Genomic DNA, 115,343 nt, shown 5'->3' with positions numbered 1-115,343 from the left:
CTCGGCGCTTTCGCAAGGCCCGGCTTTGCGCTAAGCCCTGCGCCATGACAGAGAACACGCATAAAGGCGACCGGATCGCCAAGGTGATCGCGCGGGCCGGGCTGGCCAGTCGCCGCGAGGCGGAGCGCATGATCGAGGCGGGGCGGGTTACGGTCAATGGAAAGAAGATCGACCGGGCGGCGCTGAATGTGACGGACAAGGACCGGATCGCGGTGGATGGCCGCGATCTGCGCGCGCCGGAACCGCAGAGGCTGTGGCTCTATCACAAGCCGACAGGGTTGGTGACGACCAACAAGGACGAACAGGGCCGACCGACGATCTTTGACGAGCTGCCCGAGGACCTGCCGCGGGTGATGAGCGTGGGCCGGCTGGACATCAATTCCGAAGGGCTGTTGCTGCTGACCAATGATGGCGGACTCAAGCGCAAGCTGGAGCTGCCCTCGACCGGATGGCTGCGCCGCTACCGGGTGCGCGTCAATGGCAGGCCGACCGACGATACCTTTGCACCGCTACGCCAAGGCCTTGTTATCGATGGAGAAAAATTCCAGCCAATGATCGTGACGCTGGACCGCCAACAAGGCGCCAACGCCTGGGTCACGGTGGGGATCCGCGAAGGGCGCAACCGCGAGGTGCGCCGCGCGATGGAGGCTGTGGGGCTGAGTGTCAACCGGCTGATCCGGGTGTCCTATGGGCCGTTCCAGCTGGGCACGCTGAAGCCCGGGGCGGTCGAGGAGATCCGGCCACGGATCCTGCGCGATCAGCTGGGCGAAAAGTCCGAGGACGCGCCGAAGAAACCCGGCAAGCCGGCACCGAAACGGACGCGGCGGCGGAGCTGAGCCGCGAATCAGCCTCAACCCCCTGTATTAACGGCAAAAACCGCAATCGGCATAACGTCGGTATAACGTCGGTATCGCGTCGGTGCGGCCTCGGTAAATCGGCCGGATTAACACGGCGCGCGGTGCAGTCGGTACAAAAGAAGACGCGTTTCGTACCAAACCTGACCGGAAATCCGCGGCGTCAGACAGCCGTCGGCGCGCTCCAGCTTTTGCGGTAGGCGCGGGGCGACATGCCGAACCGTTTGCGGAACCGCGTGGCCATTTGCGAGGCGCTGTTGAAACCGGTGGCGGCGGCGATCTCGGCGACGCTGAGGTCGGTTTCATTCAGAAGCGCATGGGCGCGCGAAATCCGCAGGTCGATATAGAACTGCGCAGGCGTCGTGCCGACATGCGCCGCAAAGAGCCGTTCAAGCTGTCGCCGCGAAATGCCGAGTTGCCCGGCGAGCACCGTCATTTCCAGCGGCGTCTCGAGAGTTTCGTTCATCAGGCGCATGGCTGCGATGAGATGCGGATTGCGGCTTCCCAAGGCGAAGGAATACGCGGATTTCTGCTTGGTCTGCTGCAGGTTCGAGCGGAAATGCAGGCACATGTCGGCCACGATCGTCGCCAGATCGGGGCCGTGATGGGTTTCGATCAGATCGAGCATCAGGTCGGTCGCCGCACTCCCGCCGCCGCAGGTGATCAGGCCACGGTCGTTTTCATAAAGCGCGCCGGTGGGCTCGAGCCCGAAAAACCGTTCGACAAAGGCGGGCTGATTTTCCCAATGCAGGGTGAAGCGGCGATTGTCGAGAAGCCCTGCCTCGGCCAGAGCGAAGGCGCCTGTACAGATGCCGCCCAGCCTTGCGCCGAAGGTGTGCTGACGGCGAATCCAGCGGATGATGCGCGGGCTTGTGGTTTCGGTCGGCTCGATGCCCGCGCAGACGAAGGCCATCGCATCGCGCGGCACATCTGTCAGGCCGCTATCGGGGGTGATGTTGACCCCACAGGAACAGGTGACCGGTCCGCCATCGCCGGTCATGACATACCAGCGGTAAAGTTCGCGCCCCGCCACCTGATTGGCCACGCGCAGCGGTTCGAGCGCCGAGGTGAAGGCGAGCAGCGTCAGTTTCGGTAGCAACAGGAAATACACGTCCCGAGGCGGTCCGTCATAGGCCACGCGAAAACTGGCGGCGCCCTTGGGAACAAAGGAACGTGACGTCATGGTGTCTTTTAAAGCGTTTCGCGAAAAACATGAATCCCATATTTTCGCGAAATGCGGTGCTCCGTTCCATCGTTGTACGCGTTCCGCCTTCAGCTGAAGCCTCAGGTCAAAGGCGGAACGCTTTAACATCGCAGGTGAGCGGCTGTAAGATGCAAGCAGAACGGGCCGGATCGGTTTTGCGACAGGGTGGCAAGGACCGGCACAGGTGTCAGATACTGCAATCTTACCCCTAGCAAGCTGCGAATGCATCGCCTAAGTTCTTTCTGTCTTTAGGGGGTGAGCGTGCTGATGTCCGATACCGGTTTGCAGAAACTGGCTTTTTTCGTGCTTGTGCTGCTGATCCTCTACGCGGCTGTGGCAGGGGGCGGCTGATGTCACGTCGCTATGGCGGAAAATTCAGCCCCGACGGGCCGACAGGCACGGCACAGGATCGAGCTGGGGCCACGGATCGCGGCAGCTATCAGGGCGCGAAACGCACCAAGGCGGGCGGGCGCGTCAACCTGCTGTTTCTGGCGCCCTTGCCGCTGATCTGGCAGGCCTTTACCGCATCACCGGTGGTCATGGCGCAGTATCTGGCGTCGCTGGGGCTTTTGCTGTTGGCGGCGTGGCTCACCCGCGAGGGCATTCTGGCGCAGGAAGCCTATGAGGCGCGCAAGGTCGCGCGCCGCCCTGCGGTGCCGCGCAAGATGCTGGCCTCCGCGATCACGGGCGCAGGTCTGGTGATGGCAGGGATCGCCGGGCACGGCTTTGTCGAGGCGATCATTCTGGGCGGGCTTGGCGTGGTGCTGCATGCGTTTTCCTTCGGGCTGGACCCGCTGAAGGACAAGGGCATGGACGGGGTGGACCTGTTCCAGACCGACCGTGTGGCGCGCGCCGTGGACGAGGCGGAAAAGCATCTGGCCGCCATGTCCGATGCGATCAAGCGCGCCGGAGACCGGGCGCTGGAGGCGCGCGTCGAGCGGTTTCAGGCCACCGCGCGGCGCCTGTTTCGCACGGTCGAGGAAGACCCAAGGGACCTGACGGCGGCGCGGCGGTTCCTGTCGGTCTATTTGCTGGGCGCACGCGATGCGACGGCCAAGTTCGCCGATCTTTACGCCCGCAACCGCGATCAGGGGGCCAAGGCGGATTTCACCGCGCTGCTGGATGATCTTGAGGGAAATTTCGCCGCGCGCACCGAAAAGCTGCTGCTGGATGACCGGAGCGATCTGGATATCGAGATCGAAGTGCTGCGCGACCGTTTGAACCGTGAGGGCATCCGCCCGCAACCTGACACCGAGTAAGGGGAACGCCATGTCAGATACCACCCGTCAGAAAGCCGAGGCCGCATTGGCCGAGGTCGAGGAAGTGAGCCGCACCATTTTGCCGGAACCGTCGGATGCCAACGCGATCGTCCCGCTGGAGACCGCAGAACCCGCCATTGCGGGCGAGATTCGCAAGCGCATGGGCGAGATCGACATGGGCGACACCAATTCGATCGTGTCGTTCGGGTCGGCCGCGCAGGCGGAGTTGCAGGAAATCAGTCAATCCATGCTGACCGGTGTGCGCAACAAGGATGTCGGCCCGGCAGGCGACAGTCTGCGCGGGATCGTCACCACGATCCGGGGCTTTTCGGTCAGTGAGCTGGATGTGCGCCGCGAGCGCAGCTGGTGGGAGAAACTGCTGGGCCGGGCCGCGCCCTTTGCCAAGTTCACCGCCAAGTTCGAGATGGTCCAGTCGCAGATCGACAAGATCACCGACGATCTGCTGCGTCATGAGCATACGCTTTTGAAGGACATCAAGTCGCTCGATCTGCTTTATGAAAAGACGCTGCAATTCTATGACGAGCTGGCGCTGTATATCGCGGCGGGCGAGGAGAAGCTCAAGGAGCTGGACGATCAAGTGATCCCGGCCAAGGAGGCCGAGGTTGCGGCTGCGCCCGAGAACGATCAGGTGATCCGCGCCCAGGAGCTGCGCGATCTGCGCGCCGCCAGGGACGATCTGGAACGGCGGGTGCATGATCTCAAGCTGACGCGGCAGGTGACGATGCAGTCGCTGCCCTCGATCCGGCTGGTGCAGGAGAACGACAAGAGCCTGGTGACCAAGATCAACTCGACCCTGGTGAACACCGTGCCGCTGTGGGAGACGCAGCTGGCGCAGGCGGTGACGATCCAGCGGTCGGCCGAGGCGGCGGCGGCGGTGCGCGATGCCAATGACCTGACGAACGAGCTGTTGACCGCGAATGCCGCCAACCTGCGCGAGAGCAACCGGATGATCCGGCAGGAAATGGAGCGCGGCGTGTTCGATATCGAGGCGGTGAAGAAGGCGAATGCCGATCTGATCGGCACGATCGAGGAAAGCCTGCAGATCGCCGACGAAGGCAAGGCCAAGCGGGCGGCGGCGGAAGAGGAGCTCAAGAAGATGGAGGCCGAGCTGCGCGACACGCTGGCCGCCGCCCGGTCGCGGCGCGACGGGGTGGGCGATACGTCCGGCACCGCGGTTCCCAAAGGCTGAGGGCACAGGTGGGCGGCAAGGGCTTCAGGCGGGCGATGACGGCGGGGCTGGCGGTGCTGGCCCTGTCGGGCTGCGTAACGCAACCCAAGGCGCCGGACACGCCACCGCAGGCACGCCCTGCGGAGCTGGTGCCGGCCGCCCCCGAGCCACCACAAGGCCCGAGCGAGGCAAGCCGCAACCTCAGCCGCTATTACGCGGCGGTGCAGGCCGATCTGTTGGCGCAGGGGCTTTTGCGCACGGATGGTGGGGGCATCGACACGCCCTATACCGACACCGACGTGATGCGTAATTTCGAGCGCATCGCGTTTTACGACGAATACGAGCGCAACGCCGGGTTCCGCCGCGCGAGCGATACCGCCGTGGGGCTGCGCAAATGGGACCGACCCGTGCGCATGTCCGTCGAGTTCGGCGCAGGTGTTCCCCAGGCGCAGCGCAGCTTCGACGAACGCATGGTGCGCGACTATGCCGACCGGCTGGCGGATATCACCGGGCATCCGATTTCAATGGCGCCGCGCAACCCCAATTTCCACGTTCTGTTCATGTCCGAGGGCGACCGCGATGAGGCCATCGCGCGCATCCGGCAGATCGTGCCGGATATCAATGCCGCCACGCTGACGCTGTTCCGGACGCTGCCACGCTCGATCCATTGTCTGGTGATCGCGTTTTCGGGCAGCGAGAGCGATCACACCTACCGGCGGGCAATCGCCTTCATCCGCTCCGAGCATCCCGACCTGATGCGCCGGTCCTGCGTGCATGAAGAGCTGGCGCAGGGGCTGGGGCTGGCCAATGACAGCCCGCGGGCGCGGCCCTCGATCTTCAATGACGATGACGAATTCGCGCTGCTGACCCGCCATGACGAAGAATTGCTGAAGCTGCTCTACCACCCTGCCCTGACGCCGGGAATGACCCCGGATCAGGCCCGCCCGATCGTCGCCCGCCTTCTGGGCCAGCAAGCCGGGCCGATGTGAGCCAAAAGGAGAGTATGAAGATGGGTATTCTGGATTTCCTGTCCGGCCAGTTCATCGACGTGATCCACTGGACCGACAACACCCGCGATACGATGGTCTGGCGGTTCGAGCGCGAGGGCCACGAGATCAAATACGGCGCCAAGCTGACGGTGCGCGAGGGTCAGGCGGCGGTGTTCGTCCATGAGGGCCAGCTGGCGGATGTGTTCACACCGGGGCTGTATATGCTCGAAACCAACAACATGCCGATCCTGACCTCGCTCAATCACTGGGATCACGGGTTCCGCTCGCCGTTCAAGTCCGAGATCTATTTCGTCAATACCACCCGGTTCGGTGATCTGAAATGGGGCACCAAGAACCCGATCATGATGCGCGATCCCGAGTTCGGCCCCACCCGTCTGCGGGCCTTCGGCACCTATGCGGTGAAGGTCAGCGATCCGGCGCGGTTTTTGTCCGAGATCGTCGGCACCGACGGCGAATTCACCATGGACGAGATCAGCTTCCAGATCCGCAATATCATCGTGCAGTCGTTTTCGCGGATCATCGCCGGATCGGGCATACCGGTTCTCGACATGGCCGCCAATACCCGCGATCTGGGCAAGCTGGTGGCGACCGAAATCTCGAAGATCGTCGCCGAATACGGGCTGAGCATTCCGGAATTCTATATCGAGAACATCTCGTTGCCACCCGCCGTAGAGGAGGCGCTGGACAAGCGCACCTCGGCGGGTTTGGCCGGGGATCTGGGCCGGTTCACGCAGTATTCGGCCGCCGAAGCGATGACAGCGGCGGCCAAGAACCCGTCGGGCGGCGGCGGGATCGGCGCAGGTCTTGGCATGGGCATGGGCATGGCCATGGCGCAGAACCTTGCCAGCCAGGGCCCGTGGGGCGCGGCACCGGCTTCAGCGCAGCACGCCGCAGCGCCGCCCCCGCCTCCGCCTCCGCCGGTCGAGCATATCTGGCATATCGCCGAGCAGGGTCAGACGCATGGTCCCTATTCCAAGGCCGATATGGGGCGCATGGCGGGCGAGCAGAAACTGACCCGCGAAACCCATGTCTGGACCGCAGGGCAGGACGGCTGGAAACGTGCCGAGGATGTGCCGGAACTGGCGCAGCTCTTCACCATCCTGCCGCCGCCCCCGCCGGAGGCCTGACGCGCGAAAGGAGACCCAGCCATGAGACGCCGCGCGACCATCGTGCTGCATTGGAGCACCGCCGCGCTGCTCTTGTTCGTGCTGGCCGCCGGTCCGGGTGAGGTGGCGCTGCTGGACTGGGGGTATGCCCTGTCGGCGGCGGCGATGGCGGGGCTGGCGGCTGTCTTTGGCGTGATGAACGGGCCGGGGCCGAAGCTTGAAGGCGCGTTTCGCGCGGCCCATCCGTGGATGAGCCGGGGGCTTTACCTGTTGCTGGCGTGGTCGGCGGTGAGCCTTGCTGCACTGCGGTTGGGGCGCCCCCTGCCCGGTCCCGAAGCGCGGGAGGTGTTGCTGGTGCTGCTGGCGGCGGCGATGATCCATGCCGTCTTCAACCTTTGGCGTCACACGGCGCTTGGCGATGGCGCGCTGCGGCGGATCAGCCCATCGCTGTTTCACAAGATCCTCTGAGGCCGCAGGGAATGACCGTGCAAGACCAGACCGCCCCCCTGCAGGAACACCGCTTTCCCTGCGAGCAATGCGGGGCCGATTACCGGTTCGATCCCGGCGCCGGGCGGCTGATCTGCGATCATTGCGGCCATGCCGACGACATCGCGCAGCCCGGCCCATGGGCCAGCCCCATCGAGGAGCTGGATTTCGACCGCGCGCTGAGGGCCGATCTGCCCGAACAGGAGATCGAGGTAACCCGCGTCGTCAGCTGCCCCAATTGCGCAGCACAGGTCGAGTTCGACGAAAGGCTGCACGCCGCCGAATGCCCGTTCTGCGCAACGCCCGTGGTCACCGATACCGGCACCCATCGCCATATCAAGCCCAAGGCGCTGTTGCCCTTCGCACTGGACGAGGCGGCGGCGCACAAGGCGATGACCGATTGGCTGGGCAGCTTGTGGTTCGCGCCGAACGGCCTGCAGGCCTATGCGCGCAAGGGGCGAAAAATGCAGGGCATCTACGTGCCCTACTGGACCTTCGACGCCGATACCAAATCCACCTATACCGGCGAGCGCGGCACGGTCTATTACGAGACAAACATGGTCGTGCGCAACGGCAAGAACCAGTCGGTGCAGGTGGCCAAGGTACGCTGGAGACCGGCCTCGGGGCGGGTGGCGCGGTTGTTCGACGATGTGCTGGTGCTGGCCTCGCGCAGCCTGCCCAAGAAGTTCACCGATGATCTGGAGCCATGGGACCTTGCGGCGCTGGAGCCGTATAACCCCGAGTACCTGGCCGGGTTCCGGGCCGAAGGCTATGCGGTGGATCTGGAGGAGGGCTATGCCAAGGCGCGCGCCAAGATGGATGCCGCGATCGCGCGCGATGTGCGGTTCGATATCGGCGGAGACCGGCAGCGCATCCACGAGATCCGCACGCATGTGTCGGATGTGACCTTCAAGCATGTGCTGCTGCCGGTCTGGCTTGCGGCCTACAAGTATCGGGGCGAGACCTATCGCTTTGTCGTCAACGGGCGCACGGGCCGGGTGCAGGGGGAACGGCCCTGGTCGGCATGGAAGATCGCGCTCCTGCTGGCGGCGATGCTGCTGGTGGCGGGGGCGCTGGAATACTTTGAAATTCTGGATACGGGGGCTTTCTGATGGATGATGCGTTCGACACCTTCCAAGGGCTTCTGAGCGCGCGCTATTCGTGCCGCGCCTTTCGGCCCGATCCGGTGCCTGGCGAAGTGATCGCCCGGATCGTGCAGGCGGCGGGGCGGGCGCCGTCGTGGTGCAATGCGCAGCCATGGCAGGTCACGGTGACGCAAGGCGCGCAGACCGACGCATTCCGGCAGGCCCTGTTGGAGGTGGCTGCGTCACAGGCCCCTGCCCCGGACCTGCCCTGGCCCGAGAGCTATCCCGGCGCCCATGGCGAGCGGCGGCGGACCTGTGGCTATCAGCTCTACGAGGCGGTGGGGATCGCCCGCGACGACCGCGACGCCCGTACCGCGCAATCGATGCGCAATTTCGCGCTGTTCGATGCGCCGCATGTGGCGATCGTGCATTCGGAGGCCGCCCTTGGGGCTTACGGCGCGATGGATACCGGGGGGTTCGTCACGGCCTTCATGCTGGCGGCGCGGGCGCTTGGGGTGGACACGATCGCGCAGGCTTCGGTCGCGGCGCATGCGCCGATGATCCGGGCGCATTTCGGCCTGCCCGAGACGCGGCTGATCCTGTGTGCGATCTCGTTCGGGTATGGCGATGCGGATCATCCCGCCAACGGCTTTCGCACCGAGCGCGCGGGGCTGGAAGATATCCTCGATCTGCGCGGCTGAGCGCGGGGGCGTCAGCCCCGGTTGATCGCGATCTTGCGCGCCGCGCCGCCGGAGGCGGTGCGCTTGGGCACTGAAAGCGTCAGCACGCCATCCTTGAGATCCGCCGCGATCTTGTCGCCATCGGCATCCGCGGGCAGGCGAAAGGTGCGGCTGAAGGCGCCGTATTGACGTTCGGAGAAAAACCACGTGTCGCCCTTTTCCTCGCGCGCATGGGTCTTTTCGCCTTTGATGGTCACCACGCCGTCATGCACGGAGATGTCGATATCCTCGTCCGACACACCGGGCAGCTCCATCGTGATCCGGTAGGCCGCGTCATCGGCGGAGGCATCGGAGGCGGGCGAGAGCCAATCGGCCACGCGCTGTCCAAGATGGCGCAGCGGCTCGTAAAGCGAGGGCCAAGCGCCGGATGTCTGTGATTTCTCAACCATGTGAAAGGCTCCTTCTGGCAATCTGCAGCGATGTGCAGCGATGTGACGACACAGTCAGACCTAGCGCCCATATCGCAGCCGCGCGTTGATCGGCATCAAGACCCGGGGGCTTGCGGGCGCGGCGTGTTTGGCCCAAGGATGGCATCCCAGCCCCATGAAGGAGACCGCCCATGCGCGCCCTGTTGCAACGTGTCAGCCATGCCTCGGTCACCGTGGAGGGCGAAGTGGTGGGCCAGACGGGTCCGGGACTGTTGATCCTGATCTGCGCCATGCAGGGCGACGCAGAGGCGCAGGCCGACCACTTGGCCGCCAAGATCGCCAAGCTGAGGATCTTCACCGACCAGGCGGGCAAGATGAACCTCTCGGTGCGCGATATGGGAGGCAGCGCGCTGGTGGTGAGCCAGTTCACGCTGGCCGCCGACACGAGCCGGGGCAACAGGCCGGGGTTTTCCACCGCCGCTCCACCCGAAGAGGGCCGCAGGCTTTACGAGTATTTCGCCAAGGCACTGGAGGCCCAGGGCGTGCCGGTGGAAACCGGGCGGTTCGGCGCGGACATGAAAGTCGCGTTGCTGAATGACGGGCCGGTGACGATCTGGATGGAAAGCTGAGAGAGGCCGGTCACGGCTCGCGAAGGGCTTCGCGGGACTTGTAGAGCGGTTTGAGCAGGTATTGGAGCACCGTTTTCTGACCGGTGTGCAACTCGACCTGCGCCTGCATGCCGGGGCGAATTTCGATGCCGGACTGGCGCGGCGTCAGGTTCTGGGTGTCGACGCGCAAGGTCACCTTGTAATGCGGGTCACCATCCGGCGCGCGGGCGTTTTCATCCTTGAACGTATCCGCCGAGATGAAATCCACCGTGCCTTTCAACGTGCCGAAGATGGTGAAATCATAGGCCGTGAGCTTGATCGTCGCCTCTTGGCCGCGGCGCAGATTGGCGATGTTTTCAGGCGCGACACGAGCTTCCACAAAGAGTTCCTCGTCCAGCGGAATGATCTCGAGGATCTGCTCGCCGGGGCGCACGACGCCGCCGATGGTGGTCACGCCGACTGTATTGACTACACCGCGCATCGGGCTTGTCAGCACGGTGCGGTTCAACTGATCGAGGCTGGATTTGAGGTTCTGCCGCAGGGTCGCCAATTCCTTGAGCGTGTCGGAATAGGCCTCGGCGCGCTCAAGTTCGGTTTGGGTGACGATCTCATCATAGCGCTTTTCGGCGTCGGCATGCTCTTTGCGGGTGCGGGTCACCTCGATCAGGGCGACGACGTTCTTTTTCAGAAGGTTTTCCATCAGCGCGCGTTCCTCGGCGGCCTGCGCGAGGATCTTGCGCGCGCCATCGCTGCGCTTGGTGAAATCGGTCTGACGGGCATTGAGCAGCACCCGTTCGGAGGCCACGATTTGCGGGCTGCGGGTGGCCAGCTCTTCGGGCACGGTGAAATCGAACTGACCGGCCAGTTCGGCCTCGAGCCGGAGGCGACGGATTTCAAGCGCGGTGATCTGATCGCGCAGCTCTTCGACCGAGGATTTGAACTGCGTGCCATGCAGACGCGCCAGAACATCGCCGCGTTCCACGATATCGCCCGCGTTGACCAGCAGCTCTGACAGGATGCCGCCTTCGAGATTCTGGATGATCTGGGGGCGCGACGACGAGATGAATTCGCCATCGGCGCGCACGATCTCATCGACCGAGGCCAGAGCGGACCAGATCAGAACCAGAAGGAAGCTCGCCGCGCAGAGCCATATCGTCAGGCTCGAGCCGCGCAGCCGGGCGCCGAATTGCGAGGAGAGATCGGTGGTTTGCGTTGCCATGCCCTAGCCCCCTGCCCCGGCGCGCTGCGCGAGATGCGCCAACACCTGATCGCGCGGGCCATCGACGGCCATGCGCCCGTTTTGCAGCAGCATGGTGCGGTTGGTCAGTTGCAGGATCGGCACGCGATGTGTGGCGATCACGGCGGTCCGATGCTCGAGCCAGCCCTCCAGCCGGCTGACCAGCGTGCGTTCCAGCGTCTGATCGAGGGCGGCTGTGGGTTCGTCCAGAAGGCAGATCGCCGGGTCCTGCAACCACAGACGCGCCCAGCCGATCGACTGGCGTTGTCCCTGGCTCAGCCCCTGACCGCCATCGCGGATTTCCAGATCGAGCCCCTTGGGATGGGATTTCACATAAGGACCTAGCCCGGCGAAATCGAGTGCGGCCAGAAGCCTGTCATCATCGCTTTCCAGAAGCGTCAGGTTCAGGTTTTCGCGCAAGGAGCCGGTGAAGAGCCGCACATCCTGCCCAAGATAGCCGACAAGCCGGCGCAGATCCCGAGGCTCGAGCTGGGACATTTCGGCGCCGTCGATCAGCAGGCGCCCGCTTGTGGGCGCGTAAAGGCCCGAGAGAAGTTTGAGCAATGTGGATTTGCCCGACCCGTTGGCCCCCAGAAGGGCCAGTTTTTGCCCCGGCTGGATGACAAGCGCCGGAATATCGACCACCGGCGCCATGTCGGCATCGTAGGTGAATTTCACCTCGCGCAGCTCGAACCCGCCGGTCAGCCGTTCGCGGCGCAGATAGGTCCGGTCGGGCGCGCTGTCCTGCGGGGCGCTGACGATCGCATCGAGCCCTTCGAGTGCGGATTTTACATTGCCCCACCGCGCCATGGTACCGGCAAGCTGTGTGAGGGGCGCCAGTGTGCGGCTGGTCAGGATGCTGATCGCGATGATCGATCCCACGGTGAATTCCCCCGCAAACACCAGATAGGTGCCGAAGATCACCGCGGCGATATAGGTGACCTGCTGGATGCCCTGGCTCCAGAATGTGAGCACCGAGGCAAGTTGGCGCTGTTCGCTGGATTTGAGCGCCTGAAGCGCGGTCAGCTCGGTCCAGACGCGGCGGAAGCGGTCCTCGGCGCGCTGTGTCTTGAGGGTGTCGAGCTCGAAGATCGCCTCGTGCAGGAGGCGCGAGGATTTTGCCGAAGCGCCCTGGGTTTCCTGCGTCAGGCGGATCATCTTGCGCTGCAGGAAGATGCCCGGCAGCACCATAAGGATCCCGCCGAGGATCAGCACCCAGACGACATTGCCGCCGATCGAGGCGACGAGCAGGAGAAAGACGAAGATGAAAGGCACATCGGCCAAAGTGCCGATGGTGGAGGCGGTGAAAAACTCACGCACCGAGCCGAATTCGCGCATGGCGCTGAACAACTGGCTGGGCGCCTGCCCCGCCTGTTCCGAGCGCATCCCGAGAATGCGGTTCATCAGAAGGGTCTGGACGTTCATCTCGATCTGGCGGCCTGCGCCGTCCATCAGCCGGGCGCGCGCGATCTTGAGCAGCGACTCCATGGTCAGCGCCAGCAGCGCACCGCCCGCGAGCACCCAGAGCGTCGCCTCGGATTGATGCGGGATCACCCGGTCATAGACCTGCAGCGCGAAGAGCGCCACGGCGACCGCCAGGAGATTGGCCACGAAAGAGCCGAGGATCACCTCGCCCATGGCGCGGCGGCAGTCTGCGAATTGCCCCCAGAACCAATGCGCACGGGGGCCGTCCTTGAGATGGGTGCCGGCCAGCCGGTCGAGCGGCACCTCGGCGCGGATGGTCAGCCCGGTGAAGACCGGCGCGAATTCGTCAAGCGAGACGGTGGCGCGGTTGTCGGGGCATGTCTTGTCGTAGATCACCAGATCGCTGCCCGCGCGCTCGAGCACGAGGATGAACTGCCCGTCGGTCATCCGCGCCAGCGCAGGCCATGCCCCTGCATCCGAGAGATCGCTCGGGGCCACGCGGACCTCGAAGCCCGCCGCCTTGAGACCGGCCGCCAGCATCGTCTGCGGCGCGGCACGCTCGGCGGGGGGAAGGGTGGTGAGCGTATCGGCGATGTCGCGGCGGGTGCAGGGCTGGCCGATGCAGGCGGAATAGACAGCGATCAGTTCGGCGAGGCGGCGAACGGCCTGAGCCGGTTGCGGCGCTTGGGCCACGGCGCGCGGGGGCGCGTCGCAATTCGACACTTGCGCGGCGTCAGCCGGGGGCACGGCGCGGATGGTCCAGTTTACCGGGCGCACGGTCACAGGCGGTTTCCTTCGGCAAGAACACCCAGATGCTCGGCGATCTGAAGCTGGGTTTCGAGGCGTTCGTATTTCAGATCGAGCGTCGCGGCCTGCCGGGCGGCGAAGGTCTCGTAGACGCCGACCACATCCATGACCTGTCGCTGACCGGCCTTGTACTGGCTCTGGAAGAGATCGAGATTGGCCTTGGCGCGGCTGGCCAGGGCGGTCGCTTCATCCACTTGTCGCGTCAGGGCGGAAAGGCGGTTCTGCAACCGGGCGGTGCGGCGCTGCGCGTCCTCCTCGGCCTGACCCACGCGGGCGGCGGCGGCCTCTTGCGTGGCCTTGATCGCGTTCAGGCTGTCGCCAGTGCCAAGCCCGAGAAGCTGATCGGACGACACGTTGAGCCCGATGCCCGAGCCATTGTCGCCAAGCGTTCCACCGGCGGTGAGCCCCGGCAGAAGACCGCCGCGTTCGACCTGTGCGCTGGCGATATCGCGGCTTTTCTCGGCCTCGGCCCGCAGCACTTCGATGGGGCGTACATCGCCGCTTGCCCGCGACAGATCCGCAAGCCCCGTGACATCATCGAGCGGGCGGGTGGACATGGCGTTGAGTTCGGCCAGTGCCGTGGCCTCGGCTTCGGATTGCGCGGCAAGGGTGGCGCGGATCTCGGCCAGTTTCTGACGCAGGACATGAAGATCTGAACCGTCCGAGATGCCGCCCGAGACGCGCTCGGACATCACCCATTCGAAATGCTCCATGTCCTTGAGGGTCCGCTCTTCCAGCACCCGGCGCTCGCGCGCCTTCATGGCGGTGAGATAAAGGCTCAGGGCGGTTCGGATCCGGGCGTTGGTATCCTCGGCCAGCGTGACGGCGGCGACCTCGACATCGGCTTTGGCGAAGGCGCGTTCGGCCTTCTTGCGGCCATTGTCGAAGAGCACCTGTTCCACGACCAGTTGCGCGATCACGTCGCTGAGGCTGGTGAGGCTGATATTGGGTCCGATCTTGGGCAGCCAGTTCTTGGAGGCGGCCCGCGCCCTGAGCCGTGCGCTGCGCAATTCGGCCTCGGCGGGGCGGCTGTTGGCGGCCAGAACCGGATCGACGATCTTGGCATAGGGACTGCCCGGGGGGATGACGCTGCGCCGCGCCTGCAATGCGCTGATGACGGGCGAGGCTGCGGCTTCGGCGCGGGCGGCTTCATCGGCATCACCCGGAGCGCCGAGACCCGACAGACCGCCCATGAAGCGAGATGTCTCGCCGGTCGTTCCGTCGCCGCCTGCGTCGGGTGACATGCACCCGCTCAGCGTCAGCGCGGCAATCATGCACGCGCCCCACCGCTGGATTCCGTCCCTTTGCCCCATCACTGCCCCTTGATCGGTAGCTTTTTATGGTTGGTGGCGCGCACGGGGACAAAGCCCGCGCGCGCCAAGGTCTTGTCCGTCAGGTCACGATGTCGATCTTTTCGTCGACGATGATCGTGGCATCCTGACCAAGCGTGTAGATATCGTATCCCTGCGGCTCGAGCGCGCCGCCATTGACCTTTTGCGCCCCGGTGATGATCACCGTGTCGTCCGTCCCACCTTCGATTTGCAGCGTGTCGGAATTGTCCGACAGCGCCCGAAGCTGTTCTTCGGTGATGGTCAACTGGCTGCGATCGGCAAAGCGCAGATCGACCGTCTCGATCTGGAAATCGGCCAGGTTGGGATTGGCGAGATTCACGGTCGAGGTATTGACCTCGTCCAGCACCAGATAGGTGCTGGAGGTGTTCTGCGCGGCATCGGTCGTGGTGACCACCAGTTGCGAGCCGTCGGGGATGGATTGCGCCTGCCCCGACTGGTTGAGGAAGAAGTGATCCGTCTCACCGAGGAAGGCGTTTTCATCCGCATAGAGCGCCATTTCATTGACGCTGCCATCGGCGCCGACCTGATGCACCGAGACCGGATCATCCCCTGTTTCGGTGGTGATATAGCGATATCCACCGCCCTGCCGGAAATATCCCACGATTTCGGCTTCGCCGGGGGCGACCATGTCGATCGTCACCGATCCGGGGATCGTGTCCACGTTGCCCGCGGGATCGGTCACGGTGATCGTCGCCTGCGCCGTGGTTTCCGTGCGCGGCACATCGCCTTGCGGGATCGTCAGCGTCCAGTCGCCATTGGCGTCGCTGGAGGTGCGGTAGGTCCGGCCGAAGATCTCGATGCGCAGTTGGGAATTGGCCTCGGCGGTGCCGGTCATCTCCAACCCGCCTTGCGCTGCGGCGATATTGGCCACGCCGTTGATGGCGCCGGTCGTCGGGCCCTGGGCCACGTCCAGAACAACGGTGTCGATGAAGATCGTTTCGGTCAGTTCCGAGACGTTGCCCACGGGATCCTCGACCGACACGGTCAGGGTGCCCGGGCGCTGCCCCGGCGGGATCGCGTTGGGGCCGAAGCGCACGGTCCAGTTGCCGTCACCGTCCACGACCGCCTGTCGGCTGACGCCGTCGATATCCACCCAGACGATCGAGCCCGGCTCGATCGTGCCGGAGATGTCGAACCCGCTGCGCACGATTTCGGCGTTCAGAACATTGCGCCCATCCGTGGTGGTGGCGAATTGCGGCGGCGTCAGTTGCAGATCATCAACACGGGTATCGACCAGCAGCGTGCGGCTGACCGTGTCGCTGTTGCCGTAAGGATCGGTGATCGTCGCCGACACGACGGGATTGTGCCGACCCGGTGTGAGATCCTGCATGTCGTACCGCTGCTGCCAGATACCGGCGCTATTGGCCCGAACGGTGAATTCCACCCCGTCAAGATCCACCACCACATTGGCGAAGGGATCCGCCGTGCCTGACACAATCACACCGTTCTGATAGGCGGTGGCGTTGATCACGCCTTGCGTGCCGATCGCGTCGCCATTCAGCGTCAGGGTGCCCGCCTCGGTATCGACCGAGATACTGCGCGTGATCGAGCGCACGTTGTTCGCGCCATCCGTCGCGGTGATGGTCACGTCTTCCTGATAGGTGCCGGGCGGAATCTGCGCCCCCGAAAACTCGGCGCTCCAATTGCCAGACGCATCGAGATCGGCGGTCACGACGGCGCCCATGAAACGCAGAACGACCGAGTTCGAGTTGGGCTCTACCGTGCCGTTGAGAGAAAAGCCGCCCGAGATCTCGGACCCGCTGATCATGCCGTCCTGACCGCCGGGCGTACCCTCCTGCGTGAGGTCGCGCACTTCGAGATCGACGCGGATCGTCTCGGAGGCGCGGCTGACATTGCCTGCGGCATCCTGCGTGACGGCGGTGATGGTGGCATCGAACTGCGTGTCGGGCAGCGCGAAGGGATCGAACTCGGCCCGCCAGGTGCCGCTCGCACCGGCGGGAACATGCTGTGTCTGACCATGCATCGATACGGTGACCGTGGTTCCCGGCTCGGAGGTGCCGGTGACGATCAGCCCTTCGTTGCGGGCGATATCGCCGTTGAGCACGCCGCGATTGCCCACGGCACTGGCGTTGATGGTCAGGCCGGGATGGATCGTGTCGATCGAGATCGTCTCGGTCAGGGTGGTCGTGTTGCCCGCGCTGTCCGAAGCGACGATGGTCACAACCTCGTCGTAGTCGCCATCGGGAAGCTGGCCGGGCTGGAAGGACACGGTCCAGTCGCCGTTCTGGTCCACAACGGTCGAGCCGGTGACGGTGCCGATGGTCACGGTGATGGTGGCCCCCACCTCGCCCGTACCGGAAATATCGACATTGTCATCGTAATCCGCAGCATTGACCACGTGACCCGAGGACATGAGCCCGTCGGTCACGGCGGCATCGGGGGGCGTCGTGTCGATGATGATCACCGGCCCGTCCAACACGGTTGCGGTGCCGCCCGGCTCGTTCACGGTCACGGTCACGCCGTGATCGCCATCGGGCGGGAAATTCGGACCCGCGAACTCGGTCTGCCATGTGCCGTCCGGGTTGGCGATTGTTTCAACGGTCTTGCCGCCGATCTCGACCACCACGGTCGAGCCGGGTTCGGCGCGACCCGTAATGGTGATCGTGCCGTTTTCCGCGCCATCCCCACCGATCGAGATCGGCCCTTGTTCGTTGACCATCGGCTCGATCCGCGGCGGCGTGTCGGCAGGCGCGCCGCCACCACCGGGAACGCCGCCGGGAATGCCGCCGCCGCCCGAACCGCCACCGCCAACGCCCGTCGCAAGACCAGCCGCCACGGCCGTGGCCGCAAGGCCCGCAGCCCCCGCCCCGGCACCGCCCAGAAGACCGGCGCCGCCCAGAAGGCCCGCGCCCAGCATCGACACGGTTTCTTCGCCGGCTTCACCTGCGGGTGCGGCGACTTCTGCGCTGTCGAGGAAGATCAGATCGTCCGACGGACTCCATTTGCCCCAGATCTCGGTCGGACCGTATTGGGCGTAAAGCGCGCCCTGCTGGCCCTCGATCAAGGTGACTTCGTTGAGGTAGCCATCGGCGCTGATGAAGAGCCGCGACTGGGGCGTCCCTGCCGCGTTGAAATACCCGTCGAGAACGATGACCCGGCCATCCGCCAGGGTGATCTCGAGCGCGGGGCCGTCGCGGCGATAGGTTTCAATTTCAAATTGTCTAAGGTTCAGGGAGATTTCCTGTCCGTTGCCGACAGGAATGATCGTGACATCCGCGTCATTTCCGACATCGCCACGAACCAGGGGTCCCGTATTCGAACGGGTCACGTAACCAATACTCATAACCGCACCACTCTACCTCAAGTGAAGCCCCGTCTTGATGCGGGGTCATATTCATATCTTAAGTGTCTACTATTTTCCTTGCTCAACTTCTAGTCATTTTTTTGAAACAACCCCAAAATAGCACGTCCGAGGGCAGATATCGTGGGTCTCGGAAGAGCTTTTCGCGATGCCCTGATCCTTGGCACAGGCCAGATCGCACGCCCGCCAAAGGGGCAGCACGGCCTTTGCAGGCTGAGAAATCACCAGATTTGGGTTGACGCATAGCAAGCATACCAACACAGTCTCGCAGGTTTTCAGACATTTCCACGAGGCCGAAGTGAGCACACAATTCTCCGACACCGTTGCGCTTTTGGGCGATCTTATCGCCTTTCCCACAGTCTCGGAATTCAGCAACCTGGACATGATCGCCTATCTGGCGCACCGGCTGGAAAGCGAAGGCGCCAAGGTAGACATCTTCCACGACGAAATCGGCCATAAAGCCAATCTTTTCGCCACGATAGGACCCGAAGTTGATGGGGGCATCGTGTTGTCGGGCCATTCGGATGTGGTGCCCGTGGATGAGCAGGACTGGGCCAGCTACCCGTTCGAGATGACCGAACATGAAGGGCTTCTTTATGGGCGTGGGACCTGCGACATGAAGGGGTTCATCGCGGCCGCGGTGGCGATGGCGCCCTATTTCGCCGAGCGGGTGCGGGACCGGCCGATCCATTTCGCCTTCACCTATGACGAAGAGGTGGGATGCCTTGGTGGACAGGCACTGGTGGAAAGTCTCAAGCAGCGCGGCATTCGCCCGGGCGTGGCGATCATCGGCGAACCGACCTCGATGCGGATCATCGAAGGGCATAAGGGCTGCTATGAATATACCACGCATTTTCATGGGCTTGCGGGCCATGGCTCATCCCCGGATCGGGGCGTGAACGCGGTGGAATACGCGGTGCGCTATGTCAGCCGCCTGCTGGAACTGAAGGACGAATTGCGCAGCCGGGCGCCCGCGACAAGCCGGTTTGACCCGCCCTGGACGACGATCAACACCGGCAGCTTGTCGGGCGGTGTGGCGCATAACGTGATTGCGTCGATCGCCAAGCTGGAATGGGAGATGCGCCCGGTGCAGGCCGAGGACGCGCAATATGTGAAGGACAGCCTGCGGGAGTATTGCAATGACGTGCTGCTTCCGGCGATGCGCGCGGTCTGTCCCGATGCCTCGATCATCACCGAGGTGATCGGCGAGGTGGAGGGGCTGGAACCCGCAGATGTCAATGAAGCCAAGGACATACTGATGGAACTGACCGGGGCGAACACCGCCGATCTCGTGCCCTTCGGGACCGAGGCGGGGTTGTTTCAGAGCTATGGGATGTCGGCGGTGGTCTGTGGGCCGGGGTCGATCGAGCAGGCGCACAAGCCGGACGAGTTCGTATCGCTGGATCAGTTGCAGCAATGCGTCGACATGCTGGGCCGTCTGGGCGACAAGCTGGCGGCGTAATATGCCGCCAGATCAAGGGCTTGGCGTCAATTCTTCACGAAGGTGAGGTAATGGGGCCGGCGCCCTTCGCGCAGGGCTTTTTGCTCGTAACGTGTTGAAATCCAATCATTCCACGGCTCCCGCCAATCGGCGGGACGCTCGGCCTGCCATGTGAAGCCATGGCGCGGCACCTCTTCGAGGGTCTGGCGCACATAGTCGGGAATATCCGTGGCGACACGGAAAATAGCGCCTGATTTCAATACCCTGGACAAAGGCTCAAGATATCCTGGCGTCACGAAACGGCGCCTGTGGTGGCGCTTCTTGGGCCAGGGGTCGGGATAGAGCAGAAAGGCGCGGGAGACGGAATTCTCGGGCAGAACATCGAACATATCGCGGACATCGCCGGGGTGAACCGCTATATTTTGTGCGCCACTGTCGCGGATCTTGCCCAGAAGCATGGCCACGCCGTTGATATAAGGCTCGCAGCCGATCAGACCGATCCCGGGATTGTGGACGGCCTGATGCACCATGTGTTCGCCACCGCCGAAACCGATCTCGAGCCAGATGTCCCGATCCCCGAAAAGAGATTTCAGATCAAGGGGTTCTCGGTCGGGGTTCACGTCCCAATCGACCGGTCCGGGAGAGAGTTTCGCCAGATCCTCGTCAAGATAGGTCTGTTGCGACGGGCGCAGACCCTTGCCCTTGAAGCGGCCATAGAAATTGCGCCACGGGGCGCCTGAGGGGTGATTTTCGGTGCTCATGGGGACCAGATGCACCAGATCGGGGGCGGGCTGCAAGCCCCCTCACGGAGCGAGGGCGATGTGTAGGGTTTGTACGAAACCTACACGCGTTCAGGACGAAACCGGGGGCAAAAGAAAGGAGTTGTGTCCATGTTGGACACAACTCCGGTTTTGGGCCGCGTAAACGGGTCGGATCAGACGGCTTTTTTCAGCGCGTCGACCAGATCGGTTTTTTCCCAGCTGAAGCCGCCATCGCCATCGGGCTCGCGCCCGAAATGGCCGTAAGCGGCGGTGCGCTGGTAGATCGGCTTGTTCAGCTGCAGCTTGTCGCGGATGCCGCGCGGGGTCAGGTCCATGACCTTGGCGACGGCCTCTTCGATCTTGGCGGGCGGCACTTCGCCGGTGCCGTGGGTGTCCACGTAGATTGACAGCGGACGGGCCACGCCGATCGCATAGGAGAGCTGCAGGGTGCAGCGTTCGGCCATGCCGGCAGCGACCACGTTCTTGGCGAGATAGCGCGCGGCATAAGCGGCCGAGCGGTCCACCTTGGTCGGGTCCTTGCCGGAAAACGCGCCGCCACCATGCGGAGCGGCCCCGCCATAGGTGTCGACGATGATCTTGCGGCCGGTGAGGCCAGCGTCGCCGTCAGGGCCGCCGATCACGAAGGTGCCGGTCGGGTTGACCCACCATTCGGTGCGGGCGGTGATCCATTCGGCGGGCAGAACCTCGCGGATATAGGGCTCGACGATGGCGCGGATGTCGTCGCTCGTCTGGGCTTCGCTTTCGTGCTGGGTCGAGAGCACGATCTGCGTGACTTCGACCGGCTTGCCGTTTTCGTAGCGCAGCGAGAGCTGGCTTTTGGCATCGGGGCGCAGCGAGGGTTCGACGCCGGATTTGCGCACCTCGGCCAGCCGGCGCAGGATCGCGTGGCTGAACTGGATCGGGGCGGGCATGAGCGCGTCGGTCTCGTTGGTGGCGTAGCCGAACATGATACCCTGGTCGCCTGCGCCTTCGTCACCGCGTTCGCCGGTCACGCCCTGGGCGATATGGGCGGATTGCTCGTGCAGAAGGTTGGTGATCTCGCAGGTTTCCCAGTGGAACTTGTCCTGCTCGTATCCGATGTCCCGGATGCAAGCCCGAGCGATGTCTTCGATCCGGTCCATGTAGACGCGCAGGCGGTCCTGATCCTGAAGTCCGACCTCGCCGCCGATGACGACGCGGTTGGTGGTGGCGAAGGTTTCCGCAGCCACGCGGGCGTTGGGCTCCTCGGCCAGGAAAGCATCGAGGATGGCGTCCGAAATCCGGTCACAGACCTTATCGGGATGCCCCTCCGAAACGGATTCGGAGGTAAAGATGTAATTGTCACGGGACATGATGAGAGTGCTCCATTGTATGTCAGCCGTCACGCCAGGAAGCCGTTGTGACGGGTGCGTCAGTGGTTAAGCGGCCTGTGGAGGCGCGTCAATCGCTATCTGAGCGCGCCGGGGACCTGTTGCGCAAGAATGACAGGGCGAGCAGCACCAGTGCGAGCCCGATGGCCGGACTATCGCCGGTTCGGGCATAGATGGTGGGGGGCAAGGGCGGCGGCAAGGGGGCATCGCGCCACCCCGCCTGCCCCAGGGGGATCGAGGCGGTGACACGGCCCGCCGCATCGATCATCGCAGAGACACCGGTATTGGCGACACGGATCATCGGCAGGCCCTGTTCGACGCTGCGCAGGCGGGCTTGGGCCAGATGTTGATAGGGACCCGAGCGGGTGCCGAACCACGCGTCATTGGTGATCAGCAAAAGCATGTCGGGGCGCGCAGGGGCGGCGCGCACGTCCTGCGGAAAGACGCCTTCGTAGCAGATGAGCGGCAGCGCAAGGCCAAGATCGCCGAGGCCGATCACCTGCGCGCCCGGCCCCGAGGAATAGCCGTTGCCCGCCTGGGCGGAAAAGGCGGTGATCCCGAAGCGGGCGAAAAAATCGCCGAAGGGGATGTATTCGCCGAAGGGGACAAGGTGGTGCTTGTCGTAAAGGGCTGCCACCTGTCCCGAGGCATCGAGCATCACCAGAGAGTTGAAATAGCGCAGCCCGTCGGTGCGTTGCAGGCCAAGAACCACGGGCGCGCCGTCTGCGGCCGCCGAGATCGCGTCAAAGGCCGGACCGGCACGCTCGAGCAGCACGGGGATCGCGGTTTCGGGCCAGACGATCAGATCGGGGCGCGCGGCGGGCGTGGGGGCGCCCTGCCCGTCCGGTGGCGCGGAGGTGAAGGCGATCTGTCGCTCGAAGAAGGTGCGGGTGTGGTCGGGATGCCATTTGAGATGCTGGGCGGCATTGGGCTGGATCAGGCGCACCAGAGGGGCGTCGGGCGTGGGCTGTGCGGCAGGCGTCAGCGCGGCCCCTGCCCCATGGAGTGCGGCAATGAGCGCGAGGGCCACGAGGGCCGCCGGGCGCGGGCCGCAGACCACGCGCCAGAGCGCCGCCGCCGCCGCAAGCGTGATCGCCGTCAGCATCAAAGAGCCGCCCCAGGACGCCCAGTGAAGCCAAGGCGTGTCGATCAGGGCATGGCCCGTCTGCGCCCAGGGAAAGCCGGTGAACAGATAGGTGCGCGCGGCTTCGGACAGGAGCAGCGCGGCGACCCACGCAAGCGCCCCGCCGCCCGCCGCGCGCGCCAGCGCAAAGCCCGCCGCCCAAAAGAGCGCCAGCCCCGCCGAGAGGCCGAAGAGCGCGAAAGGCGCCATCCAGCCATGGCGCGCGACATCCACGAGGAACGGCTCGACGATCCAATTGAGCGAGAGCATGAAATAGCCGGTGCCCGCCGCCCAGCCGAGAAACCCCGCGCGGCGCCATGTGGGCGCGGCGGTGAAGATCGCGAAGAGCATGGCGAGACCCGCCACGGTCAGCGGCCAGAGCCCCCAGGGCGCCTGCCCCAGCCCGGCCAGCGCGCCGATCAGCGCGCAGAGGATCAGACGGTTGCGCGGGCGCAGACCGGCGGCCCATGCCGCGAGGCCGACAAGGCGGGTGTCAGGCATCCTTGTGGTCGGGAAGACGCACACGCAGGCGCTTGATTCGGCGCGGATCGGCATCGATCACCTCGATCGAGGCGCCGGAGGGATGTTCCACCACCTCGCCGCGCACCGGGACACGGCCCAGAAGCATGAAGACGAGACCGCCCAGGGTGTCGATCTCTTCCTCGTCCACCTCTTCGGCGTCGGTCAGCGACAGGCCGGTTTCGGCCTGAAACTCGTCGAGCGGGGTCTTGGCGATGGCGAGATAGCTGCCGGGGCTTTCGCGGACGAAATACTGATCCTCGTCCACGTCATGTTCATCCTCGATCTCGCCGACGACCTGTTCGATCAGGTCCTCGATCGTCACGAGACCGTCGACACCGCCATATTCGTCGATCACAAGGGCCATGTGGCGCCGGTCGTTCTGCATCTTCTGCAAGAGCACGCCGATCGGCATGGAGGGCGGCACGAAGAGCAGCGGGCGCAGCATCTTTTTCAGCGAATAGGCGCTGGACTGCCCGTTGAAGCCGTGGCGCAGGGCGAAATCCTTGAGATGGACCATGCCGATGGGGGTGTCGAGCGTGCCTTCATAGACCGGCAGGCGGGTCATGCCGCTTTCGCGGAACACATCGACCAGTTCATCGCGGGAGATGGAGACCGGGACCGAGACGATATCGGCCTTGGGAATGGCCACATCCTCGACCGCCATGTCGCGCAGGTTGCGCAGGCCCGGCATGGCACCGGGCGCCGAGGCGTCGGATCGGGTCTCATCGGTCTGGGTGTCGTCACCGGGGGAGAAGACCCCGATGATCCGGCGGAAAAACCCGGCTGGTTCGTCGTCATCATCATGCCTCTGAGGCTGCGCGCTTTGCGCCGCGTTAGAGGACTCGTCTATACTGTCGCCCATCGTCTCTTGTGTCCGTTGGCGGGGTGCAGGCACCCCAATGCAGTCAATATGGGTCAGGGACCCCCAGTTTGCCAAGTATCGCCACTTCGGTTGTTTCCATCAAAGTGGCATCTTGGTCACGGATATGATCATAGCCGAGCAAATGTAACACCGCATGAACGATCAGATGCGTCACATGGTCCGGCAGCGGCTTGCCGGCGGCTTCGGCCTCGCGCTGGCAGGTCTCCCAGGCGATGGCGATGTCGCCGAGCGGGGTGGGCGCGTCGTCGCCCGCTTGCGCGGGCGCCTCGGGACGGGCGCCGGGTGTGTCGGGGGCCAGATCGGTTTCAGGCCAGCTGAGCACGTTGGTGGGCACCGGCTTGTCGCGGAAATCGGCATTGAGCGCCATGATGCGCGCATCGTCACAGGCGAGGATGGCGATTTCCCACGCGTCGGGCGCAAGGCCCAGATGGGTGAGAGCCGCGCGGGCGGCGGTTTCGGCGAGGCCGGGCAGATCGAGGGCCTGCCAGCGGTCGTCTTCGAGAATGGTTTCGGTCAGCATGGGGGGAGGATCGCGGGGTTGGGTTCGGGGGCTCTGCCCGCAGGGTAAGGTTCGGGGGCTCTGCCCCCGGGCCCCCGGGATATTTGGGGCCAGAAGAAACGCAAGGGCCTGACCTTGCCGGAGCAAGGGTCGTGGTGGCGCGAGCATGGGCCGGGGTCAGGCATTCAGGCGCCGGGTGTGTCGGCTTCGTAGGCTTCGATGATCGCGGCGACAAGCGGGTGGCGGACCACGTCCTTAGAGGTGAAGTAGTTGAAGGACACGCCGGGGATGCGGGTGAGCAGGCGTTCGGCGTCATGCAGCCCGCTGGTCACGCCGCGCGGCAGGTCGATCTGGCTGCGGTCGCCGGTGATGACCATGCGCGAGCCTTCGCCCAAGCGCGTGAGGAACATCTTCATCTGCATGGAGGTGGCGTTCTGCGCCTCGTCGAGCACGACGAAGGCATTGGCGAGGGTGCGCCCCCGCATGAAGGCGAGCGGCGCGATCTCGATGCGCTTTTCCTCGATCAGCTTGGCCAGTTGCTTGCCGGGCAGGAAATCGTTGAGCGCGTCATAGAGCGGCTGCATGTAGGGATCGACCTTTTCCTTCATGTCGCCGGGCAGGTAGCCCAGTTTCTCGCCGGCTTCGACGGCGGGGCGGCTGAGGATGATGCGATCGACATGGCCGTCGATGAACATCGACACGCCCACGGCCACGGCGAGATAGGTCTTGCCGGTGCCGGCGGGGCCGATGCCGAAGGCCATTTCATGGGCGAAGAGCGATTTGACATAGGCTTTTTGCGCGTCGGTGCGCGGTTCGACCAGTTTCTTGCGGGTCTTGATCTCGACCGGGCCGCCCTTGAACATCTCGAGCTGGTCGCCGTCGCGGGTGCCGGAGGCATCGAGATCGGCGCCCATGCGCAATTCGCGGTCCACATCGCCGGGTCCGACGGGCTTGCCGGATTCGAGCCGCTGATAGAGCGCCTGCAGCACGTCGATCGTGTCCCGCGCGGCAATGGCGGCGCCGACCACCACGAGCTGATTGCCGCGGCGCAGGATCTGCACACCCATTTTCTGTTCTATATCAGCCAGATGACGGTCATATTCACCGCACAGATCGATCAGCAGCCGATTGTCGGGAAATTCCACAACCGCTTCATGCAGCGCGTCGGGATCCGGGGGTGTGGGCAGCTGGGTCGTAACCAATCAAATCTCCTGCGGATGAGAGCCTGGGGTGATCGTGCCAAGAGCGGGGGGCAGGTGCAAGCACCTTGCGCGAAATGTCATCGAACCGTGACGAAAAAAGCCGCAGGCGGGGGCCTGCGGCTGAATTGTCGGGCAGCGGGGTGCTGCACGGATACTCAGAAGGCGTCCGAGCCTCTCTTGAAATTGCCGGTGGCGACCGTGGGCGGGGCCGAGCCGGAACAGACCGGCTTGCCGTATCGGTCGAGCCGCTGCGAGAGATACCCTTCGAGGCCGTCATCGATGATCCAGTGGTCGCAGCCGTTGGGATCGACCCAGATGCCGGCCTGAAGCTGGCTGAGGGACTTGCGGTCGATGAGGCCGGTGTCACGCGATTTGTCGGGGCCGACCACGCAGGCCGACAGAAGGCACGCCACCGGGATCGCTGCGATGAGTTTGAGTTTTGTCATTGGTCCGCCTCCTTCAGCGCCAGCACAGGATTTCGACGCGGCGATTGGCGGCCATGCCCGCCGCCGTATTGTTCGACGCCTTGGGCGCACGTTCGCCCATGCCGCGCACATCGGCGATCCGGGCGCCGGCGCTGCGCGCGACAGAGGCCACGGCGTTGGCACGGCGCAGCGACAGGTCCATGTTGTATTCATCCGAGGCGCGGCTGTCGGTATGGCCGACGATCGTGTAGGAGACGGCACCGGTGCTGGCGAAGAAATTCGCGAGGTTCTGGCGGGCCGAATGGCCCAAGCGGGCGCTGTCGGTGGCGAAATACTGGTCGGTGTTGACCGTCCCGCACAGATTGGCCGTGCGGCAGACCGGAATGCCCTGACGGGTGACATGCGGGGTCATGTAGCCTTCGGCGCCATCATCCATCACCCAATGCTCGCAGCCATCGGGATCGACCCAGATGCCGGGCTGGTAGACCTCGCCCTTGACGATGCGCTGGCCCTGTTGCGCCAGGCCTGCATCGGTGGAGACCAGCAGCGCGAACGCCGCCGCGGCCAGACCGCCGACCATAGATTGAATATTTTGCGGAAACTGTCGTGTCACAGCCCTGTCCCTCTTTAACCTGGTTCCCGAGACCGGGAACGCACTCACACCCAAAACGGCTATCACAGTATGTAATTTAGGAAGATTACCAGCTTTCCACGCAAAGTGAAGCGAAAAACCCCATATATTGTGTGCGAATAGGAAACAATGCCTGAAATCCGCCACATTTGCCCGCGAGGCGCGGCACCACTACGCCCTGCGGTTGTCCGGTGGAAAACGGGCGAGGCCGGCGCCGATGCGCCAGACGGCGGCGCGGATCAGGCCCCGGAGGGCGAGACCAGCCTGCCGGCAAGCGAGTTGGAGCCGCTTTCGGTGATTTCGACCCGGGCCAGATCGCCGGGCTGCAGGGGGCAGTCGGCGACATGCACGGCATGCAGGTAGTCGGATTTGCCGACCATCTGCCCGGGCAGGCGGCCGGGCTTTTCGAAGAGCACGCCCAGGGTGCGCCCGACCATCGCATCCTGGATGGCGCGCTGGTGGTGGGTGATGCGCGCCTGCAGGCGGTGCAGGCGGTCGGTCTTCACGTCTTCGTCCAGTTGCGCGCGTTCGGCGGCGGGGGTGCCGGGGCGCGTGGAATACTTGAACGAATAGGCGTAGCCGTATTTCACCTCTTCGATCAGGTCCATGGTGGCCTGAAAATCGTCCTCGGTCTCTTCGGGGAAGCCGACGATGAAATCGCCCGACATCAGGATATCGGGGCGCGCGGCGCGGATGCGCTCGATCAGGCGCAGATAGCTTTCGGCGGTATGTTTGCGGTTCATCCGCTTGAGGATGCGGTCGGAGCCGGATTGCACGGGCAGATGCAGGTAGGGCATCAGCTTGGCGCAGGTGCCATGCGCCTCGATCAGGTCATCGGCCATGTCGTTGGGATGCGAGGTGGTGAAGCGGATACGCTCGAGCCCGTCGATGGCGTCGAGTGCCCAGATCAGCCGGGCGAGCGACCAGTCCGAGCCTTCGGGACCGGCGCCGTGATAGGCGTTGACGTTCTGACCCAGCAGGGTGATTTCGCGCACGCCGCGATCCACAAGCTCGCGCGCCTCGTCGAGGATGCGCGCGGCGGGGCGGCTGGCTTCGGCGCCACGGGTATAGGGCACGACGCAGAAGGCGCAGAACTTGTCGCAGCCTTCCTGCACGGTGAGAAAGGCGGTGGGGCCGCGGCTGGCCTTGGGGCCACGGGTTTTCAGCGCCTCGAATTTGTCGTCGAGCGGAAAATCGGTGTCGAGAGCGCGCGCGCCGGTGCGGGTCTGCGCTTCGAGCTGCGGCAGGCGGTGATAGGATTGCGGCCCGACCACCAGATCGACCAGCGGCTGGCGGCGCATGATCTCGTCGCCCTCGGCCTGCGCCACGCAGCCGGCCACGCCGATCTTGAGATCGGGGCGGGCGTCCTTGAGGGGGCGGAATCGGCCCAGTTCGGAATAGACCTTTTCCGCGGCTTTCTCGCGGATATGGCAGGTGTTGAGCAGGATCATGTCGGCGTCGTCGGGCGTGTCGGTTTCCACATAGCCCGCGCTGCCCATGGCCTCGGCCATGCGCTCGCTGTCATAGACGTTCATCTGACAGCCATAGGTCTTGATGTAGAGTTTCTTCGCCCCGGACATGGACCGCGCTCCCGCCTTGTTACAGGGCGCTGACCTACATCAGATCGGGGGTGTCTTGCAATGGAAGACGAATTGACGGAGTCTGCGCGCAAAACGGATGAGTGCGATGCGGTATACTGGGCTGAACGATTTCCTGAAACGTGGGGCGGAGGCGCTGGCGAAAGGTCCGGTGGCGGTGGTGCTGGTCGAGGACCGGGTCGAGCTGGGATCGACGCTCAGGCATCATCTGGCTCTGGGGTTTCGCGAGGTGCTGGTGGTGATGCCGGCGGAATTCGATCTGCCGCCTGATGTGGAGGCGCTGGTGCACCGGATCGACCATAGCGTGATGGCGATGGGCGATCATGTGGAGGTCATCAACCGGTTGATCGCGGCGGCGCCGGGCATCTGGATGTATTACTGCTTCAATGCCGAATACCTGTTCTTTCCGTTCTGCGAGACCCGCAGCGTGGGCGAGATGCTGGCCTTTCATACCGAAGAACGGCGCAACGCGATGCTGACCTATGTGGTCGATCTTTATGCGGGCGATCTTGCGGCGCATCCCGATGCGGTGTCGCTGGAGGATGCGCATCTGGACAGGTCGGGATATTACGCGCTGGCGCGCAACGATCCGGACAATCACAATCATCCCAAGGAACGGCAGCTGGATTTCTTCGGCGGGCTGCGCTGGCGATATGAGGAGCATATCCCCACCGCGCGCCGCAAGATCGACCGCGTGGCATTGTTCCGCGCCAAGAAAGGCGTGAACCTGCGCGCCGATCACACCTTCACGGATGAGGAATACAACACCTTTGCCTGCCCGTGGCACAACAACCTGACGGCGGCGATCGTGTCGTTCCGCACCGCCAAGGCGCTCAAGCGCAACCCGGGATCGACCTTTGATATCCACACCTTCAAATGGCACAATTCCACGCCGTTCGAATGGCATTCGCGCCAATTGCTGGACCTTGGCCTGATGGAGCCGGGCCAGTGGTTCTGAGGGGCTGAGGCAAGGACCGCGAAAGGCCGAGCGGGCCACGACTGGCTACGGGTGGCCGCTCGCGACGCAATCGGTCGCAATTGCGCATCCAAGCGGCGCTGTGGCACGGACAGGCGGCGCGCATCGGGGTTAGGCCGGGATCAGGGAGGAGACCAAAGCGGCCACGTGATCTGAAAGGATGCGCGATGATCCAGGTCTTGTCAGGTGTCTGGTCCTTGTTGCTGGGCATTGTCTTCATCATGCTGGGCAACGGCATGCATTTCACGCTGATCGGCCTGCGCGGCGGGATCGAGGCGTTTTCCTCGGCGGAACTGGCGATCGTCACCTCGGGGTATTTCGTGGGCTTTCTTTCAGGCGCGCGGCTGGCGCCGGTGCTGATCCGTCAGGTGGGGCATGTGCGGGTCTTCGCAGCCCTTGGCAGCCTGATGTCGGCGGGGTTGATCGCGTTTCCGCTGCTGACCGAGCCATGGGCCTGGACCATCCTGAGGCTGCTGGTGGGGTTCTGCATCTCGGGCGTTTACGTCACCGCTGAAAGCTGGCTGAACAATGCCGCGACCAACGAGACGCGGGGCGGCGTGCTGTCGGCTTACATGATGGCGCAGACGCTTGGGATCATCGGCGCGCAAGGGCTGCTGAACCTTGGGGATGCGGCGGGTGCGGGGCTGTTCATCGGGGCGTCGATCCTCGTGTCGCTGTCGCTGACGCCGATCCTGCTGGCGGCGACACCGGTGCCGGCGGCGGCGGTCACCCGCCCCATGGGGCTGAGGGCGCTTTACACGGGATCGCCGCTTGGGACGGTGGGGATTTTCCTGCTGGGCGGGGTCTATGCCACGCAATCGGGCATGGGTGCGGTCTTTGCCACACAGATCGGGATGAGTGCGGCGCAGGTGTCGCTGTTCGTGGCCATGCTTTTTGCCGGCGCCCTGGTGCTGCAATATCCCATCGGCTGGCTGTCGGACCGGATGGACCGGCGGCGGCTGATCCTTGGGTCGGCGGTGCTGGGGGCTGCGGCCTGCGGGCTGGGCTGGGCCACGGAGGGCGATTTGTGGGCGCTGATGGCGTCGGCGTTTCTGGCGGGTGGCGTGACGACGCCGCTTTATGCGCTGCTGCTGGCCTATACCAACGATGCGCTGGATGCCGAGGACATGCCGGCGGCGTCGGGCGGTCTGGTCTTTACCTTCGGGCTGGGGGCGATCGCGGGGCCGCTGCTCGCGGGCTGGGCGATGCAAGGGGGCGGGCCGTTCGCCTTCTGGCTGGTGCTGGCGGCGGTGTTCGGGGTGATCGCGGGCTATGCGCTTTACCGGATGACGCAGCGCGCGCCGGGGCCGGTGGACGAGACCGAAAGCTATCTGGGCGTGTTGCCCACGGCCACGCCCGTGGCGGTGGAGGCGGCGGGCGCATGGGCTGCCGAGCAGGCCGAGGCCGAGCGGGAGGCCGAGGGCGTGGCGTAAGGGCGCCCTGCCCTTCGGCGGCCCGATCCGGTGCGGCGCGTTACTGGCGCAGCTTTAAAACCAGTTTGCTGACCGGGTCCGTTTCGCCATCATTCATGGTGGTCAGCGTCGTGGTGGCCATGGACAGATAGGACTGGACGGTCTGCGAGCTGCCGAGCGCCGAGGCGGCGAGAGCGGCCACATCCTGCATCTTGTCATGGACCGGAGGGGCGAGCGCCTTTTCCTGCCAGATCGCGGTCAGGACGCAGGCGCAAAGCGCCAGCTTCACCCAGCCTGCCAGACGTCTGGCGCGGTGGGATCGAGCCGCGTAAAGGTCCTCTCGGGGAATGGGCGTCTGAAAAATGACTTGTGGTTCCATGCGCCGAGGATCACCCCGAAGCGTGGCGATTCCATGGCTCAATCCCGGCAAAAAGGAAGCGGTGGGCGGGCGCGATGCCCGCAAACCGCCTGGCCTCAGAGATTTTCGGCCTGAGGCATGCCCAGCACGTGATAGCCGCCATCGACATGGATCACCTCGCCCGAGGTGCAGGCGCCGGCATCCGAGGCCAGATAGACCGCCGTGCCGCCGATCGCCTCGAGCGTGGCATTGGCACGCAGGGGGGCGTTGAGATCGGTGTGCTTGTAGGTCTTGCGCGCGCCGCCGATGGCCGCGCCGGCCAGCGTCTTCATCGGGCCGGGAGAGATCGCGTTGACGCGGATGCCGTCGGGGCCGAGATCATTGGCGAGATACCGCGTCGCGGATTCGAGCGCCGCCTTGGCCACGCCCATCACGTTGTAATTCGGCACGACCTTGTTGGAGCCCTGATAGGTCAGCGTCAGCAGCGTACCGCCGTTCTCCCGCATCATCGGATAGGCGCGGCGCGCCACGTCGATGAAGGAATAGGCCGAGATTTCAAGGCTGTGCTTGAAGTTGGCGCGGCTGGTGTTCATAAAGCGGCCGGTCAGTTCGGACTTGTCGGAATAGGCGATGGCATGGACCACGAAATCGATGGTTGGCCATGTCGCGGCCAGGGTCGAGAAGGCCGCATCGAGAGAGGCGTCATCGGTCACGTCCACGTCGAGCAGCAGATCGGAGCCGACGCTTGCGGCCAGCGGCTCGACGCGTTTGCCGAAAGCCTCGCCCTGGTAGGAAAAGGCCAGTTCCGCGCCGGCCTTGTGCATCGCGTTCGCGATGCCCCAGGCGATGGAGCGGTCATTGGCCACTCCCATGACGAGGCCGCGCTTGCCCTGCATCGAATTGCTCATGTGACGATACCCTACCCGTGAAATTTGCTGAGAAGCATGGAGCCGTTGGTGCCACCGAAGCCGAAGCTGTTGGTCATCACCGTGTCGAGCCCCGCATTGTCGATGCGCGCGGTCGCGATTTCGGAGGCGTGCAGCGCGGGATCGAGGGTTTCGACGTTGATCGAAGGAATGATGAAGTCATTGTCCAGAGCCAGAAGGCAATAGATCGCCTCTTGTGCGCCGGTGGCGCCCTGGCTGTGGCCGGTCATCGACTTGGTCGAGCTGATCGGCGGGGTGCTGCCTTCGCCGAAGATGCGGCGCACGGACTGAACCTCGCCCACATCGCCCACGGGGGTCGAGGTGCCATGCGCGTTGATATAGCTCACCTTGCGGCCTTCGGGCAGGGTGCTGAGCGCAAGGCGCATCGCGCGCTCGCCGCCCTCGCCGGAGGGGGCGACCATGTCGGCGCCGTCAGAGGTGGCGCCGTAGCCGGTCACCTCGGCATAGATTTTCGCGCCACGGGCCAGGGCGTGGTCGAGATCCTCGAGCACGACGATCCCGCCACCGCCCGAAATCACGAAGCCGTCGCGGTCGGCATCAAAAGCGCGGCTCGCCCGCTGGGGCGTGTCGTTATACTTGGAGCTCATCGCGCCCATCGCGTCGAAGAGGCAGGACAGCGTCCAGTCCAGTTCCTCGCCGCCGCCGGCGAACATCACGTCCTGTTTGCCCATCATGATCTGTTCGGCGGCATTGCCGATGCAATGCAGAGAGGTAGAGCAGGCCGAGGTGATCGAATAGTTGATCCCCTTGATGCGGTAGGCGGTGCTGAGATTGGCCGAGATCGTGGAGGACATGCATTTGGGCACGGCGAACGGCCCGATGCGCTTGGGGCTGCCTTTTTCGAGCACGGTCTGATGCGCCGCGAGCATCGCCGAGGTGGACGGGCCGCCCGATCCGGCAACAAGCCCGGTGCGCGGATTGACGATTTCGGCCTCGGTCAGGCCGGCATCGGCGATGGCCTGCCCCATGGCGATATGGGCATAGGCGGCCCCCGGCCCCATGAAGCGCAGGGTGCGCTTGTCCACATGTTCGGTCACGTCGATCTTGAGCGTGCCCGCCACTTGTGAGCGAAAGCCATGTTCCTGCATTTCGGGGCTGGACTCGATGCCCGATGTGCCGGCCTTGAGGGCGGCCAGCACCTCGGAGGCGGTGTTGCCGATGGATGAGACGATCCCCAGACCCGTGACGACGACGCGACGCATGTTGCGCACTCCTTGTATTCAAGCGTGGGTTCAGTTTTCCGACAAGGCCACTTTCATGTCCTTGACCTGATATATCACTTCTCCGTCGGCTTCGACCCGGCCATCGGCGACGCCCATGGTCAGGCGTCTGGTTTGCACGGCTTTCGTGAAATCCACGTAATAGGTCAGCATCTTGCGGTCGGGACGAACCATGCCGGTCAGCTTGACCTCGCCCACGCCAAGCGCATAGCCGCGCCCCGGCCAGCCGCGCCAGCCCAGATTGAAGCCGGTGAGCTGCCAAAGCCCGTCAAGGCCCAGACAGCCGGGCATGATCGGGTTTCCGGGGAAGTGGCATTCGAAGAACCACAGGTCGGGATGGATGTCGAACTCGGCCACGACGTGACCCTTGCCATGCGCGCCACCATCCGCCGAGATATCGGTGATCCGGTCCATCATCAGCATGGGCGGTTCGGGAAGTTGGGCGTTGCCGGGGCCGAAAAGCTCGCCCCTTGCGCATTTGAGCAGGTCGTCGCGGTCGAAGCGGCTCGGATAATCGGCCATGCAGGCGGCCCCTTTCGTAGCTTTAGGGTTCGGTTGCAAACCCTGTATCACCGGGCCAAAGCCCGTTGCAAGCCTGTCAGAGCCGTGCGACAGCGTCGCGGGGTGATGGAATTTATTTGAAATATAGGGGGATGCCGCCCTATATTCCGGAATGACGGGACGAATTGAGGCTTACATGACACATCAAGCAACAGGCCGGGAGATCAGGTGGCTGACGGATGCCGGCCTGCGACCGACGCGGCAGCGCATGGCGCTGGCCACGATGCTGGTGGGCGATGGGCATCATCGGCATGTCACGGCGGAGAGCCTTTTCGCGGAAGCGCAAAAGCGCGGTGAGCGGGTGTCGCTGGCCACGGTCTACAACACGCTGCGGGCGTTTTGCGATGCGGGGCTCATTCAGGAAGTCACCGTGGACGGCTCGAAAAGTTATTTCGACACGAACACGCATGACCATCCGCATTTCTTCTGGGAGGACGAGAATCGTCTGACCGATGCGCCGTCGGACCAGTTGCAGATCGCGCAATTGCCGCAAGCGCCCGAAGGGGCCGAGATCGCCAGTGTCGATGTGGTGATCCGTCTGCGGCGCAAGAGCTGAGATTTCAGGACTGACGAACCGGGCCGAAGGGTCAAGGGATCTGGGAAAGGATGCCGATGCGCGCCGTGAGCTATTCGCAATTCGGGCCGGCCGATGAGGTTCTGGCGCTGGATGAGGTCGACACGCCCAAGCCCGGACCGGGAGAGGTGCTGGTCAGGCTGACCTTTTCCGGGGTGAACCCGTCGGATGCCAAGGCCCGCGCGGGCGGCAGGCCCGGTGTCACGAAACCGCCCTTTGATCGAATCATCCCACATTCCGATGGCGCGGGCGTCATCGAGGCGGTGGGCGATGGTGTGGACCGCACCCGGATCGGCGAGCGGGTCTGGATCTGGAACGGCCAGTGGCAGCGCGCTTTTGGTACCGCTGCCGAGTATATTGCCCTGCCGCAGGCGCAGGCGGTGCCCCTGCCCGAGGCGGTGAGCCTTGAGGTCGGGGCGAGCTTGGGTATTCCGGGGCTGACGGCCTGTCAGACGGTATTCGGCGGTGGCGATGTGGCGGGCAAGACGCTGCTGATTTCCGGCGGCGCGGGTGCTGTGGGGCATAACGCGGTGCAACTGGCGGCATGGGCGGGAGCACATGTGATCGCCACCTGCTCGGCGGGTGCCATGGACCGGGTGCGCGAGGCGGGCGCTGCACATGTGTTCGACTATGCCGATCCGGACCTCGCCGCGAAGATCGTGGACACGACCGGGGGCCAAGGCGTGGCGCGCGCCATCGAGGTGGAGTTTGGCGTGAACGCCCCCCTTCTGGCGCAAGTGATGGCGCCGCTTGGCACGATTGCGGCCTATGGGTCGGGCAAGGACATGGCCCCTGCCCTGCCATTCGGGCCGTACCTCTTCAAGGCGCTGAAGATCGACATCACGCTGATCTATATCCTGCCCCTGCCCGAGCGGCAGGCGATCATCGCCAAGCTGCATGAGGCGCTGGAGCAAGGCGCGTTGAGGCCCGAGATCGGCGCGACCTTCCCGCTGGAGGCCTGCGCGCAGGCTCAGGATGCGGTGATGACGCCGGGGCGCGCGGGTGCCGTGCTGCTGGAGCTTGGCTGAGGACCGGGCGCGTCGCCGCGGTCAGAATGTGGCGGTCACGGTTTGGGGCCAAGGCCCGAAAGACCCGGTCGGGTGATGTGCTGGCGCGAAGCGGACAGCCCGGCCTCGAACCCTTCGGCATCGCCGTAATCGACGAATTGCGCGTAATAGGCGTGATAGGCGCCGATGCGGGCAGCGTGCTTGATCGGACACCAATAGGCCTCGGTGCGGCCTGCGACCTCCTGCACATAGCCGATCAGCCCGTTGCAATAGCCGCAATAGATGCAGTTCAGCTTTTGCAGCGCGTTGAGATAGGCGAGATGGTGGCGGTCGATGCGGATGAAATCGCGGCGCCGGACCTTTTCGATACCATAGACCGGAAAGCAGAGCGCCTGATAGAGCGACACCAGCAGATCGAGCAGCACGAAGGGCACGATCAGGCTGTAGATCACCGGAGCGGTGAGCAGCACCATGGGCCGCGTGCCGCGCAGGAAGGTCGAGAGCCTCACCCGTAAGGCGCGGTGCCGCGCGCGGATGTCTTTCTCGAACACGACACGGCCATTTTCGAGCCGGTAGCGGAACGCCTCGCTGCGGCGGTGGAGGTCCTGCTCGAGCTCGTCCTGAAGCTCGCGGATGCGGGCGAGCAGGGTTTCGGCGGGCGATGTCATGGGCGGCTCTCCGGCTGGGTGCGGGGAGCACAGGGTAGCGAGGCGCGCGGGCCGTGGCTAGCCGCCTTTTGGGCGGCGGCGGTCGCGGCGTTTGGCCGAAAGGCGGCGCCGAGCGCCAAAACGACACCGGCGCGCACAGCTGACTGCACGCGCCGGGACGAAGCGGTTGGTGCCGCGCCGTGATCGCCGGGATCAGGCGATCGCGACCAGTTCGATGGCGAAGGTGAGATCCTTGCCTGCAAGCGGGTGGTTGGCGTCGAGCGTCACCTGATCTTCGGTCACTTCGATCACGGTCACCGGCATGACCTGCCCCTGCGGGGTCTGCACCTGAAGCTGGGTGCCCAGATCGAGCGGGATGTCGGCGGGGATGTCGGCGCGCGGCACGGCTTGCCGCGCGTTGGGGTCGGGCTGACCGTAGGCCTGATCGGCGGGCACTTCGACGGTTTTCTTGTCGCCCACGGCCATGCCGGGGAGGGCCTGATCGAGACCGGGGATGATCTGACCGGAGCCCACGGTGAATTCCAGCGGATCGCGGCCTTCGGAGCTGTCGAAGGTGGCGCCATCGGTCAGGGTGCCGGTATAGTGAATGCGGACGGTATCGCCCTCTTTGACTTGCGTCATGCGTTTTTCCAATCTTGTTCGTGAAGGGGGGTGGGTTTGCAAGGCCGCGTATCTGGCGCGGGTGCTTGTGCGTGTCATGTCCAAGGGTAGTGACTCGCGCCACGGATTGCAAACCATCTGCTGACGGGAACAGATGGGCTTTCGGCGCGCGTCGATCCGTGCCAGTCTCGGCCCGCAACACCGGAGGGCTCATGGCTATCACAACATGCATCTTCGACGCCTATGGCACGCTTTTCGACGTGGCCGCCGCCGCGCGGATCGCGGCCAACGAACCGGGCCGAGAGACATTCGCCAAGCACTGGCCGAAAATCGCCGCGGATTGGCGGCTCAAGCAATTGCAATACACCTGGCTGCGCGCGGTCATGGATCAGCACACCGATTTCTGGGATGTGACGCAGGACGGGCTGGACTGGGCGCTGGAGGCCAGCGGGCTGGAGGGCGATGCCGAGCTGCGCGCGCGCCTGCTGCAGCTTTATCACGAGCTGGCGGCCTATCCGGAGGTGCCGGAGATGCTGAGCGCGCTGAAAATGCAGGGCAAGGCCACGGGGATCCTGTCGAATGGCTCGCCGGGGATGCTGAAGGGCGCTGTCGCGTCGGCGGGCATCGGCGATCGCTTGGACGATGTGCTGTCGGTCGAGGATGTGGGCGTCTTCAAGCCGGCGCGCGCGGTCTATGACATGGTGGGGGCGCGGTTCGGCTGTGCGCCGGGAGAGGTGCTTTTCGTGTCGTCGAACGGCTGGGATGCGGCGGCGGCGGCGGGATACGGCTTTGTGACCGCATGGGTCAACCGCGCGGGCGAGCCGGTGGACCGCCTGCCCGCCCGCCCGCATCACATCCTGAAGGATCTCACCGATATCCCGAAGCTGACGGTGGGCTGAGCATGGCACGTTTCACCACGAGCGACGGGCTGAGCCTTCATTACGAGGACGAGGGCGACACAGGCGCCCAGGCGGTGCTCTGCCTTGCGGGGCTCACGCGCAATACCCGCGATTTCAATTTCGTGGCCCCGCATCTGCGCGACTGTCGCCTGATCCGGATGGATTACCGGGGGCGCGGCTTGTCGGACCGGGATGCCGATTGCATGAATTACAACATCGTGCGCGAGGCGCAGGATGCGGTGGAGCTTCTGGATCATCTGGGGCTGAAAAGGGTCGTGCTGATCGGGACGTCGCGCGGCGGGCTGATCGCGATGGCGCTGTCGCTGAGCCATGCCGAGAGGCTGGCGGGCGTGGTGCTCAACGATATCGGTCCCGAGGTGAGCGCCGAAGGGATCGCACGGATCATGGACTATGTCGGCAAGACGCCGGACCTGCCCGATCTGGACACTGCCGCCGAGCGGCTGAAAGCCGTTCATGCAAGCGATTTTCCCGGCGTGCCGCTGGAGCGCTGGCGCGCGCAGGCCGAGGCGATGTTCGAGGAGCGCGCAGGCGGGGGGCTGGCACTGCGCTATGATCCCGAGTTGCGGCGCGCGCTGGTAGGACAGGCGGGCGCAGGGCAAGGCCCGGATCTGTGGACGCTCTTCGATCATCTGAGCCAGACGCCGCTTGCGGTGATCCGGGGCGCCAATTCGGACCTGCTGAGCGAGGCGACGCTGGAGAAGATGGCGGCGCGCCATCCCGGCCTGATCGCGCGGACCGTGCCGGATCGGGGCCATGTGCCGTTTCTGGATGAAGAGGAAAGCTTGGCCGCGATCCGCGCCGTTCTGGAGCAGGCAAAATGAGCGATATCGCGATGATCCGCGCCGCTGCCGCAAGGCTCGAGGGGCATGTGCGGCGCACGCCTCTGTTGTCCTCGCCATTTCTGGACGAGATCGCGGGACGGCAGGTTCTGGTCAAGCCGGAATGCCTGCAGCATACGGGCAGCTTCAAGTATCGCGGCGGGCGCGCGGCGGTGTCGGCGCTGGATCCTGAGCTGCGGGCGCGCGGGGTGATCGCCTTTTCCAGCGGCAATCACGCGCAGGGCGTGGCGCTGGCGGCGCGCCAATTCGGCGTGCCGGCGGTGATCATCATGCCCGCCGATGCACCGCGCATGAAGATCGACAATACCCGCGCGCTTGGCGCGGAGGTGGTGCTGTATGATCGCGCGGGCGGCGAGAGCCGCGAGGAGATCGGTGCGGCGCTGACCGAGGCGCGGGGCCTCACGCTCATCAAGCCCTATGACGAGCCACAGGTGATCGCGGGGCAAGGCACCTGCGGGCTGGAGATCGCCGAGCAGGCGCGCGCGGCCGGTGTGGAGCGGGCCGATGTGCTGGTGTGCTGCGGCGGTGGCGGGCTCACCTCGGGGATTGCGCTGGCGCTCGAGGCCGAGGCGCCGGGCCTGCGGGTGCGGCCCTGCGAGCCGGAGGGGTTCGACGATGTGGCGCGGTCCCTGCAAGAGGGCCGGATCGTGGAGAACGCGCAGGCGTCGGGCGGGATCTGCGATGCGATCGTGACGCCGCGCCCCGGCGATCTGACATTCCCGATATTGCAACGGCTGTGTGGTCCGGGTCTGGTGGTCAGCGAGGACGAGGCCCTGCAGGCGATGGCGCTGGCCTTTGCAAGGCTGAAGCTGGTGGCCGAGCCGGGCGGCGCGGTGGCGCTGGCGGCGGCGCTGCTGAGGCCCGAGGCCGTCGAGGGCGACACGGTGATCTGCGTCATCACCGGCGGCAATGTGGATGCGGCGATGTTCCGTCACGCGCTGGAGCGGCACGGGGACGCCTGACGGGCGGCGCAGACCGGGGATCGGAGGCCGGGGGGCCAGCCCCCCGGACCCCCCGGGATATTTGCGGCCAGAAGAAACAAACGGCCTGTGCAGGCCGGGGCGCGGATTTGAGCCAGATCATGGACATCACCGCGACAAGCCGGCTTTCGTTGAGCCAGTGCGGTGATGAAGGGGAGGGTATCTGCGCAAGATATGGCAAGGCGCGGGCATATGGCATGGCGCGTGGCGGCAAGAGCCATGCTGAGCATGACCCAGCATATCGAGCGGGTGCTCGGCACCCTGTCCTCGGGATCGGCGGCGGCGAGATCCCGGCTGGCCGCGTCCTGGCACCGGTCGTTCCGGGCGCATGGGCTTGACCCGGCGCATCGGCGCGAGGTGCGGCAGGTGACCGGGAAGGAGCTGCGCGACCGGCGCGATGCGCAAGGCGCGTTCCTGGAGGTTGCGGCACCGCAGATGGACAGTCTTTTCGGGCTGATAGGCCGGTCGGGCTGTGGCGTGCTGCTGACCGATGCGGAGGGCGTGGTGCTGGAGCTGCGCTGTGCGGATGGCGATGCGCAGGTGTTCCGGGACTGGGGGCTGCGGCCCGGCGCGGATTGGAGCGAGGCCGCCGAGGGGACCAATGGCATCGGCACCTGTCTGGCGGAGAACCGGCAGGTCACCATTCACCGGGACCAGCATTTCCTGGCGCGCAATATCGGCATGAGCTGCATGGATGCGCCGATCCACGGCCCGGACGGGGCGCTGATCGCGGCGCTGGATGTGTCCTCGGCCCGCGCCGACCAGACCGAGGCGTTCAACGGCCTGATCGCGGCGATGGTCGCCCAGACCGCACGGCAGATCGAGGCCGATGCCTTTCGCGCGGCCTATGCCGGGCGGCGGATCGTGGTGGCGGGAGAGGCCGGGCAGACGGAGCCGGCCGCCCTTCTGGCGGTGGATGACGACGACCTGATCGTGGGCGCCACGCGCGGGGCAAGACGCGCCTATGGCTTGCCGCTCGGGGGGGCGCTGAGCCCGGTTCCGGCGGGCGATATCCTGGGCCGGGAGGGCGCGGCAAGGGGGTTCGAGCGCGCCGAGCGCGCCGCCGTGATGCGGGCGCTGGCGCGTGCGGGCGGCAATGTGTCGGAGGCGGCCCGCGCCCTTGGCGTGGGCCGCGCCACGCTTTATCGCCGCATGGCACGGCTGGAGATCGCGCAGGGCGACGAAGGCTCGGAGGATCTGTCCCGGAACTGAGACAGTCGGGGGCCGTCCCCACCCCTGCCCCCGGTTACAGGGCGGCGATCTTCGGTCATCACGGGATCACGGGAGGGGCGTCCTGCCTCGCCTGCCATGTGAACGGAGGAGATCCCATGACAGAGATGACCCAGATGGCGAGCGCCCATGCGTCGCCCTTCGCGAACCGCTATGACAATTACATCGGCGGCAGCTTCACCCCGCCGGTGAAGGGCCGCTATTTCGACAATATCACGCCGATCACCGGCGCGAAAATCTGCGAGGTCGCGAGATCCTGCGCGGCGGATGTGGAGCTGGCGCTGGATGCCGCGCATGCCGCGAAAGAGGCCTGGGGGCGGACCAGCCCCGCCGAGCGCGCCGGGATCCTGCTGAAGATCGCCGACCGGATGGAAGAGAACCTGGCGATCCTCGCCGAGGCCGAGACCTGGGACAACGGCAAGCCGATCCGCGAGACCACGGCGGCGGATATCCCGCTCTCGGTGGATCATTTCCGGTATTTCGCCGGTGTGCTGCGCGGCCAGGAAGGCACCATGTCGGAGATCGATGCGGACACGGTCGCCTATCATTTCCACGAACCGCTCGGCGTGGTCGGGCAGATCATTCCGTGGAACTTTTCGATCCTGATGGCGGCCTGGAAGCTGGCACCAGCGCTCGCGGCGGGCAATTGCATCGTGCTCAAGCCCGCCGAGCAGACCCCGGCGGCGATCATGGTACTGATCGCATTGGTTGGCGATTTGTTGCCGCCGGGTGTTCTGAACGTGGTCAACGGTCTGGGGGCCGAGGTCGGCGCGCCGCTGGCCCGCAGCCCGAGGATCGCGAAGATCGCCTTTACCGGCTCGACCGAGACCGGGCGCAAGATCATGCAGGCGGCGACGGAGAACCTCATTCCGGTGACGCTGGAGCTGGGCGGGAAAAGCCCCAACATCTTCTTTTCCGACGTGATGGCGGAGGATGATGCGTTTCTGGACAAGGCGGTGGAGGGCTTCGTTCTGTTCGCCTTCAACCAGGGAGAGGTCTGCACCTGCCCCAGCCGCGCGCTGATCCAGGAGGATATCTACGAGGCGTTCATCGAGCGCTGCATCGCCCGGGTGAAGGCGATCCGGCAAGGCGATCCGCGCGACCCCGAGACCATGCTGGGCGCGCAGGCCAGCGCCGAGCAGCAAAACAAGATCCTGTCCTATCTGACCATCGGGGTCGAGGAAGGCGCCGAGGTTCTGACGGGCGGTGCGGCCGCGCGGATGCCGGGCGATCTGGCCGGGGGGTTCTATGTCCAGCCGACGATCCTCAAGGGGCACAACAAGATGCGGGTCTTCCAGGAGGAAATCTTCGGGCCGGTCGTGTCGGTGACCACCTTCAAGGACGAGGCCGAGGCGCTGGCGATCGCCAATGACACGATGTACGGGCTTGGCGCCGGCGTCTGGTCACGCGATGCCAATCGCTGCTACCGCTTCGGGCGGGCGATCGAGGCCGGGAGGGTCTGGGTCAACAATTACCACGCCTATCCCGCGCATGCAGCCTTTGGCGGCTACAAGCAATCGGGCATCGGGCGGGAAACCCACAAGATGATGCTGGACCACTATCAGCAGACCAAGAACATTCTGGTGAGTTACGATCCCAATAAGCTGGGCTTTTTCTGAGGCACGGCTGAGGCCAGACAAGGATCGGGTGCGGCGCGAGACGGGCCGCGCCCGATTGCCGTTCGGGGGTTGGGCCTCCGGCGGGAGTATTTGGGGAACGATGAAAATGCGCGCCGGTCGGGTCCGGACCCGTGGCCGCTGCGCGAAGGGGCAGACGGAGGCACGCGGCGCCGGGGCCAGTGGTGTGACCCTGTGGCTTGACCCTGTGGCGCAGTCTCGGCCATGTAGGCGGCGCAGCCACAAGGAGACCTGCCCCATGAAACTGGCCGATCTGGGAGATCTGCGGCTGCATTACCGGGAGGATGGAGATCCGGCCGGAGCGCCGGTGGTCTTTGCCAATGCGCTTGGCACCGACCTGCGGCTTTGGGATGCGGTGGTGCCGCGCTTGCCAAAGGGGCTCAGGATCATCCGCTATGACATGCGCGGGCATGGGCTGAGCGAGTGTCCGCCGGCGCCTTATGCGATGGGCGCCCTGGTGCGCGACGCGGAGCGGCTTCTGGATCATCTGGGCGTGCGGGACTGCGTCTTCGTGGGCTTGTCCATCGGCGGGCTGATCGCGCAGGGGCTGGCGGTCAAGCGGCTGGACCTGGTGCGCGCAATGGTGCTGTCGAACACGGCGGCGAAGATCGGTCACCCGCGGATGTGGCAGGAGCGGATCGAGCTGGTCCGGCAGGGCGGGCTGGAGGCGCTGGCGGATGAGGTGATGGAGCGCTGGTTCTCGCGCGGCTTTCGGGCGCAAAATCCGGATTTTGCGCTGTGGAGGACCATGCTGACACGCTGCCCGGCGGAGGGATATATCGGCTGTGCGGCGGCGATTGCGGGCACGGATTTCTATACGCCCACCAGCGGGCTGCGCCTGCCGACGCTTGGCATTGCGGGATCGGAGGATCGGGCGACGCCGCCGGATCTGGTGCGCGAGACCGTGGAGTTGATCCACGGGGCGAAGTTCGAGCTGATCCGAAAGGCGGGACATCTGCCTTGTGTCGACAGCCCAGAGGTTTATGCAGCGGTGTTGACGGAATTTCTTGGGGAGATCGGCCATGTCTGAGATCGTTTTGGTGCATGGCTCGTGCCATGGAGCGTGGTGCTGGCGCGACCTCAAGCCGGAGCTTGCCGCCTTCGGCCACCGGGTGCGGGCGATCGATTTGCCGGGGCATGGGCAGAGCCCCTGCCCCATCGAGGAGGTCACGCTGGAGGCCTATGCAGACGCGGTCCTTGCCGCAGTGGGTCGGCAGGCCATCGTTGTCGGCCATTCCATGGCCGGTTTCGCCATCGCGGCGGCGGCCCAGAAGGCGCCCGAGAAGATCGAACGGCTGGTGTTTTTGTGCGCCTATGCGCCTCGCAACGGGCTGTCGCTGGTGGATATGCGGATGGAGGCGCCACGCCAGCCGCTGCTGGCCGCGATCGAGAAGACCGAGGATGGGATGGGCTTTGTCTTTCGCGAGGACCGGATCCGCGACACGCTCTACCACGATTGTCCGGAGGGCACGGTCGCCTATGCCGCCGAGCATCTGTGCGTTCAGGCGATCAGCCCGCAGGCGACCCCGATCCGGCTGGGGGCCAATTACGAGGGCGTCAGGAAATCCTATATCCGCTGCGCGCAAGATCGCGCGATCCCGCCCGAATATCAGGAGACCATGACCGCCGGCTGGCCCGACGAGGATGTGCACGCCCTGCCGCTGGGTCATTCGCCGTTCTTTGCCGATCCCGAAGGGCTGGCGGCCCTGCTGGACCGGATCGCGAGGGGCACCTGACGGCGCAGGGCCTTTGCGAAGCGGCTTGCACCTTGGGTCGCAAGGGGTAACCCTGAGCGGGGCAGATGCGGGAGGATATCATGCAGACCATCAGGGCGGCCGTGTGCCACCGGTTCGGAGAGCCGCTCCGCATCGAAGAGGTGAGGCTGCGCGCGCCGGGCACGGGCGAGATCGAGGTGAGCCTGGATGCGGTGGCGATCTGCCATTCGGACATCTCGTTCGCCGACGGCGCATGGGGTGGCAGCCTGCCTGCGGTTTACGGCCACGAGGCGGCGGGGCATGTCAGCGCGCTTGGAGGGGATGTCACGGGGATCGCCTTGGGCGATCCGGTGGTGGTCACGCTGATCCGGGCCTGTGGGCAATGTCCAAGCTGCGGCGCGGGGCGGCCCACGGGCTGCGAGATGCCCTATGACGGCGATCACGGCCCGCTGAGCACCATGGGTGGCGGGATGCTGCATCAGGCGATGGCCTGCGGGGCGTTTTCCGAAAAGGTGGTGGTCCACCGCTCGCAGGTGGCGCGGATTCCCGGGGACATGCCGATGGATGCGGCCTGCCTTCTGGCCTGCGGGGTGATCACCGGGGTCGGTGCCGTGGTCAATGCGGCAGGCTTGCGCGCGGGACAGGATGTGGTGGTCATCGGCGCAGGCGGCGTCGGGCTGAACGCCATTCAGGGCGCGCGGATCGCAGGCGCACGCCGCATCGTGGCGGTGGACATGGTGCCGGCCAAGCTGGAGGATGCGCGGGCCTTCGGCGCCACGGATACGGTGCTGGCAAGCGATCCCAAACCCTGGCGCGCGGCCAAGGCAGCGATGGGGCGCGGCGCGGATGCCGTGCTGGTCACCGTGGGGTCGGCGGCGGTCTATGACGCGGCGCCCCGCTATCTGGCAGGGGGCGGCAAGGTGATCATGGTGGGCATGCCGCCAAGCGGCGCCACGGCAGACTACGAGCCGGTGAGTTTCGCCTATACCGGGCAATCGCTGATCGGATCGAAGATGGGCGAGGTGGTGATCAGCCGGGATATTCCGTGGATGATCGACCTCTATGGCCAGGGGCGTCTGAAGCTGGATGAGTTGATCTCGAAGCGTTGGAGCCTCGAGCAGATCAACGAGGCCATTGCCGACACGCGCGCCGGCACCGCGCGCCGCAATGTGATCGTTTTCGGGTAAGTTCGGGCCTTTGGGCAGGTCATGGCCACGACGAGCCACGGTGCGTCACGATGCCTGCCGGTGCGGGCCTATTCGCGAAACGCCCTGTCGCGCACGCGCACGACGGGCTGAAGCAGATATTCGAGCACCGTCTTGCGTCCGGTCAGGATATTGGCTTGCGCCACCATGCCGGGCATGATCTCGACCGCGACGCCATCGGCATCGAGGATCGTGCCCGTGGTGCGGATCTCGACCACGAAAAACTCTTCTTCCTCGCGTTCCGAGCGGGTGACGGCATCCGCCCCGATCCGCAGGATTTCACCGTCCAGACTGCCGTAGCGGGAGGCATCATAGGCGGTGATCTGCACCTTGACCGGCTGGCCGGGATAGAGGAATGCGATATCGTCGGGGCGGACATGGGCCTCGACCAGCAGGGTGTCATCGAGGGGCACGATCTCGATCAGTTCCTCGCCCTGGCGCGCCATGCTGCCCAGAGTGGATCGGTGTATCCGGTTCACGATACCGCGCACCGGCGCCACGATGCGCGAGCGGTCCGCCCGGCTCTGGAGGGCGGGAAGCGCGGGACGCAGCGCCGCAAGTTCGGCGGTGGCGAGCGCCAGATCGGACAAGGCCGTGGCGCGGAACCGTTCCTGCTGGGCGCGAATGCGGTCGTCGATTTCCTCGAGCGCGCCCTGAAGCCGCGCCAGCGACGCCTGCGACCGGGTGGCGCGGCCTTGCCATTCGGCCTCGGAACGGCGCAGGGTCAGAAGCGTCGTTGCAGGCTCCATCCCGCGTTCGACGAGCGGCGCCATCATCTCGCGTTCCTCGGCCAGAACCGCGAGGGTGGCTTGCGCGATCTGGCGGTCGGCGAGACCTTCCTCGTATTCCTGCTGGCGCTGCTGACGCTGGCGTTCGAGGATGTCGATCTCGGCCTGCAATTCGGCCTGACGGCCGCGATGGAGCGCGGTTTCGGAGCGCACCACATCCGCGGCACGGGCCACAAGCTGATCGGAAAAGCGCAACGGCTCTGCGTTTATCTCGGCCTGTAGTCGTTCGATCCGGGCCATCAGACCGTAGGCGCGCTGCTGTTCCTGGTCCAGTTGGCTGTCCAAAAGTGTGCCGTCCAGCTCCATCAACAGATCGCCGGCGGCCACGATGGCGCCTTCGCGGACATGCAGCGCGTTCAGAACGCCGGGTTCGGTGGCTTCGATCACCTGAACCGAGGCCGAGGGCACGATCCGCCCCGACGCCCGGGTGACGTTATCGATTTCCGTCCGCGACGCCCAAATGAAAATGACCACCAGAAAAACCAGGATCGTCAGGAGCAGGATCGAGCCGCGCAGCGGAGACCGGCCCCGCATTTCGGCGGCCAGTCGCTCTAAATCCATGTCACGCGCCATGACCGCCCCCCGCCCCATGCGCCGCAGCGCGTTGGGACAACAGGCTCTTGTCGCCATCGACAGCGACCTTGCCGTCCTCGATCACGATGACCCGATCGACCAGCTCCAGAAGGCTGGTTCGGTGGGTCACGATCACCACGGTCTGATCGCGCATATGCGTCTTGAGGCGAGCGATCATGTCACGTTCGTTCTGCACGTCCATCGCGCTGGTCGGCTCATCCAGCAGCAGGATGGGGGGTTTGCCGACAAGGGCGCGCGCCAGAGTGATCGCCTGACGCTGGCCCCCCGACAGCCCTTCGCCGCGTTCGGCAAGCATCAGATCATAACCGGAAGGATGCCGCGCGATGAAATCCTCGACCCCGGCGATGCGGGACGCGTCCAGAATGTCGGCATCGCGCGCGTGGCGCGCGCCGATCGCGATATTCTCGCGCACCGTGCCGGAGAACAGCCACACGTCTTGCAGAACCGAGCCGATATTGCGCCGCAGATCGCCCGGATCGATCTGCCGTATATCGGTATCGTCCACCAGGATAGCGCCCTGATCGGGGGCGTAGAGCCCGAGCATCATGCGCGCAACGGTGCTTTTTCCCGATCCGATCCGACCGAGGATCGCCACCTTTTCACCCGGCTGGATGGTAAAGCTGACCCCTTTGAGGGTCGCCACCAGTTGATCGGGATAGGTGAAATGCACATTCTCCAGCCGGATCGCCCCATCGAGGCGGGGGCGGCTGAGCCATGTTCGGCCCTCGGGACGTTCACTGTCGGACCGCATCAGGGCGTCGAGGCTGCGATAGGAGCTGCGCGCATGATTGAGCCGGGTCATGGTCTGGGCCAGTTGCGCCAGAGGGGCAAGTGCGCGCCCGGTCAGGATGACGCTGGCGATCAGCGCCCCCATGCTGACGGTGCCGTCTGAGATCAGGAACACGCCGTAGAACACGATCAGGATCTGGGCGGCCTGCTGCGCGAAGCCGGTGGCGTTCATCGCGAATTGCATGACGGCACGGCTTTGCAGGCTGTGTTCGGACTGGCGGGAGATGGCCTCTTCCCAGCGAGCACGCATGCGGTACGCAGCACCGGTGGCCTTGATCGTTTCCAGTCCGGACACCGTTTCGACCAGCACGCTTTGTTTGGACTGGCCGTCGGCAAAGCTTTTGTCGGCGATGCGCGACAAGACCGGCTGCACCGCGATGCCGATCAGAAGAACAAGCGGCACCGCCAGCCCGGGCACCAGCGCCAGCGGCCCGCCGATCAGGTAGATCACCCAGACGAACAGCAAGATGAACGGAAGGTCCACCACCGCAACGAGAGTGGCCGATGTGAAGAAATCCCGCAGTGTTTCGAATTCCCGCAAGGTGCTGGCCAGAGCGCCGGTCGACCCCTTGCGCGCCCGCATCTGAAGATCGAGCAACTGGTCGAAAATGCGACGGCCCATCAGCAGGTCGGCTCTCTGCCCGGCCCTGTCTATGAAACCGGCGCGCAGGGTTTTTATGAAGAAATCGAACAGCAAGGCAATGGCGACCCCAAAGGTCAGGGCAATCAGGGATTCGGTCGCTTCGTTCGGCAGGATGCGGTCATAGACCACCATGATGAAGATCGAGGTGGTCAGTCCGAGGAAATTCGCCACCACCGCCGCCAGAAGCACCTGTGTATAGGACCATTTGTTCGCCGCCAGAGCCGACCAGAACCAATGCCCTTGCCGGCCCATGGCGGTGGCGGCCATGTCATCGCGGTGTTCGGCCCGCAAAAGGATCGCGTAGCCTGTATAGACCTGCTCCAGCTCGGCCCGCGCAATCTGTCCCGTGCCCTCGCCCAAAAGCGGGTCATGGACGAGCACGGTATCATCCTTGCCGAAGCCATAAAGCACCACAGCTCGTTCGTCGCGCAGCAGCAGGATCGCCGGCACCAGCATGGCGTCGAAGCCCCGCAACTTGCGGGCGCCGAAGGCCGCCTGGATCCCGGCACGCTGCGCGGCTGTCATCACATCGCGCACGCCAAGCCGGTCAGAGCCATCGGTGGATTGCGCGGCATGCAGGGCCGCAAGTGTGATCGGCCTGTCAAGATGTGCCGCCACATGCAGCATGCAGGCCTCGAGCGACGTCATGGCGTCCGGGCGACTGTGCTGGCCGGGATCCAGAGCGACGATGTTGCGATCGACGGCCCCGGCCTGACTCGAAGAGGTATCCTGTCGGCTCATGGCGACACACCGGCAATGTCGATGGAAAACACATCCAATATGTCACCCGTCAGGGCCAGCACCGCATAGTCGGTCAGGAACCTGGCTTTCTCGGCGGAGATCAGTACTTCCTGCGCGCGCACGTAATCGCGCTGCGCGTCCAGAAGGTCGAGCAGGCTGCGGCGGCCAATGCCGAACTGTTCACTGGCTGCCGCGACCGTCGCCTTGTTCGACGCGACAGCGGCCCGCGCCGCGGCGACACGGGCATCGCCCGTGCGCTGATCCGAGCGCACGAATGTCAGCGCCTCGCGGATGTCGCGCACCAGTTCGTCACGTTCCGACCTGATCCCGTCAAGACGCGCCTGTGCCGCGTCGATGGCAGCGGCGCGCTGGCCGCGCGTGTCGAGACTGTAGTTGAGCGAAAGATCAAGCCCCAGATCCCCGCCGCCACCAGACGCGCGGCGGCCGGTGGCGCCCAGCTCGACGCTCGGGTTGGTTCTGGCCTGCGCTGCGATCAGATCGGATTCGGCGGCACGCAGACGGGCTTCGATGGCGCGAAGGCGCGGGCTGAGCCGGAGATTTTCATCATCCCGGTCATGCAGGGCGGGCGCAGGCCGCGCCGCCGGAAGGCTGGCCGGGACCGCGCCGAAAATACGCGCATAGCCCGCCTTGGCACGGTCCAGATTTCCCTGCGCATCGGCCAGCCGGGTTTCGGCATCGGCCAGACGGCTTTCGGCGGTCAGTCGATCCGTTGTCGATCCCGCGCCACGTGCCGTCCGCTCGTCGATATGTGCGGCGATGTCCCGCAACGCGCGCAGATTGTCCTGCGCCAGTGCCATCAATTTTTGCCGACTGAGCAACTCCTGATGTGCCTCGACCGCCGACAGGGCCGCCGAGGATCCGGTTTCTATCCGCCCTGCCCGGCTTTCGAACACGCGCGCCTGTGCGGCGGTCTGATCGGCCAGCGCCGCGCCGCCGTCATAGACAAGTTGAGACACCCGGACGAAGGGCGACAGGGTGCTGTCGGCACTGCTGCGAACAAGACGCGTTTCTCCGCCGATCCCAACCGAGAGATCCGGCTTGAACGCCGCGTCGGCAGCACGCTTTTCCGCAAGGGACAAGCGGATGGCGGCATTGGCCCGGCCAAGCGCCGGATTGTCCAGGGTCGCCGCCGCAATGGCCTGTCCATAGGGTGTTTCGGCCAGAGAGGCGGATATCCGTTTGGCCCCGAGACCCGGCGTGCCGGGGGCGATGCTGGCCTCGATTGCCGTAAGATCCGGCGCTTCGGCGCAGGCGGCCAGCAGGGCCAAGGCACACATGGCAAGCGGGCGGCGTGTCATGATCGCTGATCCAGGTCCGCGGCCTGCGCCTCCGACAGCGCAGACAGGAAAGAGGCGATATCGCCCGATGGGTCCATGGGTTGAGGATAAGCGATTTGGGCCTTGGGTGTGGCGGCCCCGGCCGCAGCGCACCGCGCGATCCAGCCAAGATGGTGCAATGAGACGAGTTGCGACTGTGCCAGCCGCAAAGCGCCCGCCTGCCACAGCTTGGCCAGCTCATTTTCAGGCACCGCCCCCAACGCGGCCTGATCCACCGACCAATAGCCTGACGCATCGGCCTCGGACATGCCATGCGAGGGCGTCCACCGGGTCAGCAGGCCTGCCTCAGCCAGCGCGCCCGCTGCCCTCAGGGTTTCATGCCGGGATGCTGCGCGGGTTTGGAAAAAGGCGATCACCTGTGCCAGCGCTTCGGAGGGTTGCGCGGTGCCCTCGAAAAACGGCTCGTCGGCGGGATCGTCGGTGATCAGGCCGCTGGCTTCGTCGATCATCAGCGTCGCCTTCCCGTCCGCGCCGCTGTCATCCGCGACAAAGGGATAGGCCCGCAAGGCAGAAGGCACATAGGTGCCGCGCCATGTGCCCGAGGCGGTGACGAAGAGGCCGCGCGTGGCCGGTGACAGGCCAAGCAGCGCGACCACCTCCCAGCCCGAGGGCGTCTGGCGAAAGGCCAGCGGAAGGGCGCTGGCGGCGGGTTCCAGCTCGGCCATGACAATCGGCACGTCCTGCAGTGAGCGCGCGAAGGCATAGGAGGAGAACCGGCGCCAGCGTCGGGGTCCGTGCCGCCCGGGCGTGACCGGGACGATCGTGTTCTCACGCTCTGCGCTTGCTGTAATGGCCATGCGGACGGGGTCTTTCTGGTGAAACCACGGGCCGGGGCGGCCTGTGGCTTCAGTTTCATTCGGCGCTACGTCAGCACCGCTTGGCCTGTGGGGTCGGACAGGATGATCTGCGACGGGGCGAGTTGATCGAGCCCGCCGATACCCTGGAAATCGGCCATCACTTCGGCGGTAGGGCTGCTGTTCGCATCCGTCGTCACCAGCGCGAGTTGCGCATCTGTGCCGTTGCCGGCCATCAGGTAGAACTGCTCGTCCGGGCCAAAGCCGTTGAGACTGGTCAGCGCTTCGGACACCGAGGGGATCGTCTGTGCGGTGGTGAAGATCACAAAGCCGGTATTGGCGCCGATCGTGCCCCCATCGGCCAGAGCCTCGACAATAGTGCCATCGCCCCTGAGGTCGATCTGCCCCTGAAAGAACATCGTATCATCGACGGCGTCGCCGAGGCCGATGGTGAAACCGGTGACCGTATCGACGCCATTGGCCGAGGGCGTGGTCTCGAACACCACCACGTTTGCGCCCGGATCGGAGACATCGATCGCATCATCCCCGCCCCTGCCACGAATGAAGCTGTCGATATTGTCGCCGGTCAGAGTGTCGATGCCGTCGGTGCCAATGAGGAGTTCGGCAGATCCGCTGGCGACATCATCCACTATGTGGTCGAAGCGCAGCGTGATCGGATTTTGGCCATCGGAGGCCAGATTGAAGGTAAACAGCGGAGAGAGTGGCTGCAAAGGCGTGGTGAGTGTGCCGCCACCGACGAGCAGCGTGCCGTCGCCTGTGCCTGCGTCATTGGCCAGGAAGAAGAACAGGGACGGGTTCCCATTGCTCGAATTTGCAACATAGGGGTTCTCAAGAGGGTCGAACGAAATCTCGGTTTCGAACCCGTCGTTCGAATTGAAATCCTCCCCGGTGAAGGACACGACCGTGACGGACTGGCCGGTATCGGACACAAGGAAGTAGCCGAATTCGGACGGCAGATAGCCGGTGACCGTCTGGCTGGCCGTGTCCGCTGCGCGCCCATCCGCGTTGCTGACATCAGCATTGACGGTATAGACCTGACCGGCTGAGATCTCTTCCAGCAGGGCGGCGTTGACCGGGGCAGACCATGCGCCATTCGTCACGGTGCCGGTGGTGGTGCCGATCTCGGCTTGCGTATCGCTGTTCACGAATGTCACGGTCACGGTCTGGCCATCGGCGCCAAGGGCCGTGCCGGTCACCGCGGTGAGGGCCGGGCCTTGAAGGTCGATCGTGCCATCCACGCCGACCTCGTTCAGGGTAAGCGAGGGTTTGAAATCCGTCGTCAGTTCGAAACTGTCGCTGGCCGTGTTGCCCGCGTCATCGGCAATCTCGACCGTGACGGTATAGGCGGTCTGATCCGACAGAGCGTCGAGCAAGTCGGCATCGAGAAAATCGATCACGAACGTACCACCATCCGGCACCGTATCTTGAACGCGGAGAGCGGCGACGCCATTGCCATCTTCGAAAGTCAGGGTGACGGGCGTGCCTTCAGGCGAAGTCGTGGTCACCTCGGCGCCGCTGTCGGGATCTGCCGCCAGTTCGGCAAGCGTCAGCACATAGTCGGCCGGCACGTCATCGACAAAGGAAATAGTCGGCGGGGTCAGATCAATATCCAAGCTGGCGCTGGCCTGTGGTGCCGGGTTTCCGGCGGCGTTTTCGACATCTGCCATGATCCTGATCGTCTGGCCATCGGCTTCGGAGAAGCCCTCCAGATCGTCCGATGTGAGCACCAGGACCCACGCCTCATCGGTCACTACGGCGGTGTATTGATTATCATCGATATCGACGACGACAGACCGGCCATTCTCGACACCCACGGCGGTGCCGCGGATGGTGATCGAACTGCCCTGTTCGGCGATGTTCAGAAAGCCGTCTTCGGCGACCGGTTCGGTGATCGTGACGGTGGGCGCGGAGAGGTCCGCCGTAAAGCTGGCGCTGGCCTGTTGGGCGGGGTTGCCCGCAAGGTCGGACACATCGGCGGTGACCGCAAGGGTATCCCCGTCGGATATCGCGGCCAGATCTTCCGCAGTCAGATCAAGCGACCAGGCGTCGCGTCCCACATTCGTGGTGAATTCGCTGTCGCCGATCATGATCGTAACGGTCTGCCCATCCTCGGCCCCGGTTGTGGTGCCGCGGATGGTGATCCCTTCGGCCTTTTCCGCGATGTTTAACGTGCCGTCGCCAGCGATTCGACCGACGATCGTGATCGACGGTTCGCTCAGATCGGCGTCGAAACTGGCGGTCGCCTGCTCGGCGGGGTTGCCGGCGATATCCGAGACATCGGCGGTGATCTCGACGGTGTCGCCATCGCCAATCTCGGGCAGATCGGCGTTGGGGATCGTCAGGGTCCAGGCGCCGCCCTCGGCTTGGGTGGTGAACTCGGTCCCGGCGACAGTCACGGTGACCTCTTGGCCGTCTTCCGCCGTGGTTGCGCCGCCAAGCGTCAGATCCTCGGTGCTTTCGGCGATGTTCATGACCGCGCCCACGGAAATCACGTTTGCGTCGATATCGATGGTCGGCGGGGTCACATCGCGCGCAAGCTGCACGGTGATGGTAGGGGCGGCGGTGCCGTCGGCATCCGAGACATTGGCCACGACATCGACGCTGCCGCCATCGGGTATGGCGGTGACATCCATCGGGCCTAGCGTGGTCTCCCAGGTTCCGTCTTCCTGCACGGTCGCCGATATAAGCGGCGTGTGGTTGACGGTGACCAAAACCGCTTGGCCAGCTTCCACGTTGTTCGTGTTGCCCGAGATGGTGACGGCGATGCCGTCTTCGTCAAAGTTGATGATGTTGTCGGTGGCGATCGGGTCGATGGTCAGCGACGGACCACGGAAATCGACGTCGATGCTGCGCTCGGCCTGTTCGGCGGGATTGCCGGCGCTGTCCGAGACCGAGGCGACGATCTGGATCTGTGCCGGCTCTTCATCGCCGATCTGTTCCTGCAGCGCCGACAGATCGTCCTGCGGTATGGTGACCGACCACCGGAATTCCAAGGGCGCCGGGTCCCTCATCGGGCCGTCGCCATTGATCACCGTGGCCATATCAAGAGCCCTGACGGCTGGAAATGCCACCTCGCCCTGATACTCGATTCCGTTGAACAGCACCGTCACCTGCTGACCGGGGTCGGCGTTGGTGGTGCCGGTGATCGTCAGATCGCCTTGCAGGTCGATCAGACCGACCACGTCATCGGCGGACACCGGGTTGATCGAGATGAACGGGGCCACGAAATCGGTGGCGAGGGTTGCGGCTTCGCCCGTGGTCTCATTGCCGGCGGCGTCCCTGACGACGGGAGATATGAAATAGAACGCCTCGGCGTCGGGCAGGTTGGCAAGATCGGCGGGCGGTATCTCGATGCTCCATTCGCCGCCGCGCACCTCGCCGGTATACTCGACGTTGTTGAGGGTAATGGTCACAATCTGGCCGTCCTCGGCATCCGAGACGCCCCGGATCGTCACCGGCTCCGCACGCTCGGCGATGTTCACCGTGAAGTCATCGTCCCCCGGCGAGGAGATATCGGTCACGGCGACGGTGGGCGGGATGGTGTCGATCAGGATTTCAGTGATTAAGGTTCCCAGCTCTTCTCCGTCTTCGTCAAGTGCGACGAGGGACAGCAAGGAGAGGCCCTGCCGCAGATCCGTGGGACCCTGCTCGAAGAGCGGGAGGACCCATGCGCCTTCCTCGTCGACGTTGACCGTCGGGTTGGCAGAAACTAGGGTGCCGTCAGCGAAAGTGATGCGCAGTTGTGTCGTGCCTTCGGGCAATTCGGTCGGGATGGCGTTGCTGCCGATGCCGTTGACCTCAGACACCGTGGCATTGTTCACGACGATGGGCGGGATTGTCGCGGGCTCGGAGGGTGTCGTCGACTGGAACAGAAGCGGCGACGGACCGTCCCCCCCTCCTCCTCCGGCGCCGACGGCAACGGCGCCCGCGACCCCGGCCCCCGCAACTGCCGCACCGAGACCAATGCCGCCAGCGGCGCCGGCCGCCATGGCCTGAGCCGCAAGCTGGGCGATCTGGGGCGCGACCATGACCTGACCACCAGCCAGGACACTGAATTGCCCTGCGGGTATCGATATGACCGTTCCATTGGCCATGGTCATGCTGGCCGTGCCATTGGCGAGGGCCTGCACGCTGGTGACGCCGTTGATCGAGCTGGCGCTGACGAATTCCGCGACCTGGGCCTGCGCGATGGCGGGCAAGGCCATGATCGTTCCGGTCAGGGTGCCGCCCGATGCAATCTTTCCGAGATGCCGTTTGAACCAATTATGCCGATGCGCGAATGCGTTACGTTGCGATTCGGTCTCGGATGTCAAATTATTGACAGCCTTTTCTTCAGGAAAATAATGCAAAACGACCCCCAACTCGGTACACTGGCAAAACTCACAATCGTGTGAACGCTTGCACAAGCGTCTTAAAATGAGAAGTAGTAATTCCCTTACCTTGCTTTGAATCCGACCACGTGCTTCCCTTGCGTCAGTCTGTTTCCGAGTGTGGGGGTTGCTGTGAGCACGTTTTCCATTTCCGGCGTTCTGGTTGGACGCGATGTCAATGATGCTGTTCAGGGCGTTCAACCGGCGACACTAGTCATTGCGCTGCCCGGCACCAGTACAACGACCACCTATTCCATCATTCGACAGGGCGACGATCTGCCAGTGGTGGAATTTGGCGCCGATGAAGCGCGAACACAGCTTTTCCCAGAAACGTCGGGACCAGTCGTGTTTCCGTTTGGCGGGTTCGGCTTTGGTGCCCCAGGACAGACCTTCGAGCCGGACAGAATAACACTGGGACAGGCAACCACGCCGCAAGGGACGCATGTCATACTTGAGTTGGAATATTCCCTGATGGGCATGGGATTTGCCGACGCGATCTTTGTGATCGGCGGCGACCCTGCAGTGTTCGATGCGACAATCGAGGGTGTGACCGCATTCGAGAACAGCATCACGGCGTCTCGACCGATCGACGCCACAGATCCCTTCGGACCCGGGCGGGCTCTGGACCTGACGACATGGGCCAATACGGTGCAAGGCCCGCTTTTGATACAAGGCACGGATGGGGGCGATCTGTTGGTCGGCTCGGTCGGCGACGATTCCATCGTGTCGGGCGATGCCGGTTCGGACAACATCGCCGGGTCCCAAGGCACCGATACGATAGACTTGTCCGGGATGAACCAGAACGATGCCTTCGCATTGCTGGACTACAGGGCACTGGACGCCGGTATCAGCGCAACGATCGACGGCGAGGCCAATACCGGGACCATCGACAAGGGCGTCAACGGTGTGGACACTCTTGTAGGAGTCCAGAACCCGATGATCGCCGGGTTCAATACGGGCGGTCTGAGCCTGATCGGCACGGGTTTCAGCGATACGTTCGACATCACAGTGCCCGACGGTCAATGGATTTCCGTGTCCGGCGGTGGTGGCGCTGACACGTATATCGTCAATGGTGACGGTTTGGTGAGGCTGGATTTCCGGAACGAAGTCACCGTTGACGAAAATGGAGACGCGCAATTTTCCTCGGGTGTTTCGGTCGATCTTGCGCGAGGTTTGGTTCTGGACGACGGCTTCGGCAATCAGGAAACGATTTCCGGAACCGGCAAGATCTGGGAAGTTCGCGGGACGGACAGCAACGATCTCATCATCGGGTCGGCCGCAAATGAAAGCTTCATTCTCGCGCGTGGTCTGGACACGCTGGACGCGGGCGACGGTTTCGACCGGCTCCGCTATGACCGGTTCGGCGTGGACGGGATCACTGCGGACATGGAAGCCGGCACCGTCGCGGGTGTCTGGGACAACAGCTTATTCGCCCACAAGATCACCAACGTGGAGTATCTGCGGGGATCGAACGGCGATGACGTGATCGGCGACAGCAGCGGAAACGATGTGCTGGAAGGCCGGAGCGGATCGGATTTCTTCATCCTGTCGGGCGGGCAGGATATCATCAGGGATTTCCAGATCGGCGTGGACAATCTGGAGGTGTCGTCACCGGGTCTGAGCACACAGCAGGTGCAGAATGCCTTTGCCGCGGCGACAAACAGCCCCGACGGTGCTTTTGTCGATTTTGGCAATGGCAGTTCGGTGGTGTTTCGGGGTCTGAGCGCCGATCAAGTGCGCGCGCTGGATCCGGTCGAGGCTACAAACTTGGGCGGTCCTATTCCCATCGAAGCAAACCAAAACGTGTTCATCGGAACGCGGCTGAACGATTTTATTGATACGTCCACATACTTTGCGCCCAGCAACGGGCCCGGCGAGGCGGTGATCGGCACGGCCGGAAATGACACTATCGACATGGCCGGCAACGACCCGAACGACGAATTCGTGACGTTGGATTACAGGGCACTGCGAGACCCCGTGACCGTCACCATCGACGGGCAGGCCAATACCGGATCGGTCGACAAGGGGCTGGCAGGCACCGACACGCTGGTCGGGGTGGCTACCCCCCTTGCGGCGGGGTGGACCAATGGCGGTCTGGCCATAGTGGGCACGGCGGGCGACGACGTCTTCAATCTCGCGCCGGAGGGCGAGCAGTGGATGAGCGTCAGTTCGACAGATGGCTTGGACAGTTTCACTCTGAACGGCACAGGGCTTGTGCGGATGGATTTCCGCGATGCCGACACCGGGATCAACGTGAACCTTGGCCTTGCCAGCGGGCAGATCATCGATGACGGGTTCGGCAACACCGAAACGATCGGCGGCGGCAATTCCCTGTGGGAGGTCCTCGGCTCGTTCGGAGATGACAGCTTTACCGGATCGGCAGGCAACGAATCCTATCGCTATGCCGGCGGCAACAACACGTTGGACGGCGGCGACGGCTTTGACAGGCTGCGCTACGATACTCCCTTTGTATTCGGCGTGGATGCCAACCTGGAAACAGGCATCGTCGAAATCAGCGCGTTCAATCTGAACGATCAGCGGATCTCGCTCGGAACGATAGAGACGGTCGACACTGTCCAGGGGTTTGAATATGTGCGCGGCACGATCGGGTCCGATACGCTGACGGGCGATGCGAATGACAACCGGCTGGAAGGCCGCGACGGCAATGACATCCTTGTCGATGGTCTGGGCAGCGATATCCTGATCGGCGGAGAGGGTGCCGACTTCTTCACCATCGTCGGTGGTGGGAATGACGTGATTGACGATTTCGAAATCGGTGTCGATAGTCTAAACGTTGTGATCGACAGACTTAGTGTGGCGGATCGGAATCTCGCCCTTACAAGCGCGACGGACGATGGCGACGGCAGTGCCATAGTCGACTTCGGCGATGGCAATATCCTGACATTTCGTGGCCTGACTTCGGAAGATGTCGCCTCTCTGGCGCAGGACGGACCGCCGCCGTTGCCGCCCTCGCCCACGCCTGTGGCCTGGACGGTGGGCGATCCGCATCTTCTGACCCTGGATGGGGTGGGCTATGACTTCCATGCCGTAGGGGAATTCGTTCTGCTGCGCGCGGTGCGGGGCAATGGATTTGACTGGTTCGAGATACAGGCCCGCACGGCGCCGGTTGCCGATGTGGAGAATGTGTCGGTCAATGTGGCCGTTGCGGCGCGTCTTTCCGACGGCTCGAGTGTCATGTTCGACGCAACCGACACCAACCCGGTCTCCATCGATGGAGCGGTGCGCCTGCTGGGTGATGGCAGTGTCCTCACCCTCGAGACCGGTGACCAGATCATCCGTGACGGAAATATCTACACGCTGGTTTTCGCTGGCACCGATGGGGTGCCCGGCGTAACGGCTGGCGATGCGCGGCTCAGCGTGGCCTTGCAGGACGGACGGCTTGATCTGGGTGTGCAGATCTCGGCCAACATGTCCGGCAGCGTTGAAGGGCTGTTGGGGGATGGTGATGGCAACGCCGCGAATGACATCGCGCTTGCCGACGGGACCGTGCTGGAGCGCCCCTTGGCCTTCGAAGATCTTTACGGGCAATATCGCGACGATTGGCGCGTGACCACGGAGGAGCAGAGCCTGTTCACCTATGACGAGGGCGAGAGCCTTGAGGGCTTCTATGATCCCGACATGCCCGGCGCGATCGTAACGGCGGACAATTTCGATCCCGCCGATGTCGATGCGGCACGGGCGGCGGTCGAGGCGGCAGGTCTGACCCCCGGCACGGTGAACTTCGACAACGCGGTGTTGGATTTCCTGCTGACGGATGATCCGACATTCATCGAGTCCTCGGCGTCCGAGCTGGTTCAGGCGCCCGAAACGGCGACGGTACCGGGCAAGCTGGATGTCGGTGAAACACGGGTGACGCTGGATGTCACCCTGACCGATGTCGCGGGCAAGGCGATTGACGGGGCCGTGGTGGGCTTTTCCACCGGGGTCAGCACCGCGAGGACGCTGGCCGAAGAGACCGAGGGCGTCGGCGGCAGCTATAACATCCGGCTTGGATCAGCGGCTATCGGGCGCGTGGATGCGACCAAGGCCTATGACGCGGAAACCGATCCCACTATCGGGGTTGGTGATGCGCTGGATGCACTGCGGATCGCCCTGGACATCAACCCCAGCTTCGGCCCGGCCACGCCCCAAAACCTGATCGCGGCAGATGTGAACGGGGACGGGAGCGTCGGTGTAGGAGATGCGCTGGATATCCTGCGCTTCGCGCTCGACGTGCAAACCGACGCTGTCCCGCGTTGGGTCTTTGTGGCACCGGATGCGGCCCTGCCGACTGATGCGAACAATGTCGTATATGACACCGGGATCGATGTGGCCAGTGTTACGGCTGGCCCTGTGGAACTGACCGGGATCTTGTTGGGCAACATCGATCAGCCAGTTCCCGTGTAAGCACTGGTCTTTGACTGCCGAGGGTGTCAGGCGCCGGTGCAAGCCGGCGCCTTTGCCGTACTGGATGCCCCGGTCATGGGCCAGCGTATCAAAACCTCCACCGGGGCGTTTTGCCAGCCGCACCATTGCAACTTGCATCTGGCCAAAGACACCCGCACCATCGCGCCGATACCCGGATCGGCCCACGATCCGCGCAACTGACCCGGAAAGGCCCGACATGAAACTGCAGGACCTCGAGATCATCGTCACCGCCCCGCCCGCCCCGGGCTGGGGAGGGCGCTATTGGATCCTTGTCAAGCTGACCACCGATGACGGGATCACCGGTTGGGGCGAATGCTATGCCGCCGCCGTGGGGCCGGAGGCGATGCGCGCGGTGATCGAGGATGTCTTCGGGCGGCACATGCAGGGGGAGAACCCAGAGAATATCGAGCTGATGTTCCGGCGCGCCTATTCGGCGGGGTTCACGCAGCGGCCCGATCCGACGGTGATCGGCGCGTTTTCGGGGCTGGAGATCGCCTGCTGGGATATTCTGGGCAAGGCGCGGGGGCGGCCTGTCTGGGCGCTGATGGGCGGGCGGATGAACGAGCGTGTGCGCGCCTATACCTATCTCTATCCTTTGCCGCATCACGATCTTCGCGGCTTCTTCACCTCGCCCGAGATGAACGCCGAAAGTGCGGCCGATTACGTGGCGCGCGGCTATACGGCGCTCAAGTTCGATCCGGCGGGGCCCTACACGATCCGGGGCGGGCATATGCCGGCGCAGTCGGATATCTCGCTGTCGGTCGCGTTTTGCCGGGCGATCCGCGAGGCTGTGGGCGACAGGGCGGATCTGTTGTTTGGCACCCACGGGCAGTTCACCACCGCAGGCGCTATCCGGCTGGGCCGGGCGATCGCACCCTATGATCCTCTGTGGTACGAAGAGCCGGTTCCGCCCGACAATATCGCGCAGATGGCCGAGGTGGCCGCCGCCACCGGCGTGCCCGTGGCCACCGGAGAGCGGCTTTGCACCAAGGCCGAGTTCGCCCCCGTTCTGCGCCAAGGCGCGGCGTCGATCCTGCAGCCGGCCCTGGGCCGGGCGGGTGGACTTTGGGAGACCCGCAAGATCGCCGCCATGGCCGAGGTCTATAACGCGCAGATCGCCCCGCATCTTTACGCAGGCCCGGTGGAATGGGCGGCGAATATTCAGCTGGCGGCGTCGATCCCGAATATCCTGATGGCCGAGACGATCGAGACCCCGTTCCACGACGCGCTGATCAAGGGCGGGCTGCGCGTCGAAGACGGTTTTGTGACGCCACCCGATGAGCCGGGATTGGGGATCGAGGTTGACGAGGCGCTGGCGCGGGCCCATCCTTATAAGGGCAATGGCTTGCATCTGGAGATGCAGGAAGCGCCATGTGATTATAAAAACGGCAATGCGTTCCTCGGAGGAGCCCCTCCGGAGGGGTAACGCAAGGCTAATACTCGCAGTTTTCGAAAACACGTGCTAAGAGATGCCGATTCATCGCTGAGGAAGTGAAACCGAATTGACCACCAAGGATATCACTGTCACCCCGACCGAAATGCAGGAAAACGCCAAACTGGCGGCTGCATTTCTCAAGACCGTCGCCCATGAGGGGCGGTTGATGACCTTGTGTCATCTGGGGTCTGGCGAGAAATCGGTGGGCGAGTTGGAGCAGCTTCTGGAAATGCGGCAGGCCGCCGTGAGCCAGATCCTTGCACGGCTGCGGGAAGAGGGCCGGGTCAAGACGCGGCGAGAGGGCAAGACGATCTTCTACAGTCTGGCCGATGAAAAGACCCGCGAGCTGATCGACCTGCTCTATCGCCAGTTCTGCAATCCGGGCAAGTGACGGCGGGGGGCGAAAGCCCCCGCATCACGGCAGGCTTCCCAGCCACATCCACACCGTCAGGATCGACAGCGCCGTTGCCGCCAGCACAGAACTGGCCGCCACCCGGCGTGCACGGCCATACATATTGGCGAAGATATAGGCATTGACCCCCGGCGCCATCGCCGCCGTCACCACCGCTGAACGCAGCGCGGGATCGGGTAGGGAAAACGCGCTGCCAAGCCCCCGCGTGATGAGCGGATGCGCGACAAGGCCCACGAAGCAGACGAAGATCACGATCCGCAGATCGCCATCCGGCCGATAGCGCAGCAGCACCCCGCCAAGGGCGAAAAGCGCCGCCGGAAGGGCCGCACGCACCATCAGATCGAGCCCCTGATCCAGCGCGCTTGGCATCGCGATGCCTGACAGGTTGACCAAGAAGCCCGCCGCCACCCCAAGGATCAGCGCGTTCGAGAACATCGCCTTGAGCACGCGCCCCACAAGGGCCGGCCCCGCCCGGCCCCGCGAACGGGTGATCTCCATCACCGAGATACCAACCGCGTAACAGAAGGGCGAATGCATCGCGACGATCGCGTAATTGGCATCGAGCGCATCCGGGCCATAGGCACGCTCCATGATCGGCAGGCCCAGCAGGACCGAGTTGGAGAAGAGACAGCAAAACCCGATGGCGACCGCATCCTCCCAATCGCGCCCGAAGAGAAAGCGGGCACCGAACAGCCCCAGAAGAAACCCCGACAGGGCACCGATATAGAAGCTCGCCAGAAGCCAGGGATCGAAATAACGGTCGAGATCAAGTCGGGCGATTGCGGTGAACAGCAAACAGGGCACCGCGAAATTCTGAACGAACTGCATCACGCCATCGACCGAGGCTTCGGTGAACCAGCCCCGCCATGCCGCAATATATCCGAAACCGATCACCAGAAAGACCGGCAGGATCACATCGATCAGCGCCTGCATGTCATCAGGCCGGATATGTCAGGATCATGCCGTCATAGGCCGGTGTCACATGCGCGGGCGTTTCATCCGCAACGGTCTGGTAATCCAGGTCGATATGCATGTTGGTCAGCACCGCGCGCCGCGGCGCCACCCGCGCGATCCAGTCGAGCGACTGTTCGAGATGCGAATGCGTGGGATGCGGGGTGCGCCGCAGCGCGTCGAGAATCCAGCAGTCCAGCCCTTCGAGCATGGGCCAGACATCGTCGGGGATCTGCGCCACATCGGGCAGATAGGCCAGATCGCCGATCCGGAAGCCGAGCGCCTCGATCGAGCCGTGATTGACCTCGAACGGGGTGAGGGTGATCGGCCCCCCTGCCCCGTCGATCGTCACATCGCCGCTGATCGTGTGCATGTCGAGGATCGGCGGATAGGGGCTGTCCTCGGGTTGGATGAAGGCATAGCCGAAGCGCGCATAAAGCGCGTTCTGGGTGTCGCCATCGGCCCAGACCGGCAAGCGGCGGCGCATGTTGAACACGATCATGCGCAGATCGTCGATGCCGTGCACATGGTCGGCATGGCTGTGGGTATAGAGCACCGCGTCAAGCTCGCCCACGCCGGCATCCAGAAGCTGCGCACGCAGATCGGGCGAGGTGTCGATGAGAGCGCGGGTGATGCCGCCCGGTCCTTCGCGCTCGATCAGGAGCGAACAGCGGCGGCGGGTATTGCGCGGATTGTCGGGGTCACACTCGCCCCAATGGCCACCCAGCCGAGGCACGCCCCCCGATGAGCCGCACCCAAGGATGATGAACCGCATCTCGCCCATCAGGCCGCCGCCTTGTAATTCGCGGCCTTGGTGAAGAGGCGGTTGAAATTGGCCTCGGTCTGCGCCGCGAAATCGGGCCAGTCCATGCCGAACACCTCGGCGCCAACCTTGGCGGTGTGGACGGTATAGGCGGGCTCGTTGGTGCGGCCACGATGGGGCGGCGGCGCAAGGTACGGCGCGTCGGTTTCCACGAGGACCCGGTCCACCGGGGCGGCGGCGAAAATCTCGCGCAGATCGGCGGAACGCGGGAAGGCCGCGATCCCCGACATGGAGAGGTAAAAGCCCAGATCAAGTGCCGCGCGCGCCAGCGCGGCGCTGGAGGAAAAGCAATGCATCACGCAGGAAAACGCGCCCTTGGCATGTTCTTCCGAGAGGATGCGGGCCATGTCCTCATCCGCGTCGCGCGCATGGATGATGAGCGGCAAGCCGGTTTCGCGGGCCGCGGCGATATGGATGCGCAGGCTTTGCTGCTGCACGGCCTTGCTGTCGGCGGTGTAGTGATAATCAAGCCCGGTTTCTCCGATGCCCACGAATTTGGGATGCTGGGACAGTGTCACCAGTTCGTCCACACTGGCCATCGGCTCGTCTGCGGCGCTCATCGGGTGGGTGCCTGCGGCATAGAAGACCGGCGCATGGGCCTCGGCGATGGCGCGCACCTGCGGCTCGAGCCGGAGTTTGGTGCAGATCGTGACCATGCGGGCAACGCCAGCATCGACGGCCCGCTGCACCACCTGATCGCGGTTGGCGTCGAAGACGTCGAAATCAAGGTGGCAATGGCTGTCGGTGATCTGGATCGTCTCGGTCATGTCGCCCCTGATGCGGGCCGGTCAGCCCGCCGCGGTCTGCTGAATCTTGAACACGGTATCTAGGACCAGCGCGGCAGGGTCAAGGTTGACCGCTCGGCCATGACGTGCGCGCGCGCCGATCATCTGGGCGCATTCAGCCCAGGCCCGGCCTGCATGAGGCGATGGCGAGAGGCGCGCGATCAAGGCGCTTTCGCCGGGCACCGCCTCGGGCGGGGGTCCAAGTGTGCCGCCGCGCGCCAGCCGCGCCAGAAAAAGATCGGTCAGCCCGAGAAGAAGATCGAGCTTCTCCTCGGCGCCACGGGTGGCGGCGGCCTCGGCCAATCCGAGGGCACGGGCGCGGTCAAGCCGGGGCATGGTGGCCGCGATCTCGACGATTTCGCGGTACATGGCCACGCCGCCAAGATTGATGAGGCGCACCGCCTCGCCCACCGATCCGGCGGACAGCTCGGCCAGCGCCGAGGCATCGGCATCGGGGGAGATCCCGGCCTGTTCGAGTGCGGCGGCCATGTCCTGCGCGCCAAGCGGGGCAAGGCGCAATTCGCGACAGCGCGAGCGGATCGTCGGCAAAAGGCGCGAGGGCTGGTGACTGACCAGCAGAAGGACGGTGCGCGCGGGCGGCTCTTCGAGCATCTTCAGAAGAGCATTGGCGGCTTGGGTGTTCATCTCGTCGGCGCTGTCGATCAGCACCACGCGCCGCCCGCCATCGGTGGACGACAGATGCAGGAAGTGATTGAGGCTGCGCACATCGTCGGCGACGATGCGATCGCGCAGGCGGCCTGTCTTTTCGTTCACACTGCGGGTGATGTGGAACAGACCCGGATCGGAGCCCGCCGCGATGCGTCGGGCCACGGGATGATCCGCGGGAATGGCCAGACTGTCGGGCATGGGTGCTGCATCCCCGAAAAGGCCCCCGTCATCCGAGCCGGGATCGGGGGTGGCCAGCAAAAAGCGCGCGATGGCCCAGGCCAGCGTCGCCTTGCCCACGCCACGCGGCCCGGTGATCAGCCAGCCGTGATGCAGCCGACCCGAGTTGAACGCCTCCAGAAACGCCCCCTCGGCCGCCTGCTGCCCGATCAGCCGGGGCGTTTCACGCGGGTGTGGCGCGCCCTCCACGCGGTCCGGCTCGGGGGCGGTGGCGGCATCGCTCATGGCAGCCAGCTTTCGGCGATCTGACGGATATCGGCGGCGACGGCGTCTAGCTGGCGGTTGCCATCGACGGTGACGAAACGCGCGCTGAATTCCTGCGCGAGATCGAGAAACCCCTGGCGGATCTTCTGCTGCATGCTGTCGCCGAAGGATTCGAACCGGTCCTCGCCGCTGCCGCGGGCCAGAGCGCGGCCCAAACCGGTTGCAGGGTCCATGTCGATCAGGATGGTCAGGTCTGGTTCGCGCCCGATCATCAGGCTGTGCAACTGGTCCACAAGCCTGCGCAGATCGGCGCGCGCCAGCCCCTGATAGAGCCGCGTGCTGTCGGCGAAACGGTCGCAGATGACGATCTGCCCGGCCTCGAGCGCCGGGGCGATCGTGCGTTCCAGATGGTCGCGGCGCGCGGCGGTGAACAGCAGCAGCTCGGTTTCCGGCGACCAGCGGTCCCCGTCGCCTTCGAGCACCAGCGCGCGGATTTCCTCGGCGCCGGGGCTGCCGCCCGGTTCACGGGTCAGCACCACGTCACGGCCCGTACCGCGCAGATGATCGGCCAGAAGCCGGGCCTGGGTGGATTTGCCCGAGCCGTCTATTCCTTCGAAGCTGATGAAATAGCCGCCCGCCGTCAAAGCGTACCCTCAGGGCCTTGCCGCAACCGCGTGATGAGCAGCCCCGACACGGTGCGCATCCGGGCCATGAACCCGCCGCGCGGCACATCCTCGGCCGCCACCAGAGGCACCCGGGTTTCCGGCAGGCCTTCGGGGGCGAAAACCAGTTCGGCCAGTTGATCGCCGGCCTTGATCGGGGCATGCACCGGACCCTGATAGACCACCTCTCCCTCCACCCGATCCTCTGCCAGCACCGGCATCAATGTCGAGATATCCGAGGCCGGGGTCAGGCCGACGCTGGTTGCATCGCCCATCCAGACATCGGCGCGGGCCACTTCGACCCCGGCTTTCACAACGGATTTCTCGACGAACTGGCGAAAGGACCAGTTGACGATCGCCTCGGATTCCTCGGCCCGAGCCTGCCGTGATTCAAGGCCCGATATGACGAAAATCACGCGGCGGTCCCCTTGTTTGGCCGAGCCGACCAGACCATAGCCCGCTTCCTGGGTGTGGCCGGTCTTGAGCCCGTCCGCACCGATACCAAGCCCCAGGATCGGGTTGCGGTTTCGCGTATTCTGAGGGGCGCGGCCGTCGAATTCGAATTTGGTTTCCGCGAACATCGGGTAGAATTCCGGAAAATCCTCGATGATGTGACGCGAGAGCAGCGCGAGGTCGCGCATGCTCATGCGATGGCCCGCCGCGGGCCATCCGCTGGAATTCATGAAGGTCGAATTCGTCATGCCCATTTGCTGGGCGCGCTGCGTCATGTAGCGGGCGAAGCCCTCTTCCGTGCCATCGGGGCTGAGCGCCTCGGCCAGAACGACACAGGCATCATTGCCCGACAGCACGATGATCCCGCGCAAGAGATCCTCGACCCGGACACGATCCGTGGTATCGAGGAACATGGTCGATCCGCCAAAGCTCATGGCATGCTGGGACACCGGCAAGCGGTCATCGAGCGACAGGCGGCCATCGCGGACCGCCTCGAAGGTGACATAGAGCGTCATCAATTTCGACATCGAGGCCGGGGGCAGCGGCGCGTCGGCGTTCTTGGACAGAAGGACAGTGCCTGTCTTCATGTCGAACACGAAGGCGGAGGTGGCGCGCGTGTCGAAAGCCGCCGCCGGCGAAACCAGCGCGATCACCAGAAGAAGCGGCGTCAGAAGTCGGGACAGTCTGGGCATGATCTCTCGTCGTCTAGTTGGTTACCGGATAGGCGTCTTCAAAGCCGACGCCCCTGATCTTCTCAAGGAGCACGGACCGTTCGGATCTGCTTGTCGCCGGACCGACGATCACCCGCCAGAAAGTCTTGCCCTGGCTGCTTTGCTTCATGACGGTCGGCACCATGCCGTTCTGGCGCATGGCGGTGGCGGTATTCTCGGCGTTTTCCTCGATGCTGAATATGCCGATCTGGATGAAGGGCTTTTCAAGGCTCGAGGCCGCGGCGCGCGGCGGTGCTGCGGGTTGCGGAGCGGGGGCCGGGGCGGCTGCGGCTGTGGTGGTGGTGTCATCCGCAGCTTCGATGGCGGCGGCGGCCCCTGCAACGGGATCCAGCGCGCTTGTCTGCACCGCCTCGGGCGCTGCAACCGTGCCTGCGGCGTCCTCGGCGGGGGCTTCGGGTTCGGGCGCCTCTTCGCGGCGCAGGGCCGTGACATTCAGCTGAACCGGCGCACCGGCCAGCATGCCAAGGGCGGCTGCCGCATCCGAGGAGACCTGAAACACGGGGCCGGGGTTGTCGCGTTCGCGCCGAAACAGGGCACCGATGACGAAATTCGAATTCGACATGTTGCGGATGATGACGCGTTCCGGTTCCCTGACGTCGGGATGCGCGACCCAGACCCCGCCAAGCGACGGTCGTCCATCCCAGAGCCCCATGTCGGTTTTCTGGAACACATCGGGCGCTTCGACATCCCGCTCGACCAGCCGGACCGAGGTTGCATCGCCGCTGGTTGCGGTGCCGGAGCCCGCCTGATTGGCTCTGAACGGGTTGAACTCACCTGCAGTCTGACAGCCTGTCAGGACAAGCGTCATCCCGCTTGCCACGAGCATGCCTTTCCAGCCCCGTCCGCCACTTTTGATGAACTGCGTCATTCCCTGCCCCTTGCCTGTGTCGCGCGTCTTGCCGCGCCGCCTGATCGTGACCGGTTTGCCCGGCGTTATCATGGATGCGCCAAAGCTCGGACCGCCAGACGCGCGCACAGTCTAGCGCCTTGCTTGCGTCAAGAAAAGCGCACAGGTGCCATTCGGCGGAAATCCCCTGAGATCAGCGTCTTCCAGAATCGGAAAACAGTCTTTACGGAGATCGGGCTGGAGGAGTGGCAGAGTGGTCGATTGCACCGGTCTTGAAAACCGGCGTGCGTGAAAGCGTACCGTGGGTTCGAATCCCACCTCCTCCGCCACATAAATCAATTATATCTTTTAAAATCAGTATCATAATCCATAGATATACAATATTTTCCCACAATTTTACCCACCATTATTTTTGAATGGCTGGGAATTGCTGCGATTTAAATTTGATCCAGCACAATATCTTGCCAACCCTGCGGTTTGGCCTTCTAGCAATTTGGAGCACAAGCAAGTTACGGCGCGGATTTACCCTCGCGCGCGTATTGGTCTCGAAATTTAGAGGAAATGAGCTTTGCGGACTATCTGCGAGTTTTTCGACGCCTCAAAAAACCAAACCCTGCGACGGCTCCCGCTAGAAGCGGCAGCGTTGCCGGTATCGGAACGGTAGAAATATTAAATTCGATTGCGACTTCATATTCGCTCGCAAAGTTGTAGCCGCCTGATCGTTCTGCCTGCAAGGTATCATAGCAAACGAGACCCCCTTCTGAATCTGTAGTGGCCAAACCGTTAATCGAATTTAAGTTTCGAGAGTCAATAATTCCCCTTCCTGCATTTAAACAGTTCCCGAAATTTTCCGCATAAAAACCGGGAGGAGTATCGAATTTGGTAATTTGCCAAGTTGCAGATAAGATACCCAGAAAGTCTGGATTGATGATTGACCACGTGTACCTGCCGCTCGGGAATTCAAAACAATCAGCCGCTCCGCCTAGATCATCGCTTGGCCTGCAGTTCCCCGAAATCGAAATTTCAAACGTGTTTAAGCCTGGTTCTAAAAAATAGCCCCAACCATTTGCTTCATCTATAAATTCTGGCGTAATAGTCTTAGCCTGCAAGTCGCTAGCATTCACAAGTGCCAGACCTCCTGCAAGCGTGGCGGCCAATAAGCTAAATATGCGGTTCTCTGTTCTCAATTTCATAATAAAAATCCCTTAAATTATGCGGAAAGTGTGCGATACGAAGTCAAAATCTGTCAATGGTAATGCTGAATCCACCCAGATTCCCGCAAGCGGTGCTGGCACAAAGTCCGACAGTTCAGATACTTATTAGCGATATCAGAACGGAAATAAGCCTCTCCGCTTTCAGCGACTCCTTTCAGATACTTCAATTATTAGCGATATCGTTTGAAAAGTATGCGCAAAAACGATTCTGCCTTCGACGCCTCGCCGCTCGCTTCCTGCACCCCGCGCAACAATACCGCGCATCCGCCCTGCGCCAGTCTGGCAGATCATCGCCACACCAGCGGCAAAACCAATCGTGCCAAACCAGACGCTTCAAGATTGCAACAGCCCGCGCTTTACGGTTGCCGACATTACCGCTCCACAAATACGGCTCATAGGTCGCAAGTAGCCGTCCCTCGTATTCCTCGAACCATACGGTATTTGGATCAGGTCCAGGCATTGCGACCTCCCTCTATTTGCACACCCAAAAACGGGTTAAGTGATTGCTTTTCATTCATTCCCATAACTGATTTCTCCCGCTCCAAACCCGCCCGCGCGGCCCGTGCTTTTCCCATTCCGTCAAGCTGCGCCATGCGTCCAATGAGACAACGCGCCCGGTATAGGTCAGCGGCCTTTCCCCTACCGTTTCGCCATATGGAAAGGCGGTTTTCGTTTGTCTGACGCTGGGCTGAGGTTTGGAGATTTGAGCCGCCCCGCCTGCTAAACCTGCTATTCCTGCTAAACTCGGTTCACTCGTGGTTTCAGGCTCTTGCGGTGGCGCGGCCTTGGGGCGGGGCTGTACCGCCCCATCCAAGCAGCTTAACGCGTATTGCGCATCAAACCAAATCGCCGCCCCCTCGCACGATCCGCCACGCTGCCTTGCGCGCGCTACCGCGAACAACGGTGCCGGGTTCGAGCGGTTGCAGCCAGCCGTGCTTTTCCAAGAGCGTCAGCGCCGCTGTTGCTGTTTTGCTATCGCGCAAACCGTACGGTCCCTTTTGCAACGCCTCACCCAGAATGATTTCCGGCTCCGCCCAGCTTTCCAGAAGCCATTTGCGCAGCTTTTCCGCCCGGTGCATTTCAGTGGATACGGTTGCCGCATGGGCGAGCCGTGCGGCCTCGGACAGGTAGAACTGCGCCAGCGTGATTGCATCAGCCATATCCTTCGCGGCAACCTCGACCGCGTGCAGATCCCGCCAGAGCGTCAAAACCCCAGCGATGCGCGCAGCCTGTTCCGCTGCCTTTGAAGCCGTGCCGGTGATGTGTTCGAGATTGCCGCCCTTACCTTGGGCCACCTCGATTGCATCCGAGAACTGTATCAAGAGCGTCTTCGCGTCATCGCCCAGCGCAAGGATGCGGGGCTGCAATTCGCGGGTGTCGGAATCCATTGGCAAAGGCGTTTCAAGGATAGCGCGCAGCCGCTCCGAGAACGCCGCCAATGCCCCATTGTCGGGCTTTATCTTGCAATGAAACCTCGTGCCGATTGCGCTGGGCGGTTCGCAGATCAGGAAGCGGGGCAGAAAGCCGCTATCCGCCGCCAGGGGGTCAGCCATGAAGGCATGCGCGACGCCCGGCTGCGCCATTAGATGCACCGCCAACCGCCGCCCATTGAGCGTATATGCCCCGTCACCAGCCCGCGTGCGCCGGATCGGGTTGCCCTGCCATAGATCATTCAAGGCAGTCAGCGTCTTTTGGCGGTTGTCGCTGTTCATGGCGTGCCCGCCAAGGAATTGCCCGCCTTCATCCGAAAAGATGCCAAGCGACGGTTGCCCGGTCGCATAGAGCCTGGTCAGCCCTTCAAAGGTCGGTTCCGTGACCACGCGGTCAGGGCAAGGCGGCGCGGCGGGTTCCCGGCCTTGCGCATCCAGATCGGCCTGCGCAGCGGCCTTCTTTTCGCCTTTCCCCTTTTTGATTTCGCTTAGGATGCGCTTGCGTTCTTCGCCCCATATCGCCAGCGCGTTTTGCCATGCCTGCACGTCATCGCGCTGGGCCTTGGCCTGTTCCTTTTCATGCTCGCGCAAAGCGGCCATCAACGGCGCGTCGCAGCTTGATTTGCGCTCGCCACTTGCGGCGACGGTCAGGCAGTAGAGCGATAGCGGGCGCGGCCCGTTTAGCGTCTCGACATTGGCAAAGCCCTGCAGGGCCAGAGACGCCACCGCCAGCGCCGATTGCGCCGGTATGGCGACCGGGGCAAGGGTCAGCCCCTGCACGGCCTCTACAGCGGGTTGCAGCGGCCCCAGGGCGCGCACCGGATAGGGTTCACCGGCCGGGATTTCTCTTAGGAGCGGTTGCGGGCCTTCAGTTTTGAACGGGATAGGTTGCGGAGCGGTCATGCTGCATCCCCTTTCTTGGTCAAAATGTCGTTCCAGTCGCGGCCATCGGGGGCGGTCAGAAGTGATACCTGCCAGCCCAGCGCGGTCGCACGTTCAGCAAAGGCATGCGCCGCCGCCTTGCCGGGCGCATCGCCGTCCGGGGCAATGGTCAGCCGGTGTGGATCGGGTGGCAGATGCAGCCCGCGCATCCCAGACGTGGACAGCGCCGCCCAAATGCTCGCAGGGCCGCTCAAAAGGCCACAGGAAAGCGACAGTGCAGTTTCGATGCCCTCTGCAACCACAAGCGCGCCGTGCGCTTCTGACAGCCTCACAGCGCCGCCAGCGGTGCGGCCCAGCATGGCCTTGTCAGGCGCGACACCGGCCTTCCCAGCGCCATCGTCGGCAAGGTAGGTGCGATGCACCGCAAAACCGTCGCCGCCCTCAACTAGTGCCACCATGGCAGGAAGCCGTTTTGCAGCCGGGTGCCAACATTCAGGAACAAAGCGCAGGGTTTCGGGAAGGGGGCAGAGTATGCCCCGCCCCCTGAGATAGGTTTCTGCCAGCGTGCCAGCGACAGGGCGCGCATTCTGCCAGAGCCGGTGCGCTTGCTTGGCCCGTTTTTCGGCATCAGCACGGTCCTGGGCTTCACGCTTCTGCGCTTCCAGCGGATCTGGCGCGGCATAGTCTCCTGGGGCAAGCCCCGCCGCAGCCAGTATATCCCGAAAATCGCAGTCAGATTTCTTGCAATGCGCCAATAGCCGCCCGCCATCGCCATCGGCCAGGGTCAGGGCGTTTTGCCCTTTTTGGCCCTCAGCCTGACAGACGGGACATGGTGCGCTGCCATAAAGGCGATACCATTTCCCGCGAAGGGTTTGGGTGATCTGTTTCGCGTCCATCAGCACGCCCCCCAGATCAGCACCGCCATAGCCTGCGCCTGTGCCTCGGTCAGCCCGTGGGCGCGCATTAGAAAAGAGATTTGCAATTGTCTCATTTCATGGCCCCCACCAATTCGAGCGGGTTATACGGGCCAGCGCCTTCGACGCGGGCCAGTGTGCGGCCTTCAATATCTTTCAACACACGGTCAGGGTTGCAGGTGCAAACACGCTCATTGGTGTAAATCGTGCACCAGTAGTCGTGCTGGATTTCCGGGATATAGACGTGACCGCGCTTGATATGCTTTCGCAGCGCAGCCGCCCAGGCGCGACGTGCGCGCCGCATGCCTTGTGGGGTTGCTCGCGTCATGTCGCACTTCCTTCCCAGTCCAGAGATACACCAGAGCACAGCACATAGCGCGCGTGATGCCCCGGAGAGTCGCCTTCATGCGGCTCCGTGATAGTTTCGATTTCGACCCCCAGCGTGCGAAGGTCGTGCACATATGCCGCCCAGCGTGGCGCAGGGTTGTTTATTGGCGTGCAGCCTTTGGCACCTGCCCTGCGCAGTTGTTCGAGCGCCCAACGGTCGCGGCCAGAAACCGCTATATTGAACGGTTCGCCCGCGCTGGGCGTGATGCGGTAAGGCGTCCCGCCGGTCTGGCGTTCCGCATGCTTGGGTGATACAATTCGAGTGTCCGTTGCAGCCGCAAACGGATCATCCCGCGCCGTGTCAGCATGCCCGCTGCACGGCGCAACCTTTTTGCCGGTCATGGATCATGCCGCGTCTGTTTTGCGGCTTTCGACCCATGCAGCAATATCGGCTTCGCGCCAGCCAACTGCGCGCTTGCCCAGCTTGATCGGTCTGGGGAAGTTATGATCAGCCATCATGGAGTAGAGCGTGGAACGTGAGAGTCCCGTTATTTTTTCTACTTCTGGGCGGCGGATTATTTTATCAAGCATAGTTTGTGCCCTTTAATGGACACGCTGGTTTAGGAACTCCAGCGTATGTTAGGCTACCCGTTCTAAGGGCAGCTTCACTACCGGTTATTCCCCTCCACTCACTTTAATTTGCCTCTTTTGGAAGGTAGGCTCCAGGGCAATTCAGAAGCTTGGCCTTGGTAGCTACCAAGCTTTTCTTAATAACGCTAAAATCGTCTTTCTGGTATTCAAGGTCAAGAGAATTTCTACATATAGTAGTCATTCCATAATGAGACCCTACAGATTTGCTGCTAACTGCATGCTAGTTTCCGTCCTTAGCCGCATTGTGTTTCAAATTTCGTTAAGGGCCTTACTGGGAATCCCACGGATCGCGCGAAAGCAGTCCTTCGCTGTACTTGCAGGCTGGATGCAAGGCTACCAAGGTTTCTTAGCAGGACGGAGCGACCGTCAAGAAATAGGCCCGTAAGTCCTGAAGCCGACGGGCCTAAAATGCTGAAATTGTCCACGCGCGGAGGGGCCAATACAGCCCAGCAATGTGAAGCCAGCATAATGGATTTTTGGTTATATGGCGCTTGGTTTTAAAGCACCGCTTTTACCAACACCGGCCGTTTGCCAGTATTAGGGATATCATCGGGTCGCGGGACGAAGCAGCGGTTCAGGCAACTCCGTTATCTCGCCATAGAATTAGCGCTTTCTTATTGTAGTTAATAGATCTCCGTTTGTGGACGGAATACGCTTTGAAGCTTCAAGAGACCCGATATCGCATGCTTTTCTTTGTCTTCATCATCGGCATATTGGCAATCGGCTGGTACGTTCCACAAGCGATCGTTAACAATGCACGCTTCCGATTTGCAGCGTTGCTTGCTGTGCTCAGCGCGTTGCTGCTGGGCGCTCTGTTCATCTGGACTGGATCACAAATATTCGGCGTATTAGGGTTTGGGGATGCGAAGAAAGAGTTTGAACGCGGCTTCAATGTCTGGAAGGTCATGTTATTCTTGGCGCCAGCGGCTGCTCTCCACGCCCAACGAAGCTTGTACAGCGACAACGGGTCCAACAAGTGATTTTCCTGTTGCTTGTTGGAAATAACATCAGCAGTCTTTTTTACCGTGATCAGATCGAATGACCCGTGAGCGGGACTTTTTCTCTATCGGATGCTTGAGATCGGTTAGGCTAAGTTATCCATTGGAAGAACAGCGGTATTCGCTATGCTGCCGATACTGCGCGGCGGACTAGCGCTCAAGAGCGAACCTGAAACGGCGGCTTGCGCCCTCTGCCACATACTAAGCCCGCCCGCGAGGGCGGGCTTTTTACACCAGCCCGCTATACACAAAAGGCATCCGTCACAGGTAATCGCTGGAGGCTCAACTTCTCCCCCCAGAGGCGTAAGGCAAATAAAGGGGGACGAAACAGCTTCGAGCGCTTACAGTGAAATCATGCGGCGCATCGACATCACGCATAAGAAAATCGCAGCCGGTCACTACGAGGTCTTTGCGGACGGTAAGATCGTGGCTACCGCGTGGAAACATGGTCGCGACGACAACATGCCTGGAAAATGGACCTGGGAGCCGGTTGGCGAGGTGCTCGATCCACGTTGCAAATGCAGTATGCACCTCACCTTGAAAAGAGCAGAGGACGAGATTGAATACTCCGTTTTTCTAGCCCGCCATGGACATTACAGGAAGCCATAATGACCGAGCATCGTTACTATGTTACCAAAGCCCCATCTTTATTAGCACCCAATAGACGAATCCCATCATTGCTCCAATGGTTCCACCAACCATGAAGTCTTTGGGCGTATTGGCACCAAAGATGAAAGTCGAAACGCCTGCAAGAAGACCAAACCAAAAGAGATATGGGAGGAGTTTTTCAGGCTTCTTCTGAGGGCTAGATTGGCTCTGAGGCAGCTGTTTACTTGAGGTTGGCTGTGCTCGATGGCGAGGTGTCAGCGAATGTGGTGTGTCATTTATTGCTTGGGGCTTAGGTGCTAATGCTGATGCAGGTTTCGTTGTGGAAGCCGGAGGTGCCAAGGCGTTCGCCTGAGCCTCCTTCTCTTTGATGTTTGCAATCATCTCTTCGCGGGATGGAAATGGCGGAGCTTTCTTTTTGTCGTCCCACTCGAAATACCTACCGATATTGCAGAACAAAGGTTTGCCACCACGAACGAAAGCGATTTGAGATTCTGCGGTCTTGCCGTCCTGCTCCAACCGAATGAGGTTGGCGACGGCTTGCGGTGAGAAACGAGGCTTACCAACCACTCGTGAAGCAGTAGTGTTAAACCGCGCCAAGTTCTCGTTGTATTCTTTCTGAGCATACTCAAGGTCGAGCCTGAAACTGTCGTTAATTGCTTTCTGCTCACCACGAGAATACGCGTTGGGATTTTTCCGCATGTCATCCCATTGCTTTTCGGTCCTTCGATAGTCTTGACCCATCGGACCCTCCCCGAACTTCGGTTCATTGGGCAGGTCGGTGATATCATAGTTCCCAATTTTGTTGGATATGAAGTCCAGAGTTTTCGGGTCGCTGATACCGAAGAACTGATGCAGGTCGCTTGAGCCGAAGAACGTCCCTGCCCCATCCTGACCATAGAGCTTCCATAGCTGCTCCATGTCCTGAAGGAAAGGCCACAGGTGCAGCCCCTTCGACGGCATACCGCCAATAGCCTTCGAAATCTCACTGATTTGCCCGAGGCTGAAGAATTCGTCCAGAATGAAAAGGCATCGCTCGCCCAGTTCCGAGCCGTCAGGCATAGGTTCCTGCATGGCCCGGATTCCGCACCGGACCATCAGACGCAGAAACCGAGCGTGCTTTTCCTCATCCAGCATTTCGAAAGGGAGGGAGACGAAAACGGACGCCTTGCCACGCTTCAAGTCGCTCATCGAGAAGGTCGATGACGAAAGGACCGGTGTCATTGCCTCGCTGTCCAGCCAGTTGGTGTGGGCTTCAGCGTTGGATATGAAGTAGCTGCCTTCCTTCGCGTTGGCTGCACTCGCGCCTGCCCGCATCATTTTGCTGAGGGACGAGCTTTGCGCATTCTCCATCTCGGAGATGGCCATCTCGAACAACCCGCCTTCGCGTTGGTCTGAAAGGATTTCACGAACAGAGATGAGGTTCTGCTCGTCTGGCGGCAGATAGGTCAGAACGTAGGCGATGAGGCCAGCAATGATTCTTGAGCCGCCATTGTCCCAGTAGACCGCGCCCGTGTCGCCGGAACGCAGCACCGTACCGTCGGCGATCGCCAAAATATCCTCACGGTATGTCAGCGAGTTGGGGTCGAGGTCTGCAAGCGGGTTGTAGGATGCAAGGACGTCCTGCGGCACAGTTGCTCGCTTGAAGGGGTCAAGCACATGGACAGCCTGCCCCTTGTTTTTTCGCGCCTCCCAAGAAACGCTCGCGGCTTCTCCCTTCGGGTCAATCACAAGCACATTGTGTGGCCATGTGCGGAGATTGGTGTTGATGACCCCTACCCCCTTGCCCGTTCGAGCGCCTGCGACCGTGATGGCGTGGCGAAGTGTTTTGATGCCAAGGGGGATTTCGTTTAGCTCGCCGATATACAGGTGACCTTCCTCAAAAATATACTCGGTAGGGTCGGCAGAGCCTTTAGGCCGAGTATTCACGGTTTGCGCCCCTCATCCCCACGGTCACGAGACGCTTCACGCCACGAACGGCCAAGACCTTCGGGGCCTCTTTCCTTTTTGCTTCCAACCTCCTGCCGTCGCTCTGAGAGCGACCTCTGCTGCGCGGGTTTCTGCTCCGGCTCATGCCGGCTGCGCTCCTGTTTCAACAGGCTCTCTTTTATGCCTCGGTCAATCTCCGCGTTCATATCCTGACGTATCTGTTTTTGATGTTGGTCGAGTTCAGCACCATGCGAGATGCGAACATTGTGGCTCACCATCTGGCGCACCATCTTTTCACGTTGTTCGCGCGGAAGTCCTTCTGATTTTTTCATTGTCAGTTGCAACTGTTCTTTAGCGAGCATCTGCTTCTGAACTTCCTTCTCAACGATGTTCTTTTCTTCGCGTTTGGCTCGCTGTTCTTCAATCTTCAGTTTTTCATCGCGAAGCATCATTGCTTCGTGATGATGCTGACGTTCGGCTGGATCGCGAATCTTCTCTATTTCCAGCAGGCGTTTCCTGTCATCCAGTGATCTTTTTTGATCATCTGGCTGTTTTGATGCTATGTTAAATTCTTGTTTTTTATCCATTTTAAGGAGACCTATGACTGACAAAGAACTGACATTCTCTAGTCCCCCAAAATACGGGATAATCCTATCCCAGTTGGTGGACCACTTCAGTTGGGGTATTCCAATCCTACACCGCCAATAATCCATTTAAGAGTTGTACAATAACCGATTACATCTTGGCGGAACCCGTCAAGTGCAAAACCAACTTCTCTTAGAGTTTCAAATAGTTCAGCCATTGGTACTATTCTTCCGCCTTGAGGTCGTTGCTGCGGTATTGGTACGCTTTTGAGCGCGAGTTGTTTCAACAGCGGCTGGAGGCAATATTGTCTGAAAAATGCGGTTTGATAAAGTTTTATTCCCAAGACAAAGGCTACGGCTTCATTTCAGTTCACCATGGGAGTGATGTTTTTTTCCACATTACGAACGTCTCTGACCGTTTACCCCCTAAAGTAGGAGATCAAGTTTCCTTCTCCTGCAGAGAGTCGAAAAAAGGGGGCCGCGTTGAAGCCGTTAATGTGAGTGTCATCAAGGCGGCACCTTTAAGCGAAGATCAAGAACCGGCTAGAAAAGAAAAACCAGAATACCGCGCAGAGCTAAAGGGGTTTCCCTGTATTCGAGGCTCGCACATTAATGGTTATAGAGTTGCCGAGGAAATTGGACACCTAGAGGCTCATCCCCCGCACAAATGGGAATGGTTTGGCTTCGGCCGCCACTATGTTAAGTGGTATACTTCAGTGGATGAAGCCAGAGAGGCACTAATCAAAGACGCCCGAAAGCGCGGCGCAAATGCTATTTTTGATTTCGTGTGGCATCGCGATGATACCTATTCTTTTTGGGCAGAGGGTCGCGCCGTCTACCTAGTTCCGTCAGATTAGATTGGCGAATAAAAGTTCTACATCATCATATTGATTTCGTTGGTGTCTGAACGACCAAGCCAGCTCAGACAATCAGTCGTTTGAAGCATGTGCCCAACGTCAATTTTTTACATTACCTCTCCAGTTTCACTTGCAGCGCGATAAGTTAGCCACTCCGCGCTGCCAAATACCCCGCCCAATTTTCCATCATCTTGCGACGTTTCTCGACCATATCGGATCGGGCATAAGCGGCCTCGGCCTTATCCTTGACCACATGTGCAAGCGCAGCCTCAGCAACCTCGCGCGGGAAATTGGTTTGTTCCTGTGCCCATGTGCGGAAGGATGTGCGGAAACCGTGAACATGCACGTCGAAGCCCTGTTCCTTGACCAGCTTGGAAAGCGTCATGTCGGATAACGGCTTATCCCGCATGGACGGGAATACCAGCCCGGATGCACCGCGCAGCGCCTCGGCCTCTTTCAAGATTTCCAGCGCCCGCGCCGACAATGGCACACGATGCGGCTTTTTCATTTTCATCCGGCTTGCCGGAATAACCCATGTAGCAGTTTTAGCAGTTTTAGCAGTGTCACCGCCGTGAAATTCCATTTCTTCCCAGAGCGCGCCGCGCACTTCGCCTGAACGCGATGCGGTCAATATCAAAAATTCCAGCGCCAGTTTGGTAGCGGGCCAAGCGTTCGAGTGTTGCACCGCCTCGATGCACTCGGACACCTGCGCATAGGGAAGCGCCTTGCGATGGTTTTTTATGGTTTCGTGCTTGGGCAATGCCTGCCCGATGTTCTCGGCAGGGTTATCTTGCCGCCAACCTTTTGCAACAGCCCATTTCATAACGGTGCCGATCCGCTGGCGCACCCGCCGCGCGGTTTCCGGCTTTTCCAGCCAGATCGGTTGCAGCACGGCAAGAACATCGGCTGTTGTTACATCGCCGACCTTAAATGCCCCTATTTTCGGAAAGGCATAGGTTTCCAGCGTGCTGATAAACTGCGAAGCGTGCTTTTGATTGCGCCATGTGGGCTTGTGCATTTCGTGAACCTTGCGCGCAGCCTCGGCAAAGGTCAGCACCGCCTGCGCCTCGCGCTTGGCCTGCAATGGATCCCCACCCGCCCGCGCCAGCTTTTTGTTTTCCAGCGCTATCTCGCGGGCCTCGGCCAGGGAAACATATCCCGCGCCGCCCAAGCCTATGTCGCGGCGCTTGCCGCGAATGGTGATGCGCTGCACCCATGACTTGGAGCCGTTGGGCTGCACCAAGAGAAACAAGCCATTCCCATCGGAGTATTTGCCCGGTTCGACTACCTGGCGAACAAACACAGCGGATAGCGCCTTTTCGGGATGCCGTTTACTGCCCGTTTGGTTCTGCGCCATCATCCAACCTGCGTTTCCATCAACGTTTCCAACATTTATTCCCACACTTTTTGTGGGAAGTAAATGGAAACTCTCGGAACACGATAGACAGGCGACATCCATCAATAGCCTGAATTTAAAAGCGTTATTGGACATGATCGGAACATATCAGAAAATGCAATGGCGGACACCTCCTCCGCCAAGGCGCGCAGCAACGTGCGATCCGGAAGTGGTACAAAGTCGCCGACGACAATCTGATTCTCCACGCCGTGACGTCGCGCAACAAACTCTGACCCCACAGTTATTGCTCTTTCTGCGAGCTTATCCGGCGCACATTTGAACGCGTCCTCGAGCGCATCACGGTTTAGTCTCAATGAGATCTTGTTCTGACCAGGGCGCCCGTAAAAGGAGGCATCGTTCAGGATCACCACGCGTACCTACTGCGCCCTGCCGCCGCGCACGCGTCCGGTCAGGCCCGAAGCGTGCGGGCGAAGGCGCGGATATCCTCGACCAAAAGGCCCGGTTCCTCCATGGCCGCGAAATGCCCTCCGCGGGGCATCTCGGTCCAGTGCCGGATGTTGTAGATACGCTCTGCGTAAGACCGGGGCGACCAGCGCAGCATCTCGGCGGGAAACAGGGCGCATGCCGTTGGCACCTCGACCCGCGCGCCGTCCGGCGACAGAACCCGTCCCCCTTCCTCGCGGCGGCCATAATAGATCCAGGATGCAGTATTGAAGCTGCGGGTCGTTATGTAGATCATGATCTGGGTCAGTAGGTCATCCTTGGAATGCGCGGTCTCGATGTCGTCATTCCGGGTATCGGACCATGCATGGAACTTTTCCAGCATCCATGCCGCGACACCCACCGGGCTGTCCATCATGGCATAGCTGAGGGTTTGTGGCCGGGTCGCCATCTGCGTACGGTAGCCCTCTTCCATGATCTGATCCTGCTCGAAGGCTTTGGCCCAGGCCACCTCTTCGGCGGTCTGTGGGCCCTGCGCATGGCGCATCAAAAGTGCGTTGATATGGATCGCGGAACACTGCGCGGCATGGTCAAAGCCCAGCCACGAGGCGATCGCACTGCCCCAGTCACCCCCTTGCGCCATGTAACGGTCAAAGCCAAGGCGCTGCGTCATCAGCGCGTTGATGACCCCCGCCATGCGGCGTGGCCCGTAGGGACGCGGCGGCCGGCCCGAAAAAGCGAAGCCCGGCAAAGACGGGGCTATGACCGTGAACGCATCTGCAATATCGCCGCCGAAACGCTCGGGATGCGCCAACATGTCGATGATCCCGTAGAACTCGGCCACCGAGCCCGGCCAGCCATGCGCGATCATCAAAGGCATCGGTTTCGGCCCGCTGCCCGGTTCGTGGATGAAGTGCATGTCAATGCCGTCTACATGCGCGCGATAATTCGCAAAGCTGTTGATCCGCGCCTCTTGCGCACGCCAATCGAACCCGTCGATCCAATATGTACAAAAGTCCTTCAAAACCTTCATATTCGTACCATATTGCCAGCCTCCATCATCAGGCATTTCATGCCAAGGAAAGGCTGCGATACGGTCCCGAATATGTGCCAGCGTCTTATCCGGCACATGAAATGCGAATGGGGTTATGTCCGGTTTTCCAGCGCGAGCGTCATCTTGCAAGGCCTTGATCCTCTTTGGAAATATGGTGCAGCCCGGCCGCACATCACGGCCCGGACCTTATGGATGGTTGCACAGCCCCCGATGCATTTCCACCGGCTTGTATCGCAGGCCAGCAAAGCAAGAGGGGCGCGGTATCACCCGCGACCCTCATGAGGTTTGCGTGCATATCAAAGGCGAGATCCACTACATGTGGCGCGCTGTCGATCACGAGGGCGAAGTGCTGGACGCCTTTGTTTCAAAGCGGCGCGATCGTAAGGCCGCGTTGAAATTCCTCAGGAAATTGATGAAACGCTATGGTCGGCCCGAACATGTCGTGACCGACAAACTACGATCCTATGGCGCCGTCATGAAGGAAATCGGCAATGCCGACCGCCAGATGACCGGACGCTGGCTGAACAACCGCGCCGAGACTTCGCATCAGCCGTTCCGACGACGAGAACGCGCCATGACCCGCTTCCCGCGTCTGCCAAGTCTGCGAAAATTCGCCGCCATCCACTCTTCGGTTTTCGACCCCTTCAATTCGGAACGAGGCCTCTCCAGCCGACAGATTTTCAAAAGAAACCAAGCCGCTGCTCTTGCCGAGTGGCGCGGTCTTTGCTTGGCATAAAAGGCAACCGCCCTGACCTAGCTGAGACGCGTTCGAATTCGTCTGACACCCCCTCTCGTGCGCTGTGTTCAAATGATGCAAGGCCGGTTGCTGGTTCATAGCCTTGGCACGCGCAAACCGGACCGTCCTGTGGACATCGCGGGGTATGTCAACCAACCCCAAGGCAGCCAAAAAAAGGAGAAAAATGGACGACTTTTGCGCCACCCGCACCGACAATCGGGCGGCGCTCCCCTGGTCGGGTTTTGCACCGCTGTTCTCATACCAGGTCCGTGGATTTAAATCGGCTCTATGCGTTGAAGAAAGACTGCGATTTGGGTGCGGTTTACCGCGTTCAACTTGTCTTTGAGCGTGCTCACGTAATGCTTCACGGTACGCTCGCTGATGCCAAGTTCATCCGCGATCAGGGGGTTGGACAGCCCCGACTTTATGCGATTTGCGACTTGTTGTTCGCGCACAGACAGGCCCAATTCCGACTTGCAGATCTCGCGTTCCTGCTGCTGTCTGCGGCTGAACAGCAGTTTCGTCGTCAGGGACTGGCCGATGAAGCTGCGCCCGTGCAAGATACGGGTCAGCGCCTCGTCCAGTTCGGAGGATTCAACCTCGGCCGTGAGAAGGCCTGCACATCCGGCATCGGCCAGGGCGATCGCCATATCCATATCGTTGAGGTCACATAAGGCGAGCACATGGTGGTTCTCGATAAGGCGTATCAGCCGATGGGACAGCTTGGTATTCTGTCTTGTCCGCGAAGACCCGCTGAGATCGACGATGTTGACAGTACCGCGCTGAGACTTGAGCGCTGCATCAGCGTCGTTGACACTGTTGAATTCGTTGCAGGTTTCATATTTCCCCAGACCCTGCAACATCGCGCCCACACCGAGCCTTACAACAGAATTCGCTGAAATCACATTTACTTGTTGTTTCATTGTTCGTCCTCACCGGCATCACTTCGTCAACCTTGAGAAATCTTCATGCTGACGGGGCCTGTGATCCGAAGATGGTCACGCTTGAAACGATTCTCATATACCGCTCAAATGGTAACCCGCCGAGCTGAGGACGATCCGGGCACCATGGCCAGGGCGTGTCACGAAACAACAGGCTGAATGAAGGTTCCAGAGGCATTTCGGCAAGACGCGTGTGACCGGGTGGGCAAAGAGCGTCGAATTCGACAAAATTGAGTATCCAACGACCGCTTCCCGCCCATTCGAGCACGATGCGCGACCACATAACATACTATGAAATAGGTATATTCCGTTTGGGACTATGGAAACTCACCTGTCTTTCAGCAAGGTTGGTGACAATTAAATCCAACCTAAGTCACACGGACTTCAATGATTTCCATACTCATTTTGGAGGACAACTCCACGTTGGCGAACCGCCTCAAGGATATCCTGATGCAGTGGGAATTCGTGGCGCATGTCGGATTGTGCTCTTCGATTGCGGATGCGAACCGTCTGATCGATCAAAATAATTGGGACGTGTTCCTGTGTGACCTTGGCCTGCCCGATGGCGACGGCAAGGAGAGCATCAGGAAATACACTGATGCCAATCCCGATGGCATCAGCATCGTCATTTCATCCAAGTCCGATGATACCAGCATCATGTCGGCCATTCAGTCCGGCGCGGTGGGCTATATCTACAAGGACGATCATTCCATCCAGATCGTGGATGCTGTCAAACTTGCACTGAACGGCCAGTCACCGATATCACCATCAATTGCGTACTCGGTCGTCCACATGCTGGCGAACGCCGAACAATCGCCCACCCCCAGAAAATCCGAACCACGCGACAACGGCATTCTGACTCAGCGCGAGGTCGAGGTTCTCTCGGCGATCTCAAAGGGCCTGACATATGTCGAGACATCCGAAGTGTTGGGGATATCCAAGAATACCGTTCCGGTCCACATCCGGAACATTTACCGGAAGCTGCAGGCGAATAACCGTTCCGAGGCGGTCTTCGAGGCGCAAAATCTTGGTATCAAGCTTTGAGTACAGCAAAATTCAGGCGCATGATAACCGTGCTGGCGCTTCCCGTCGCCGTCGCCGTATCCATTTTCATTCAATATCTTGTCAACCACCCTTTGGACTATACGGTCGCCATCAATCAGATGGTCAACGCATCAGGCGAAACCATAGAGCTGCCCCTCAAGGAATTTCCCGTTTCGGCAGGCCCATCCCCGATATCGCTTCATATCGAGGTGCCGCCCCTTGCCGAGAGCGATTTGGCGCTTTTCGCTCCCGGTCTCAGCGGAAAGGTCAGGCTATGGATAGGTGGCGAGTTGATGTTCGACAATTTCAGCGCGACCGACACAGGAGATATCAACTCTCTGGATTTCATCTATGTCGATTGGCCGGAAAACACCGATAGCACCGCAACCGAGTTGAAGATCGAGTTTGATGGGCCCGACAGCAAGCCAATCTTCTTTTCACCCATTTACATAGGCGAGCGCGACACGCTGCATCGTAAGGCAGTGACCCTAGATTTCATGCGCGTCCATGTTCCTGAGGCCAGTTTCGGCGTTTGCGCAACATTGCTGTTTTTCCTGATCTACCTGATGGTTATCGGGGCTTTGGGCAATGAAGCGATCATGCCGCTGGTCATGATCCTCGTCTTGATGCCATTTCTTGCGATCCGATGCTATTCCTACGAAATAGCCCTTCTGCATGACATCTTTCCATATGTTTTTCCGTTCTCACTCGCGGCGATTGTTCCCAGTTTTGCTCTGATGTTCGGACTTCAAAAATCGCCATGGAATGGTGGAAAGCAGAAATTTTTGCTCATCAATCTCGCAGTTGTGGCAATGACCTATCTTGCGACCGCAATGCCTGATGTCACCATCCATTCCGTGAACCTCAATTTTGTTGCGCCGGCACTTTTTCTTAGCACCCTGTTCACTTTTCTATTCTCCTGGCTGATGTTCATGCGCCACGGGCAATGGTCGTTTTTCCTACAGGCTTTTTCTTTCGGCAGCCTCGCTTTCTCGGTGTTATTTGACCTTCTTGTTTGGTCTGGCTGGGTGAACACCGTCCCGGTCTCCGGGTTCGCGCTGAACTATCTGGCTTTCTCGCAGGTGTTGATATTGGCACATCATCACGGAGCGTCTGTTTTGCGCGTGCGCAACAATGAGCTTTCCAACCTGCGCCTTCTGGCTGAACAGCGAAAACAGATCGAAGCCTCTTTTCAGAAATCGATTGAAAGTGAACGCAGGGCCATTCAGGCAGAAGAGAAAGAGAAACTGGCCGCAAACCTTCACGATGGCGTCCTGTCGTATCTCACCTATGTTTCGGCTTTAACCAAGCAAGCCGACCCGGGCCTGCTGCCACAGATCGGATCCTTGGTGGGTCTGGCGATGATCGAAATGCGCACTGTCGTTCGTTTCGTCGCGGATCGCCGCACCTCGTCGGACATTTCCGTGTTGGCATTTCTGGCAGTGTTCAGGGATGAAACACAAAAAGCCCTGTCAGTCGTCGGTATTGAAATAAGCTGGCATCTATTGGACTTGTCGCGCATCTCGGCAACAAGTTTCGACGCCAATCTGTCCTTGATGCGCATCCTGCAAGAGGCCGTGCATAACGCGACCTACAGGGCGCAGGCGAGGTATATCTCGGTCACCGCCGTTCTGAACGACAACGATTGGCTTACGCTGGAGATCCTCAATTCCGGAGGGGCGCCATTTTGCAGCACGACACCCAAGGGGCACGGCATTCACAATATGGAGCAACGGGCCCTCAAGCTTGATGGAACCTTCGAAATCGAGCCAAGGCCGGATGGGGCGCTTGCGCGGGTGCGGCTGCCCCTTGGCACCCATTTCGTCCGTAGCGGTTAATGTATAGGCCACTGACATCGGTAATCGGTTCAGCTTTCCTTGAAGGCGTGTTGCATGCTGTCCGTCAAGGGGCGCATCAGGTAGCTTGCGAATGTTCTCACACCGGTCTTGATATAGAGTTCCACGGGCATGCCGGGCGTCAGGATCCGGGCCAGCGCAGGATCTATGCTGCTTCGGTCAAGGCTGACGCGGGCGATGTAGCTGTCCTGGCGGTCAGCGAAGTCTTCGCCTTTCAGGGTATCCGCGGACACATAGATCACCTGGCCCGTAATCATCGGCGTCACGCGCTGATTGAGCGCGGTCAGCCGGACCAGGGCGTTCTGACCCTTGTGGACGCTGTCGATATCCTGCGGCCGCACACGGGCTTCGATGATCAACTCGTTGCCGATGGGGACCAGCTCCATGATCTTGGCTCCGGGCCGAATGACGCCTCCCGGGGAGTTGACCTCGAGCTTGACGACCACGCCCGCAGAGGGCGCGCGGATGTCGAGCCGCTCTATGGCGCGTTCCGCACGGGCGATCAGTTCTTCGATGTCACGCAATTCCGCGAGTGTCTTGTCCAGCTCGGTGATCGCCCGCTCGATGGTGGCCTGATGTGCATTGGTCACCATCTGCTCGCCACGCAGGATGCGTTCCATCCCATCCAGGATGGCCGCGCGCAGCCGCGCGGTTTCCCCCTGAAGCTGGGCTTCTGCGCGTTTGACGGACAGGAAATCCTGCCGCTTGGTCAATCCCTTCCGGACCAAGGTTTCCCTTGCCTCGCGGTCTTCGACGATAAGCATCAACTGGTTTTCGGCCGCGCTCAACTGCTGACGTTGCCCCGCGACATGCTCGCGATAGGCCGCAACACCTTGTTGCAATATCTGACGTTCGCTTTTTTGTGCATTCCCGCGTGCCACGAACAAGGCGGCCTGCACCTCGAGCGCATCGGCATGAGCCGCGTTGACGGCGGCAGCGCTTTTGAGCTCTTCGGGCCATTCGATGTCGTCCAGCTGTGCGATTTCCGACTGCAGACGCACCTGTGCCACGTGCAACCGGAAACGGCGCAGTTCGAGTCTTTGCAATTCGGCCCGCGCCTCTGCGTCGTCGAGGCGCAGCAGCAATTGACCTTGCTGCACGGTGTCGCCTTCCTCGACCAGGAGCTGATCGATCACGCCACCGTCAAGGTGCTGCACCATCTGGTTGCGCCCTGTCACCGTGAAGTTCCCAGGCGCCACGGTGGCGCTGTCGAGCCTGGCGGTTGTCGACCAGACAAGAAACGCCCCGAGCGTCGCCATCGTGACGATAAGCCCGATTTTGACGTATCGTTGCGTGTTTACGGGAATGTCCCCGTTCCAGATATCTTCAGTCATTGCCATCTTGTTCCTTGCCGCCTTTAACCACGACGGGGCTACGCGCAGGGGCTACTCCCAGAATGGCCTTTGCGCCGTTTTCCCCGTAGACGGCCGTCACGACCTCGTCGCGCCGGCCGAACATTTTCATCTTGCCGTCTTCCAGAACCAGCACCTTGTCCATCTGCCGCAAAAGCGCCTGCCTTTGCGTTATAGTGACGGTGGTGATTTTCGACTGGCGCGCCTTTTCGATGGCCTCGGCAAGCGCCGCATCGCCCTCGCTATCGAGGTTGGCATTGGGTTCATCCAGCACCACGAAGCAGGGCTTGCCAAAGAACGCGCGGGCCAGCGCGATGCGTTGCTTCTGCCCACCGGACAGCGGCGCCCCATCCGGGCCGAGCATCGTCTCGTAGCCCTGGGGCAATTTCGCGATCACGTCATGCACACCTGCGAATTTGGCGGCGGCATAGATGTCCGCATCGGATGCATCCATGCGAAGACGCGCAATATTGGCTTTCACCGAGACACCGAAAAGCTGCACCTCTTGGGGCAGGTATCCAACCATCTCTCCGAATTGCGCGGGGTCCCAGTGACGCAGTTCGGTGCCGGACAGGCGGGTTTCGCCGGCGGCAGGGGCGATTGCGCCGATCAACAGCCGCGCCAGGGTCGATTTGCCGGCACCGGACGCGCCTATGACGCCCAATGCCTCGCCCGGCTCAAGCGCGAAGCTGATGCCATTCAACAGGACTGTCTTGTTGGGAGGAGGCGCGTAGAGGATGCGATTGACCGTTAACCGGCCTTCTGGCTGGGGCAGCCGCAGCCGGGAAATGTTGAGTGGTGACGCGCGCAACAACCTTACGATTCTTCCATACGCCGAGGTCGCCTGCAGATAGGTCCGCCATCCCTCTATGGCACCGTCCAAAGGAGCGAGGGCGCGACCCGCGATCATCGAAGCGGCGATCATCATGCCACCGGTGATTTCACCTTCGAGCGCCAAGAGCCCGCCCCACCCCAGAAGTGCGATCTGAACCGCCATACGCAGGAATTTCGACATCCCGGTGATCATGATGTTGCTGTCCTGACCTCGGACCAACCGTGACAAAGCGGTAGCGGTCTCGCGCCCCCAAAGCTGCGTCGCTTCGGGGGTCATACCCATCGCACCTACCGCTTGTGCATTGCGCCCGATGGAATCGAGGTGCAAGGCCGCCCGGCTGCCGGCCTTGTGGGCTTCGGCGAAATGCAGACGGGTCGCACGCTGGTTCAACATGGCCAGGAAGACCGTGATGATTGCAAAGCCGGTTATGATCCAGCCAAGATCCGGGTGGATCAGGAAAACTGCCAGAAAAAACACAGGTGTAATCGGCGCATCCAGCAGGGTCAGCAAGATCGGAGAGGTCAGGAAGTTGCGCAGCTGCGCCAGATCGCCGATCGCCTGGAACTCTTGTGGCGCACCAAGGTTCGCCGCTCGGGTCGCCGCCGTCAGTACCGGCGCGGCGAGTGTGGTTTCAAGCTTGGTCGCAACGCGCATGACGAACAACCGTCGCAACACATCAAGGACGGCATGCAATCCGAGGGCACCGATCACCAATACTGTCAGCATGATCAAGGTGTCGATGCTGCGGCTGGTCAGGACACGATCGGAAATCTGGAAGAGATAAATCGGCGTGGCCAGGGCAAGGATGTTCAAGACAAGGGAAAACCCGATCAAGGCCATCAATCCGTATCGGATATTGGTGGTCGCCTCGACCATGGCTGCGCGCAGATTGGGGGCGGCCATGGCGCTGCGACGCAGGGCCGGGTCAGCGGACTGGACCTTCGTGTTGCAGGGGGTCGGACGCTCCAAAGCCTCGTCTTCAACGGAGTCTGGCAGAGTCCCTTCAATTTGATCGCTGTTGTCGCTCATGTTCATGTTCCGAATACAGGCGCGTCGAACACGATCGCATCCATGACCGTTGCGGATGGCAGGTCCATCGCCGTCCCGAGGGAATGTCCACGCCCGAACCCGTCATTGTCTGCGAACGGCCCCGCATCACCAAGCAGGTTGGCGTCCAGAAGGAGCGTATCTTCATAAAGGTTCCCCGCGACAAAGCTGCTGCGTGCGCCGGCGGTGGCATCAATCAGCACCGCTCGGTTGGAAAGGCTGTTCTCTGCCGAAGGGGCTGGCTCGAACGGCATGGCCTGCGGATCGCTCGACGCGGTCTCGTTTGGCTTCGCGAAGAAAAGGTCACTGTCCGCAAGAATGTTTGTCTGACGAACGGATTTGACATCATAGAAATCGCCACGAACCAACACCACTTCCAGCATGCCATCACCATCGGCATCCCAGTTGCTCAGGTCATTCTCCGACGCCGGCTCCTTCGCGATCAGATCCATAAGGCGGATTGCCAACTCTTCCGGCAACGCGGCCATTGTTTCGGCAGATCCCGGAAGGGCGAGCACGGCCTCGTTCACCATGTTGGTGACCGAGGGCGGCGGGGCGGCCTGCTCCGCGCCAGCGTCGCGCGCCAAAACGTTGGTCATGTCACGATCATCGGCAAGATTGATCTGCACGATCTCGCGCTGTGCGATGTAGTTGCCTTCGACGATGAGGACTTCAGCATCGAAATCCGTAGCGATATAACGCACCTCGTTGGCGGCAAGATTATCGCCAGATGCCACGCGGACATGGTCACTGGAAAAGCTCCATGCGATCACGTCGCGATCATCGATCATCTGAGTTTGGGTGATTTGGACAATGTCGTAGAAATCTCCGTCGACAACCGACAGGGACAGGCAAACATCCTTTGCCGGTTCCGGAGATATCAATCGAGGCAGTTGCAGATCGACCTGCCGCAGGAGGTTTTCGCTTTGGCCAAGCTGGTCTGCCGAGGTGCTCAACCCGTTTATCTGCATCAGCTGCGTCGTGATGTGGGCGTCGCCCATGACGGCCATCAGCCCGATCTCCATGCCGCTTTGCGCCATCAGCGCAGTGTTGTTCATGATATTGCCTGAACTCTGAACGCTCGGCTCGGCGCCGGTCTGATCCGATTGCGCAAACGGCCGCGCATCGCCGATCTCGACCCTCTCGCCATCATGCGGGACCGCCATGTTTTGCCGGGCAAGGGACAAGAGATGATCCAGCCCCTCAAGCCCCGGCGACATGTCTTGTTGAGCACCTGGGCCGATGGCATCACGGTCATCCAGCCAGTTTGACTGATCTACGACCACCACACGCTGGTCGTTATGCGCATGATGCACCACACGACCGTTTCTTGCCTCCTGGACGGTCTGATCTGCCCGCGACACCAAGGTGCTCCGGCCACCGGGCAACCAGATCGCACCCGCGTCCGCTCCAACCCCAAAATGCGCCACGGTCGGCGTGGCGTCCAAATTCACCTGCACCCCCTCGAAGCGCGTTGCGGGACGAACAAGGTCCGGGGTGTCAAGGTCGCTCACGCGGATTTCGGTGGGGGGAACGTCCGGCACAGCGCCGCTGTCGATCAGTTCCAGGTCGGAGGCGTGGTCCTTGTCGTCAACTCGCAGCTGAAAAAGTTCGGGAATATGGTTTGGCGCGCCGGGACGTATGGTGAGGCGATAGATATCGTCCTCGACATGCAGCGTCAGCAGTCCGGCGGCACGGCGAACAAATCGTTCGACAGGATCGTAAAACATGCATCTGCACCGGTTGAATGATGGATCCCAAGAGAGGACCTGCGCAACAAAAAGCTGCGCAGGCCAAGGTGTTGACGAGGTATCAGCCGATGATGTCGTCGGCAGACTGAACGAAACTCGAGTCGCCGCCGGTGATCGACATATCCAAAGAGTTCAGCATCACGTTGCCACCCGATGCGATCATCTGCGTGATGCCTTGGGCATCTGCCACGGCGCTTGCATCAGCGGTGTTCTCCACATCGATCGAGACGTTACCGATAATATCCGCCAGCATCGTTCCCGCGCCACCATCGGTAGCGTCGTCGGCAAAGGCCTCGCCAGCGGTCGCTTCGACCGTCTGCTCGAAGCTGCCGGCGAGATTGAGCGAGATGTCATTAATGCTGTCGCTGTCAACCAAGCTGTTGGCCTGATCGAGATCGAAGGCCATGTCGTTGCCAGCCCCCGTGAGGGTGCCGTAATCGACCGTCAGGTCATCAAGCAGGATGTCGGAGTTTTCTTCCGCCTCGACAAGGTCGGCTGCAGCGACTTCGGTCACGTCGACCTTGGACTCGTTCTCGATTTCGATCTTGTTGGTCTCGGTGATATGCGTGTTGTTCGACCCGATGACATTGTCGGACAAGATGTCGTTGTTCGATCCGATCAGGTTGTCGGATCCGAAATCCTTGTCCACAGCGATATCGTTGCCGCTGGCGCTTGTGTTGTCGGACATGACCTCGTTCCCTGACAGGATGTCATTGCCCGAGGCGATCGTGTTGTCGGCACCGACGACGTTGTCCGACGCAAGGGTGTTGCCCGAAGAAACGGTATTGTTGCTGTCGTCAACATTGCCCGACAGAACCTCATTTCCTTCGCCCTTGCCGGAAACCGACATCGTTTCGGACAAATCGACAGACTCGTTCTGCCCGACCGCAGCGACAGTTGCCTCGTTCAACGCGGTATTCGATCCGCTGCGCAACTCCTGCAAAGCACCCTCGGCCACGGCAGCAGCGGCGGCCGATGCGCCGATGGCAACTGACAGATCGACATCGCCAGTCACACCGGTCAGCGACTGGCCATCATCCATGCCGTCGCCGACACTGGCCTTTTCGGCCTGCGCCGTGACAGTCTGTTCGAAGACCTGGCCACCTGCCGACTGAGCATCTTGGTTGTCGGACCGGCTGCCGCGGTCGTCGTCATCGTCCCGGTCGCGCCGATCGTCAGCGTCTGCCTGCTGGGACGCTGCGCCAAGGTTCAGCGTTATATCCTCGATCTGGTCCGTGTCGTCGAGCTCGTTGGTGTTTTCGGCCACGCTACGCGAGTCGTTTCCGTCACCCATCAGGCTGTTCATCGAGATCGCGAAATCATCCGCTGTAACGGTGGACCCGTCCTCGGCCTCGATCACCTCGCGCGCCGCAGTCGAGTGCATTTCGATTTCGGATCCGTCTGCGATGTCCTGAATGTTTTCGAGCTGGCTCGCCGCATTGCCTGACATGATTTCGTTGCCGGACCCGACTCGATTTCCGGACAGGATCTCGTTGGCTGTCAGCATGTCGGTCGTATAGCTAATGGTATTGCCCGAGCCGCTGGTATTGCCCGAGCCCAGGGCGTTCTGGGACGCGGCGCTGTTGCCGGAGGCGATGGTGTTGCCGACATTCGCGGCATTGCCCGTGAAGGCAGTGTTGTCTGACCCGTTCACGTTTCCGGACCCTTCGGTGTTGAAAGACGAAAGATCATTGTTGCTGCCGAAAGTGTTCTGAAGATCGGCATCGTTGATCGAGAACAGATCATTGCCCGATGCCAGGTTTTCATTGGCATTCTGCGCAAGGCTGGACATGGCCGAGCTCTGATCGGGCTGTTGAGCGTTCTGGCCTCGGGGACCGTCGTAATTGTCGGATTGCTTGTCTCTACCCATGGGAGTCTCCTGAATTGTCATCAAAGTTGCAGGGCATCGCCCTCGGAATGCGCGAACACGGGCAGTGGTCGAGGGCCGCGCCAGTTCTTGCTGATAGGGGGTTTGGAAGGGGTTCGGTTTGCACAGGCGTGCCATCCGCTGTCTGGACCAAAGTCCCATGCCGATTGCCCTTTCGGGACTCGATATCGCACAAGCCACCTGACCTGCTCCGCTGACTTGTTCGATCATTGCGGCTGGCCTGATCTTCGCCTTGGGAGACAGCGATGCAGAGAAGCCCTTTCAGAGAAAAGAGAATGATCGGCATGCCGAAGGCGCATCGGGCAGGCGCGACGCCGGCTGATCTGTGTCACAGGCACGGGTCAGGGCAATGTCCGACGAATCCGGGTTAAGGCTGCATTGGTGCCGCCCTACCCTGCCCTTATTCAGAAACGCGACCCGTTCAAATCCTTCGCCCCGCGAGAGCGTTCGCCACACAGGGATGCCATATCCAGCATGCGCATCACCTTGCGCCCCATGTGTCCGAAAGCCGATAGCCCTCGGGCCAGGGATCGGACGGGTCCAGCATGTGCTGATGCATCCCGGTGATCCACCCCCGCCCCGAGATTTCCGGCAGGATCGCCGGGCGATTGCCCACCCGGGTCTCACCCAGAATCGTGCCGGAGAAGGTCGAGCCGATCACGGAACGCGCAGTCAGGCGATCACCGATCTGCATATGGCCGCGGGCGTGCAACACGGCCATGCGGGCCGATAGCGCGGTCCCTGTCGGAGACCGGTCTACCTTGCCCGGCTGAATGGCGACCGCCGCCAAGGTTTCCAACCCCTGTGCGCCCTGTTCCAGAGGACCGGCAAAAAGACAAAACGAGATATGCCGCCAATCGGGATTTTCGGGATGGGTAAAGCCAAGCTGTTCATTCGCGGCATTGGTGATCCGCACGCCGAGCGTCGCGATGTCATGCGCCTCGCTTTGGGTCAGTGCAAAGCCAAGCGCTGTGGCGTCGACCATGACGAAACTATCGCCGCCATAGGCGGTATCGACCGCCAGCGTGCCAATCCCCTCGACCTCCAGCGTCAGGTCGAGGGCCGCGGCAAACGAAGGCAGGTTCTGCACGTGAATGCGCTCGGCCTTGCCATCGCGGCAATCGGCCCGCACACGGACAAGCCCGCCGGGCGCCTCGAGCACGAGATGCGTCCGGGGCTCTTGCATGGGGATGATGCCCCCGTCGAGCAGAACGGTGGCCACGCAGATCGAATTCGAGCCGGACATCGGCGGCGTGTCCTCGGGCTCCATGATGATGAAGGCGGCATCCGCCTCGGGGTGTTTCGGCGGCACCAGAAGGTTGACGTGGCGAAAGACACCGCCCCGTGGTTCGTTCAGCATGAAGTTGCGCAAGCTTGCGTCCTGCGCGATCCACCGGCTTTGGTCCCAGAGCGTTTCGCCGGGCGGCGGCAGCACACCGCCGACGATCACGTCGCCCACTTCGCCTTCGGCATGGGCCGAGATGACATGAACCGTGCGGGATGCGCGCATGTCAGATGTCCTTCATCAACCTCAAAGCATCGTAGATCGCGGCATGGGTGTTGCGCGCGCTGACGGCGTCACCGATGCGATAGAGGGCAAAAGCGCCCTCTGGATTGCGCGTCACATTCTGCGGCTGGCCATCGATCAGGGCGTCATAATCCACGGCACCTCCGTTCGATGACAGCGGTTTGAGCTTGAAATAGAGATCATCCATGGGCAGGGTGCCATAGTTCACAACCACCTGATCATAGGCCTTTTCCGTCTTCAGGTCGCTGTAATCCGTCCCGATCACCGCCTTGAGCCGATTGCCGTCCCGCACCACGTCCTTGAGGCGGCGGGTGACGGTGAAGATCACATCCTTGTCCTGCAGCGCACGCATGTAAGGAACGAGGTTCATCCCCATGATATCGGGCGCAAAAGTGCGGTCGGGGGTCATGATCTCGACGGTGCTGCCCGCGTTCGCGGCAATTTCGGCGGCCATGACGCCGGGGTGATCGCCGCTTTCGTCGTAGATCAATACGTTCTGGCCGGGTTTGACGTCGCCTGCGATGATGTCCCAGGCCGTAACGACGAGGTCCTGCTCCTTGCGGCTTTCAAACAGCTGGGTATTCGGCAAGCCACCGGTGGCGACGATGACCACATCCGGATTGAGGCCCGTCACATCCGCGGCCTCGGCCCAGGCGTTGAAACGGAATTCGACATCGCGCGCCGCGCATTGCGCCATGCGCCAGTCGATGATCGAGATCATCTCGCGGCGGCGAGGGTTCTGCGCGGTCAGGCGTATCTGTCCACCCGGATCCGGCTGGGCCTCGAATACCGTCACATCGTGGCCCCGTTCTGCGGCGACGCGAGCTGCCTCGAGCCCGGCCGGCCCGGCACCGACGATCACCACCTTTTTGCGGGTCGCCGCCGGTTCTATCGTGTGCGGCATGCTCAGTTCGCGGCCCGTCGCGGCGTTGTGGATACACAGCGCCTCACCCGCCTGATAAATGCGGTCAAGGCAGTAGGTCGCGCCAACACAGGGGCGGATATCATCCTCACGCCCCTCCATGATCTTCCTGACGATATGCGGGTCGGCCATATGCGCGCGGGTCATGCCCACCATGTCCAGAAGCCCCGCCGCCACGGCATGCCGGGCGGTCGCCACGTCGGGGATCTTGGCTGCGTGGAAGGTCGGCATGCCGGTGGCCTTCCTGACCTCGCCCGCGAAATCCAGATGCGGGGCGCTTTTCATGCCCTGGATCGGGATCACGTCGGTCATGGCCGGATCGGTATGGATGCGCCCACGCACGACATTCAGGAAATCGACCATGCCGGTGGCCGCCAGCCGCTTCGATATCTCGAGGCCTTCTTCGGCGGTGATCCCGCCTGCCTCGGCCTCGTCTGCGGTATAGCGCAGCCCTACGATGAAGTCGTCGCCCACGCGTTTGCGAATGCCGTGAAGCACATCCATCAGCAGTTGCATCCGGCTGTCCAGCGACGCGCCGCCATAGGGGCCGTCGAGATCATTGGTCAGGGGCGACCAGAATTGATCGAGCAGGTGGCCATAGACCTGCAATTCGATCCCGTCCATGCCCCCTGCCTGCATGCGCTCGGTGGCATCGGCGAAATCGGTGATGATGCGTTCGATATCCCAATCCTCGGCCAGCTTGGGAAAGGCGCGATGCGCAGGTTCACGGTGTCTGGACGACGACACCGACGGCAGCCAGTCGCCCTTGTTCCAGGTCGTCCGGCGACCAAGATGCGTCAGCTGGATCATCACCGCGCAGCCGTGATCGTGGCAGGCATCGGTCAGCTTTTTGATCCACGGCACCACCTCGTCCTTGTAGGCGAGGATATTGTTGAACACGGGCGGGCTGTCCTTCGACACCGCAGCGGACCCGGCCGTCATCGCCAATGCGACACCAGCCTTGGCACGCTCCGCGTGATAGGCGGCATAGCGGTCCTTGGGCATCCCGTCCTCGGGATAGGCCGGTTCGTGGCTGGAGGTCATGATGCGGTTGCGCAGCGTCAGGTGCTTGAGCTGGTAGGGCTGCAACAGGGGGTCGTTGGACATGGCGTGGCTCCGGTTGGCTGCAGGGACGATTCCAGAAATGTTCATTACTGTCAATTTATTGTTCATCAACGACGATTTTCTTGCCGTATGAGACAGGAGCCTGTAAGCTCGCGACATGGAGACGAAGACGGAAAAAACCGAAAAGACAGGGGGTTGGCGCGGCTCACGAGAGGTCTGGCTTGACGCCGCGCGCGAGGCGTTCGTGTCCTCGGGGCTCGATGCGGTAAAGATCCAGCCGCTGGCCACAGGCCTCAATCTATCGCGTACCAGTTTCTATTGGTTCTTTCCGGATCGCGCGGCACTTCTGGATGCGCTGCTGGAGGATTGGGAGGATACCAATACCGGAAGCCTCGAGCGCGCGACGCAGGCCTATGCGGAAACGATCGCCGAGGCTGTGCTCAACCTGATCAGCGTGTTTCTGGACGGAGGCCCGTTCGAGACGCGGCTGGACCTTGCCGTGCGCGGTTGGGCCCATCAGTCCGAAGAGGTCGCCGCGCGCGTCCGCGCGGCCGATGCCACCCGCCTGAATGCCATTCGCGGCATGTTCACCCGGTTCGGATACGCCGAGGGGGAAGCCGATGTTCGGGCACGCACCGTATACCTGACGCAGATCGGCTATATCTCGATGCAGGTGCGCGAAGCCATGGACGACCGCCTGGCGCGCGTTCCGGACTACGTCATGACATTCACGGGGCAAGCGCCGACCGAACGCGAGATCGCCCGCTTCCGAGCCCGCCACGAGGCCAGATGAGCCAGATCCGCCTCGTCTTCGCCGGGGTCCGGAGCGGGCACCTTAGAGGCGCCAAGTATCTCATTTCACGGTATTTTAGCCCGTTGCGCAGGATCGATCCCGCCATGCCCTGACCATGCCGTGACGAGAACTGTGATCCGTGCCGAACAGGTGCTCTCCGGGAGCGTTCGGGCGCGGACTGCTTGTTCCGGTTCTGCCGCACGAGTTGGGAACAGCCGAGCGTCTTGTACATGGCTGGCTGGCGCAGGTGTCGACCCCTCGCTGATCGGGTTCGAGCCCATTGAAAAGATGGTACGCTTCGTACCAAAGAGGTGGCCCTTTCGTACGAACCCGAAAACAAAACGGGCGCAGAGGATTTCTGCGCCCGCGGCTTGTTCGAGAGTGGGCCAGACAGAGGCTGCGGCGTCAGCCCTGCGCGGCAAGGAATGCGGCGATGCCCGCCTCGGCCACTTCGATATCCTGAGCGGGTGTGCCGGAACTGACGCCGATCCCGCCCACGACGTCTCCGTCCACAATCACGGGCAGGCCACCGCCCACCACCATGAGCCGCCCGCTGATCGCCGAGGCGATGCCGTAAGCCGGTGCGCCGGGTTGGCTGGCCGTGCCGTACTCATGCGTGGCCTTCTTGGCCCCCGAGGCGGTGAAGCTTTTGTCGATCGCGATGGTGATCGAGGTGACCTTGCCACCATCCATCCGCTCGAAGGCGACAAGATTGCCGCCCTCATCCGTGATGGCGATGCACATCGGAACCCCGATTTCCGAAGCCTTGGCGCGCGCGCCCGCCAGAAGGATACCCGCATCCGCGAGATCGAGCCGTTTCACTGTGATCATGGATGACCCCTCCTCAGGCGGCCTTGGCCGCGCGGCGCGCGGCGTGAAGAAGCGGTTCGGTATAGCCCGAAGGCTGCTCGGCGCCCTTGAAGATCAGGTCATGCGCCGCGCGGAAGGCCACACCATCGAAGTCCGGCGCCATCGGCGTATAGGCCGGATCATGCGCGTTCTGCGCATCGACCTTGGGCGCCATGCGCCGCAGAGACGCCTCGACCTCTTCGGGGGTGCAGATGCCGTGCAGCAGCCAGTTGGCCAGATATTGCGAGGAAATCCGCAAGGTCGCGCGATCTTCCATCAGGGCCACATCGTTGATATCGGGCACTTTCGAGCAGCCGACACCCTGATCAACCCAACGCACCACATAGCCCAGGATCGACTGACAGGAATTGTCCAGCTCGCGCTGGATATCCTCGGTCGACAGGTTGCGCCCGATCATCAGCGGCGGGGTCAGAAGATCCGTGCGCGATGCTTTCTGCCGGGTCTTCAGTTCCTCCTGCAGTGCGGCCACATCGACCTTGTGATAATGGGTCGCGTGCAGGGTCGCGGCGGTGGGTGACGGCACCCATGCGGTATTCGCGCCCGCCTTGGGATGGCCGATCTTGACCCCGAGCATTTCGGCCATGGCATCGGGTTTCGCCCACATGCCCTTGCCGATCTGACCCTTGCCGGACATGCCTGCGGCCAGACCTGCATCGACATTGCCCGCCTCGTAAGCGGCCAGCCAGAGCTCTTTTTGCATCTCGCCCTTGGGGACGACGGGACCGGCCTGCATCGAGGTGTGAATCTCGTCGCCGGTGCGGTCGAGGAAGCCGGTATTGATGAACACGCACCGGTCCTTCACGGCCTTGATGCAGGCCAGAAGGTTGGCCGATGTGCGGCGCTCCTCATCCATTACACCGAGTTTCACGGTATGGCGCGGCAGGCCCAGCAGATCCTCGACACGGGCATAGAGCGTATCGGTGAAGGCCACCTCTTCGGGGCCATGCATCTTGGGCTTGACCACATAGATCGAGCCGGCGCGCGAATTGCGCGGCCCTGTGTTCGCCAGATCGTGCATCGCGGCGGCGACGGTCACGGCGGCGTCGAGCATGCCCTCGGGCGTCTCGGCACCGTCCATCAGAACGGCGTCGGTGGTCATCAGGTGGCCGACATTGCGCACCAGAAGCAGCGCGCGACCCGGATGGGTGACGCTGTTGCCCTGCGGATCAAGATAGGTGACGTCGGGGTTCAGGCGGCGGATCACGGTCTTGCCGCCCTTGTCGAAGCGTTCTTCGAGGTCACCACGCATCAGGCCCAGCCAATTGGCGTACACCACGCATTTGTCCTCGGCGTCCACGGCGGCGACGGAATCCTCGCAATCCTGAATGGCCGTCAGTGCGCTTTCGAGCCGGATGTCGGAAATGCCCGCGGGGTCATCTTTGCCGATGGCCGACGAGCGGTCGATCACCACCTCGATCAGCAGGCCATTGGCGCGAAGGAAGACGTTGCCACCCTCGGTATAGCCTGCGAACTGCGCCGGATCGGCGAGGGTCGTTTTCTCTCCGCCAACGGTGATGCCGAGCGCGCCATCCGCCACGTCCAGCGCCGCGACATTGGCCCAAGAGCCTTGCGCCAGCGGCACGACCTCATCGAGATGCGCACGCGCCCAGCCGATCACCTTGGCGCCACGGCGCGGATCATAGCCCTGTCCTTCGGGCGCGCCTTCGATCGCGTCAGTGCCGTAGAGCGCATCATAGAGCGATCCCCAACGCGCATTCGCGGCATTGAGCGCGAAGCGCGCATTCATCACGGGCACCACCAGTTGCGGCCCTGCGATGCTCGCGATTTCGGGATCGACATTGCGCGTGCTGAGCGCAAAGGGGGCGGGTTCGGCTTCCAGATAGCCGATCTCGGACAGGAAGTCGCGATAGGCCTCACCGTCGAACGGTTGGCCCCGACGGGCCTTGTGCCACTCGTCGATCTGACGCTGGAGCGCCTCGCGCTTGGAGAGCAGATCGGCATTGACGGGCGCCAGATCACGCAGCATCGCGGCATAGCCGGACCAGAACGCATCGCGCGTGATGCCGAGCAGGATGTCATCTTCGATCAGCCGGGCCAGCGGGGCTGCCACGGACAGGCCATTGCGGTCTACGTAATCGGTCATGTCGATCCTCCGGATTAATGTTCGGGAAGGGGCTAGCGCACAGCCCGTAAACTTGTAAGAAACAGAAAAATATTTTCCATTGTATGGAAAGGTATACCAAATGGACTCTCAGAAAAGCCAAGGCGTGCAATCGGTTGTGCGCGCGTTGAACCTGCTTCGCATCCTCAGCCGGCATGACGAGGGCCTGCGCGTGAGCGACGCGGCGCGCGAAGCGGGTTTGGCCGTATCGACGACTCACCGGCTGCTTACGACATTGGAATTGCAGGGATTTGCACAGTTCGAGCCGGAAAACGCCTTGTGGCATGTGGGGCGCGAAGCCTTTGCCGCAGGTGCCGCCTTTGGGAGACGGCACAATTTCGTGGCCCCTGCCCTGCCGTATTTGCGCCGGCTGCGGGATGCGACTCGCGAGACGGCCAATCTTGGATTGCTGGACAATGACGAGCTGGTGACGGTCAGTCAGGTGGAAAGCCGCGAGATCATGCGCGCGATATCACCGCCCGGTGGCCGCGTGCCGGTGTTCTGTTCGGGGATGGGCAAGGCCATCCTTGCCACATGGACGGACGAGGATATCAAGGCCTTTGTCGCGCGCACCGGGTTTCACCCTTTGACCGCCCGGTCGCATCGTAACCTGAAGACCGCGTTGCAGGATATCGCGGATATCAGGCGGCGTGGTTATGCGCTGGATGATGAGGAACATGTCACCGGGCTGCGCTGTCTTGCGGCTGTTGTGTGGTCTCCGCACGGAGAGGCGGCTTGTGCGATATCGGTGTCAGGGCTTGCGGCGCGATTGCAGGACGACAAATTGGACAGGATCGGCCAGATCGTCGCCCGAGCGGCGGCAGAGCTGACGGAAAATCTGGGGGGTGTGCCGCCGGAGAGCCACCAGGCGCATGCGAATGCGGGGTAATCGGGGCGAGATAAGTCTGGGCCACGCGAGGACTTGTGTCAGAGGTGGCCCAAAAGGATCAGCCGGCCGCCCATAGGACGACCGGCCTTAGATTAAATGGCTGCCTGAAACGGTAAGTCTTCAAACGACACACCCTACCGCTAAAACGCGGCCACTCGTAAGCCTATGCGCGGGCCGAACCGGCCTGTTCCACGCGTTATCTCGTTGAGACCAGATCCTTGTCGAAGGCGTCTGCCGACGTGCTGTCGCCAAAGATCACTGGCCTCATGTGTATCAGTATGCGCATGAATGTAACTGTTTTGTCAATATCTTGCTCTTTTTTCGCCATATTTACCGTGACTTAACCGCATCACTGTTGCCGATATGGAAACAGACCGGGGAAGTCGCCACTTTTATGGGCGAAGCGCACATAATCCGGGGTGCCGGACGCCACATTCGCGCCTTATTCTCGATTCGCAAGACCAGGCGGGAGAAGAGGCCGTGAGACGGGTTGCTGGTGGCAAGGCGCCCTGAAAGACGCGGCCGCGAATGGACGATGTGCCGGGTCAGACTATGTCTTAGCGGGCTGGTTGTGCAGTCAAGGGAAAGGCGCGTGAATTGATCCGGTTTGTCGTCTTCATCGTGGCAATCTGTCTTTGGCAGGCCCCTGCCTCAACGGTTTTTGCCGATGAATTTGCCAGTGAAACGGTCACACAAGAGATCCATGTTACCATGACGGGCGACGATGGCGATGTCAGGATCACGACGCGGATCATGGCGCCGCAGGGACCGATCCTCCTGCCTCGGGAAGACTGGCTGCGGGTGACAGACATGGAGCTGGGCGGCGAAACCACGCCGCAGCCCGATACCGGGGAGATATCAGCCGACCGCCATGGGGGTAAGCCGGTTTACGTCACGCTCGAGGGTCGGCTTCCGCCGCTTGAGCGGGCGCCGCGCGCCGTCGCGTTCAGCCCGGAGGGCAGCTATCTTATCGGGTCGGACTGGCTGCCGACGGATGAGCGCGCGCTGCATGTTTTCGCAATCACGATCGACACGCCCGCGGCGCAGACCGCTGTCGCCACCGGATCGAGGATCGCCGCCCGGACAGAAGAGGGCCGATATCGGACCTCGTTCAGCTTCGAGGGCCGCGCGAGCGGCATCGGGATTTTCACAGGCCGCTACGACATTCACGAAACGCAAAGCGGTGGTCGCGATCTGCGCACCTATTTCGGCGCGACCGATGCGAGCCTGTCCGAGGCCTATCTGACCGCAAGCGCAGGCTATATCGAGCAGTTCGAAAGCCGGATCGGGCCGTATCCCTACGCGTCGTTTTCGGTCGTCTCAGCGCCCATCCCGGTCGGGCTTGGCTTTGCCGGGCTGACCTATGTCAGCCAGTCGATCCTGGCGCATCCCTATATGCGCGGCCGGTCGCTGGCGCATGAGGTGCTGCACAGCTGGTGGGGCAATGCGGTGGCGGTGGATTATGCCAGCGGCAACTGGGCCGAGGGGTTGACCACCTTTCAGGCCGATCATGCGTTGGCCGAAGCCGAAGGCGGGGATGCGGCGCGCAAGATGCGGCTGGACTGGTTGCGTGCGCTGGCCGATCTGCCGTCCGATGACAACCGCCCGCTGACGGCGTTCCGATCCTCCTCGCATGACGGGCAGCAGGCGGTGGGCTATGGCAAGGCGGCGCTGGTCTTTCACATGCTGCGCGACGAGATCGGCGCGGCCGCATTCGACAACGCGATCCAAGGGTTCTACGCCGCGCAGATGCATCAGGTTGCCGGATGGGATGATCTGAGAGTGGCGTTCGAAGAGGCCGCAGGGCGTGACCTTGGGTGGTTTTTCGATCAGTGGCTCACGCGGTCGGGCCTGCCGGAAATTTCGTTGTCCGGGGCGGCGGTTCAGGACGATGGCACGCTGCGCCTGACGCTGGAACAAACCGCACCGCATTACCGGCTGCGTGTGCCGGTGCGGGTCGACACGAAAACGGGCGCACAACTGGAGACGGTCGATCTGCGCTCGGGCAGTGCCAGTCTGGACATTCCGCTATCGGGAGAGGCGACCAAAGTCACCGTTGATCCAAATTTCGACCTTGCGCGGCTGCTTTTGGCGGCTGAAACGGCGCCGATCCTTGCGGATGCGATGTTCGATCCCGCTCTGCAACGGCTTGAGATGGCGGTGGCGCAAGGCTTTGACGAGCCGGCCACGCGGCTGGCCGGGCGCATTCCGGGACTGGCGAAGGACAAGGCCGGTGTCGCGCCCGAGGACATGACATCAGACCCGGTCGCCGTGATCGGAGATACTGCCAGCGTCGCGGCCATGCGTGACCGGCTGATCGCGGCACCCAGCCCGCCCGAAAGCCGCGCAGGAACGGCGCGAGGATGGGCAGAACGCACGCCATCAGGGCAGGTTTTCCTGTTCATATCCGGCGATTCCCCGGAAGATATGGGCGCAAACCTTGAAAAACTCGCCTTTTTCGGGCAACGCAGCTTTGTCGCTTTCGAGGATGGGCAGCAGGTATCGGCGGGCAACTGGCCGGTTCTGAACAGTCCGATGGTACGCGACTTAAAGTAGATTCACATCCCGCATGAACGCACATTGCGTGTTCAATCGGGACAATTGTTATCCGTGAGGCGGGTCTGTCTAAGGCCTGCAAGAGACGACATGCATTGCACCTGCGCCGTGACGACGGTTCGCAATCCGAAAGGGCCAAAGATGACAGTTCCAGCACGTATTCCTTTTGCTTTGGCGGCCTGCCTGTTCATGGCGCTTCCGTCCATGATGCTGGCACAGCAAGGCGGGCAGCCCACCGCTGTCACCGTCGTCACGCTGGAGCCTCAGACCGTCACGCTGACATCGACGCTCCCGGGCCGCGTCGCGGCATCGGCGCAAGCCGAGGTGCGCCCGCAGGTCAACGGGATCATCACCGAGCGGCTGTTTCAGGAAGGCGCGCATGTCGATGCTAATGACCCGCTCTACCGGATCGACAGCGCGACCTATGAAGCCGCGGTGCAGCAGGCGCGCGCTGGCGTCTCGCAGGCACAGGCGCAGCTTGGTGCGGCGGAACGCGAGGCGGAGCGGCTGAAGGAATTGCAGGCCCGCAACGTGGCCAGCGAACAGGCTTTGGATGATGCGCAATCGGCCCGCGACTCGGCGCTGGCAGCGCTGGAACTGGCACGCGCGCAGCTGAACGCTGCCGAGATCGAGCTGTCGCGGACAACCATCCGGGCCCGCCTTTCGGGCCGGATCGGCCTGTCGCAGACCAGCCAGGGGGAATTGGTGACAGCCAGTCAGGCGCAACCACTGGCGGTGATCCGCAATATCGACCCCGTTTACGTGGACGTGACGCAATCCGCCGCAGACCTGCTGCGGTGGCGACGCGGCGAAACCGAGGACGCGCTGGCAGATGCGGATGGCACCGTCCGGCTGACGCTGGCGGATGGCTCGGAATACGAGCATACGGGCCGCCTTCAGGCCGCCGAGCCGAAAGTGGACCCACAGACGGGGGTGGTGACGCTGCGCATGCAGTTCTCGAACCCGGAGACGTTGCTGTTGCCGGGCATGTATGTGCAGGTCCTGCTGCCGGTCGAGGTGGTCAACGGAGTCTTTCTGGTGCCGCAAGAGGGCGTCGTGCGCGACCGCCGGGGGCGGCCGACCGCCTGGGTGGTGAACGCGGACGGGGCCGTCGAAGAACGCGCGCTGTCCATTTTGCAGGATCGTCAAAGCGATTGGGTGGTCGATGACGGCCTGATGCCCGGCGACCGCGTGATGGTGGCAGGGTTTCAGAAAACGGCGCCCGGCGCCACGGTCTCGGCGCAGGAACGCGGCGGTGACGCGAACGCAGCCCCGGCTGACTGACCGGCGCAGAGAGGGACGTAACGCATGGCACGCTTCTTCATCGACCGGCCCGTTTTTGCCTGGGTGATTTCGATCCTCATCATGGGCATCGGCATTCTGGCGATCCGCACGCTTCCGGTGGCGCAATATCCGCAGATCGCACCGCCTTCGGTGACGATCACCGCGAATTATCCCGGCGCGTCGGCCAATACCGTGGCCAATACCGTGACGCAGGTGATCGAACAGCAGATGACCGGGCTTGACGGGCTGCGGTATTTTTCCTCCAGCTCCACGGCGGACGGGCTGGCAGAGGTGACGCTCACGTTCGAGACCGGCACCGATGCGGATATCGCGCAGGTGCAGGTTCAGAACAAACTGAGCCAAGCCACGCCGCTGTTGCCGGAAACGGTGCAGCGTCAGGGTCTGACGGTGGAAAAATCCTCGGCCGGGTTCCTGATGGTGGTCGCTCTGATTTCGACCGATGGCACGCTCGAGCAGGTGGATCTGGCCGATTACATGGTCAGCAACCTCGTCGATGAACTGAGCCGGATCCAGGGGGTCGGATCGGTCAATGTGTTCGGCGGGCAATATGCCATGCGCATCTGGCTGGATCCGGCGAAACTGGCCGCGTTCGAGTTGACGCCGGCGGATGTGGTGGCGGCGGTTTCGGCACAGAACGCGCAGATCTCGGCCGGGGCCTTTGGGGCGCGTCCGACGCTTGAGGGCCAGCAACTCAACGCCACGATCACCGCGCAATCGCTGCTGCGCACGCCCGAGGATTTCCGCCAGATCGTGCTGCGCGCCGAAACCGATGGCGGGCTTGTGCTGCTCGATGATGTGGCGCGGGTCGAGATCGGGGCCGAGAACTATGCCACGATCGCCCGGTTCAACGCCGATCCGGCCGCAGGCATGGCGATCACGCTGGCGCCGGGGGCCAATGCGCTGGACACCGCGTCCGCGATCAAGGAGCGGATGCAGGATTTCTCCCGGTTCTTTCCGACGGGCGTTGATTACGTCATTCCCTATGACACCACGCCCTTTGTGGAAATCTCGATCAAGGAAGTGGTCAAGACCCTGTTCGAGGCGATTGGCCTGGTGTTTCTGGTGATGTTCCTGTTCCTGCAGAACCTGCGCGCCACGCTGATCCCGACACTGGCGGTGCCTGTGGTGCTTCTGGGCACGTTCGGGGTGCTGGCGGCGGCGGGCTTCACCATCAACACGCTGACCATGCTGGCCATGGTGCTGGCGATCGGCCTGCTTGTGGATGACGCCATCGTGGTGGTCGAGAATGTCGAGCGCATCATGGAGGAAGAAGGCCTGCCCCCGCGCGAGGCCACGCATAAATCCATGGGCCAGATCACCGGCGCGCTGATCGGGATCGCCATGGTTCTGTCGGCGGTCTTTGTGCCGATGGCGTTCTTTCCCGGCTCGACCGGGGTGATCTATCAGCAATTCGCCATCACCATCGTCTCGGCCATGGCGCTGTCGGTGGTGGTTGCGCTGACGCTGACGCCTGCGCTTTGCGCCTCGTTGCTGCAGCCCAAGGGACATGCAGCAAAACGCGGGCCGTTCAGCTGGTTCAACAGCGGCTTTTCGCGGCTGACCAACGGCTATACCGGCACCGTGCGCTGGAGTGTGCGCCGACCCTTCCGGGTGGGCATCATCTATCTTGTGCTGGCGGCGGTGATGGTGGGGCTGTTCATGCGCACGCCCACCGGCTTTCTGCCCGAAGAGGATCAGGGCATCCTGTTCACGTTGATCCAGACCCCCACGGGCGCCACCGCCGAACGCACGCTGGAAGTGGTCAAGCAGGTCGAGGATTATTACCTCACGCAAGAGGACGAGGTCGTGGAATCGACCTTCGGGGTCGTCGGCTTCAGCTTTGCCGGACGCGGGCAGAACATGGGTCTGGCCTTTGTTCAGCTGAAGGACTGGGACGAGCGCCCTGCCCCGCAACAAAGCGTGCAGGCGCTGGCGGGACGGGCCTTTGGCGCCTTCAGCCAGATCCAGGATGCACAGGTCTTTCCCATCGTGCCGCCCTCGGTGATCGAGCTTGGCAACGTATCGGGTTTCGATTTCTACCTGCAGGCCCGCGACGGGCAAAGCCACGAGGATCTTGTCGCCGCGCGCAACCGTCTTCTGGGGGCCGCCGCGCAAAGCCCGCTGATCGCCTCGGCCCGCCCCAGCGGGCTGGAGGATGCCGCGCAGTTCAATCTGGATATCGACTGGCGCAAGGCCGGTGCGATGGGGCTGACGCCCACCGATGTCGGCCAGCTTCTGCAGATCGCATGGGCCGGGACCTATGTGAACGACTTCATCGATCAGGGCCGCATCAAGCGCGTCTATGTGCAGGGCGAGGCCGATGCCCGCGCCGTGCCCACGGATATCGACAAGTGGCGCGTGCGCAATGCCAGCGGCCAGCTGGTGCCGTTCTCGAATTTCGCCGAAGGGCGATGGGATTACGGCGCGCAGGGGCTTTATCGCTACAATAGCGTGCCATCGATCCAGATTCAGGGCTCGCCCGCGACGGGTGTCACCACCGGCGAGGCCATGGCGGAGATGGAGCGGTTGGTGAGCGAGCTTGGCACCGGCTACAGTCTGGCCTGGACCGGGTTGTCGCTGGAAGAGCGGCAATCGGGCAATCAGGCGCCGCTGCTTTATGCGCTGTCACTGGCGGCGGTGTTCCTGTCGCTGGCGGCACTCTACGAAAGCTGGTCCATTCCCTTCGCGGTGATGCTGGCGATGCCGATCGGCATTCTGGGCGCGCTGACCGGTGCGTGGCTGGGCGGGTTCGAAAACGGCGTGTTCTTCCAGGTGGGGCTTTTGACGGTGATCGGCCTGACCGGCAAGAACGCCATTCTGATCGTGGAATTCGCGCGCGACAGATACGAGGCCGGAGAACGCGTGATCGACGCCGTGGCCGAAGCCGCGCGCCAGCGCTTTCGCCCGATCATCATGACCTCGATGGCGTTTTCGCTTGGCGTGCTGCCACTGGTGCTGAGTTCCGGTGCGGGCTCGGGCGGGCGCAATGCCATCGGCTCGGGCGTGCTGGCGGGCACGCTTTCGGCCACGCTTCTGGGGGTGGTCTTTGTGCCGCTGTTCTTCATGATCGTCACCCGGGTTTTCCGCCGGGGTGGCGGCGAGCGTGGCAAAGACAACGCCTGAAACGGGGCCTGATCCGGGGTCTGATCCGGCGTCGCGCGCCCTTGGCGGGCTGCGGCGCGGCGCTCAGACCACCAGCACGGGGACGGTCGAAATGCCCGTGACCTTGTGAGACACGCTGCCCAGAAGATACCCTTCGACCGAGCCCATGCCACGGCTGCCGATCACGATCAGATCCATCCCGTGCTCTTGCGCGAATTTCACGATGGTGCGCGACGCAGGCCCGGATTTCACGAAAGCGCGCACATCGGTGCGGCCCGCGTTATGCGCGAGGGTTTTGGCGTATTCGGCCACTTCCTTGGCATGGGCGCGCATGATGTCATCGAGATTGCCGGGATCGTCGGGGCGCACCATCGACAAGGACGCCTCGAGCATCGAATGGTGCCGATAGACCGTCAGGATCGTGATCTTGATATCGCCGCCACTGCAGGCGCGCGACAGCTCCAGCGCGGTTTCGAGGGCTTTCTCGGCATTGGGCGAGCCGTCGAACGGGACAAGAATAGATTTGAACATCCGTCTCTCCTGACTACTTCGCGAAGGCCAGATCGCGCAGGAAGAGCGCAATCTGCGGGAAGAAGATCAGCGCCACCGCGACCGACAGCAGGATGAAGATGAAGGGCGGCGTGCCCCGGATCACCTCCATGTAGGGCCGTTTGAACACGGCGATGGCAGTGAAGATATCGCAGCCGAATGGCGGGGTGGCCGATCCGATGGCCACCTGCAGCGTGATGATCGTGCCCACCAGAACCGGATCGAGCCCGACCTGATCCACCACCGGCGCGAAGATCGGCACCAGCACGAGGATCACCACGATGGGATCGACGAACATGCAGCCCACGAAAAACGCGATGGAAATCACGAAGAGCACGCCGATCTGATCCATCTGGTCGATGCCGATCCCGCCAAGGATCTGCTGCGGGATTTGTGCAAACGAGATCACCCAGGAAAATGCCGCCCCCACGCCCACGAGGATGAACACCACCGCCGTGATGAGACCTGTGGATTTCGCCGTGTCATAGACCCCCTTGAGGTCCAGTTCGCGGAAGATCACCACCTCGAGGATGAGCGCATAGAGCACGCAGGCCGCCGCCGCCTCGGTCGGGCTGAAGATGCCGCCATAGATGCCCCCGATGATGATCAGCGGAAACCCGAGGGGCCAGAGCGCCTTGCGCCCGGCGCTGAGGCGTTCCGGCCAGCTGAATTTCGGCTCGGTGGGCACCTTGTTGCGGACCGCGTAGATCCAGGAATAGACCGAGAACAGGAACAGGATCAAAAGCCCCGGCCCGATCCCGGCGATGAACAGTTCGGCAATCGAGGTGTTGGATACGACGCCATAGATGATCATCCCGATCGATGGCGGGATGAGAAACGCGATATCCGACGCGTTCACGATCAGCGCCAGGATGAAGCTGTCGTTATAGCCGGCCTTCTGCATGCGGGGCCGCAGGGGCGAGCCGATGGCCACCACCGTGGCCTGGGTCGAGCCCGAGACCGCGCCGAACATCGTGCAGGCCGCCGCCGTGGATACCGCAAGGCCCCCCTTCAGGTGACCGACGAAGGCCATCACGAGGTCGATCAGCCGGTTGGCCGACTGGCCGCGCGTCATGATATCGGCGGCAAAGATGAACATCGGCACCGCGATCAACGAGGCAGGCCGGATACCCGCCATGATCTGTTGCACCATCGTTTCAAGCTGGCTGAAGCCTCCGAAGAGGGTGTAGAAGCCGACAAAGGCCCCGACGATCAGCGGGATCATCATTGGAAAGCCCAGCAGAAGCAGGACGATCATGATCGAGAAAATCGTGAGCGCCATCCGTCAGACCTCCATCTCGTCTTCGTCATAGCCTTCCAGAACGGCGGTCGAGAGGAAGATGTCCTTCTCGAGGATGTTCTTGATGGCGGTCAGCAGATACTGCATGCCGGTCATGAAAAAGCCGACCGGAACCCAGACAAGCGTGATCCAGACGGGGATCTGAAGCGAGGGAAGCACGCGCCCGCGCCCGGCCTGTGTCATGATGTAATTGAAGGCATACCAGCACAGCCCGAACATGAAGACGGCCGTGACCAGCGTGATCACGATCATCATCAGCTTGCGCAGTCGCGGCGGCATCGCGTCATAGATGGCCGACATGCGGATATGACGCCCGTGACGCGCCGCATAGCTGATACCGGCGAAGGTGATCATGATGATCAGGATGCGGTTCAGTTCCTCGGAAAAGAACAGGCTGTTCTGAAAGACGAACCGCCCCACCACATTTGCGATCGTGTTGGCCGCCATCAGCAGGACGCCCACCGCCAGAAGCACCGCCTCGATCCGGGCGATCGTGTTGTCGATGCCGCCAAGCACCCCCGGCAGTGTCGAGCGGTATTCGCCAAGTGCCGCATCGTCTGCAGAGGTGGTATCCGTCTGCGACTGCGTCTGAGACTCGCTCATCCCCGTAATGTCCTCAAATGACCCCTGGAAATTATCCGGCGGCCGCGGGTCTGCCGCAGCCGCCGGCCGTCATGCTCAGTTGGTCACGGCTTCGAGATCCGCTTTCATCTGCTCGAGGATCGCAGCCCCGCTTTCGCCGGTCATTTCAAGGAATGTCGCTTCGACATCCGCTGCCGCCTCGATGAAGGGCGTGCGCTCTTCCTCGGTCAGGACATTGACCTGCATTTCGGGCTTGGCCGCCTTGATCTTCTCGATGCTCTCTTCGTGCAGCCCTTTCTGGTAGTCGATGATATGCTCGAAGGCGACATCCATCGCATCGTCGATCATCTGCTGCTCGTCTTCGGACAGGCCGTCATAGAAATCCTGATTGGCCATCACGGCGGTGGTGAAGTTGTTGTGGCCCGCGCAGGTGATGACCTCGGTAACCTCGTACATCTTGGTCGACTCGATGAAGAACATCGGGTTTTCCTGACCCTGGATGATGCCGGTCTGCAGCGCGCCATAGACCTCGCCCCATGGCAGCGGGGTGGGTGTTGCGCCGAACGCCTTGTAGCTTTCCACCAGAAGCGGGTTGGTCATCACCCGGAACTTCACCTCGTTGAGATCGGGCGGACCGGTGACAGGCTCTTGCGTGGTCATGCAGACCTCGCCTTCGGGGAACATCACCAGAAGCTCGAGCCCCTGTTCGGCATAAAGCTCGGGGAACATCTCGTTGATGGCCTTGGAGGTGCGGAAGAACTCGCCCAGTGCCTCGGTATCCTGCGGCAAGAGGTAAGGCACGAAGAACACCTGTGCCTCGGGGATCAGCGAGCCGGTGAAGCCCGGGCTTTGATCCACGAATTGCAGAATGCCGGCCTGTGCCTGCTCCATGGTGTCGGCGGATTCGCCGAGCGTGCCATAGGGGAAAAGCTGCACGGTGTGATCGGAATTGGCTTCAATCTCTTCCTTGAATTTCTGGGCGAAAATGCCCTGCACTTCGTCGATGGCCTCTTCGAACGCGTAGCGCCAGGTATCGGCGCTGGCCATGCTTGCGGTCATGGCCATGACACTCGCGGCAGTGGCAGCCACTGCGGTTTTCGTCATGTAGTTCGCCATTACAATGCTCCCTCTTTTCAACATTTGTGCCGAAAGCGTGAGGGGCATTGTAATGCATGTCAAACCATTAATTGTATCATTACATTATTAGTAGACGACCGGATAAGCCCCTTCGGGCGGGGCGCTCAACAATGCGGCAAGGCGCTCGAGCGCGCCGCGAAACCGGGCCGCGTCAGGCTCTCCGCCAACGGAAATGCGCACTGCGTCGAGGGCCGGGGCCTGCGGCGTCAGGAATGGACCCGCCGGGGCCAGCGCGATGTCCTGATCGCGGGCCAGACGGACGAAATCCCGGGCGTCCCAGCCCTTGGGCAAAGGCAGCCAGTAATGCAGCCCGCCGGGATGCCCCTCGATGTCATGCGGCCCCAGAACGGCGCGGACGATATCGAACCTCTCGGCCAGCCGGTCGCGCTGCCACTGCGCCAGTTCGGCGGCGGTGCCATCGCGCACCCAACGCGCGGCAATCTCGCAGACCAGCGGCGTGGCGGCCCATGAAAACACCAGCAAGCGGCTCAGCAGCGCCGATTGAAGATGCGGCGGGCCGACCATGTAGCCCGCCCGCAAACCGGAGACCGTGCATTTGGTGAAGGTCGTGAGGTAAATGCCGCGCTCGGGCGCCAGCGCCGTGATCGGCGCCGGACCGCGCGACAAAATCGGCCCATAGGCGTCGTTTTCCACGATCAGCAGATCATGCATCGCCGCGATCCGGGCGATCGCGGCGCGGCGCGGTGCATCCATGACACCCGCCTGCGGCAAGGTCAGCGTGGGCAGCGTGACCAGAACCCGCGGCCCATGCGTGCGGCAGGCCTGATCCAGCGCGTCGGGCAGCATCCCCTGCCCGTCACCGGCCACCCCGATCAGGGTCAGCCCCAGATAGCGGCACAGCGATATCACCAGATGATGGGTCACCGCATCCGCCAGCACGACATCCCCCGGCGCGGTGACCGCCGACAGGGCCGCCGCCATGCCATGCGTCACGCCATTGGTCAGGATGACCCGGTCCGCATCGGTTTCAAGACCCAGACCCGACAACCAGAGCGCCCCCGCTTCGCGATGGTCAAGCTGGCCCTGATTGGGCCGGCAAGACAGGATCGTCACGGGATCGGCCTTGTCGGCCATCTCGCGCAGGGTGCGCCGCATGGCGATGTCGTGGCGTTCATCGAACAAAGGGCGCGACAGCGCCAGATCGCAGACCTGCGCCTGCACGGGTCTGAGCGCATAGGGTGGGCGGTCCTGCTGGGCCTGATCGACCACGAAAGTGCCGCGCCCGACATGGCCTTCGATCAGATTGTGCTGGCGCAGCCGGTCATAGGCCTTGCCGACGGTCTGCACGCTGATGCCAAGCTCGGCCGCGACCGCGCGATGCGTCGGCACCTTTGCCCCGGCAGGCAGCCTGCCCTCGCGGATCTCGCGCTCGATGGCGGCGGCAAGGCTCAGGTACAAAGGCTCGGACAGGGTCGCACGGTCAAGAAAATCGAACGTCATCTGGGCCTCGTGAAAGCTGTGCGCCAAGACAGGCGCCTGTCCTGTATCGGGCACATAAACGCAGGGTTTGACAAGACAGCACGCCAAGGGCGTCTTGATGCAAGCATCGCCGGACAACAAAACATCCCCGCCGCTTTCGCGGCGGGGATGCGCGTCAGACCGGATGGGTCTTACTTGTGGTTCTTGTATTTAGCCGCTTCCTTGGCCTGTCCAAGCGCCAGCGCAAGCACACAGATCACGATCGCGATCAGCGTGAACAGACCCGGCAAAGCGCCACCTGCGCCCATGAAGATCGCGCCGCTTGCCGCGTCCCATGTCGGTGTGTCGAATGGATATCCCATATGTCAGTTCCTCCTTGTTCAGCTGGCCGCCGGCGGTGACGCGGCGATCCCTTCGGGATAGGCCTGTGCCGGCACCTTGACGGTGTCCAGACCGGCGATTTCAGCAGCTTCAGGTACCCGAAGCATACCCACGATCTTCAGGATCAACGCGCTCACATATCCTGTGACAAGCCCGATCGCGATGAAGACGACGGCCCCCACGATCTGACCCACGAGGCTGATGGTCGGCGCGCCTTCGCCCAGCAAGGCGGGATAGCCCGTGCCGAAGATGCCGAGCATCACGAGGCCATAGATCCCGATCGTGCCGTGCACCGTGACCGCCCCCACCGCATCGTCGATCCCGAACTTCTCGAGGAAGGTCGCCGCAGGCTTGAGGATCAGGCCGGCGCCGAAGGCGATGATGAAGGCCAGAGCCGGCCAGTAGATGTCGAGACCCGACGCCACCGAGATGATCCCGGCCAGAGCGCCCGACATCATCCAGAACGGATCGCGCGTGCCCAGCCATGCGCCGATGATGCCACCGGCCACCGACATCAGGATGTTGAAGCTCAGCGCGCCAAGATTGGTCGGCGTGCCATAGATCGTTGCGAAATTCGCGCCCCAGGACCATGCCTCGCCGCCCACGACGACACAGGCCATCAGGAAGCCCCAGAAGCCGACGATAATGAGCATAAGGCCCATCGCCGTCAGCGGCAGATTGTGACCGGGAATGTGGTTCGCCGTGCCGTCTGCGTTGAACTTGCCGACGCGCGGACCAAGGTTGATCAGCACACCAAGCGCGAAGAAGCCCGCCACCGCATGGACCAGACCCGCCGCGCCGAAATCATGCAAGCCCCAGCTCTGCACCAGCCAGCCATCGGCGTGCCAGCCCCAGGCCGCCGCCAGCGTCCAGCTGAACCCGCCAAGGATCACCGCAAGGATCACGAAGCCCACGGTCTGGATGCGTTCGATCACCGCCCCCGACATGATCGAGGCCGTCGTGGCGGCGAACAGCGTGAACGCCCCCCAGAACACACCACTGATCTGATCGTCGATATTCGGCCCCATGGCCGCAGCCGCCTCGCCCCAGCCCCATGCAAAGCTGTTGGCATAGGCCGCGCCGGAAATGCCGTTGGGTCCTTCGGACAGGCTGAACCCCGTGGGGAACGCCCAATAGACCCACCAGCCGAAGAAATAGAACGCCGGGATCACAAAGGCGATGGCAAGGATGTTCTTGACCCCTGACGACAACGCATTCTTGGCCCGCGAGGCGCCCATTTCATAGGCAAGAAATCCCGCATGGATGATGATCATCAGCGGGATCGTCAGGTAATAATAGGTCTCGGCGAACATCGTGTTCGTCAGGTTGCCCTTGGTTTCTATCGCGGCGACCTTGGCCGCAAGTTCCGCTAGCTGTTCTTCCATAGTCACTTCACCTCCATGTTGGCCGTGCCGCGTTCATGCGCGCGGCGTTATCGGCAGCAACAAAAGTCAAGCGCCTGAATCGGTCTGCCCAAAGAACTTTCTTGATCCCAAAGCACCAAGCCCCCGTCCCGCATGGGGTGTTTTCAGCGCAGGAATGCGCGGCAGCGCCGCACCGTTTGACGCAAGGTAAGCCTTTGCCTTTTCATTGAAAATCCGGCATTGAAGGCCACTGGTGCAACGACCGCAAAAGGCCCGGCTGCCGTCAGTCGAAGTCGGCATCGCCAGAAAAGAAAATCTCAGCTCTGATATTATTTTATGCGAAAATCAGGGCCTTTGCGCAATTTTACGTCGCTTTATGAATCGATTTCCCCGCAAATGTGGTCCACTATTGGCCCAATCACCACCAATATCAGACCGATCAGAGAATCTGGTTGCCGCGCATCTGGACCATGGCTTGGCATCGATGGCGACAGAGGGCGTTTTCCATGACGCGCATCGCGCGCGCCACGCAGCTGCCATCTGGCGCAGGCGGGCGGATTGGCCTAGATGCGGGACATGAAATTCGAATTGCCCGACCTTTGCGCCCTGCACGACCTGAGCGTCGATACGATCATCGATGCCCGCTCGCCTGC

98 protein-coding genes, 1 tRNA gene, 1 pseudogene and 1 riboswitch (1 of these 101 running past the window's edge) are annotated in these 115,343 nt (G+C 62.5%); of the genes and pseudogenes, 38 read left to right on the top strand and 62 right to left on the bottom strand.

Annotation, left to right across the window (positions count from 1 at the left end; genetic code table 11):
* The first annotated feature begins 44 nt into the window (after nt 1-44).
* Nucleotides 45-836: a pseudouridine synthase gene (locus tag F3H35_RS08015; RefSeq protein WP_149779087.1), complete on the top strand. Its 792-nt coding sequence runs from the start codon at nt 45-47 to the stop codon at nt 834-836.
* A 181-nt stretch (nt 837-1,017) separates the two neighbouring features.
* On the opposite strand, the gene F3H35_RS08010 is transcribed toward F3H35_RS08015, so the two are convergent.
* On the bottom strand, nt 1,018-2,037 hold the full coding sequence (locus F3H35_RS08010) for a GlxA family transcriptional regulator (protein ID WP_149779086.1): 1,020 nt from the start codon (nt 2,035-2,037) through the stop codon (nt 1,018-1,020).
* Nucleotides 2,038-2,408: 371 nt separating this feature from the next.
* Between F3H35_RS08010 and F3H35_RS08005 the strand changes: the two genes are divergently transcribed.
* Genes F3H35_RS08005 through F3H35_RS07975 form a run of 7 tightly spaced genes read left to right on the top strand, consistent with a single transcriptional unit; the run spans nt 2,409 to nt 8,894 of the window.
* Nucleotides 2,409-3,317: a 5-bromo-4-chloroindolyl phosphate hydrolysis family protein gene (locus F3H35_RS08005; RefSeq protein WP_149779085.1), complete on the top strand. Its 909-nt coding sequence runs from the start codon at nt 2,409-2,411 to the stop codon at nt 3,315-3,317.
* A 10-nt stretch (nt 3,318-3,327) separates the two neighbouring features.
* Nucleotides 3,328-4,527: a toxic anion resistance protein gene (locus F3H35_RS08000; protein ID WP_149779084.1), complete on the top strand. Its 1,200-nt coding sequence runs from the start codon at nt 3,328-3,330 to the stop codon at nt 4,525-4,527.
* A 35-nt stretch (nt 4,528-4,562) separates the two neighbouring features.
* The gene (locus F3H35_RS07995) at nt 4,563-5,495 is read left to right on the top strand and encodes a DUF2927 domain-containing protein (protein WP_223228352.1); all 933 of its coding nucleotides are present in this window, start codon (nt 4,563-4,565) and stop codon (nt 5,493-5,495) included.
* Nucleotides 5,496-5,515: 20 nt separating this feature from the next.
* Complete coding sequence (locus F3H35_RS07990; protein ID WP_149779082.1) at nt 5,516-6,643, top strand: SPFH domain-containing protein; 1,128 nt, start codon at nt 5,516-5,518, stop codon at nt 6,641-6,643.
* Nucleotides 6,644-6,664: 21 nt separating this feature from the next.
* On the top strand, nt 6,665-7,090 hold the full coding sequence (locus F3H35_RS07985; RefSeq protein WP_149779081.1) for a hypothetical protein: 426 nt from the start codon (nt 6,665-6,667) through the stop codon (nt 7,088-7,090).
* A gap of 11 nt (nt 7,091-7,101) precedes the next feature.
* Nucleotides 7,102-8,220, top strand: a complete 1,119-nt coding sequence (locus tag F3H35_RS07980) for a TFIIB-type zinc finger domain-containing protein (RefSeq protein ID WP_149779080.1) — start codon at nt 7,102-7,104, stop codon at nt 8,218-8,220.
* On the top strand, nt 8,220-8,894 hold the full coding sequence (locus tag F3H35_RS07975; RefSeq protein WP_149779079.1) for a nitroreductase: 675 nt from the start codon (nt 8,220-8,222) through the stop codon (nt 8,892-8,894). The genes F3H35_RS07980 and F3H35_RS07975 overlap by 1 nt, the downstream gene beginning before the upstream one ends.
* An 11-nt stretch (nt 8,895-8,905) precedes the next feature.
* On the opposite strand, the gene F3H35_RS07970 is transcribed toward F3H35_RS07975, so the two are convergent.
* A complete protein-coding gene (locus tag F3H35_RS07970; RefSeq protein ID WP_149779078.1) occupies nt 8,906-9,322 on the bottom strand; it encodes an Hsp20/alpha crystallin family protein in 417 nt (138 codons plus the stop codon).
* 170 nt (nt 9,323-9,492) lie between these two features.
* Between F3H35_RS07970 and dtd the strand changes: the two genes are divergently transcribed.
* Nucleotides 9,493-9,930 carry a D-aminoacyl-tRNA deacylase gene (dtd, locus tag F3H35_RS07965; protein ID WP_149779077.1) on the top strand — a complete coding sequence of 146 codons (438 nt, stop codon included), beginning with the start codon at nt 9,493-9,495 and terminating at the stop codon, nt 9,928-9,930.
* A 10-nt stretch (nt 9,931-9,940) separates the two neighbouring features.
* Here dtd and F3H35_RS07960 read toward each other — a convergent pair whose 3' ends face one another.
* From F3H35_RS07960 to F3H35_RS07945, 4 genes are all read right to left on the bottom strand, one after another.
* The gene (locus tag F3H35_RS07960) at nt 9,941-11,128 is read right to left on the bottom strand and encodes an HlyD family efflux transporter periplasmic adaptor subunit (protein WP_149779076.1); all 1,188 of its coding nucleotides are present in this window, start codon (nt 11,126-11,128) and stop codon (nt 9,941-9,943) included.
* A gap of 3 nt (nt 11,129-11,131) precedes the next feature.
* The gene (locus tag F3H35_RS07955) at nt 11,132-13,354 is read right to left on the bottom strand and encodes an ATP-binding cassette domain-containing protein (RefSeq protein ID WP_149779075.1); all 2,223 of its coding nucleotides are present in this window, start codon (nt 13,352-13,354) and stop codon (nt 11,132-11,134) included.
* The gene (locus F3H35_RS07950) at nt 13,351-14,622 is read right to left on the bottom strand and encodes a TolC family protein (RefSeq protein ID WP_223228351.1); all 1,272 of its coding nucleotides are present in this window, start codon (nt 14,620-14,622) and stop codon (nt 13,351-13,353) included. The genes F3H35_RS07955 and F3H35_RS07950 overlap by 4 nt, the downstream gene beginning before the upstream one ends.
* 148 nt (nt 14,623-14,770) lie before the next feature.
* A complete protein-coding gene (locus tag F3H35_RS07945; protein ID WP_149779073.1) occupies nt 14,771-18,019 on the bottom strand; it encodes an Ig-like domain-containing protein in 3,249 nt (1,082 codons plus the stop codon).
* Between the two features lie 331 nt (nt 18,020-18,350).
* On the opposite strand from F3H35_RS07945, the gene argE reads away from it, so the two are divergent.
* Entirely contained in the window at nt 18,351-19,514 is a 1,164-nt protein-coding gene (gene argE, locus F3H35_RS07940) for an acetylornithine deacetylase (protein ID WP_149779072.1), read from the top strand.
* Nucleotides 19,515-19,540: 26 nt separating this feature from the next.
* Here argE and trmB read toward each other — a convergent pair whose 3' ends face one another.
* The 9 genes from trmB to miaB all read right to left on the bottom strand — a co-directional run bounded on the left by trmB (nt 19,541) and on the right by miaB (nt 28,489).
* Nucleotides 19,541-20,254, bottom strand: a complete 714-nt coding sequence (trmB, locus tag F3H35_RS07935; RefSeq protein ID WP_149779071.1) for a tRNA (guanine(46)-N(7))-methyltransferase TrmB — start codon at nt 20,252-20,254, stop codon at nt 19,541-19,543.
* 173 nt (nt 20,255-20,427) lie between these two features.
* A complete protein-coding gene (gene metK / locus F3H35_RS07930; protein WP_149779070.1) occupies nt 20,428-21,606 on the bottom strand; it encodes a methionine adenosyltransferase in 1,179 nt (392 codons plus the stop codon).
* 8 nt (nt 21,607-21,614) lie between these two features.
* A riboswitch (SAM-SAH riboswitch) is annotated at nt 21,615-21,663 on the bottom strand.
* Between the two features lie 31 nt (nt 21,664-21,694).
* The gene (gene lnt, locus F3H35_RS07925) at nt 21,695-23,248 is read right to left on the bottom strand and encodes an apolipoprotein N-acyltransferase (protein WP_149779069.1); all 1,554 of its coding nucleotides are present in this window, start codon (nt 23,246-23,248) and stop codon (nt 21,695-21,697) included.
* The gene (locus F3H35_RS07920) at nt 23,241-24,131 is read right to left on the bottom strand and encodes a hemolysin family protein (RefSeq protein ID WP_149779068.1); all 891 of its coding nucleotides are present in this window, start codon (nt 24,129-24,131) and stop codon (nt 23,241-23,243) included. Before F3H35_RS07920 ends, lnt begins: the two co-directional genes overlap by 8 nt.
* Nucleotides 24,132-24,174: 43 nt before the next feature.
* Nucleotides 24,175-24,672, bottom strand: a complete 498-nt coding sequence (gene ybeY / locus F3H35_RS07915; RefSeq protein ID WP_149779067.1) for an rRNA maturation RNase YbeY — start codon at nt 24,670-24,672, stop codon at nt 24,175-24,177.
* Nucleotides 24,673-24,836: 164 nt separating this feature from the next.
* Complete coding sequence (locus F3H35_RS07910) at nt 24,837-25,853, bottom strand: PhoH family protein (protein WP_149779066.1); 1,017 nt, start codon at nt 25,851-25,853, stop codon at nt 24,837-24,839.
* 155 nt (nt 25,854-26,008) lie between these two features.
* Nucleotides 26,009-26,299 (bottom strand): hypothetical protein, encoded by a 291-nt coding sequence (locus F3H35_RS07905; RefSeq protein ID WP_149779065.1) that lies wholly within the window; start codon nt 26,297-26,299, stop codon nt 26,009-26,011.
* 13 nt (nt 26,300-26,312) lie between these two features.
* The gene (locus F3H35_RS07900; protein WP_149779207.1) at nt 26,313-26,858 is read right to left on the bottom strand and encodes an OmpA family protein; all 546 of its coding nucleotides are present in this window, start codon (nt 26,856-26,858) and stop codon (nt 26,313-26,315) included.
* A 290-nt stretch (nt 26,859-27,148) separates the two neighbouring features.
* Nucleotides 27,149-28,489 carry a tRNA (N6-isopentenyl adenosine(37)-C2)-methylthiotransferase MiaB gene (gene miaB, locus F3H35_RS07895; RefSeq protein WP_149779064.1) on the bottom strand — a complete coding sequence of 447 codons (1,341 nt, stop codon included), beginning with the start codon at nt 28,487-28,489 and terminating at the stop codon, nt 27,149-27,151.
* 106 nt (nt 28,490-28,595) lie between these two features.
* Between miaB and F3H35_RS07890 the strand changes: the two genes are divergently transcribed.
* Together F3H35_RS07890 and F3H35_RS07885 are read left to right on the top strand one after the other, a co-directional pair.
* Nucleotides 28,596-29,465, top strand: coding sequence for a glycosyltransferase family 2 protein (locus F3H35_RS07890; protein WP_149779063.1), 870 nt, complete (start codon nt 28,596-28,598; stop codon nt 29,463-29,465).
* A 185-nt stretch (nt 29,466-29,650) separates the two neighbouring features.
* On the top strand, nt 29,651-30,916 hold the full coding sequence (locus F3H35_RS07885) for an MFS transporter (RefSeq protein WP_149779062.1): 1,266 nt from the start codon (nt 29,651-29,653) through the stop codon (nt 30,914-30,916).
* A gap of 40 nt (nt 30,917-30,956) precedes the next feature.
* Here F3H35_RS07885 and F3H35_RS07880 read toward each other — a convergent pair whose 3' ends face one another.
* The 4 genes from F3H35_RS07880 to fabA form a co-directional block, all read right to left on the bottom strand.
* Nucleotides 30,957-31,274: a hypothetical protein gene (locus tag F3H35_RS07880; RefSeq protein ID WP_149779061.1), complete on the bottom strand. Its 318-nt coding sequence runs from the start codon at nt 31,272-31,274 to the stop codon at nt 30,957-30,959.
* 95 nt (nt 31,275-31,369) lie between these two features.
* Nucleotides 31,370-32,161 carry an enoyl-ACP reductase FabI gene (locus F3H35_RS07875; RefSeq protein WP_149779060.1) on the bottom strand — a complete coding sequence of 264 codons (792 nt, stop codon included), beginning with the start codon at nt 32,159-32,161 and terminating at the stop codon, nt 31,370-31,372.
* 11 nt (nt 32,162-32,172) lie between these two features.
* Nucleotides 32,173-33,402, bottom strand: coding sequence for a beta-ketoacyl-ACP synthase I (fabB, locus tag F3H35_RS07870; protein WP_149779059.1), 1,230 nt, complete (start codon nt 33,400-33,402; stop codon nt 32,173-32,175).
* Nucleotides 33,403-33,432: 30 nt separating this feature from the next.
* Complete coding sequence (gene fabA, locus F3H35_RS07865) at nt 33,433-33,942, bottom strand: bifunctional 3-hydroxydecanoyl-ACP dehydratase/trans-2-decenoyl-ACP isomerase (RefSeq protein ID WP_007814040.1); 510 nt, start codon at nt 33,940-33,942, stop codon at nt 33,433-33,435.
* A 175-nt stretch (nt 33,943-34,117) separates the two neighbouring features.
* Here fabA and irrA point away from each other — a divergent pair, with 175 nt between their 5' ends.
* Both irrA and F3H35_RS07855 read left to right on the top strand, forming a co-directional pair.
* Entirely contained in the window at nt 34,118-34,537 is a 420-nt protein-coding gene (irrA, locus tag F3H35_RS07860) for an iron response transcriptional regulator IrrA (protein ID WP_007814043.1), read from the top strand.
* Between the two features lie 56 nt (nt 34,538-34,593).
* Complete coding sequence (locus tag F3H35_RS07855) at nt 34,594-35,583, top strand: NADPH:quinone reductase (RefSeq protein WP_149779206.1); 990 nt, start codon at nt 34,594-34,596, stop codon at nt 35,581-35,583.
* 35 nt (nt 35,584-35,618) lie between these two features.
* Here the strand turns inward: F3H35_RS07855 and F3H35_RS07850 are convergent, their stop codons facing one another.
* On the bottom strand, nt 35,619-36,230 hold the full coding sequence (locus F3H35_RS07850; protein ID WP_149779058.1) for a hypothetical protein: 612 nt from the start codon (nt 36,228-36,230) through the stop codon (nt 35,619-35,621).
* Between the two features lie 192 nt (nt 36,231-36,422).
* A complete protein-coding gene (locus F3H35_RS07845) occupies nt 36,423-36,851 on the bottom strand; it encodes an FKBP-type peptidyl-prolyl cis-trans isomerase (RefSeq protein ID WP_149779057.1) in 429 nt (142 codons plus the stop codon).
* A 191-nt stretch (nt 36,852-37,042) separates the two neighbouring features.
* Here F3H35_RS07845 and F3H35_RS07840 point away from each other — a divergent pair, with 191 nt between their 5' ends.
* From F3H35_RS07840 to F3H35_RS07805, 8 genes are all read left to right on the top strand, one after another.
* Nucleotides 37,043-37,729 carry a haloacid dehalogenase type II gene (locus tag F3H35_RS07840; RefSeq protein WP_149779056.1) on the top strand — a complete coding sequence of 229 codons (687 nt, stop codon included), beginning with the start codon at nt 37,043-37,045 and terminating at the stop codon, nt 37,727-37,729.
* A gap of 2 nt (nt 37,730-37,731) precedes the next feature.
* Entirely contained in the window at nt 37,732-38,571 is an 840-nt protein-coding gene (locus tag F3H35_RS07835) for an alpha/beta fold hydrolase (RefSeq protein ID WP_149779055.1), read from the top strand.
* On the top strand, nt 38,568-39,551 hold the full coding sequence (locus tag F3H35_RS07830) for a threonine ammonia-lyase (RefSeq protein ID WP_149779054.1): 984 nt from the start codon (nt 38,568-38,570) through the stop codon (nt 39,549-39,551). The genes F3H35_RS07835 and F3H35_RS07830 overlap by 4 nt, the downstream gene beginning before the upstream one ends.
* A 210-nt stretch (nt 39,552-39,761) precedes the next feature.
* Nucleotides 39,762-40,781, top strand: a complete 1,020-nt coding sequence (locus tag F3H35_RS07825) for a GAF domain-containing protein (RefSeq protein ID WP_223228350.1) — start codon at nt 39,762-39,764, stop codon at nt 40,779-40,781.
* A 116-nt stretch (nt 40,782-40,897) separates the two neighbouring features.
* Complete coding sequence (gene adh / locus F3H35_RS07820; protein WP_149779053.1) at nt 40,898-42,418, top strand: aldehyde dehydrogenase; 1,521 nt, start codon at nt 40,898-40,900, stop codon at nt 42,416-42,418.
* 256 nt (nt 42,419-42,674) lie between these two features.
* Nucleotides 42,675-43,466, top strand: coding sequence for a 3-oxoadipate enol-lactonase (gene pcaD, locus F3H35_RS07815; RefSeq protein WP_149779052.1), 792 nt, complete (start codon nt 42,675-42,677; stop codon nt 43,464-43,466).
* On the top strand, nt 43,459-44,172 hold the full coding sequence (locus F3H35_RS07810) for an alpha/beta fold hydrolase (protein ID WP_149779051.1): 714 nt from the start codon (nt 43,459-43,461) through the stop codon (nt 44,170-44,172). Before pcaD ends, F3H35_RS07810 begins: the two co-directional genes overlap by 8 nt.
* 80 nt (nt 44,173-44,252) lie before the next feature.
* A complete protein-coding gene (locus F3H35_RS07805; protein ID WP_149779050.1) occupies nt 44,253-45,338 on the top strand; it encodes a Zn-dependent alcohol dehydrogenase in 1,086 nt (361 codons plus the stop codon).
* Between the two features lie 68 nt (nt 45,339-45,406).
* Here the strand turns inward: F3H35_RS07805 and F3H35_RS07800 are convergent, their stop codons facing one another.
* From F3H35_RS07800 to F3H35_RS07780, 5 genes are all read right to left on the bottom strand, one after another.
* Nucleotides 45,407-46,717: an HlyD family type I secretion periplasmic adaptor subunit gene (locus F3H35_RS07800; RefSeq protein ID WP_149779049.1), complete on the bottom strand. Its 1,311-nt coding sequence runs from the start codon at nt 46,715-46,717 to the stop codon at nt 45,407-45,409.
* The gene (locus F3H35_RS07795; protein ID WP_149779048.1) at nt 46,707-48,911 is read right to left on the bottom strand and encodes a type I secretion system permease/ATPase; all 2,205 of its coding nucleotides are present in this window, start codon (nt 48,909-48,911) and stop codon (nt 46,707-46,709) included. Before F3H35_RS07795 ends, F3H35_RS07800 begins: the two co-directional genes overlap by 11 nt.
* On the bottom strand, nt 48,908-50,230 hold the full coding sequence (locus tag F3H35_RS07790) for a TolC family protein (RefSeq protein ID WP_149779047.1): 1,323 nt from the start codon (nt 50,228-50,230) through the stop codon (nt 48,908-48,910). Before F3H35_RS07790 ends, F3H35_RS07795 begins: the two co-directional genes overlap by 4 nt.
* The gene (locus F3H35_RS07785; protein ID WP_149779046.1) at nt 50,227-51,066 is read right to left on the bottom strand and encodes a SapC family protein; all 840 of its coding nucleotides are present in this window, start codon (nt 51,064-51,066) and stop codon (nt 50,227-50,229) included. The genes F3H35_RS07790 and F3H35_RS07785 overlap by 4 nt, the downstream gene beginning before the upstream one ends.
* A gap of 65 nt (nt 51,067-51,131) precedes the next feature.
* Nucleotides 51,132-55,397, bottom strand: coding sequence for a hypothetical protein (locus tag F3H35_RS07780; RefSeq protein ID WP_149779045.1), 4,266 nt, complete (start codon nt 55,395-55,397; stop codon nt 51,132-51,134).
* A gap of 189 nt (nt 55,398-55,586) precedes the next feature.
* On the opposite strand from F3H35_RS07780, the gene F3H35_RS07775 reads away from it, so the two are divergent.
* The 3 genes from F3H35_RS07775 to F3H35_RS07765 all read left to right on the top strand — a co-directional run bounded on the left by F3H35_RS07775 (nt 55,587) and on the right by F3H35_RS07765 (nt 61,708).
* Entirely contained in the window at nt 55,587-59,861 is a 4,275-nt protein-coding gene (locus F3H35_RS07775; RefSeq protein WP_149779044.1) for a VWD domain-containing protein, read from the top strand.
* Nucleotides 59,862-60,078: 217 nt separating this feature from the next.
* Nucleotides 60,079-61,308 (top strand): mandelate racemase/muconate lactonizing enzyme family protein, encoded by a 1,230-nt coding sequence (locus tag F3H35_RS07770; protein ID WP_149779043.1) that lies wholly within the window; start codon nt 60,079-60,081, stop codon nt 61,306-61,308.
* Nucleotides 61,309-61,420: 112 nt separating this feature from the next.
* On the top strand, nt 61,421-61,708 hold the full coding sequence (locus F3H35_RS07765) for an ArsR/SmtB family transcription factor (protein ID WP_050774215.1): 288 nt from the start codon (nt 61,421-61,423) through the stop codon (nt 61,706-61,708).
* A 24-nt stretch (nt 61,709-61,732) separates the two neighbouring features.
* On the opposite strand, the gene F3H35_RS07760 is transcribed toward F3H35_RS07765, so the two are convergent.
* Genes F3H35_RS07760 through F3H35_RS07730 form a run of 7 tightly spaced genes read right to left on the bottom strand, consistent with a single transcriptional unit; the run spans nt 61,733 to nt 68,112 of the window.
* Nucleotides 61,733-62,662 carry an AEC family transporter gene (locus F3H35_RS07760; protein WP_149779042.1) on the bottom strand — a complete coding sequence of 310 codons (930 nt, stop codon included), beginning with the start codon at nt 62,660-62,662 and terminating at the stop codon, nt 61,733-61,735.
* Nucleotides 62,663-62,666: 4 nt separating this feature from the next.
* On the bottom strand, nt 62,667-63,464 hold the full coding sequence (locus tag F3H35_RS07755; RefSeq protein ID WP_149779041.1) for an MBL fold metallo-hydrolase: 798 nt from the start codon (nt 63,462-63,464) through the stop codon (nt 62,667-62,669).
* Nucleotides 63,464-64,270, bottom strand: coding sequence for a TatD family hydrolase (locus tag F3H35_RS07750; RefSeq protein WP_149779040.1), 807 nt, complete (start codon nt 64,268-64,270; stop codon nt 63,464-63,466). The genes F3H35_RS07755 and F3H35_RS07750 overlap by 1 nt, the downstream gene beginning before the upstream one ends.
* A 21-nt stretch (nt 64,271-64,291) precedes the next feature.
* A complete protein-coding gene (locus F3H35_RS07745) occupies nt 64,292-65,419 on the bottom strand; it encodes a DNA polymerase III subunit delta' (protein ID WP_149779039.1) in 1,128 nt (375 codons plus the stop codon).
* Complete coding sequence (gene tmk / locus F3H35_RS07740; protein WP_149779038.1) at nt 65,416-66,042, bottom strand: dTMP kinase; 627 nt, start codon at nt 66,040-66,042, stop codon at nt 65,416-65,418. The genes F3H35_RS07745 and tmk overlap by 4 nt, the downstream gene beginning before the upstream one ends.
* Nucleotides 66,039-67,205 (bottom strand): D-alanyl-D-alanine carboxypeptidase family protein, encoded by a 1,167-nt coding sequence (locus F3H35_RS07735; RefSeq protein WP_149779037.1) that lies wholly within the window; start codon nt 67,203-67,205, stop codon nt 66,039-66,041. Before F3H35_RS07735 ends, tmk begins: the two co-directional genes overlap by 4 nt.
* 13 nt (nt 67,206-67,218) lie before the next feature.
* The gene (locus tag F3H35_RS07730) at nt 67,219-68,112 is read right to left on the bottom strand and encodes an SPOR domain-containing protein (protein ID WP_223228349.1); all 894 of its coding nucleotides are present in this window, start codon (nt 68,110-68,112) and stop codon (nt 67,219-67,221) included.
* Nucleotides 68,113-68,330: 218 nt separating this feature from the next.
* Here F3H35_RS07730 and F3H35_RS07725 point away from each other — a divergent pair.
* Nucleotides 68,331-68,420, top strand: a tRNA-Ser gene (locus F3H35_RS07725).
* Between the two features lie 246 nt (nt 68,421-68,666).
* On the opposite strand, the gene F3H35_RS07720 is transcribed toward F3H35_RS07725, so the two are convergent.
* From F3H35_RS07720 to F3H35_RS07695, 7 genes are all read right to left on the bottom strand, one after another.
* Entirely contained in the window at nt 68,667-69,284 is a 618-nt protein-coding gene (locus F3H35_RS07720; RefSeq protein WP_149779035.1) for a VPLPA-CTERM sorting domain-containing protein, read from the bottom strand.
* 467 nt (nt 69,285-69,751) lie between these two features.
* On the bottom strand, nt 69,752-69,898 hold the full coding sequence (locus tag F3H35_RS18825; RefSeq protein WP_188129917.1) for a hypothetical protein: 147 nt from the start codon (nt 69,896-69,898) through the stop codon (nt 69,752-69,754).
* 243 nt (nt 69,899-70,141) lie between these two features.
* The gene (locus tag F3H35_RS07715; protein WP_149779034.1) at nt 70,142-71,638 is read right to left on the bottom strand and encodes a YfjI family protein; all 1,497 of its coding nucleotides are present in this window, start codon (nt 71,636-71,638) and stop codon (nt 70,142-70,144) included.
* Complete coding sequence (locus F3H35_RS07710; protein WP_223228348.1) at nt 71,635-72,513, bottom strand: DUF7146 domain-containing protein; 879 nt, start codon at nt 72,511-72,513, stop codon at nt 71,635-71,637. Before F3H35_RS07710 ends, F3H35_RS07715 begins: the two co-directional genes overlap by 4 nt.
* Before the next feature lie 91 nt (nt 72,514-72,604).
* Nucleotides 72,605-72,859, bottom strand: coding sequence for a hypothetical protein (locus F3H35_RS07705; RefSeq protein ID WP_149779033.1), 255 nt, complete (start codon nt 72,857-72,859; stop codon nt 72,605-72,607).
* Nucleotides 72,856-73,260 carry a winged helix domain-containing protein gene (locus F3H35_RS07700; RefSeq protein ID WP_223228347.1) on the bottom strand — a complete coding sequence of 135 codons (405 nt, stop codon included), beginning with the start codon at nt 73,258-73,260 and terminating at the stop codon, nt 72,856-72,858. Before F3H35_RS07700 ends, F3H35_RS07705 begins: the two co-directional genes overlap by 4 nt.
* A gap of 3 nt (nt 73,261-73,263) precedes the next feature.
* Entirely contained in the window at nt 73,264-73,449 is a 186-nt protein-coding gene (locus F3H35_RS07695) for a helix-turn-helix transcriptional regulator (protein ID WP_149779032.1), read from the bottom strand.
* 743 nt (nt 73,450-74,192) lie between these two features.
* Here F3H35_RS07695 and F3H35_RS07690 point away from each other — a divergent pair.
* Both F3H35_RS07690 and F3H35_RS07685 read left to right on the top strand, forming a co-directional pair.
* Nucleotides 74,193-74,489: a hypothetical protein gene (locus tag F3H35_RS07690; protein ID WP_149779031.1), complete on the top strand. Its 297-nt coding sequence runs from the start codon at nt 74,193-74,195 to the stop codon at nt 74,487-74,489.
* 372 nt (nt 74,490-74,861) lie between these two features.
* Nucleotides 74,862-75,116 carry a hypothetical protein gene (locus tag F3H35_RS07685; protein ID WP_149779030.1) on the top strand — a complete coding sequence of 85 codons (255 nt, stop codon included), beginning with the start codon at nt 74,862-74,864 and terminating at the stop codon, nt 75,114-75,116.
* Between the two features lie 21 nt (nt 75,117-75,137).
* Here F3H35_RS07685 and F3H35_RS07680 read toward each other — a convergent pair whose 3' ends face one another.
* The 3 genes from F3H35_RS07680 to F3H35_RS19115 form a co-directional block, all read right to left on the bottom strand.
* Nucleotides 75,138-77,042 carry a type IV secretory system conjugative DNA transfer family protein gene (locus F3H35_RS07680; RefSeq protein ID WP_149779029.1) on the bottom strand — a complete coding sequence of 635 codons (1,905 nt, stop codon included), beginning with the start codon at nt 77,040-77,042 and terminating at the stop codon, nt 75,138-75,140.
* Nucleotides 77,039-77,629 carry a hypothetical protein gene (locus tag F3H35_RS07675; RefSeq protein WP_149779028.1) on the bottom strand — a complete coding sequence of 197 codons (591 nt, stop codon included), beginning with the start codon at nt 77,627-77,629 and terminating at the stop codon, nt 77,039-77,041. Before F3H35_RS07675 ends, F3H35_RS07680 begins: the two co-directional genes overlap by 4 nt.
* 86 nt (nt 77,630-77,715) lie before the next feature.
* Nucleotides 77,716-77,844 carry a hypothetical protein gene (locus tag F3H35_RS19115; RefSeq protein WP_262975123.1) on the bottom strand — a complete coding sequence of 43 codons (129 nt, stop codon included), beginning with the start codon at nt 77,842-77,844 and terminating at the stop codon, nt 77,716-77,718.
* Between the two features lie 18 nt (nt 77,845-77,862).
* Here F3H35_RS19115 and F3H35_RS07670 point away from each other — a divergent pair, with 18 nt between their 5' ends.
* Complete coding sequence (locus F3H35_RS07670) at nt 77,863-78,483, top strand: cold shock domain-containing protein (protein WP_149779027.1); 621 nt, start codon at nt 77,863-77,865, stop codon at nt 78,481-78,483.
* 145 nt (nt 78,484-78,628) lie between these two features.
* Here F3H35_RS07670 and F3H35_RS07665 read toward each other — a convergent pair whose 3' ends face one another.
* The 3 genes from F3H35_RS07665 to F3H35_RS07655 all read right to left on the bottom strand — a co-directional run bounded on the left by F3H35_RS07665 (nt 78,629) and on the right by F3H35_RS07655 (nt 81,464).
* On the bottom strand, nt 78,629-79,843 hold the full coding sequence (locus tag F3H35_RS07665) for a tyrosine-type recombinase/integrase (protein ID WP_149779026.1): 1,215 nt from the start codon (nt 79,841-79,843) through the stop codon (nt 78,629-78,631).
* Nucleotides 79,844-79,941: 98 nt separating this feature from the next.
* Nucleotides 79,942-80,247 carry a hypothetical protein gene (locus F3H35_RS07660; protein WP_149779025.1) on the bottom strand — a complete coding sequence of 102 codons (306 nt, stop codon included), beginning with the start codon at nt 80,245-80,247 and terminating at the stop codon, nt 79,942-79,944.
* Between the two features lie 41 nt (nt 80,248-80,288).
* Nucleotides 80,289-81,464 carry an epoxide hydrolase family protein gene (locus tag F3H35_RS07655; protein WP_188129916.1) on the bottom strand — a complete coding sequence of 392 codons (1,176 nt, stop codon included), beginning with the start codon at nt 81,462-81,464 and terminating at the stop codon, nt 80,289-80,291.
* Nucleotides 81,465-81,615: 151 nt separating this feature from the next.
* Between F3H35_RS07655 and F3H35_RS07650 the strand changes: the two are divergent.
* Nucleotides 81,616-82,071, top strand: a pseudogene (locus F3H35_RS07650) (IS6 family transposase); the annotation flags it as partial.
* 275 nt (nt 82,072-82,346) lie between these two features.
* Here the strand turns inward: F3H35_RS07650 and F3H35_RS07645 are convergent.
* Nucleotides 82,347-82,994, bottom strand: a complete 648-nt coding sequence (locus tag F3H35_RS07645) for a helix-turn-helix transcriptional regulator (RefSeq protein ID WP_149779024.1) — start codon at nt 82,992-82,994, stop codon at nt 82,347-82,349.
* A gap of 405 nt (nt 82,995-83,399) precedes the next feature.
* On the opposite strand from F3H35_RS07645, the gene F3H35_RS07640 reads away from it, so the two are divergent.
* Nucleotides 83,400-84,056, top strand: a complete 657-nt coding sequence (locus F3H35_RS07640; protein ID WP_149779023.1) for a LuxR C-terminal-related transcriptional regulator — start codon at nt 83,400-83,402, stop codon at nt 84,054-84,056.
* A 20-nt stretch (nt 84,057-84,076) separates the two neighbouring features.
* Entirely contained in the window at nt 84,077-85,894 is a 1,818-nt protein-coding gene (locus F3H35_RS07635; RefSeq protein ID WP_149779022.1) for a sensor histidine kinase, read from the top strand.
* A 29-nt stretch (nt 85,895-85,923) separates the two neighbouring features.
* Here the strand turns inward: F3H35_RS07635 and F3H35_RS07630 are convergent, their stop codons facing one another.
* From F3H35_RS07630 to F3H35_RS07605, 6 genes are all read right to left on the bottom strand, one after another.
* Nucleotides 85,924-87,246 carry an HlyD family type I secretion periplasmic adaptor subunit gene (locus F3H35_RS07630; protein ID WP_188129914.1) on the bottom strand — a complete coding sequence of 441 codons (1,323 nt, stop codon included), beginning with the start codon at nt 87,244-87,246 and terminating at the stop codon, nt 85,924-85,926.
* Nucleotides 87,239-89,128, bottom strand: a complete 1,890-nt coding sequence (locus F3H35_RS07625) for a type I secretion system permease/ATPase (protein WP_188129913.1) — start codon at nt 89,126-89,128, stop codon at nt 87,239-87,241. The genes F3H35_RS07630 and F3H35_RS07625 overlap by 8 nt, the downstream gene beginning before the upstream one ends.
* A 2-nt stretch (nt 89,129-89,130) precedes the next feature.
* Complete coding sequence (locus tag F3H35_RS07620; RefSeq protein WP_149779019.1) at nt 89,131-90,876, bottom strand: hypothetical protein; 1,746 nt, start codon at nt 90,874-90,876, stop codon at nt 89,131-89,133.
* Between the two features lie 82 nt (nt 90,877-90,958).
* Nucleotides 90,959-92,767 carry a hypothetical protein gene (locus F3H35_RS07615; protein WP_149779018.1) on the bottom strand — a complete coding sequence of 603 codons (1,809 nt, stop codon included), beginning with the start codon at nt 92,765-92,767 and terminating at the stop codon, nt 90,959-90,961.
* A 499-nt stretch (nt 92,768-93,266) separates the two neighbouring features.
* Nucleotides 93,267-94,295, bottom strand: a complete 1,029-nt coding sequence (locus F3H35_RS07610) for a trans-3-hydroxy-L-proline dehydratase (RefSeq protein ID WP_149779017.1) — start codon at nt 94,293-94,295, stop codon at nt 93,267-93,269.
* Nucleotide 94,296: 1 nt separating this feature from the next.
* The gene (locus F3H35_RS07605; protein ID WP_149779016.1) at nt 94,297-96,342 is read right to left on the bottom strand and encodes an NADH:flavin oxidoreductase; all 2,046 of its coding nucleotides are present in this window, start codon (nt 96,340-96,342) and stop codon (nt 94,297-94,299) included.
* Nucleotides 96,343-96,457: 115 nt separating this feature from the next.
* Here F3H35_RS07605 and F3H35_RS07600 point away from each other — a divergent pair, with 115 nt between their 5' ends.
* Nucleotides 96,458-97,093, top strand: a complete 636-nt coding sequence (locus tag F3H35_RS07600) for a TetR/AcrR family transcriptional regulator (RefSeq protein WP_149779015.1) — start codon at nt 96,458-96,460, stop codon at nt 97,091-97,093.
* Nucleotides 97,094-97,498: 405 nt separating this feature from the next.
* Here the strand turns inward: F3H35_RS07600 and F3H35_RS07595 are convergent, their stop codons facing one another.
* Nucleotides 97,499-97,924, bottom strand: a complete 426-nt coding sequence (locus F3H35_RS07595; protein WP_149779014.1) for a GlcG/HbpS family heme-binding protein — start codon at nt 97,922-97,924, stop codon at nt 97,499-97,501.
* 13 nt (nt 97,925-97,937) lie between these two features.
* Entirely contained in the window at nt 97,938-100,067 is a 2,130-nt protein-coding gene (locus F3H35_RS07590; protein WP_149779013.1) for a malate synthase G, read from the bottom strand.
* Between the two features lie 100 nt (nt 100,068-100,167).
* Here F3H35_RS07590 and F3H35_RS07585 point away from each other — a divergent pair, with 100 nt between their 5' ends.
* The 4 genes from F3H35_RS07585 (at nt 100,168) to F3H35_RS07570 (ending at nt 107,958) form a co-directional block, all read left to right on the top strand.
* Complete coding sequence (locus F3H35_RS07585) at nt 100,168-100,974, top strand: IclR family transcriptional regulator (protein WP_149779012.1); 807 nt, start codon at nt 100,168-100,170, stop codon at nt 100,972-100,974.
* Nucleotides 100,975-101,685: 711 nt separating this feature from the next.
* Complete coding sequence (locus tag F3H35_RS07580; RefSeq protein WP_149779011.1) at nt 101,686-103,530, top strand: M1 family metallopeptidase; 1,845 nt, start codon at nt 101,686-101,688, stop codon at nt 103,528-103,530.
* 141 nt (nt 103,531-103,671) lie between these two features.
* Entirely contained in the window at nt 103,672-104,814 is a 1,143-nt protein-coding gene (locus tag F3H35_RS07575; protein ID WP_394852310.1) for an efflux RND transporter periplasmic adaptor subunit, read from the top strand.
* Between the two features lie 24 nt (nt 104,815-104,838).
* Entirely contained in the window at nt 104,839-107,958 is a 3,120-nt protein-coding gene (locus F3H35_RS07570) for an efflux RND transporter permease subunit (RefSeq protein ID WP_149779010.1), read from the top strand.
* 63 nt (nt 107,959-108,021) lie between these two features.
* On the opposite strand, the gene F3H35_RS07565 is transcribed toward F3H35_RS07570, so the two are convergent.
* The 7 genes from F3H35_RS07565 to F3H35_RS07540 all read right to left on the bottom strand — a co-directional run bounded on the left by F3H35_RS07565 (nt 108,022) and on the right by F3H35_RS07540 (nt 114,711).
* Nucleotides 108,022-108,468, bottom strand: a complete 447-nt coding sequence (locus tag F3H35_RS07565) for a universal stress protein (RefSeq protein WP_149779009.1) — start codon at nt 108,466-108,468, stop codon at nt 108,022-108,024.
* Nucleotides 108,469-108,481: 13 nt separating this feature from the next.
* Entirely contained in the window at nt 108,482-109,768 is a 1,287-nt protein-coding gene (locus F3H35_RS07560; protein WP_149779008.1) for a TRAP transporter large permease, read from the bottom strand.
* Between the two features lie 3 nt (nt 109,769-109,771).
* Nucleotides 109,772-110,389: a TRAP transporter small permease gene (locus F3H35_RS07555; protein ID WP_007814146.1), complete on the bottom strand. Its 618-nt coding sequence runs from the start codon at nt 110,387-110,389 to the stop codon at nt 109,772-109,774.
* Between the two features lie 75 nt (nt 110,390-110,464).
* Entirely contained in the window at nt 110,465-111,472 is a 1,008-nt protein-coding gene (locus F3H35_RS07550) for a TRAP transporter substrate-binding protein (RefSeq protein WP_394852309.1), read from the bottom strand.
* Between the two features lie 99 nt (nt 111,473-111,571).
* Nucleotides 111,572-112,966 carry a MocR-like ectoine utilization transcription factor EhuR gene (gene ehuR / locus F3H35_RS07545; protein ID WP_223228345.1) on the bottom strand — a complete coding sequence of 465 codons (1,395 nt, stop codon included), beginning with the start codon at nt 112,964-112,966 and terminating at the stop codon, nt 111,572-111,574.
* A 170-nt stretch (nt 112,967-113,136) separates the two neighbouring features.
* On the bottom strand, nt 113,137-113,307 hold the full coding sequence (locus F3H35_RS18820; RefSeq protein ID WP_188129912.1) for a hypothetical protein: 171 nt from the start codon (nt 113,305-113,307) through the stop codon (nt 113,137-113,139).
* Between the two features lie 18 nt (nt 113,308-113,325).
* The gene (locus F3H35_RS07540; RefSeq protein ID WP_149779005.1) at nt 113,326-114,711 is read right to left on the bottom strand and encodes an ammonium transporter; all 1,386 of its coding nucleotides are present in this window, start codon (nt 114,709-114,711) and stop codon (nt 113,326-113,328) included.
* 555 nt (nt 114,712-115,266) lie between these two features.
* Here F3H35_RS07540 and mnmH point away from each other — a divergent pair.
* Nucleotides 115,267-115,343, top strand: the start of a protein-coding gene (mnmH, locus tag F3H35_RS07535) for a tRNA 2-selenouridine(34) synthase MnmH (RefSeq protein WP_394852308.1). 1,000 nt of this gene lie beyond the right edge of the window; the window shows 77 of its 1,077 coding nt (coding positions 1-77); the start codon lies at nt 115,267-115,269; the stop codon falls past the right edge of the window.

Source organism: Roseovarius litoreus (genome assembly GCF_900142765.1).
In the GTDB taxonomy this organism is placed as follows: domain Bacteria; phylum Pseudomonadota; class Alphaproteobacteria; order Rhodobacterales; family Rhodobacteraceae; genus Roseovarius; species Roseovarius litoreus.
Note: the sequence above shows the minus strand (reverse complement) of the source record. Positions and strands in the feature narration are given on the sequence as shown.

Coding starts and splice junctions, on each gene's coding strand:
- F3H35_RS08015 (WP_149779087.1), top strand. CDS start 45: ATGACAGAGAACACGCATAAAGGCGACCGGATCGCCAAGGTGATCGCG.
- F3H35_RS08010 (WP_149779086.1), bottom strand. CDS start 2,037: ATGACGTCACGTTCCTTTGTTCCCAAGGGCGCCGCCAGTTTTCGCGTG.
- F3H35_RS08005 (WP_149779085.1), top strand. CDS start 2,409: ATGTCACGTCGCTATGGCGGAAAATTCAGCCCCGACGGGCCGACAGGC.
- F3H35_RS08000 (WP_149779084.1), top strand. CDS start 3,328: ATGTCAGATACCACCCGTCAGAAAGCCGAGGCCGCATTGGCCGAGGTC.
- F3H35_RS07995 (WP_223228352.1), top strand. CDS start 4,563: ATGACGGCGGGGCTGGCGGTGCTGGCCCTGTCGGGCTGCGTAACGCAA.
- F3H35_RS07990 (WP_149779082.1), top strand. CDS start 5,516: ATGGGTATTCTGGATTTCCTGTCCGGCCAGTTCATCGACGTGATCCAC.
- F3H35_RS07985 (WP_149779081.1), top strand. CDS start 6,665: ATGAGACGCCGCGCGACCATCGTGCTGCATTGGAGCACCGCCGCGCTG.
- F3H35_RS07980 (WP_149779080.1), top strand. CDS start 7,102: ATGACCGTGCAAGACCAGACCGCCCCCCTGCAGGAACACCGCTTTCCC.
- F3H35_RS07975 (WP_149779079.1), top strand. CDS start 8,220: ATGGATGATGCGTTCGACACCTTCCAAGGGCTTCTGAGCGCGCGCTAT.
- F3H35_RS07970 (WP_149779078.1), bottom strand. CDS start 9,322: ATGGTTGAGAAATCACAGACATCCGGCGCTTGGCCCTCGCTTTACGAG.
- dtd (WP_149779077.1), top strand. CDS start 9,493: ATGCGCGCCCTGTTGCAACGTGTCAGCCATGCCTCGGTCACCGTGGAG.
- F3H35_RS07960 (WP_149779076.1), bottom strand. CDS start 11,128: ATGGCAACGCAAACCACCGATCTCTCCTCGCAATTCGGCGCCCGGCTG.
- F3H35_RS07950 (WP_223228351.1), bottom strand. CDS start 14,622: ATGTCACCCGACGCAGGCGGCGACGGAACGACCGGCGAGACATCTCGC.
- trmB (WP_149779071.1), bottom strand. CDS start 20,254: ATGAGCACCGAAAATCACCCCTCAGGCGCCCCGTGGCGCAATTTCTAT.
- metK (WP_149779070.1), bottom strand. CDS start 21,606: ATGTCCCGTGACAATTACATCTTTACCTCCGAATCCGTTTCGGAGGGG.
- lnt (WP_149779069.1), bottom strand. CDS start 23,248: ATGCCTGACACCCGCCTTGTCGGCCTCGCGGCATGGGCCGCCGGTCTG.
- F3H35_RS07920 (WP_149779068.1), bottom strand. CDS start 24,131: ATGGGCGACAGTATAGACGAGTCCTCTAACGCGGCGCAAAGCGCGCAG.
- ybeY (WP_149779067.1), bottom strand. CDS start 24,672: ATGCTGACCGAAACCATTCTCGAAGACGACCGCTGGCAGGCCCTCGAT.
- F3H35_RS07905 (WP_149779065.1), bottom strand. CDS start 26,299: ATGACAAAACTCAAACTCATCGCAGCGATCCCGGTGGCGTGCCTTCTG.
- F3H35_RS07900 (WP_149779207.1), bottom strand. CDS start 26,858: ATGGTCGGCGGTCTGGCCGCGGCGGCGTTCGCGCTGCTGGTCTCCACC.
- miaB (WP_149779064.1), bottom strand. CDS start 28,489: ATGTCCGGGGCGAAGAAACTCTACATCAAGACCTATGGCTGTCAGATG.
- F3H35_RS07890 (WP_149779063.1), top strand. CDS start 28,596: ATGCGGTATACTGGGCTGAACGATTTCCTGAAACGTGGGGCGGAGGCG.
- F3H35_RS07885 (WP_149779062.1), top strand. CDS start 29,651: ATGATCCAGGTCTTGTCAGGTGTCTGGTCCTTGTTGCTGGGCATTGTC.
- F3H35_RS07880 (WP_149779061.1), bottom strand. CDS start 31,274: ATGGAACCACAAGTCATTTTTCAGACGCCCATTCCCCGAGAGGACCTT.
- F3H35_RS07875 (WP_149779060.1), bottom strand. CDS start 32,161: ATGAGCAATTCGATGCAGGGCAAGCGCGGCCTCGTCATGGGAGTGGCC.
- fabB (WP_149779059.1), bottom strand. CDS start 33,402: ATGCGTCGCGTCGTCGTCACGGGTCTGGGGATCGTCTCATCCATCGGC.
- fabA (WP_007814040.1), bottom strand. CDS start 33,942: ATGGCCGATTATCCGAGCCGCTTCGACCGCGACGACCTGCTCAAATGC.
- irrA (WP_007814043.1), top strand. CDS start 34,118: ATGACACATCAAGCAACAGGCCGGGAGATCAGGTGGCTGACGGATGCC.
- F3H35_RS07855 (WP_149779206.1), top strand. CDS start 34,594: ATGCGCGCCGTGAGCTATTCGCAATTCGGGCCGGCCGATGAGGTTCTG.
- F3H35_RS07850 (WP_149779058.1), bottom strand. CDS start 36,230: ATGACATCGCCCGCCGAAACCCTGCTCGCCCGCATCCGCGAGCTTCAG.
- F3H35_RS07845 (WP_149779057.1), bottom strand. CDS start 36,851: ATGACGCAAGTCAAAGAGGGCGATACCGTCCGCATTCACTATACCGGC.
- F3H35_RS07840 (WP_149779056.1), top strand. CDS start 37,043: ATGGCTATCACAACATGCATCTTCGACGCCTATGGCACGCTTTTCGAC.
- F3H35_RS07835 (WP_149779055.1), top strand. CDS start 37,732: ATGGCACGTTTCACCACGAGCGACGGGCTGAGCCTTCATTACGAGGAC.
- F3H35_RS07830 (WP_149779054.1), top strand. CDS start 38,568: ATGAGCGATATCGCGATGATCCGCGCCGCTGCCGCAAGGCTCGAGGGG.
- F3H35_RS07825 (WP_223228350.1), top strand. CDS start 39,762: ATGGCATGGCGCGTGGCGGCAAGAGCCATGCTGAGCATGACCCAGCAT.
- adh (WP_149779053.1), top strand. CDS start 40,898: ATGACAGAGATGACCCAGATGGCGAGCGCCCATGCGTCGCCCTTCGCG.
- pcaD (WP_149779052.1), top strand. CDS start 42,675: ATGAAACTGGCCGATCTGGGAGATCTGCGGCTGCATTACCGGGAGGAT.
- F3H35_RS07810 (WP_149779051.1), top strand. CDS start 43,459: ATGTCTGAGATCGTTTTGGTGCATGGCTCGTGCCATGGAGCGTGGTGC.
- F3H35_RS07805 (WP_149779050.1), top strand. CDS start 44,253: ATGCAGACCATCAGGGCGGCCGTGTGCCACCGGTTCGGAGAGCCGCTC.
- F3H35_RS07800 (WP_149779049.1), bottom strand. CDS start 46,717: ATGGCGCGTGACATGGATTTAGAGCGACTGGCCGCCGAAATGCGGGGC.
- F3H35_RS07795 (WP_149779048.1), bottom strand. CDS start 48,911: ATGAGCCGACAGGATACCTCTTCGAGTCAGGCCGGGGCCGTCGATCGC.
- F3H35_RS07790 (WP_149779047.1), bottom strand. CDS start 50,230: ATGACACGCCGCCCGCTTGCCATGTGTGCCTTGGCCCTGCTGGCCGCC.
- F3H35_RS07785 (WP_149779046.1), bottom strand. CDS start 51,066: ATGGCCATTACAGCAAGCGCAGAGCGTGAGAACACGATCGTCCCGGTC.
- F3H35_RS07770 (WP_149779043.1), top strand. CDS start 60,079: ATGAAACTGCAGGACCTCGAGATCATCGTCACCGCCCCGCCCGCCCCG.
- F3H35_RS07765 (WP_050774215.1), top strand. CDS start 61,421: ATGCAGGAAAACGCCAAACTGGCGGCTGCATTTCTCAAGACCGTCGCC.
- F3H35_RS07760 (WP_149779042.1), bottom strand. CDS start 62,662: ATGCAGGCGCTGATCGATGTGATCCTGCCGGTCTTTCTGGTGATCGGT.
- F3H35_RS07755 (WP_149779041.1), bottom strand. CDS start 63,464: ATGGGCGAGATGCGGTTCATCATCCTTGGGTGCGGCTCATCGGGGGGC.
- F3H35_RS07750 (WP_149779040.1), bottom strand. CDS start 64,270: ATGACCGAGACGATCCAGATCACCGACAGCCATTGCCACCTTGATTTC.
- F3H35_RS07745 (WP_149779039.1), bottom strand. CDS start 65,419: ATGAGCGATGCCGCCACCGCCCCCGAGCCGGACCGCGTGGAGGGCGCG.
- F3H35_RS07735 (WP_149779037.1), bottom strand. CDS start 67,205: ATGCCCAGACTGTCCCGACTTCTGACGCCGCTTCTTCTGGTGATCGCG.
- F3H35_RS07730 (WP_223228349.1), bottom strand. CDS start 68,112: ATGACGCAGTTCATCAAAAGTGGCGGACGGGGCTGGAAAGGCATGCTC.
- F3H35_RS07720 (WP_149779035.1), bottom strand. CDS start 69,284: ATGAAATTGAGAACAGAGAACCGCATATTTAGCTTATTGGCCGCCACG.
- F3H35_RS18825 (WP_188129917.1), bottom strand. CDS start 69,898: ATGGCGCAGCTTGACGGAATGGGAAAAGCACGGGCCGCGCGGGCGGGT.
- F3H35_RS07715 (WP_149779034.1), bottom strand. CDS start 71,638: ATGACCGCTCCGCAACCTATCCCGTTCAAAACTGAAGGCCCGCAACCG.
- F3H35_RS07710 (WP_223228348.1), bottom strand. CDS start 72,513: ATGGACGCGAAACAGATCACCCAAACCCTTCGCGGGAAATGGTATCGC.
- F3H35_RS07705 (WP_149779033.1), bottom strand. CDS start 72,859: ATGACGCGAGCAACCCCACAAGGCATGCGGCGCGCACGTCGCGCCTGG.
- F3H35_RS07700 (WP_223228347.1), bottom strand. CDS start 73,260: ATGACCGGCAAAAAGGTTGCGCCGTGCAGCGGGCATGCTGACACGGCG.
- F3H35_RS07695 (WP_149779032.1), bottom strand. CDS start 73,449: ATGCTTGATAAAATAATCCGCCGCCCAGAAGTAGAAAAAATAACGGGA.
- F3H35_RS07690 (WP_149779031.1), top strand. CDS start 74,193: ATGCTTTTCTTTGTCTTCATCATCGGCATATTGGCAATCGGCTGGTAC.
- F3H35_RS07685 (WP_149779030.1), top strand. CDS start 74,862: ATGCGGCGCATCGACATCACGCATAAGAAAATCGCAGCCGGTCACTAC.
- F3H35_RS07675 (WP_149779028.1), bottom strand. CDS start 77,629: ATGGATAAAAAACAAGAATTTAACATAGCATCAAAACAGCCAGATGAT.
- F3H35_RS19115 (WP_262975123.1), bottom strand. CDS start 77,844: ATGGCTGAACTATTTGAAACTCTAAGAGAAGTTGGTTTTGCACTTGAC.
- F3H35_RS07665 (WP_149779026.1), bottom strand. CDS start 79,843: ATGATGGCGCAGAACCAAACGGGCAGTAAACGGCATCCCGAAAAGGCG.
- F3H35_RS07645 (WP_149779024.1), bottom strand. CDS start 82,994: ATGAAACAACAAGTAAATGTGATTTCAGCGAATTCTGTTGTAAGGCTC.
- F3H35_RS07640 (WP_149779023.1), top strand. CDS start 83,400: ATGATTTCCATACTCATTTTGGAGGACAACTCCACGTTGGCGAACCGC.
- F3H35_RS07635 (WP_149779022.1), top strand. CDS start 84,077: ATGATAACCGTGCTGGCGCTTCCCGTCGCCGTCGCCGTATCCATTTTC.
- F3H35_RS07630 (WP_188129914.1), bottom strand. CDS start 87,246: ATGACTGAAGATATCTGGAACGGGGACATTCCCGTAAACACGCAACGA.
- F3H35_RS07625 (WP_188129913.1), bottom strand. CDS start 89,128: ATGAGCGACAACAGCGATCAAATTGAAGGGACTCTGCCAGACTCCGTT.
- F3H35_RS07620 (WP_149779019.1), bottom strand. CDS start 90,876: ATGTTTTACGATCCTGTCGAACGATTTGTTCGCCGTGCCGCCGGACTG.
- F3H35_RS07615 (WP_149779018.1), bottom strand. CDS start 92,767: ATGGGTAGAGACAAGCAATCCGACAATTACGACGGTCCCCGAGGCCAG.
- F3H35_RS07610 (WP_149779017.1), bottom strand. CDS start 94,295: ATGCGCGCATCCCGCACGGTTCATGTCATCTCGGCCCATGCCGAAGGC.
- F3H35_RS07605 (WP_149779016.1), bottom strand. CDS start 96,342: ATGTCCAACGACCCCCTGTTGCAGCCCTACCAGCTCAAGCACCTGACG.
- F3H35_RS07600 (WP_149779015.1), top strand. CDS start 96,458: ATGGAGACGAAGACGGAAAAAACCGAAAAGACAGGGGGTTGGCGCGGC.
- F3H35_RS07595 (WP_149779014.1), bottom strand. CDS start 97,924: ATGATCACAGTGAAACGGCTCGATCTCGCGGATGCGGGTATCCTTCTG.
- F3H35_RS07590 (WP_149779013.1), bottom strand. CDS start 100,067: ATGACCGATTACGTAGACCGCAATGGCCTGTCCGTGGCAGCCCCGCTG.
- F3H35_RS07585 (WP_149779012.1), top strand. CDS start 100,168: ATGGACTCTCAGAAAAGCCAAGGCGTGCAATCGGTTGTGCGCGCGTTG.
- F3H35_RS07580 (WP_149779011.1), top strand. CDS start 101,686: ATGACGGGCGACGATGGCGATGTCAGGATCACGACGCGGATCATGGCG.
- F3H35_RS07575 (WP_394852310.1), top strand. CDS start 103,672: ATGACAGTTCCAGCACGTATTCCTTTTGCTTTGGCGGCCTGCCTGTTC.
- F3H35_RS07570 (WP_149779010.1), top strand. CDS start 104,839: ATGGCACGCTTCTTCATCGACCGGCCCGTTTTTGCCTGGGTGATTTCG.
- F3H35_RS07565 (WP_149779009.1), bottom strand. CDS start 108,468: ATGTTCAAATCTATTCTTGTCCCGTTCGACGGCTCGCCCAATGCCGAG.
- F3H35_RS07560 (WP_149779008.1), bottom strand. CDS start 109,768: ATGGCGCTCACGATTTTCTCGATCATGATCGTCCTGCTTCTGCTGGGC.
- F3H35_RS07555 (WP_007814146.1), bottom strand. CDS start 110,389: ATGAGCGAGTCTCAGACGCAGTCGCAGACGGATACCACCTCTGCAGAC.
- F3H35_RS07550 (WP_394852309.1), bottom strand. CDS start 111,472: ATGACGAAAACCGCAGTGGCTGCCACTGCCGCGAGTGTCATGGCCATG.
- ehuR (WP_223228345.1), bottom strand. CDS start 112,966: ATGACGTTCGATTTTCTTGACCGTGCGACCCTGTCCGAGCCTTTGTAC.
- F3H35_RS18820 (WP_188129912.1), bottom strand. CDS start 113,307: ATGGGATATCCATTCGACACACCGACATGGGACGCGGCAAGCGGCGCG.
- F3H35_RS07540 (WP_149779005.1), bottom strand. CDS start 114,711: ATGGAAGAACAGCTAGCGGAACTTGCGGCCAAGGTCGCCGCGATAGAA.